The following is an 86,998-nucleotide window of genomic DNA, read 5'->3' as shown; positions in this document are numbered from 1 at the left end:
TTCTAAATCATTACCTCATAAAAAAGCAATGCCGTAACTCATTCAGTTACAGCATTGCTTTGTAAATCCCCGGAAACTCGTAACGGTCTCCGGTTTTTTTTGTTGTCGGGAGCCGTCTTCGGCTGTTACCGCCTGCCGGTCCCGTGACCGGGAGGGGCGGCTCACGGCATCCACTCCAGCACGCCGGTGACGGGGTTTGCGGCGCGCCATGCCTCAAATTCGGCGTAGGTGCGGACTCCGTCGCGCAGCACGGCCTGATAGTATTCGATACCCATGATTTTCTCGGTCTCCGGAGTTTCGTATTTGAGCCGGAGGATGGTTTCGCGCGTTTGGTCGGTCAGCACGGCGGCGATCCGGTCGGCAACCCGTTCGAAATAGCCGTCGTAGGCCGAGCCTTTCGGCATGTGGATCATGTCGATCTGCCAAAGCTGGTCGTCGGCGTCGGCATACCATGCGTGCCATTCGAGGCACTCCTCGCTCGTGTCGAGCAGGTTGCCGTATTCGATGCGGCGGATGCGGCTGTTTTCGGCCAGCCGGGCCATGGCGGCGAAGCTGTCCGCTACGCGCAGGGGCGATGAGTAGATGTGGAAGTCGATGTCGCGGTGCGTTATCAGCAGTCCCGTGCGGAGCGAGCCGACCAAATGCGGTTCGGCGCCCACGGAACGCCAGATGCTTTCGATGCCGCTGTCGCGGATGACCTCTTGGGCGCGCTGCTGGTTCGCGGCGGCGAGGGTGCTGAGTTTGTCCATTGTGCGATGCTATGAAGGGTTAAAAGGGCTTGCCGGAGCGAATTCGTTCCGGCAGGCTTGCGGTTTGTCGGGGTGTTATTTGCCTAGCAGGATGCGGGCCTGCGCGACTGCAGCGTCGGTTATCCGGCTGCCGGAGAGCATTTTGGCGATCTCGGTGATGCGTTCTTCGGCCGTCAGACGCCGGATGCCGGTGCGTCCGTCCTGCTTGTAGACCACGAAGTGGGCCGAGCCTTTCGAGGCGACCTGCGGCAGGTGGGTGATGTCCACGACCTGCATCGTCGCCGAGAGCGACTCGATGATCTCTCCCATGGCGTCGGCGATGCGGCCCGAAACGCCCGTGTCTATTTCGTCGAAGATGACCGTCGGCAGCTGCATGCACCGGGCCAGCAGGGCTTTGAGGGCCAGCATGACGCGGGAAAGCTCGCCGCCCGAAGCGATCCGCTCGACGGGCTGGGGCGTTGCGCTGCGGTTGGCCGTGAAGAGGAAAACCACATTGTCGCGGCCCGTGCGGCCCAGTTCGGCGAGCGGCGTCAGCGCCACTTCGAACACCGTGTCGGGCATGCCCAGTTGCGTCAGCGTGGCAAGGATCTGTTTCGCGAAGCCTGCGGCGGCTTTTTCGCGGGCTTTGTGCAGGCGGTCGGCCAATGCGGCCGCTTTCTGCTCGGTTTCGTGCAGCGCTTTTTCGGTCGCGGCGATCTCCTCGTCGCCGTGGACGATGGCCGCCAGCCGGGCGGCGTAACCGTCGCGTGCGGCGATCAGTTCGGCTTCGGAGGCGACGCGGTGCTTCTGCTGGAGCGCATAGAGGGTGTCGAGACGCGCCGAGAGCTTCGCCAGCCGTTCGGGGTCGGCGTCGATCCGTTCGCAGTCGGCGGCCGCGGCGTTGTCGATGTCTTTCAGCTCTTCGAGCACCGAGTGTATGCGCTCGGCGTACTCCCCGGCGGCGGGGTAGTGTTCGCGGATGCGTACGAGGTCGTTTTCCGAGTTTTTGAGCAGGGTGAGAATCCCCGTTTCGTCGGCGTCGAATGCGTTGCGGAGCGTGGTGAGGACTTCGCCGATGCGGTCGGCGTTTTCCAGTACGGCAAGTTCCGCTTCGGTCGCGGCCTGCTCGCCTTCGCGGAGGTTGGCGGCGGTCAGCTCTTCGCACTGGAAACGCAGCCACTCCTCGTCGCGGCGGCCGTCGGCGGCCGCTTCGCGCAGGGCTGCGAGTTGGCGCCGCAGTTCGGAAAGCCGGGCGTACTGCGCCGTGTATTGCGCGAGCAGCCCGCCGTTTCCGGCCACGGTGTCGAGCGCCGAGGTGCGGAACTCCTCCGAGGAGAGAATCAGGTTCTGGTGCTGGGAGTGTATGTCGATCAGGCGGGTGCCGAATTCGCGCAGCTGCGCGAGCTGGACCGGAATGTCGTTGATGAAGGCGCGGCTCTTGCCGGCCGGGGTTATCATGCGCGTAACGTGCGTTTCGGGAGCATAGTCGAGGTCGTTCTCGTCGAAGAACGACTCCATACCGCGGCCCGAAAGGTCGAAAGTCCCTTCGACCACGCAGTTGCGCGCCGCGTCTTTCATGGCCGAGCCGTCGTTCTTGGCTCCGAGCAGCAGGCCCAAAGCACCGAGCAGGATGGATTTGCCGGCTCCCGTCTCACCCGTGATGATGTTCAGGTGCGGGTCCAGCTCCATTTCGAGCTTTTCGATAAGCGCGTAATTCTCAACCGACAGACGACGTAACATGGCGGCCTATTTTAACAGTGATTCGATTTTATCGGCGATGCGTTCCGCGACTTCGGACTTCGGCATCAGGGGGAGTTCCTCCCGGCCGCTGCGGTCGATGAAGGTGACTTTGTTGGTGTCGCCGCGGAATCCGGCCCCGGCGTCGCGCAGCGAGTTGAGGACGATGAAGTCGAAGTTTTTCTTGGCGAGCTTGGCTTCGGCGTTGGCCTGTTCGTCGTGGGTTTCGAGCGCGAAGCCCACCAGCAGGCGGCTGCCTTTGCGTGCGCCCAGTTCGGCGGCGATGTCGCGCGTACGGCGCAGGGTGATGCACATTTCGCCGCCGCATTTTTTGATTTTCGTCTCCGAAACGGTGTCGGGCGTGTAGTCCGCGACGGCCGCGCACATGACGGCTCCGTCGGCTCGGTCGAAAGCCGCGGTGGCGGCGTCGTACATTTCGGCGGCAGAAAGTACGTCCGTGCGCTGCACTCCGGCGGGCGTCGGCAGGGCCGTGCGGCCGCTGACGAGCGTCACGTCGGCGCCGCGGGCGGCCAGTGCGCCCGCAATGGCGTAGCCCATCTTGCCCGACGAGTGGTTCGAGATAAACCGCACGGGGTCGATGGCTTCGATCGTGGCGCCTGCCGTTACGACGAAGCGTCTACCTTGCAGGCTCTTTTTTTTTTCGGGATTTTCTCCGCCGAGCAGTTGGCCGACGAAAGCGGCGATGTCGGCGGGTTCGGCCATGCGGCCCTTGCCCGTCAGTCCGCTGGCCAGCTCGCCTTCGGCGGGCTGGACGATCCGCACGCCCCGTTCGGCCAGACGGCGCAGGTTCTCCTGCGTCGCGGGATGGGCGTACATGTCGAGGTCCATGGCCGGCGACACGACGACCGGGCAGCGGGCCGAGAGATAGGTCGTCAGCAGCAGGTTGTCGGCGATGCCGCAGGCCATTTTGGCCAGCGTATTGGCCGTGGCGGGGGCTATCAGGTAACAGTCGGCCCACTCGCCGAGCGAGACGTGCGAATTCCACGCTCCGTTTTCCGGGTCGAAGAATTCCACGAGAATCGGGTTTTTCGAGAGGGTGGCCATCGTCAGGGGCGTGATGAACTGCTTGGCCAGCGGCGTCATGACGACGCGCACTTCGGCGCCCGCGCACTTCAATAAACGACAGAGCACAGCCGCCTTGTAGGCCGCTATGCTTCCCGTAATGCCCAGCAGTATGCGCCGTCCCGCGAGTCCTTCGACCGTGCGGCCGGCGCCGGGGCTTTGTATGTCGTGTCCCTGCGAGTCCATGCCGGCGGGGCGTTACGCCTCCTTGACCTCTTTGTTCTCCTTGAAGAAAAGCTCGTCGTCGAGGAACTCCTCGGTGGCGATGATCGCGGGCTTGGGAAGACGCTCGTAATAGCGCGAAATCTCGATCTGCTCGCGGTTCTCAAAGGTCTCCTCCATGGTGTCCGTGGGCGATGAGAAGTCGGCGAGCTTGCGGTTCAGCTCGGTCTTCAGCTCGGTTGCGATCTGGTTGGCGCGGCGGGCGATGATATTTATCGACTCGTAGACATTGCCGGTCTCCCGGTCCAGATCGACCAGTTTACGCGTAATGGTGTTGTTGGGAATGTTCTTCTTGATTTCCATTGCTATATGTTGTTGTCTTCTTGCTTGTTGCGGTCCAGATAATCGCGGGCGTGCTGGGCCATGCGGTCCACCTCCTTGATATGTTTCGATTCGGGGAACTCCTCTTTGAACGAGAGGTACGAGTCGAGCATCGCCAGATAGCGGTCGGTCTGCTTCTCGGCGACCGAGTTGCTGGCGAAGCGGTAGCTGGCGTCCACGATCAGGTACATGATCTCCTCGCGGTGCGAACTTTCGGGGTATTGCTTGAGCGCGTTCTTGAGCGATACGATGGCCGACTTGTAGCGGCCTATCTTATAATAAGTGTATGCGTTGAGGTAGGCCTTGTCGTGCAGGCGCTGCGTCAGCTCGGTGTTGATGGTCTTGAAATTCTCGATCTGCTCGCTGTGCGGATAACGCGACATGAATTCGTTGATGGCGATCAGCGCCTGTCCGGTCATCGTCTGGTCGCGCGAAGGGCCGGGCGAAAGATAGTAGAAGCAGAGTGCGTACATGCCTTCGGCGTCCTCGATGAAGGCGCTGCGGCCGAACTTGCGGCGGAAATCGTCGAGAAGCGTCGCCGCCGTGTCGTAATCGCGGTTCTTGTATTTGCAGCGGGCGTTGAAGAACGAAATGCTGTCTTCGCGGGGCGTGCCGGAGTAGTAGTGCTGGACGCCTTCGAAGAGCGTCGAGGCCCGCGACCACTTCTCCTTCTGGTAGTACTCCAGCGCCTTGCTGTAAATCAGGTCGGGTTGTCCGCTTTTGAGCAGGGCGTTGATTCCTGCGCATCCGCTAAATGCGGTGATCAGGATCACTCCGCACACGGCGTATAAAAAAGTCTGCTTCATCGATAAATCTTTTGCGGCGCTTTATCGCGCAAAGTTACGCATAAATTAACGATTTGCAAAATTATTTATTGTGCAAAAAAAGAGTGCGTCTCCGCACCCTTGTTTTTTGTTCAGAAGAAGAACCCGACCAACCTCCGTAAACGAGGTTGCGCGGGACCCTGACCCGCTGCGACACGCCGTCGGAGACGAAGGTGTTCCAGACGTGCGAACGGGCGTAACCGGACAGGCGGAAGTCGAAAAAGAATTTGCGGATGTTGAATCCCACGCCGCCCATGATGCCGACGTCGTCGTTGAAATTCACCTTCAGCAGTTTCGGGGCGCTGTCCCGCTCGGAGTCGGCCACGCGGAACTGGGCGCCGCCGAAGAGCCGCAGGGGCCCGAACTGGAGACCCAGCAGCAGCGGGATTTCGAACCGCTCCGAACGCAGCGAGACGCTGCGGGCGCGGGAGCCTTCGGCGCGGATCGAGTAATTGACGAATGCGAAATTAAGCTCCGACTGCAGGTGCAGGCGGCGGGTGAGGTTGAACCGCAGGACGAAGCCCGCCTGATAGCCCGCCTTGGCGGGACCGGGCCGGAATCGGTTTTCTCCGATTTCCACGCGGGAAAAAGGTGTGGCTGGTGGTGGTGACGCCGCCGCGGACGCCGACCTGAAAGCGGCGCTGGGCCGAAGCCGCGCCGGTGAGCAGCAGCGCGCAGAGCAGGAGCGGGAAGAGATGTTTCATGCCGAAATTAGCTGGTTTTAAGGTTGCTGCGGAGGTTACATCAGGGGTGACACGAGCCGCAGCACATCGCCCAGCGTGCGCCGCCATGCCGCCGGCCGCCATTCGCCCCGCACGATCCGCCGGCACGAGGCCAGATCGCCGTCGAAGGTGGCGGACAGCTCCCGGACGACCTGCCGGTCGCGGATGAAGGCCGTGACTTCGAGGTTGTCCAGCAGACTGCGGTAATCCATGTTCGCGGTGCCGACCGAGGCCGTGTCGTCGTCCACGATCAGCAGTTTGGCATGCAGGAAGCCGTTGGCGTAGCGGTAGAGTTCGATCCCCGCGTCGAGCAGGTCTCCGACGTAGGAGTCCGATATCAGGTCCGTGAACGGCGAGTCGCTGCACGTCGGGATCATCACCTGCACCCTCACGCCGCTCCGGGCCGCCAGCCGCAGCGCGTCGAGCAGCATCGCGGGCGGCAGGAAGTAGGGCGAGGATATGCGCACCCTGCGCTGCGCCCGGACGATGGCCGCGGCGAACGCCTCGGCGATGGTCAGCCGCGAGGAACCCTCTTCGGCCCATGCGAGCTGGATCGGCAGCCGCTGCCGGATGTCGTGCGGCGCGATATGGCGGCGGATGTCGAGACTCTCGCCGCGTACGCGCGCCCAGTCGGCGATGAAGAGCTTCTGCAGGTCGGCGACGGCGTCGCCCTCGACGCGAAGGTGCTCGTCGCGCCACTTGCCCATGTAATCTCCGTCGAGGTAGTATTTCGCAATGTTTATGCCACCCAAGTAGGCGACCTTTCCGTCCGTAACGACTATTTTGCGGTGGTTGCGGCGGGTGACGCGCGTGGTGAACCACGGGAAACGCACCGGTTCGAAAGCCGCCGTCTCGACGCCCGCCTCGTGCATGCGGCGCAGCATCGTGCGGCTGAGCCGCCACGAGCCGACGGCGTCGTAGATGACGCGCACTTCGAGTCCCGCACGGGCTTTGCGTATCAGGATTTCGGCGATGGTGCGTCCGATGCGGTCGTCGCGGATGATGTAGTACTCCATGTGGATCGACCGCACGGCCCGCTGGAGCGAGGCGATCAGCGCCGTGAAGGCGTTGTTGCCGTTGTGGAGCAGTTCGACGCTGTTGTGGCGGGTGATGCGTGTGCCGCAGCCCCGTGCGATGATCTGTCCGAGACGGTCGCCGCGGTATGCGCGGCGTTCCGCCGCCGGGAGGTGCGGCCGGTAACCAGCCAGTACGTAGAGCAGCGTGCCGGCTACGGGGAGCAGCAGGATCAGCGCCAGCCACGCCGCAGCCGACGCGGGCAGACGTTTCTGTCGGGTGACGAGCGGAACGGCTCCGAGCGTCCATGCGATGTGAATTGCAAGCAGCAGATACATAACCCGTGCGTGAGGGCATACTCCGTGCCATGCAGGTTGAAAAAAGATTTGGAAATTCGGAATATACTTCCTATCTTTGCTGTATAATGAAAATCAGGGTTCTGGCCTTCACCGGTCAGGATTCTTATTTTTTTACGATGTTTAATTCGAAACTCCTCCTCTGCGGAGGGGGATTCAGGAAGGTTTTAGATGCGGGGCGGGCGTTTTCGGATGCCTAAAGTGAGTTCGACGGGTTCCGGCATTTGAAATCTTTCGCGGTGTTATGAAACTGAATACGTCGGACTCGTATAAAATTATGGCAAAAGAGATTATCTATCTGACAGCGGAGGGGTACAAGAAACTCAGGGACGAGCTCGACCACATGCGTTCCGTCGAGCGTCCTGCAATTTCGGCGGCGATCGCCGAAGCGCGCGACAAGGGCGACCTTTCGGAGAACGCAGAGTACGACGCTGCCCGCGAGGCGCAGGGTATGCTGGAGATGCGTATAGCCAAGCTGGAGGATTCGCTTGCCAACGCACGGGTGATCGACGAGTCGAAAATCGACAAGAGCAAGGTGCAGATTCTGAGCAAAGTGACGCTGCTGAATCACAACACCAAGAAGGAGATGGTCTACACCATCGTCGCCGAGCACGAAGCCAACCTGCGCGAGGGCAAGCTGGCCATCGGCACGCCGATCGCCAAAGCGCTGCTGGGCCACAAGAAGGGCGACCGGGTCGACGTGGAGGTTCCCGCCGGAACGATTCACTTCGAGATCCTCGACATCAGCATTTAGGCGCCCGTTCCCGCAGGGCAGCGGCGCCGCATCGTCCGCTCCCGGCCGGGTGCAGGACACGACATACATCCCCGTTTGTGGGTATTTTTGCAGGACCGTTTTGTGCGGTCCTTTTTTTGTGCTACTTTTGGCAGCAGAAAGATGATACGCAAAGCACCCAAACGGATATACGCCGCTCTGCTGCTGCTGATTCTGGTCGCAGCGTACGCAGGACACAAGGTCCACATCTACAAGGAGGACCCTGCGCATTTCGCCGCGCTCTGCGGCGATCTGATGCCCGACAACGGCGCGCATCAGATCGTGGTGGAACGCTGTATCGTCGACGACTTCTATTTCTTCCCCTATCTCGACGCAGTACAGCCCGCGCACTCGTTCTATTGCGGGATGCTGGGCGTTCTGATGCCCGAAGCCACGCAGTGCAGACGCTGCATGCCGGTTCCGGGCGTTTCGCTGCGCGCGCCTCCCGCGGCGTAACCCGCAATCCCCTTCCCATCCTGTTTTTTGCCGGGCCGTGCGGTCCGGCGGGTTACGTATGTCATTCAAACAATCCGATAAGCAATGAAAAAATATCTGTTGCCGGCACTCTTCATGTGTCTGTATGCCGGTGCGTCGGCCGCGGAGACGCCGAAGAGGAGCACCGACGCCAATCTTTTCGGCCACGTCGTGGACCGTGAAACCCATGAACACCTTCCCTATGCGACCGTCGCCGTGACGGGCACGGCATTCGGCACCACGACCGACGCGTCGGGACACTATTTTCTGAAAAACCTGCCCGAAGGCGAGCTGACGCTCGAAGTCCGTGCGCTGGGGTACGCCGTGCTGGAGAAAAAGGTGACGCTCGAACGGGGACAGACCCTCGAACTGAATTTCGAGGTGATGCAGAGCGGCATTTCGATGGACGAAGTGGTCGTCTCGGCCAGCCGCTCGGCCACGCTGCGGCGCGAAGCGCCTGCGCTGGTGAGCGTGCTGGACGCCGCGCTGTTCGAGAAAACGAACGCTTCGTGTCTGGCGCAGGGGCTTTCGTTCCAGCCCGGCGTGCGGGTCGAGGACGACTGCCAGAACTGCGGCTTCGCGCAGGTGCGCATCAACGGACTCGACGGCCATTATTCGCAGATTCTCGTCGATTCGCATCCGGTCTTTTCGGCCCTGACGGGCGTCTACGGACTGGAGCAGATTCCGGCCAACATGATCGAGCGGGTCGAGGTGCTGCGCGGCGGCGGTTCGGCGCTGTACGGCTCGTCGGCCATCGGCGGCACGATCAACGTCATCACCAAGGAACCTTCGCGCAATTCGGCGCAATTGGCGCATACGCTGACCTCGCTCGGCGGCAGCAACTCCTACGACAACAACACGATGCTCAATGCGTCGCTCGTGACCGAGAGCGGCCGTGCGGGGCTTTGCGTCTTCGCTCAGAACCGCCACCGTTCGGGGTACGACCACGACGGCGACGGATTTACCGAGCTGCCCCTGATCAACAGCCGGTCGGCCGGCATGCGGTCGTTCTTCCGCACGGGCGCCTATTCGCGCATCACGGCGCAGTACCACCACATCGACGAATACCGCCGCGGCGGCGACCTGCTGGACCTGCCGCCCCACGAGGCGATGGTGGCCGAGCAGACCGACCACTCGATCGACGGCGGAAGCCTTTCGTTCGACATCTCGTCGGCCGACCGCCGCAACCGTTTCAACGCCTATGCGTCGTTCCAGAATACGGCCCGCAAGAGCTACTACGGCAGCAAGCAGGACCCCGACGCATACGGTACGACGCACGACCTTACGGTCGCGGCGGGCGTACAGTACGTCCATGCGTTCCGGAAACTGCTTTTCATGCCCGCCGAACTGACGCTCGGCAGCGAATACAGCTACGACGACCTGAACGACCGTTCGATCGGCTACGACATCAACACCGCCCAGACGGTGCATATCGTGGGCGGCTACCTGCAGAACGAATGGAAAACGAAGAGATGGTCGCTGCTGATCGGCGGACGTTTCGACAAGCATAATCTGGTGGACCACGTGATTTTCAGTCCCCGCGCAAATATTCGTTTCAACCCTTCGGAGGCGGTGAACCTGCGCGTGAGCTATGCGGGCGGCTATCGGGCGCCGCAGGCCTTCGACGAGGACATGCATATCGCCGTGGTGGGCGGCAAGCGGGTCCGCATCCGGCTCGCCGACGACCTCAAGGAGGAGCGTTCGCACAGCGTGAGCCTTTCGGCCGACCTTTATCACAACTTCGGCAGGGTGCAGACCAACCTGCTGGTCGAGGGGTTCTATACGATTCTCGACGACGTCTTCGCACTGCGCGATCTGGAAGATACGGACGACGGAGGCAAGATCAAGGAGCGTTACAACGGTTCGGGCGCCGCCGTGCGCGGCTTCAACGTCGAGGGGCGGGCGATTTTCACCCGCTGGTTCGAACTGCAGGCGGGCGTAACCCTCCAGCAGAGCCGCTATAAGGAGCCTGAACAGTGGAGCGAGGACGCCGACGTGCCGCCCGTGCGCCGCATGTTCCGCACCCCCGACGCCTACGGCTACTTTACGGCGTCGTTCAAGCCGGTCCGGAACTTCACGGCCGACCTGACGGGAACCTGCACCGGCTCGATGCTCGTGCAGCACATGGCCGGATCGGGCGTCGCGCAGGATGCGGCCGTCTCGACGCCGTCGTTCTTCGATATGAACGTCCGCCTGTCGTACGACCTGCGTATCTACAAGGAGATAACCTTGCAGCTTTACGGGGGCGTGCAGAACCTCTTCAATGCCTACCAGAAGGATTTCGACAAGGGCGCCGACCGCGATTCGGGCTATATCTACGGTCCGTCGCTGCCCCGCAGCTGGTTCGTCGGCGCGAAGTTCAGTTTCTGAGTCCGCGCTGCTGCGACCGGCATAAAAGGCTGCCCTTTCGGGGGCAGCCTTTTGCGTGTGGCGGCGGTCTCTGCGGGCCGTTTCGGATGCGTGTGGCGGCGGTTTTTGCGGACTGTTTCGGATACGTGTCGCGGCCCGGAATCCTGTGCCGGGTTTTGCGGGGGATCGGTTGTGACGCCTGCGCAAAGTCGCCGGAATGTCCGGCCGGGTGCGGAGAATTTCATCCGGGAAACAAAAAGCCGCCCCGGATTCCGGGGCGGCCTTGCCGTATATCTTGGCGCGGAACTAGATCGCCTTGATCTCGTGGAGCACGTTGTTGGTCTTGCGGACCGCGTCGGCCGAAGCTGCGAACTTCTCGGCCTCTTCCTTCGAAAGGTCGATCTTCACGATCTTCTCGATGCCCTTGCGGCCGATGATCGCGGGAACGCCGATGCAGATGTCCGACTGGCCGTATTCGCCTTCGAGCAGGCATGAGCAGGGAATCATCTTTTTCTGGTCGTTGAGGATCGCCTCCACCATCATTGCCGAAGCGGCTCCCGGAGCGTACCATGCCGACGTGCCGATGAGCTTGGTCAGCGTGGCGCCGCCCACCATCGTGTTGGCTACGGCCTCTTCGAGCTTCTTCTTCGATGCGAACTGCGATACGGGAACGCCGTTTACGGTAGCCTTCGAGACGAGCGGAATCATCGTCGTGTCGCCGTGGCCGCCGATGACCATGCCGTCAACGTTGTTGATGTTGGCGCCGGTGGCTTTGGCCAGATAGCACTTGAAGCGCGACGAGTCGAGCGCGCCGCCCATGCCGATGATGCGGTTCTTCGGAAGTCCCGAAGCCTTGAGCGCCAGATAGGTCAGCGTGTCCATCGGGTTGGCGACGACGATGATGATGGCGCGCGGCGAGTACTTGACCACGTTTTCGATTACGCCCTTCATGATGTTGGCGTTGGTGCCGATCAGCTCTTCGCGGGTCATGCCCGGCTTGCGGGGAATGCCCGAAGTGATGACGACGACGTCCGAATTGGCGGTCTGCTTGTAATCGTTGGTGACGCCTACGAGTTTGGTGTCGAAGTCCATCAGCGTCGAGCACTGGTACATGTCCAGCATCTTGCCTTCAGAAAGACCCTCCTTGATGTCGATCAGGACTACTTCGCTTGCGACCTCGCGGCAAGCCATTACATTCGCGCAGGTTGCGCCTACGGCACCTGCACCTACTACTGTAACTTTTGACATAACTGTTGATATTTAAGTTTGTTGTGCGTTTCTTTCCGGCGGGGCGTCGTTCGCGGCCGGCCCTGTCATGGAGCAAACCCCTCTCGGAAGAGGGGCTTGGAACGGGGCGGGGATCAGCCGATCAGCTTTTCGTAATCCGCGGCGCTCAGCAGCGCGTCGTATTCCGCGGGATCGGACATTTTGACCTTGACGATCCAGCCTTCGCCGTAAGCGTCCTTGTTGACGATTGCGGGGTCGGCGTCTACCGCGTCGTTGAATTCGACGATTTCACCGCCGACGGGCAGGAAAGCGTCGCTGACGGTCTTCACGGCTTCGATCGAGCCGAACACCTCGCCTGCGGCGAGCGTCTCGCCGACGGTCGGCACGTCTACGAAAACGATGTCGCCGAGCTGGCTCTGCGCGAAGTCGGTAATGCCGATAACGGCCGTGTCGCCCTCGATACGGCACCACTCATGGTCGTTCGAGTATTTCAGATTTGCAGGTACGTTCATAATTCGGTTATCGTTTTAAATTTGGAATGTGCTTTTTCTGATGCAAATATAACTGTTATTTCCGTAACAGCAAGGGGATTCTGTATTTTTTAATGCGATTTTGCGCCGCGGATCGTTGCCGATTTGCGGAATGGCTTGCGCAAAATATTTGTATGTATTATTTTTGCGGCAAAATCAAGCTTGCGTTACAGGTATGACAGGGGTAGAGACGTCCGAATCCCGGAGATTCGCGATCATAGGCGTTGCCGGGTACATAGCTCCGAGACATTTGAACGCCATGCGGTCGCTTGGGTGCGATCTGGTGGCGGCGCACGATGTATTCGACAGCGTGGGGATGATCGACGGGTATTTCCCCCGCGCCTATTTCACCACCGATCCGGATGATTTCAGAAAGCGCATGGTCGCCGACCGTGCGGAATTTCTGACGGTCTGCACCCCGAATTACCTCCATTGCACCCATACCGTAACAGGCTTGGAGGCGGGGCTCGATGTGATTTGTGAAAAGCCGCTGGCACTGACTCCGGACGAGTTGTCGAGGATGGAGACCTGCAGCCGGGCCGCGGGCAGGCGCGTATTCCCCATATTGCAGCTGCGCCTTCATCCGGAAATAGAGCGGCTGAAACGGATGGTCGACTGCGCCCCCCCCCGACAATTTATGATGTAGACCTTACCTACATTACTCCCAGAGGAAGCTGGTATGCCGCTTCGTGGAAAGGCGACCCGTGCAAGAGCGGCGGCGTGACGGCCAATATCGGCATCCATTTTATCGACATGCTGCACTGGATATTCGGGCCGGCCGAGAAGGTGGTGCTGCACCATTCGTCGCCGGAGTGTTCGGCCGGCTTTTTGCAGTTGAAGGGTGCCCGCGTCAGGTATTTTCTGAGCGTCAACGCCGCCCATCGCCCTTCGCCGAACGATAATCCCATGTCTCCGTACAGACATCTCGTTATCAACGGCGAGGAGTTCGACTTTACGAACGGGTTTACGGACCTCCACACGTTGAGCTACGAGCGGATACTTGCCGGCCGGGGTTTTGCGGTCGAAGATACGGCGTGTGCCGTCCATACGCTCGATATGCTGCGAAAGAGTGCGGCGGTCGGCCTGACGGGCGACTATCATCCGCTGCTGCGGAATTTGCAGGGGTGATGCGAAAAAAGAACGGGAGCGATGAAAATGGTGGATCTACATAGGCAGTATCTCGGCATCCGCGATGAGGTGGACCGCGCCATCGGCGATGTCATGGCTGAGACCGCCTTCATCAAGGGTCCTGCGGTCGGGCTGTTCGAAGAGGAGCTGGCCCGGCGGCTCGAAGTGCGGCACTGCATCGCCTGCGGCAACGGTACGGACGCGCTTCTGCTCTCACTGCTGGCCGTGGGGCTGCAGCGGGGCGACGAAGTCATCGTCCCGGCCTTTGCATTCGCGGCCGTGGCCGAAACGGTGCTGCTGCTGGGCGGCGTTCCGGTCTTCGCCGACGTCGATCCCCGCACTTTCAACATCGACCCGGCGAGCGTCGCCCGGCTGGTGTCGGAGCGTACCCGTGTCGTCATCCCCGTCCATCTGTTCGGGCAGCCGTGCGATATGGCTGCGCTCACGGCCGTTGCGAAGGAGCACGGCCTGAGGGTGATCGAGGACAACGCCCAGTCGCTGGGAGCCGTATGCCGCATGTCCGACGGCGCGAGCCGCTATGCGGGTACGATCGGGGAGATCGGGTGCACGTCGTTCTTTCCCTCCAAGGTGCTGGGCTGTTACGGCGACGGCGGCGCGGCGTTCACCGACGACGACGGGCTGGCGGCCCGCATCCGGGCGCTGGGCAGTCACGGTTGGTTCCCCAAATACGACAGCCGGCTGGTCGGAATGAATTCGCGGCTCGACACGCTGCAGGCCGCCGTACTGCGGGTCAAGCTGCCGCACCTCGACACATGGATCGCCGCCCGCCGGAGCGTGGCAGCGCGCTACACGGAGCGTTTGGGCGGTCTGACGCCGGTTGTGACCCCGGTCGAGACGCCCTACGCCACCCACGTCTACCACCAGTACACCGTCAAGGTGCCTCCGGCCTGCCGCGACGGACTTCGGGCCGCACTCGCCAAGGAGGGCATACCCTCCATGGTCTATTATCCCGGAACCCTGTACGAACAGCCCGCATACCGCGACGCCTGCATCTGCGATCCCGCGATGCGCCATGCCGCAGCGCTGCCGGCGGCGGTGCTGTCGCTTCCGATGGACAGCGAACTGACCGACGCCGAGGTGGAGCGTGTGGCGGATGCCGTATGCCGCTATTTTGCCGATAACGAAAGCAGATACCATGAGTGAAACGTTCATCCACCCCTCTTCGTTCGTGGACGACGGGGCGGTCATAGGGCCGGGTTGCAGGATCTGGCATTTCTCGCATATAATGGCCGGGGACGTGCTGGGACCGGCGTGCAATATCGGACAGAATGTCATGGTCGCCGCGGACGTGATACTGTGGGCCGTCAGGTAAAGGTGCAGAACAACGTGTCGATCTATTAGGGCGTGATTTGCGAGGATTATGTTTTTCTGGGCCCTTCGTGCGTATTCACCAACGTCAAGAATCCCCGAAGCGAGATCTCGCGCAGGGATCAGTATAAAACCACCCGCGTGCGCCGGGGCGCCACCGTCGGGGCCAATGCCACCGTCGTATGCGGGGTCGAGATCGGCCGGTACGCCTTCGTGGGCGCGGGGCGGTCGTTACGCATTCGGTCCCCGATCATGCCCTCGTTGAGGGGGTGCCCGCACGCATGGTCGGATGGATGAGCCGCTTGGGGCACAGGCTGGAATTCGACGAAGCCGGCAGGGCCGTGTGCCCGGAGTCGGGACGCAGTTATCGCAAGGTCAATGAATGTGCCTATGAAGAAGATGATATATGATCGGCTGACCGGTCGGGAAACGTCGCTGGCCGTGATCGGGCTGGGATATGTAGGCGTGCCCGTAGCGCTGAGGTTTGCCCGGTGTTTCGATGTGGTGGGGTACGATATGGATGCCCGCCGTATCGAAAAACTGCGTGAAAAGTACGGCGCCGGCTGCGGGAGCATCCGTTTCACCTCTTTGGAAGAGGAGTTGTCGCGGGCCGCATTTTATATCGTCACGGTGCTCACCCCGGTCAATGAGCGCAAGAATCCCGATCTGACCTGTCTTGTCGAGGCCACGCGCACCGTAGCGCGCTATCTGAAGCGGGGCGATTATGTCGTGTATGAATCCACGGTCTACCCCGGATGCACCGAGGAGGTGTGCGTGCCGCTGCTCGAAAAAGGCTCTGGGCTGAAACTCGGTGCGGATTTCAAGGTGGGCTACTCGCCCGAACGCATCAATCCCAACGATTCGGAGCATACCTTCTCGAACACCGCCAAAATCGTGTCGGCGAACGACGGGCAGGCGCTGGACGAGGTCGCGCGCGTATACGCCGAAGTCGTGTCGGCCGATCTCTGCCGGGCGTCGGGCATCCGGGTGGCCGAGGCGGCCAAAATGGCGGAGAACGTGCAGCGCAGTGTCAACATCGCCCTGATGAACGAATTGCAGCGGCTGTTCTCGCGCATGGGAATAGATATGGGCGAGGTCATCGATATGGCTTCGTCCAAATGGAATTTCGTAAAGTACAGACCGGGACTGGTCGGCGGCCATTGCATTCCGGTCGATCCGCTCTATCTTGTATCGGCCGCTTCAAAGCTGGGGGTCGAGATGCCCGTCACGAGTTCGGGCTGCGCCGTGAACGACGGCATGGCGGCGTACGTGGTGCGGTCGCTGCTTGCGGCCATGGAGAACGACAGACGCGGCGCAAGGGCTTTGCTGATGGGGATTACCTATAAGGAAAACATCGACGACATACGCAACTCCCGGATCGCCGAGATGGTCGGACTGCTGGAGCGTGAGGGGATGAGTGTGGATGTGACCGATCCCCATGCCGATCCCGATAAGGTTTATGCCATGTACGGAATTCGGCCGGTGCCGGCCCTCCGGCCGCCTTACGACCTGATTGTCGTGGCCGTGGCGCACGACGACTATCGCGGACTCGACGACGCTTATTTCCGCTCCATCTCCCGCGGGGCGGCCTTGTTGGGCGACATTCGCGGACTCTATAAGGGCCGGATCAAATCGCTCGGATACTGGAGCCTGTAAAACGGGCCGCCGGGCCATCCGGTACGAGGCATGAAACAGCACTCCACCCCTCAGATCGGAAATGCAGGCAGGAGCCGCACGCTGCAGGCCTTGTGGCTGGCGCTGGCCAATCTGTTGTCGCTGAGCGTGACGCTGGTCATGCAGGCGGTGCTCTGCCGTTACATGACCACGTCGGAGTACGGTACTTACAGTCAGGTGCTGTACGTCTATAACACCCTGCTGGCCGTCTTTTCGCTGGGACTTCCCAAAGCGTACTCCTATTACCTCGCCCGCGTGTCGCCGGAGGAGGGGAGGGATGTCGTACGCAAACTGAACGGGCTGTTTCTGCTTCTTGCGTCCGTTTTTTTCGTGCATTTTGCTTTGGCAGGCCGCCGCCATAGCCGGAGTGCTCGGCAATCCGCTGCTGGCCGAGCCGTTGAGGCTGTTTGCCGCGGCGCCCATGCTGCTGATGCCGGTCTTGGGGGGGGGAGAATATTCTGGTCGTCTACGGCAAGGCGCACCTCGTGGCCGGCTATGTGCTGATAAGCCGTGCCTTCATGATTGCATGCGTCGTGCTTCCGGTCGTGGTTTTCGATGCGGGGGTGTCGGGAGCGATCGCCGGTTTCGTCCTCGCGTCGCTGGTCACATGCGTTGCCGGGCAGAAGTTGTCGTCCGTGCCGTTCCGCAATGTATCTCCGGTGAAGAGCCGGCTGACGGTCCGGGAGCTGCTCCGGTTTTCGATGCCGGTGTTTGCTTCGAGTATGTACGGATTCGTGATCGGTTCGGCGAGCCAGTTCTTCGTAAGCCGCTATTTGGGCGTCGAGGATTTCGCCCTGTTCGCCAACGGATACCGCGAACTTCCGCTGGCCGGAATGATTATCGGTGCCGCGGCCGGTGTGCTGCTGCCGGAATTTTCGAGGATGTCGGTGGAAGGGGCTGACGGCGGGCAGTTTGTCCGGTTGTGGCAGGCGGCTGTCCTCAAGTCCTCGGCGATCATTTATCCGTTGTCCGTATTCTGCTGCGTTTTCGCTCCTGAGATCATCTGCCTGCTGTATGGGGAGGGGTATCGGGAAGCGGCCGGCCTGTTCCGGATCGTCACCCTCGTCAATCTGGCGCGTATCATGCCCTACGCCCCCGTCCTGTTTGCACTGGGGCGGGGAAAAGCCTTTGCCCGTGCGCACCTTGTCACCGCTCTGCTCATCGTCGGTCTCGAACTCTGGTGCGTCATGGTGTTTCCGTCCCTTTGGGCTATTGCGGCCATTGCCACGGGCTGTACGTTTTTCTGTCTGTTCCTGCTGATGACGACCACCGCCCGCGTGCTGGGCACTTCGCTTGCGGGGCTGATGCCGTGGAGGATGCTGACGATCGTGCTGCTCGTATCGGCCGCGGCCTGCACGGCGGCCAGGCTGGCTGTCTTGCTGACCGGGATGACGCATCATCTTGTCGTCGTTTCGGTGGGCTTCGCCGTCTATCTGTCGTTGTACCTGCCGTTTGCGCAGCGGGCCGGAATCCGCTATATGGAGTTGTTCGGACCGGTGCTCGCGAAATTGCGGCCGAACCGGACGTAAGGGCTTCGCGGCTTCCCGTTTTCGGCCGCCGTCTCGCGTTTTCGACTGCCGGAGCGGAGCGCCGGATTTCGGTTAGGGGCGGAGATTCCGATGCCGGGCCGGCCCGGCATCGGCGTCAGTGCTGTTTCAGGGCTTCCTGCCCTGCCAGATATTCGAGCAGCCGGCCGACCTGATTCTTCCGGCTGTACTGCCGTATCTTGTCCCAGTCGCGGGGCAGCACCTCCTTGTTCTTCCAGATGGAATAGCAGCGCAGGATCATCCGCTTGACCTGCTCGTTGTCCGTTTCGTCCGCGGTGAAACCCGCGCGTGTCTCCTCCAGCAGGTCGGCGATGACGTCGTCGGGATCGCAGATGGCGAGGATCGGTTTGTTGGTGGCGAGGTAGTCGAACAGCTTGCCCGTGTAGACGCCTTTCCGTCCTTTGGGATGCACGACGACCAGCGTGTCGGTCTCCAGCGATTTCCTGATGGCTTCGTCGTGATCGACCTGCCGGATCTGGAATACGTTCTGCCTGATGTTTTCGGGAACGGCCAGCGGCGAGGTGTTTCCTATGATGAGGATGCGGCTGTCGGAGGGAAGCGCTCCCTCGGCAACCAGTTCGGAGAAGGCTCCGAACCATTTGTCCGGAGTGATCGAATTGTAAAAATGGCCGATGAACGCCATGGTGTAGACGGGCTGAAAAGAGACGTCGTGCACCTCTTCGTAATCGTACCCGTTCGTTATCTCGATAACCTTGTCGATCCCTCCGCCGATTTGTTTGAAATCTTCGACAAGGGGTGCGGATACCGACAGGATCAGGTCCGCATCCTTGAGTATTCTGCGCTCGTAGAAGAGGAGCCGCCGGCTGTTTATCGGCAGGAGCCAAGGCCACTTCGACATCTCGTCGCGCATGTCGGCGATCCAGTAAAACGGCATTTTTCTGTGCAGCCTGTATGCGATCCGGTGCGAAGAGAGATGACCGTATGAACTTAATACGACATCGAACTGCCGGCTTTTTGCGAGTTTTCGCGCCTTCTTGCAGGCTTTGAACTGCCATATCCGTTTGTAATCGAGGAACAGCCGGAACTGCAGGGCCGACAATATGCGTCTGAAAGCCCATTTCTTTCTGCGCTGCAGGAGGGATTCCTGTTTCGACGAGGGTATCACCGGGTCTTTTACGTAGTGGACCTCGCAGCCGTTCCACATCGCCGTTTCATCGCGGTCTCCTTCGGTTATGACGGTCACCGAATGTCCCGCCTCCCGGAAATACCGGGCGAAGGCGTTGAGCCTGAATGCGGCGATGCGGTTGTGGGGATAGAAGTGATTGCAAACGATTAGTATATTCATCTTCAATTAAAAACATATTCCGTCGGCGGAGCGGAAATTCATTTCTTTGCGGGGCCGGCGTTCCCTTGTTTCCCGGCGATCACGAATTCGATTTCGCGGAACAGGTATTCGTGCCGCGTGCCGTCGGCATGGCGCAGGATCAGTTCGCCGGAGGGAAGCACGCCTTCGATCGCGGCCTGAAACAGCGTGCCGTCGGGCAGCCGGTAGGGGTGCTGTTCGCCCAGCCGGTACATCCGTTCGCGGTAGGCGTGCTGGAGGGTCTCCTTTTCGCCCCGTTCGAGTTGGGCGTAACGCCGCAGGCAGCGGACCAGAAAGGTTTCGAGCAGCCGGCTGCGGTTGAACTTGCGGCCCCCTGCCTGCGCGAGGGAGACGGGGTTGGGCAGCGCGGGGTCGAACGCCGTCTGGTTGACGTTGATGCCGATGCCGGCGATCGTGCGGGAGAGGGAGGCTCCCGCATGGTTGTGTTCGATCAGGATGCCGACCAGTTTCCTGTCTCCGACGTAGATGTCGTTGGTCCACTTGATGCGGGTGTCGATGCCGTAGGCGGCGAAGGTGTCCGTGAGGGCCAGCGTCACGGCTTCGGAGAGCAGGAACTGCTCCCCGACGGGAAGGAACCGGGGTTCGAGCACCATCGAGAAGGTGAGGTTTTCACCTTCGGGGCTGGTCCACGTATGTCCCCGCTGGCCGCGTCCGGCGGTCTGCCGTTCGGCCCAGACGATGTCGCCGTGGCGGTATTTCGCGTCGCGGGCTTCGTCGTTGGTCGAGGTGGTTTCGTCGATACGGTAGATCATGAATTATTCATTTTGTCGTGGGTGGGATTTTCGGGAGGGTGACGCGATCAGATGGACACGCCGAAGTCGCGCAGGGCGTCGTTCAGCGAGGTTTTCTTGTCGGTCGACTCCTTGCGCTGGCCGATGATCAGGGCGCAGGTGATGCTGTATTCGCCCGCCGGGAACTGCTTGCGGTAGCTGCCGGGAACGACCACCGAGCGCGGCGGAACGTAGCCTTTGTAGGTGACGGGCTCCGGTCCGGTGACGTCGATGATGTGGGTCGAACCCGTGATGACGGTGTTCGAGCCGAGCACCGCCTCGCGGCAGACGTGCGCGCCTTCGACCACGATCGAACGCGAACCGATGAAGCAGTTGTCCTCGATGATTACGGGTGCGGCCTGTACGGGTTCCAGCACTCCGCCGATGCCCACGCCGCCCGAAAGGTGGACGTGTCTGCCGATCTGCGCGCAGGAGCCGACCGTGGCCCACGTGTCGACCATCGTGCCCGTGTCCACGTAGGCGCCGATATTGACGTACGAGGGCATGAGGATCGCTCCGGGAGCGATGTAGGCGCCGTAACGCGCTACGGCGTGGGGCACGGCGCGCACGCCCAGCTGTTCGTAGCCGTGCTTAAGCTCCATCTTGTCGTACCACTCCAGCTCGCCCGCTTCCATTTTGCGCATGGGCTGGATCGGGAAATAGAGGATGATGGCCTTCTTGACCCATTCGTTCACCTGCCACTGGCTTTTCTCCGGATCTACGGGCTGCGCCGTGCGCAGCTCCCCCTTGTCCACCAGTTCGACGGTTTGCCGCACGGCCTGCCGCACGGACTCCTCCCTGAGCAGCTCGCGGTTTTCCCAAGCCTGCCCGATTATCTCTTTCAGTTCGCTGTACATAATTTTCCGAGTGTTTTTGCAAGCCAAAGTTACGCAAAAACTTCGATCCGCAGGCCGAACTATCTTATTTTTTCCTAACTTTGCCCCGATATATACCCAAACCGTATAGTTATGATGAGATTACCGCGCATGGCGGCGGCCCTCGCGGGCGCCGCGGCGATACTGACAGGCTGCAACGACATGAAACAGATAAAACACATGCCCTATCCCCGGACGGAGCGCACCGACGTGACCGATAATTACTTCGGGACGGAGGTGCCCGATCCTTACCGCTGGCTCGAAGACGACAACTCCGAGGCGACGGCGGCGTGGGTGAAGGCCCAGAACGTCGTGACGCAGGATTACCTGTCGCAGATTCCGTTCCGCGGCGCGATCCGCGAACGGCTGACCGAATTGTGGAACTATCCCAAAGAGGGCATTCCGGCCAAACACGGCGACGCATGGTATTATTTCTACAACGACGGACTGCGGAACCAGTCGGTGCTCTACCGCACCGCGCAGCCGGGCGGGGAGGGCGAAGTGTTCATCGACCCCAATACGCTTTCGGAAGACGGTACGGTGGCCCTTTCGGGCGTGACCTTCTCCAAGGACGGCAAATACTGCGCCTACTCGGTCGCCGCATCGGGTTCGGACTGGGTCGAAATCCGTGTGATGAACACCGCCGACCGTACGCTGACTTCGGACCGGATCAACTGGGTGAAGTTTTCGGGAGCCGAGTGGGCGCCCGATTCCAAAGGATTCTATTACAGTGCGTACGACGCTCCTCAGAAGGGCGTTTTCTCGTCGCAGAACCAGTTTCAGAAGGTCTACTACCACCGCCTCGGCACGCCGCAGTCGGCCGACAGGCTGGTCTATGCCGACGCGGAGCATCCGTTGCGTTATTTCAGCCCGTGGCCCAGCAAGGACGGGCAGTGGCTCTTCATCGTGGCTTCGGAGGGTACGTCGGGTACGGAAGTGCTCTATAAAAAGGTCTCCGAACCGAAATTCCGCACCTTGCTGCCGGGCTTCGACGCCGACTATGCGCCCGTCGAGTGCCGGGACGGCCAGCTCTATTACGTGACCAACCGCGACGCGTCGAACTACGCGCTGATGAAGGTGGACCTGAACGACCCGTCGAAGGTTTCGACCGTGATTCCCGAAAGCGGCGGGAAGCTGCTGGAGGGCGTCGGCTCGGCCGGAGGGTATCTTTTTGCTACCTACCTCGAACATGCGCAGAGCAAGGTCTGCCAGTACGGTTTCGACGGAAAACTCGTACGCGAGATCGAACTTCCGGCCATCGGCACGGTGAGCGGTTTCGACGGCGAGAAGGACGATACGGAGCTTTACTATTCGCTGACCAACTACATCGCGCCCGCCACGATCTACAAATACGACATCGCCGGCGGCGCATCGACGCTCTATAAAGCCCCCGCGGTGAATTTCGATCCCTCGCTGTTCACGACCGAACAGGTGTTCTACACCTCGAAGGACGGCACGAAGGTTCCGATGTTCATCACCCGCCGCAAGGATATGAAACTCGACGGCGGGAATCCTTGCTACCTCTATGCCTACGGCGGTTTCCAGATCAACCAGACGCCCACGTTCAGACCCTCGGCCATGATGTTCGTCGAGCAGGGCGGCATCTACTGCGTGGCCAACCTGCGCGGCGGTTCGGAGTACGGCGAAGCGTGGCACAAGGCGGGCATGCTCGAAAACAAGCAGAACGTTTTCGACGACTTCATCGCCGCGGCCGAGTACCTGATCGCCGAAAAATACACTTCGTCGGACAAACTCGCCATTGCGGGCGGTTCGAACGGCGGCCTGCTGGTCGGCGCCTGCGAGGTGCAGCGTCCCGACCTCTATGCCGTCTGCCTGCCCGCCGTGGGCGTGATGGACATGCTCCGCTACCACAAATTCACGATCGGCTGGGGCTGGGCCGTGGAGTACGGATCGAGCGAAAACGGGGAGCAGTTCGACTACATTTATAAATATTCGCCGCTGCACAACATCCGCGAGGGTGTGAAATACCCCGCGACGCTCGTGACGACGGCCGACCACGACGACCGCGTCGTGCCGGCGCACTCGTTCAAGTTCGCCGCCCAGATGCAGCACTGTCAGGCCGGCGATGCGCCGGTGCTGATCCGCATCGAGTCGAATGCGGGCCACGGGGCCGGCAAACCCACCTCCAAACGTATCGCCGAGGAGGCGGACACCTATTCGTTCCTGTTCCAGAATATCGGAGTGCCTTACAAAGAGGTGAAAAAACAGAAATGATCCGGGCGGAAGCCCTGTCGCGCCGCGGCAAACGCCTCCTGCGTGAGGCGTTGGGGGGGCGGTCGTTCGACGCGGCGTTCCGCCGCGGGAGTCCGGCGGCCGGTCGCCTTCGGACGGTAAAGAAGGTAGGTTAGGTTAAAAAGAGAGATAACATGAAGGTTTACAAATTTGGCGGTGCGTCGGTGCGTAATGCCGACGGAGTGCGCAACCTGCGCAAGATTATCGACGACGAGCAGAATCTCTTCATCATCGTTTCGGCCATGGGCAAGACGACCAACGCGCTCGAAAAGGTGTTCGAAGGACTTCAGAAGGGCGACAAACAGCTCTCCATGGAGCATGTCGCCGCGCTGAGGGAGTACCATGCGGGCATCATCGACGATTTGTGGCGCGGCCATAAACAGCTCGAACGGGTCGATGCGCTCTTCGACGAGCTGGAGCGCGTGGCCGTGGAAACGGTTTACAAACCCTCCGACGCCGAGTTGTGGTACGATACGATCGTGGCCTTCGGCGAGCTGGTCTCGACGACGATTATCTCGGAGTATCTCAACTATGCCGGAGTGTCGAACCGCTGGATCGACATGCGCCGCTGTTTCCTCACCGAGCAGCGTCACAAGGACGCCGGGGTCGATATCGAAGCTTCGGCTCCGCTGCTGAAGGGCGCGCTGGCCGAGTGCGTCGAGAATATCTTTGTCGGACAGGGCTTTATCGGCGGTGCGCCCGACGGTACGACCACCACGCTGGGGCGCGAAGGCTCGGACTACTCGGCGGCCGTGGTGGCCAATATCCTCGACGCCGAGTCGATGGCCGTGTGGAAGGACGTGGACGGCGTGCTGAACGCCGATCCGAAGATTTTCCCCGACGCCGTGCAGATCGCCGAACTGAACTACCTCGATACGATCGAGCTGGCCTACAGCGGCGCGCAGATCATCCATCCCAAGACGATCAAACCGCTGCAGAACAAGAATATTCCGCTTTACGTGCGGCCTTTCGGCGACAAGCGCAAACCGGGTACCGTGATTCGCGGCATGTCGGCGCCGGTGGAGGTGCCGATCCTGATTCTCAAGAAGGATCAGGTGCTGCTGACGATCCGTTCGCGCGACTTCTCGTTCGTGCTGGAGGAGAAGTTCGCCACGATCTTCTCGTTGCTGGAGCGTTTCCGCATCAAGACCAATCTGATCCACAACTCGGCCGTGAACCTGAGCCTGTGCGTCAATAACTCGTGGCACATCGACGAGGCGATCGAGGCGCTGCGCGAAGCGGGCTGCGACGTGATGAAGGCCGAGAATATGGAGCTGCTGACCGTGCGCGGCTATACCGACGAGTTGTGGCGCAAGTACGCCCGCGGCCCGCAGGTCTTCGTGCGGCAGGCCACGCAGTCCACCGTGCGCGTGGTTCGCAAGAAGTAGTGGCGGACGGTCGCTGTCCGGGGCGCTTCCGCCCCGTCGGTTCTCCGGCACTCCGGTTCTCCGGCACTCCGGTTCTCCGGCACTCCGGCTCTCCGGAGCTTCGGGCGGAATCCGGCGGTGGAGTTTTCGCCCGCGGTCCCGAAATTACGATACGAGAGCGGCCTTCATTGCGAAGGCCGCTCTCGTATCGTTTGCTCTCCTATCCCTGCCGCATGTTGCGCAGGATGGTCCATGTCGAGTCGTCGCGGATTTCGCCGCTGCGCTTCATGTTCCAGATCGTGCGGGCAATGTATTTCTCGATGTCGCGCTGGAGCCGCTTGTAAAGCGGACATTTGGTGTAGTTCTCGTTGTCGAGCAGCACGTCGCGGATCGACCGCAGCGAGTTGGTGTAGTTCGACATCTCGTTCTTGAGCGCCACGCCCTGCTTTTTCGACGCGGTGATCTTGGCGATCGACATCTGCCGCAGTTTCTCGCATACGGAGTTGAGCAGGATCATCACCACGTTGTCCATCAGCGTGTGGCCGTGCATGAACAGATAGGCGTTTTCGGGCGTCAGGCCCCGGCTCTTGAGCTGCTGTTCGAATTCGAGCATCGGGTCGATCATCTTCGGGTTGCGCCTGCGCAGCATCTCCTCGCGTTTGGCGACGTTTTTCTGCAGCCACGCCAGCGTTTTCTCTCCGTTGTTTTCGAGGTCGAGATAGCCGATGCGCACCGCCGACTTGAAGTCGATCAGCGGGAATACGTTCTCCGTGGCCAGCTGCGCCGAGTAGGCATACCAGAGGAAAAGCGGGTAGATCGTGCAGGAGTATTCGTGCATGAAATGCACGAAATCGAAGATGCGCGTGTCGTTCTTGGTCGCCTTGACGCATACGTTGTGCAGCGAGGGGGCGTAGCAGAGGAAGTTCTCGGTGGCGTAGGCGTAGGTGTGGAACATGTAGCGGGCGGCGTTCACCTCGCGCGACTGCTCCGTGCGGTCGGCGAACAGGAAGTCGAAGTCCGAATCGACGCACAGGATCAGCTCCTCCGACGAGCGGGGGATCATCCCCATCAGCACCTTCTTCCCCTTGGGAAGGTCGGCGCGGTTGGGCACCGAGATTTCGAAGCGCAGGTAGGGGTTCTGGAAGTGGTCGAAGATGCCGCGCCAGAAGGCCACGTCTTCGTAGCCTTCTACGTAGACCTTCACCAGCCGCTGGTCGGGATTGGCCGGCAGCGGTTTGGGCAGCTCTTCGAGAGTCGCCGGGCGCGTGAAGGGATTGAATCTGCGCAGTTTGTCGCCGAACTTTTTAGCCATACGGAAACAAAGATAGTGATTTCGGCCGGAATTTCTTCCCAAGGCCGGGATTTTTTGCAGCGGCGGGGCGGCCGGTTCCGGTTCTCTGCGCCGGATCCCGTCTTTTGCGCTGGTTCCGGTCCTCTGTACTGTCGCGGTTCTTCTGTGTTGCCGTCGTTCTTCTGCGCTGCCGTCCTCTGCGCTGTCTCTTCTTTGCGCCGCTTCTTCTTTGCGTCGCTGTCGCTTTTTCTCCGGCTCCGCCTTCCCGCTTCCATCTACGTGTGGGCGTGCGCCGCCGTTTGAGGGCGGAATGCGCTCTTTTTCGCCGATCTCGGCCGTCGGGCGTGCACAACCGTAATATTTTATTATTTTTGCACAAAATAAGAGGTTCCGAAAGGACGTTTGATCTCTACTATTTCGAACAATATGGCGGACAACGATTGGAAAGCGAGGCTCGGAATGGTCTATTCGACCAATCCCGACTTCAACTATGAAACGACCGAAACACCGGAGGCGGAGACGCTTCCCCCGGCGCGGCAGGAGCTGCGCGTGTGGCTCGACCGCAAGCAGCGCGCGGGCAAGGTGGTGACGCTGGTCAAAGGCTTCGTGGGGCGGGATGCGGATTTGCAGGAACTGGCGCGTCTGCTGAAAACCAAATGCGGCGTCGGCGGCGCGGCCAAGGAGGGGGAGATCATCATTCAGGGCGACCACCGCGACCGTGTGGTCGAGATACTCACCAAGAGCGGCTACCGCTGCAAAAAAGCCGGTTCGTAGGTGAAGCGGCTGCTGCATATCCTCCTCTTGTTGTGCGCCCTCGGTTTCGCGCACGAGGCTTCGGCCCAGTACTATACGTGGGGGTCGGACCCCGCGGGGCTGAAATGGAGCACGATCCGTACGCCCGACGTGCGGATGATCTATCCCGATACGGTTTCGGCCGTGGCGCGGCGTACGCTGTTCTACATCCGTACCGTCCGGCCCGACATTGCGTTCGGATTCCGTCACGGTCCGATGCGTATTCCCTTCGTCATGCACCCCGAAAATTTCCAGTCGAACGGACTGGTGATGTACCTCCCGAAACGTGTGGAGTTCCTCACCTCGCCCGCGATCGACGGCTATTCGATGCCGTGGTACAAACAGCTCGTGGCCCACGAGTACCGCCATGCCGTGCAGTACAACAACCTCGACCGGGGCGTTATCCGCGCCCTGAGCTATATTCTGGGGCAGCAGGGTTCGACCATCGGCCTGCTCTGTATGCCGATCTGGGCCATGGAGGGCGACGCCGTGATGTCCGAAACGGCCATGTCGTCGTTCGGCCGGGGGCTTCAGCCCTCGTTCTCGCTGGGTTACCGCGCCATGGGCCGCGTAGGCCGCGACCGGAAGGACACGCGCGACCGCCGCAACATCGACAAATGGTTCTGCGGCTCCTACCGCGACTACATTCCCGACCATTACGAGCTGGGCTATCAGATCTGTTCCTACGCCTACGACCGCTACGGCGAGGTGGTCTGGGACAAAGTGGCGCGCTACGGCTCGCGCAACCCCTATGTGCTGGCCACGACGCGCGTCGCGCTCGAAAAATATTACGACACCAATGTCAGCAGGCTTTTCCGCGAGACGTTCGACGTGCTGGAGCGGCACTGGGAGTCGCTGCCGCAGGTCGAAGACAGCGCCGAGCCGCAGACGCCGATGCCCGCCGGCAATTACACGACCTACCAGTGGCCCCTGCCGCTCGACGCCGCGTCGGCGCTGGCGCTCAAGACCGACTACGACCGGCCGTCGCGTTTCGTGCGGCTCGACACCCGCACGGGCGAGGAGGAGGTGATCTGCTATACGGGGGCGGTTTCGACGCGCCCCGCCATGGCCGGCGGCCGCGTGTGGTGGACCGAGTACCGCCGATCGAAACTCTTCGAACAGCGGGTCAATTCGCAGTTGTGCTACATGGATCTCTCCGACGGCACGCCCCGGATGGTCGTCGGACGCCGCAACGCACTCTATCCCACGCCGTCGGAGGATGCCGTCGCGTGGGTCGAATACAATCCCGACGGCCGCTATACGGTCGTCGTGCAGGGAAAGGAGGGCGCGGAGAAACGCTTTGCGACGCCCGGCCGGTCCGAGATTCACGGACTGGCGTGGGACGATGCCACACGGGGCTATTACGTCATCGTCACCGACGATTCGGGCATGTGGCTCGGCCGCATCGACGGCGACGGCGTGCATCCCGTTACCGAAGGCGCCTACATTACGCTGAGCAACCTCCGCGCGGGCGGCGGCAGGCTCTATTTCGGCTCGATCGCTTCGGGCCGGGACGAAGCCCACTGCTTCGACCTGAAGACCCGCCGCGAATACCGCATCACGACGTCGGCTTACGGATCGTTCATGCCGGTGCCGTGGCGCGACGGCGAGGGGCGGGAACGGGTGCTGTTGACAGCCTATGACAGGCGCGGTTACCATGTGGCGGCGCAGGACGCCGATGCCGACGCGCTGATTCCGGTCACGCCTTCGAAACTGCCGCTCAACGTCGTGAATCCCGACCGCAAGCGGTGGGACGTCGTGAACCTCGATACGGTGCGTTTCTCGGCAGTCGATTCGCTGCGTCAGGAGGGGGTGTACCGCGCGAAGCGATACCGCAAGGTGCCCAATCTGGTGAATGTCCATAGCTGGACCCCCGTGGCCTTCAATCCCTTCGAGGCCGTGGACGAACACAATATCAACCTCAATCTGGGCGTCACCCTGCTTTCGCAGAATCTGCTGTCGAATACCGAAGCCTTCGCTTCGTACGGCTGGAACCGCAACGAAGGGGCGATTTTCAATCTGGGCGTGCGCTATTTCGGGCTGGGCGTCCGTCTCGACCTCGACGCTTCGTACGGCGGCAATCAGGTTTTCTATTCGGTGGGACAGTACGACGAGCAGACGGGAAAATACGAGTACCAGCAGCGTCCCAGCCCCGACAAGTACTACTCCGTGGGACTCTCCGCCACGCTTCCGCTCTATTTCCAGCGGGGCTATCACACGCGCCAGCTCTCCGTCACCTCCGGCTGGAACTACTCCAACGGCATGGTAGCCAATCTGGGTAAAATCGAATGGAACGCCGGACAGATCTCCAATATCCAGCGCATCGGTTTCCGCAAGGGACTGCACAAGCTCTCGTTCGGACTGGGGTACTCGGATCAGGTGCGCATGGCGCACCGCGACTTCGCGCCGCGCTGGGGCTATATGCTGAGCACCGCCTATACCTTCAACCCGGCCAACACCCATTTCAGCGACCTGATTTCGTTTTACGGACAGGCATACCTGCCCGGATTCGCGGCCCACAACTCGCTGAAGGTGGCCGCTACTTACCAGACCTCGATCGGCGGCTACAAATTTCCGTCGGGATACGCGCCGCTGAGCTATCGCTCGACGCGCCTTATTCCGCGCGGATATACCTCGTCGGATATTATTTCGAACAACTACACGGCCTTCTCGGCCGACTACCAGCTGCCGGTGTGGTATCCCGAAGGGGGTATCGGCTCGGTGCTGTATTTCAAGCGCATCCGGCTCAACGTCGGCGGCGATTACGCCCAGTTCCGCGACGTGGGCCGCGGAGGGATGAAGTGGCGGCGCATCTGGTCCGTGGGCGGCGACATCGTATTCGATATCAATGCGTTCCGCCAGCCCGCATCGGCGACTTCGACCTTCAAGCTGTCGGTCTATCGTCCCGCAAACGGCGGCGTGTGGTGGGCCGCCGCCGTGGGTCTTCCGTTCTGATTGCAATAAATTTCGTATCTTTAGCGCAAAATTAAGTCCTATGCCAAAGAAGAAAAAGACGGACGTGAGTCCGAAAACGATAAAATGGATCTGGTGTCTGGCCTTCGCGCCGTTCGCCCTGCTCTTCTTCATGCTGCTGCTGACCGCCTTCGGGCTGTTCGGTCGCATGCCTTCGTTCGAGGAGCTGGAGAATCCCCGCAGCAACCTCGCCACGGAGATCTATTCCGAGGACGGCAAGGTCATCGGCACCTTCTTCGTGCAGAACCGTTCCTACGTTCAGTACGCCGATCTTTTCCCGGACGATTCGACGCTCCATATCCGGCTCGGAGGACACGAGGTGCCGCCGATCGTCGCGGCGCTGATCGCCACCGAGGACGCCCGTTTCAGAACCCATTCGGGCATCGACATCCCCTCGCTGGCCCGTGTGGCCGTGAAGACCGTGCTGTTGCAGAACACCTCGCAGGGCGGCGGCTCGACCATCACGCAGCAGCTGGCCAAGAACCTCTTTCCGCGCGACACGGTGCGCAACCGCGGGCGGCTGGTCCGCAACGCCAAGCTCGTCACGTCGAAGCTCAAGGAGTGGATCACGGCCCTCAAGCTCGAATACAACTATACCAAGGAGGAGATCGCCGCCATGTACCTCAATACGGTGGAGTACGGCTCCAACGCCTACGGCATCAAGTCCGCGGCCCTTACCTTCTTCAACAAGGAGCCTCACGAGCTGAACGTGCAGGAGGCCGCCGTGCTGGTGGGCGTGGTGAACGCCCCGTCGCGTTATTCGCCGGTGCGCAATTACGACAACGCCCTCGCGCGCCGCAACCTCGTCATTTCGCGCATGGAGGACGCCGGGGCCATTACGCGCAAGCAGCGCGATTCGCTCAGCGCGCTTCCCATCGTCCTCAATTACCGTCCCGTGTCGCACAACGAAGGTACGGCGACCTACTTCCGCGAGATGCTGCGTCTTGTGATGAACGCCGAACGTCCCAAACGCAATCAGTTCTACAACGAGTGGGATTACGATCAGGCGGTGAAGGAGTACGAGGAGAATCCGCTCTACGGCTGGTGCCGCAAGAACCGCAAGGCCGACGGCACGCCCTACAACATCTACCGCGACGGCCTGAAGATCTATACCACGATCAATTCGACGATGCAGACCTATGCCGAGCAGGCCGTCCAGAAACAGATGGAATCGGTCATCCAGCCCCGCATGGACGCCCAGTACCGGCGCACCAAGACGCTCTTTATCGACGCCGACAAGGCGGAGCGCGAGCGCATCATGCGTCACGCCGTCCGCTATTCGGACCGCTACCGCGAGATGAGGAACGCCGGCGCGAGCGAGAAGGAGATCAACGCTTCGTTCGACAGACCCTGCTCGATGAAGGTCTTCACCTACAAGGGGGAACGCGATACGCTTATGACTCCGCGCGACTCGATCCTGCACCACAAGCGTATCATGCGGGCGTCGTTCGTGGCGCTCGATCCCCGTACGGGATATGTCAAGGCGTACGTCGGCGGCCCCAATTTCCGCTACTTCAAATACGACATGGCCAAGCAGGGCAAACGTCAGATCGGTTCGACGATCAAACCCTTCGTCTACACCTTCGCCATCGACCATCTGGGGCTGACGCCCTGCACGATGGTGCCCAACCTGCCCGTTACGATCGAGACGGCCAACGGCACGGCTTGGTCGCCCAAGGAGGCGGGCAAGGTCGAGTACGACGGCGTGATGCACCCCCTGAGCTGGGGTCTCGCCCGCAGCCGCAACAACTATTCGGCGTGGATCATGAAGCAGGCCAAACAGCCTGCGGCGGTCGCCGACTTCATCCACAACATGGGTATCCGCAGCTATATCGACCCCGTGCCGGCGCTGGCGCTCGGCTCGTCGGAATCGAACGTTTTCGAGCTGGTGAGCGCCTTCTCGACCTTCGCCAACGAGGGCGTGCATAACGACGCCATTTTCGTGACGCGCATCGAGGACCGGCAGGGCAACGTGATCGCCAATTTCATACCCCAGTCGCAGGACGCCGTCAGCGAGCGCACGGCCTATACGATGCTGACGATGCTGCAGGGCGTGGTGACGTCGGGTACGGCCGGCCGCCTGAACCGCGATTACGGCTTTTCGGGCGTGGAGATCGGCGGTAAGACCGGCACCTCGAACAAGAACCGCGACGCATGGTTCATGTGCGTGGCCCCGAAACTCGTGGCGGGCGCATGGGTCGGCGGCGAGGATCAGTCGGTGCATTTCGTATCGGGCGGCGAGGGCAGCGTGATGGCGTTGCCGATCGTGGGCGACTTCATGAAACGGGTCTACGACGACGGCCGTCTCGGCCTGAGCCGCAACGACCAGTTTATCCGCCCGGCGATGATGCCGCGCTACGACTGCGACGAGGAGACCGATCCTGAGGGGCGTGTCCCGGATGCGGACGACGACAATTTCTTCGACTGAACAGAGTCGGCCGGCCGCTGTGCCGGCCGATTTTTTTGTCGTTCGCGCCGAAATCGCTATATTTGTCCCGAAGCTTCCGTGTACGGTCCGTCCGAGCGGAAACGATGATCATTTTTTAACTTTATCGAGATGAAGATTGCGATTGTGGGCGCCAGCGGTGCTGTGGGCCAAGAATTTCTGAGGATTTTGGAGCAGCGCGACCTGCCGATCGGCGAATTGCTGCTGTTCGGTTCGCAGCGCAGCGCGGGCCGTGTCTATAAATTCCGCGGAAAGGATATAACTGTCAAACTGTTGCAGCATAACGACGACTTCAAGGGGGTGGATTTCGCCCTCACTTCGGCCGGAGCCGGAACTTCGCGCGAATTCGCGGAGACGATCACCAGACACGGCGCGGTCATGATCGACAATTCGAGCGCCTTCCGCATGGATGCCGAGGTGCCGCTGGTGGTGCCGGAGGTCAATCCCGAAGATGCGAAGAACGCTCCGCGTCGCATTATCGCCAACCCCAACTGCACGACGATCCAGATGGTCGTGGCACTGAAGGCGATCGAGCAGGTGTCGCACATCCGCCGCGTGCATGTCTCGACCTACCAGTCCGCCAGCGGCGCCGGAGCCGCGGCGATGGACGAACTGGTGGAGCAGTACGCCGAGCTGGGCGCGGGCAAGGAGCCGACCGTCAATAAATTCGCCTTTCAGCTGGCTTACAACGTGATTCCCCATATCGACGTCTTTACGGACAACGACTATACGAAGGAGGAGATGAAGATGTTCCACGAGACGCGCAAGATCATGCATTCGGATATCGCCGTGTCGGCGACTTGCGTGCGTGTGCCGGTGATGCGCGCCCATTCGGAGAGCATCTGGCTCGAAACGGAGCGTCCCGTGTCGGTCGCCGAGGCCCGTGAGGCCTTTGCCAAGGCAAAGGGCGTCGTGCTGATGGACCAGCCTGCGGACAAAGTCTATCCGATGCCGCTCTTCATCGCGGGCAAGGACCCCGTCTACGTGGGCCGCATCCGCCGCGACCTGACCTGCGAAAACGGACTGACGTTCTGGTGCGTCAGCGACCAGATCAAGAAGGGCGCGGCGCTCAATGCCGTGCAGATTCTCGAAACGCTGATCTGAGCGCGCCGCAGCGGCAGCTGATTGAAAGGGAGACTTGACCGGTCTCCCTTTTTTGCCGTTTCATGGGGTGTCGTCGGAGAGTTTTCGTGCGGGCAGTCTGGATACGCCGCCCGGACAGCCTGCCCGGCGAAGGCAGCCCTGAAATTCGGATGCGCTCCGGCTATTTCGAGAGCATGGCGAACAGGAGTCCGATTACGGGCAGATAGTCTTTCAGGGGAACGCGGAGCTGCGCATAGGCCCGCTGCATCTCGGATGCCACCTGCCGGGTCGAGATGTTGTATCGTTCGGCTATCTGCTGATAGGTGAGTCCCTCCTGACGGCTCGCCTGATAGACGGCCCGTGTCAGCTCCGGCATTTTGGCGAGTTCCCGGCTGAACAGTTCGATGATTTCCGACTGGAAGAGTTTTTTGGAAAGCTCGTCGCTGCTCAGGGAGTTCAGGCTGGATTGCAGCTTCCAGTAGGCGTCTTTGGTGATCTCGTTTTTGGCCCTGCGGAGCACCTCCTGCTCTTTGATGTGGTTGGCGCATCGGGTTCTCACGCAAAAGTAGATGTATCCCTTGATGTTTTCGGCCATATTCACCTGCTCCCGGTGTTCCCAAAGATACATGAAACTGTCCGTTACGATATCCTTCGCGATATCCGTATCGTGTACGTACCCGTATGCGATGCTGACAAAACGGTTTTTGTATTCGGAAAAGAACTTTCCGAATTCGTCCGAAGTCAGTACGGGTGTTTGTCTATCCATCTTTTATGCCGGGTAGGTTGAGGTCAAAGTTAGCATTTTTCGGAAAAAGCGCAACTATCGTGCGGTGGTCATATTCGTCTGATGAGTGATGCACTTTGTCGCGGAGGGGGTGTCGGGTCGGTCGGTTTCATTTCGAACTTCTGCAATAAATCATGAAAGGTGCCGGCGGGGCGCCTTTTTCGTTACAGCCTGTATGAAACCCGAAGTCCGGACCTCCGGCTGCGGAGCCGGACTCGTGTGATATTGTGTCTGCAAATATAGGCAATTTTTCGGGAATGCCGATTCCGGTGCGGATTTTTTGCGGAATGCCGCGGCGGATGCGTCCGGGGAGATTCCTTCCCGGAAAGTCGGGCGGGCGGAGCTTGTTCATTACGGATATCCGATTGATTTTCAGGGATGTGATTTAATAAATATTTTGCCGAATTTAATAAATAAATTTATTTGCTGAAAAATCGCAAAAATGCCTGTAAAGCCGTCGCGCCCGACTGTTTTATACTATAGAGACGGAAACAGAAAATAACGTGAATCAGGAAATTTTATACAGGTATCTTAAAGGCGATACCACGCCGCAGGAGGACTTGCAGGTCGCGGAGTGGCTGGAAGCCGATCCGGTTGCCAACCAGAAGGAACTGGACATCGTCCGCTTCGTATTCGAGGGGATGGAGTTGTACGGAAACGACGCGAGGGCCGGAGCGCTCCGGCCGCGCGGAATAGTCATTCCGTGGCGCAAGGTGTGGATCTTTGCCATGCGTGCGGCCGCCGTGCTGCTGCTCGTCTTTGCGGGCGGGTACGTCGCCCACCAGCGTACGTACGAAGCTATTTCCGATCGGCTGACCGCGGTGCACGTTCCCAACGGCCAGCGCATCGAAATCACCCTGCCCGACGGTTCCCGCGTCTGGCTGAATTCGGGCGCCCGGATCGAATATCCGGTCGTATTCAAAAAGAATCTCCGCAGCGTGAAACTTTCGGGCGAGGCGCTGTTCGACGTGCGTCACGATGCCGAATGCCCCTTCGAGGTCGAGACCTTTGCGACCAAGATCAACGTGCTCGGAACGAAATTCAACGTAATAGCGGACGAGACCTACGACCGGTTTTCGGCGGCATTGCTGCAGGGCCGGATCAAAGTTACCAACCTGCTCGATCCGCGCAGGCAGGAGATCGTTATGAAACCCGATGATATTGTGAATCTTTCGAACGGCCGCCTGTTCGTCGAGACGATCAGGGATCCGGAGGCGCTCTGCTGGACCGAAGGTCTGGTGCGCATCAGCGGACTTCCGTTCGATGAACTGATGGCCAAGTTCGAGCAGGTGTTCGACGTCAAGATCGTCATCGCCCGGAATTCGATTCCCGACATCGGAAAAATCAGCGGTAAGATTCGTGTGAACGACGGCATCGAGAATGCCCTCCACATCTTGCAGTACGCCGCCGATTTTTCCTTCGAGAAGGATGAGGAGACCAATGTGGTGACGATCCGCTGATCCTCCGCCTGTTATTGTTTAACCTAAAACCCCGGTAAGATATGCGCATGAAAAACAACTGACGACTTGACGATCCGAATCATTTGACCGATAAAAAAAGCCTGCGGACTGGACCTCCGCAGGCGAAGATAACAGATTAAATGATTCTTGCACCCATTAACCTATTATCTTAAACTTTACAAAAGTATGAATAAAACAGTATTCTTCAAAACCTTTCGAAGACTGTTTGGGTTCGTATTGGCAATCTCTCTGAGCGCGAGTGTCTTAACCGCTCAGGCGCAGAATGCGCGCATAACCCTGAATCTGTCCGACGTGCCCATGTCGCAGGTTATGAAAGAGATTGAAAAACAAACTCGCTATCTTTTTATCAACAAAGGTGTCGATACCGGTAAAAAGCTCTCAGTCAATCTGACGCAGAAAACGATTCAGGAAGTATTGGACTACGTGCTCAAAAATACGGATATTACGTATAAGATCGACGGCACGTACATCATTCTTGCCGAGAAAGCCGCGGAAAAACCCGTCGCCGTGACGGGAAAGGTTAGCGACGTCAACGGCGTTCCCGTCATCGGGGCGTCCGTCGTGGTCAAAGGCACGACCGTCGGCACGAGTACGGACATGGACGGAACTTTCTCGCTTCAGATACCCCCCCCCGCGGCTACGGCCCAGCTGGAGGTTAATTTTCTGGGGTACGAACCCGTCATGATTTCCGTCGGCAACCGGACTTCCTTCGACGTCACGCTTCACGAAGCGGCTTCCGAAATCGAGGGCGTCGTTGTCACCGCCCTCGGCATCAAGCGTCAGGAGAAGGCCCTGAGTTATAACGTCCAGCAGGTCAAGGCCGAGGACATCACCACGGTCAAGGACGCCAACTTCATCAATTCGCTGACGGGCAAGGTCGCGGGCGTTACGATCAACGCCTCCTCTTCGGGCGTCGGCGGCGCGTCGAAGGTGATTCTCCGCGGCAACAAGTCCATCAGCCAGTCGTCCAATGCGCTCTATGTCATCGACGGAATTCCGATGTATAACTTCGGCGGAGGCGGAGGTACGGAGTTCGATTCGCGCGGCGCCTCGGAATCCATCGCGGACATCAACCCGGAGGATATCGAGTCGATGTCGGTGCTCACGGGTGCCGCCGCTGCGGCCCTTTACGGTTCGAACGCCGCCAACGGCGCCATCATGATCACGACGAAAAAGGGCAAGGCCGGCGCGCTCAAAGTGACGCTTTCGAGCAATACCGAATTCCTCGATCCTTTCGTGCAGCCGGAGTTCCAGAACCGTTACGGCACGGGTTCGAACGGCGTGAGGAGCGGTTCGGGCATTTACAGCTGGGGCCAGAAGCTCCTGCCCGCGGCCCGCTACGGCTATACGCCCGCCGACTTCTTCGAAACGGGACACGTGTACACCAACGCCGTGACCGTTTCCGGCGGTACGGACAAGAACCAGACCTATTTTTCCGCCGCATCGGTCAATTCCGACGGCATCATCCCCAACAACGAATACGATCGCTACAACTTTACTTTCCGCAACACCTCTTACTTCCTGAAAGATAAACTGCGGCTCGACGCCAGTGCCAGCTATATCTATCAGAAAGACCAGAACATGACCAATCAGGGCGTATATTCGAACCCGCTGGTCCCGGCCTATCTCTTCCCGCGCGGCGAGAATTTCGCGATTTACAAGAAATTCGAACGCTATAATCCCGGCACCAAACTCATGGAGCAGTTCTGGTCGGCGGACATGGAGGGCGGCGACCTGCGCATGCAGAATCCCTACTGGATCGCCTACCGCAACCTGCGCAATACCGACAAGAAGCGCTACATGCTGTCGTTCTCGGCCAGCTACGACATCCTGCCGTGGCTGAGCGTTTCGGGACGTGTGCGTCTCGACAACTCCAATTCGCTCTATACGCAGAAACTTTACGCCTCGTCCAACACGACCATCACCGACGGCGGCAAGAACGGACACTATACCGAAGCCCGTGCCTACGATACGCAGACCTATGCCGACGTGATGCTGAACGTCAACAAGACCTTCGGCGACGATTGGTCGCTCACGGCCAACGTCGGCGCTTCGCTCAACAACATCAAGACCGACGAACTTTCGTACCGCGGTCCGATTCAGGAGAACGGCCTTCCCAATATCTTCAACGTATTCGACCTCGACGACACGAAGAAGCGCGCCGAGAAGGTCGGCTGGCACGACCAGACGCAGTCGGTCTTCGCATCGGTCGAAGTGGGGTGGAAACAGATGCTCTACCTGACCGCGACGGGCCGCAACGACTGGGCTTCGCAGATCGCCGGGTCGCCCTCCAAGTCGTTTTTCTACCCTTCGGTCGGCCTTTCGTGGGTTCCCTCCTCGACATGGGATTTGGGCAACGCCTTCTCCTACCTCAAGCTCCGCGGTTCGATCGCCTCGGTCGGCCTGCCGTTCCCGCGTTTCCTGACCACGCCGACCTACGAGTACGATGCTACCGGCAAGATATGGAAGGATAAGACGCACTATCCGATCGGCGACCTGAAACCCGAACGGACCATCACCTATGAGGTGGGTATCGACGCCCGTCTGTGGAAGAACATCAGCCTTTCGGCGTCGTGGTATTCCGCCGATACGAAGAACCAGACGTTCGACCCGGCGCTTCCGCCGTCGTCGTCCTATACGACCATCTACCTCCAGACGGGGCATGTCCGCAATACCGGCGTCGAGCTGTCGCTCGGCTATTCGAACCAGTGGCGCGATTTCGGCTGGTCGTCGAACTTTACCTTCTCGTGGAACAAGAACGAGATCGTCGACTTGGCTTCCGGTGCGTTGAATCCCGTTACGGGCCAGCCGCTGAATCTTTCGGAACTCGACATCAAGGGGCTGGGCAAGGCCAAATACATCCTCAAGCAGGGCGGCACGCTGGGCGACCTCTATACCACTTCGGACCTGAAATTCAACGACAACGGTTATGTCGAGGTCGATAAGGCGGGCAACCTGCTTCTCACCGACGAGGGCGAGCAAATCTATCTCGGCTCCGTTTTTCCGAGCGAGAACCTCGCATGGCGCAACGACTTCCGCTACAAGGGGATCAACCTCGGCCTGCTGTTCACGGGACGCATCGGCGGCATCTGCTACTCGGCTACGCAGGCCAACATGGACCTGTACGGCGTCTCGGAAGTTTCGGCAGCCGCGCGCGATGCGGGCGGCGTGCTGATCAACGGCCGTGAGATGGTCGATGCCCAGAAATGGTATCAGGCTATCGGTTCGCAGTCGGGACTTCCGCAGTACTACACCTATTCGGCCACGAACTTCCGCCTGCAGGAGCTGTCGCTGGGCTACACGCTGCCGCGCAAATGGTTCCGCAACAAGATGGTACTCACCGTCTCGTTCGTGGGCCGCAACCTGTGGATGATCTACTGCAAGGCTCCTTTCGACCCCGAAGCCGTGGCTTCGACGGGGCTGAGCTATCAGGGCATCGACTACTTCATGATGCCGTCGCTGCGCAGTCTGGGTTTCAACGTGAAATTTGAATTCTAAACCATGAACAGCATGAAAAAGATAAATGCATACATGCAGCTACTGCTGCTTTCGGTAGTGCTGCTCAGCATTTCGTGTACGGGCGATTTCGAGAACATGAATCGCAATCCGAACGAGGTGACCGACGGGCAGATGGATGCCCTGAACTACAAGATCGGCACGAAATTCCAGTCGCTGCAGGGACTCGTGGTTCCCGTGCAGGAGCATATGTACCAGTTCAACGAAAGCCTGTCGGGCGGTCCGTTCGGCGGCTATATCGGAGCGACGGTAGACAGCTGGCTCACGAAGTTCGAGACCTTCAATCCTTCGGCCGACTGGCGCAAATGGCCGTTCGCCAACGTGATTACCGAGACTTACACGCCGTGGCGCGGCATCGTCACCGGTACGGACGATGAGGTGGCCGTCGCTTTCGCCAAACTGTTGCGCGTGGCGATCATGCACCGCGTCACCGACTCCTACGGGCCTATTCCCTATTCGAACCTCGAAACCAACGAGTCGATTACGGTGAAGTACGACAAGCAGGAGGAGGTCTATATGAAGATGTTCGGGGAGCTGGACGAGGCGATCGCCGCCTTCGCCGCCAATACGACGCTTCCGGCCGAGGCTTTCAGCCGCTACGACCGGGTCTACGGCGGCAATATCGCCCAGTGGCTCAAATATGCCAATTCGCTCAAGCTGCGCATGGCGATGCGCCTTAGCGAAGTGAAGCCCGACGTCGCCCGGACGAAGGCTGCCGAAGCCATCGCCGCAGGCGTCATCACGGCCAATGCCGACAACGCGGCCATGCACGCCGCCGAGAACCGCACGACGCTGATCTACAACGACTGGGGCGACCACCGCGTCGGCGCCGACATTCTCTGCTACATGACCGGCTACGAAGACCCGCGTCTCGAAAAGATGTTCCTGCCCAACGACAAGGGCGATTACGTGGGCATCCGTATCGGCATCGACGTCACGAGCAAATCGCAGGCGCAGGCCAAGTATTCGAACATGATCGTTACCAGTTCGACGCCTTACCTGTGGATCAACGCGGCGGAGGTGGCTTTCCTCAAGGCCGAATACGAGCTGCGCTGGGGAACGAAGGATGCCGCCAAGGCGCTCTACGAGCAGGCGATCCGCCTCTCGTTCGAGGACAAGGGCGCCAAGGACGCCGACGCCTATATCGCCGACAAGACCAGAAAACCTGCGGCCTATAACGATCCGCTGGGCAATTACAGCGCGACCGCCCTGAGTTCGATCACCATCGCATGGGAGGACGATTCCGCCGAAGGCGCCGACAAGGCGGCCATCAAAGAGCGCAATTTGGAGCGTATCATCACCCAGAAATGGATCGCCATCTTCCCGCTGGGTGTCGAGGCGTGGTCCGAGCACCGCCGCACGGGGTATCCGCGCCTGCTGCCCGCCGTCGAGGACAAGTCGGGCGGTACGGTGGATCTGGCTCAGGGCGCCCGCCGTCTGCCTTATCCCGTCGAGGAATACGACAAGAACAACGCCAATCTTCAGGAAGCCGTACAGATGCTTAACAGCGAGTCGCAGGGCAGCCGCAAGGGCGACGGTATGGGCACCCGCGTATGGTGGGACGTGAAACCTTATAACAACTAAACGCTATGAAACAGCACAGAATAATACGTTTCTCCGGTTTGTTCCTGCTCCTCGGCGTACTCTTCGGCCTTGCCGCCTGCAATGACTGGACCGAAATGGAGGCCGTGGACAACAACGTGAAGAAACCGTGGGAGCAGGACCCGGCATTGTGGGCGGAATATACGGCCGCTCTGCGGGACTATAAAAAGAGCGAGCATTTCATCGTCTACGCCCGCCTGCACAACTCGCCCGAACCGGCGGCCAGCGAGAAGGACTTCATGCGCTGCCTGCCCGATTCGCTCGATATCGTGGCGCTGACCAATGCCGACAATTTCTCGCGTTACGATGCCGAGGATATGGCCGTCATGCGCGAGAAAGGCACGAAAGTGCTCTGGCAGGTGGACTATGCCGGACGTGCCGCCGAATTCGCCGACGCCGCGAAACTGGGCGCATGGCTCGACCGGGTCGTGTCGTCCGTCGCCGCCAACGGCATGGACGGCTATTCGTTCACCGGGATTCCCAACGCCGGCGATCCGGCAGCGGTGCAGGCCGCAGCGCTGATCGTCTCGAAACTCTCGGCCGACGAGAGCAAGCTGCTCGTCTTCGAGGGCAATCCGCTCTTCGTCGCCGAAGCGGACCGTGCGAAGGTGGATTATTTCATCCTCGACACCGAGAAAACCGAAGATGTCGGCGACGTGAAGCTGCAGATACTCAACGCCACGGGTTACGCGGCCGTTCCGGCTTCGAAACTCCTGCTGGCGGCCGAGGCCGGAGCGCCCCTCAAGGACGAAGACCGCGTGGAGTATGCCGCCGTCGAGGAGATGTCGCGCCGCGTGATAGCCTACGGTCCGTTGTGCGGATTGGGGGCCTACAACATCGGCAACGACTACTACAATGCGGACATGAACTACAAAATGATCCGTCAGGCCATCCAGACGCTTAATCCTTCTAAATAACCGACGCTATGAAATTAATACATAAATATCTCATACTGGGCGTTGCGGCAGCGGGGGCCTTTACGGCCTGCGATAACTATGATGCCGATGACCACAAGTTCGACAATGTCGTGTACCTCGACGTGTCGAAGACCGGCGAGGTGCAGCCGGCCACCTTCAGCAACAATACGCCCACGGTCGAAAAGCCGATTCAGGCGACGCTGGCCTATCCCGAAGGGCAGGATGTCGCGGTTTCGCTCACGGTGGATCCGTCGCTCGTGGCGACCTACAACGCCCGCTACGGTTCGGACTGGAAAATGCTCGACGCGAAGTATTACGAGCTGTCGTCCGACAACGTGACCATCCATGCCGGCAAGACCGCGTCAGAGGTGGTGACGCTCCGCCTGAAAGGGCTGATGGGCGAAGGCGAACAGCAGACCGGCGCGCTGCCCATCGACGAGACCTACCTGCTGCCGGTGCGCATCTCCCATTCGTCGATGTCGGTGCTGAAAGGCTCCGAGGCCGCCTATTATGTCGTCAAACGCTCTTCGGCCATCACCGTCGCGGCGCAGCTTACGGACAACTGGATCGAATTCCCGTCGCTCGACAAGTACGGCGACAACAGCATGCCGTGGAATAAACTCCGGGCCATGACCTACGAGGCGCTGATCTACATCGACGATTTCGCGCTGACCGACATTCAGGGCAATCCGGTGAGCATTTCGACCGTGATGGGCGAGGAGGACTATGCGCTGCTGCGTATCGGCGACACGAATTTCGAGCGCGAACAGCTGCAGTTCGACGGTTCGGGCGTCGGATTCGGCAAATTCCCCGGACGCGACAACACGAAGGTCCTCCAGAAGGGTTACTGGTATCACGTCGCCTGCACTTACGACCAAAACACCCGCGTCGTACGTGTCTATGTCAACGGCAGGATACAGAGCGAGGGGACCGAGATGGGGCCGGCCGCACTGGACGACAAGAACTTCATCCATCTGGCCCGCCGTGCGCTGTACGACCTGTGGGACAACGAGACCGATCCGGGCAAGAAGGATCAGTACAAGACGCTCGGCTACGATACGTATAGCGAAGCCCGCCAGTTCTTTATCAGTTATTCGTACAACGACTACCGTCCGCTGAACGGCAAGATCGCCGAGGCGCGCGTCTGGTCCGTCGCCCGCACTCCCGAACAGATCTGGGAGAACATGTACAACGTCGAGAACCCGAAGGACGACCCGACGCTGCTCGGTTACTGGAAATTCAACGACGGCAAGGGCAATACGGTGAAGGATTACTCGCGCTACGGCAACGACGGTCAGGCGAAATACGACCTGAAGTGGCCCGACGGCATCGAGATTCCGAAAATTAATGAAGTGGAGGAGTAAATTATGAAGACGCAAAAGATACAGAATTTATTAGTAGTGACGCTGCTCTGCGCGGCGGTGCTCGCGGGCCTTACGGCCTGCGACGCCGACCCCGTGGAACGCGAAGGAGGCAAACTGCCCGACAAGGACGGGCTTGAGAATACCTACGGCATGCTGCGCAGTAACAGGGCGAGCGAGAATGAAGCGTATCTGTTACTAACGCAGGGGGCCGGTTTTGTGACGGATAATATCTATTATCAGATCACCAAACCCGCTGCCGAGGGCCTTGCGCTGGAAATTTGGGTCGATAATTCGCTTTTGGAGGGTTTCAATCAGGCGAATGAAACGGAGTATGAACTGCTGCCTGAAGCGAATTGTGAATTTCCGGACGGTAAAACCCTGACCGTAGCCAAGGAGGGTTTGCGAACCGACCCGAAACGAATCAAGGTGTCGGCCGAGGGTTTGGAGCCGGGAGAATACCTGCTGCCGGTATCCGTCGCCGATAAAAATGCTGCCGATGTCGATGAGAGGCAGGTGCTTTATTATACGATTACGATTCGTCAGCCCCAGCTGGGAGACTATGAACTTCACGACGGCTCGGACCTGTTCTTTGTTTTCTACATCAACACATCGCAGTACCAGCCTCTTCTGGTGGATGATTATTTCATGCAGAAAAAGCTGGCCCGCGGATCGACCGTCAAATGGTATAGCACCGTCGGCAATATCATCAACCTGCGTACCGTCAGGCTCGATTACGAAGCGGAAACCGGACGCGCCAAACTCAGCCTCGGCTCGGATATGCGTTATGTTCTGGACCATTACGTGAAATATAATAGTCCGCTTCAGGACAAAGGCCGTAAGTTGTGCATGAGTATCGAAGGCGGCGGCAAGGGGTTGGGATTCTGCAATCTTTCCGATATGCAGATCGCGGATTTCGCATCCCAGATCAAAGCCGTGGTCTATGAGTATGGATTGGACGGCGTCAACCTTTGGGACCGCAACTCCAGTTACGGCAAGGAGGGCATGCCAGCCATGAATACGACCTCCTATCCCAAGCTGATCAAAGCTCTGCGCGAAGCATTGGGTTCCGAAAAGATGATTACCGTCACCGTCTACGACAAACCGACGGAGTCTTTCTGGGACACCGAGGCGTCGGGCGGAATCGCCGTCGGGGACTACATCGACTACGCATGGTCGGGCTACAATAACAACAACGAGGCTGTGCAGCTGCTCGACCCGTGGCATACCGAGCTGGAGTATGTATCGGCCTATACGCAGAAGCCGATTGCGAATCTTCCTAAAGAACGTTACGGCTGTGTCAATTTCCCGATTTATCCCGGCACGACAGATCCGGTGGAAATAGCTTACAGGGAGCCGGATTTTCTTGTCGATTGGGTGCAGAATAAATACAAACCGAATCAGATTGTCGTATTCGACGACATCCGAACCATTTTACAGGACAAATACGAAACCGCTTGGGATCCGACATTTGCAGCATGTTGTACATATATGGACGATGAAAGCCGCTGGATTCTCGGTACTCGCAACGGTTACAGCTACACTTTGGATACAAACAATCTTGGCACATTACCGAACGGAACCGGAGGTTACGGCAAATGGCTGAAAGATTGGTAAATTGAATATGAAACTAAAATCGGTCGACAGGTTTCATCCAACTCTCTCACATTTTTCTGAAAAGAAAAAACTGCTAAATCCAAAAAAAACTTGAATTCTAACCACTTGAATTTTAAACTTTAATTACTTTAAGCTATGAAAACTTATATTAAGATTTTCAGCACGCTCTTTATCGGAGCAACTGTATTATTTTCCTGCCAACAGGCAGAGGAACCTCAGCTGGATGCTGTTCAGCCGGAGGCGAAAATGACCCGTGCATTCGGAGACAAAACTCCGATTGTCAACATTTATGTCGAGACCAACGACGTGAATCCGCTCAATGCCGGCGATTACAAACTTCCCAACGGCAAGCCCTATGCCGATATCGTGGAATTCTTCGCTTCCAATATTCACAAGGAGACGGTGAACGGTGTCGTGCGTCCGACGCTCTACCTGAACGACAAGATGACCAACCTGCTGGAGAACGGCGGTTACCTGACCTATGTGAAACCCTTGCAAGATATGGGCATCAAGGTGCTGCTTACCGTGCTGGGCGACTGGCAGAATATCGGAGTCACCAGCATGAACGACACGCAGGCCGATCAGTTCGCCACGATCCTTGCCTATGCCGTGCAGAAGTACGGTCTCGACGGTATCGGATTCGATAACGAATATGACGGATCGCCGACTACCGTCAGCGGTTCTTGGGGCAACATCATTACCAAACTGCGCGCTAAGATGCCGGCCGACAAGCTCATCACTGTATTCCAGTGGGGCAACTATGGCTCTTCGCAGATCAACGCCACGGCCGGCGCCAAGATCGATTACGTTTATGCTAACTTCGGGTATAGCACTTACATCGGTGTAGCGGGTGTTACCAAAGACCGTTTTGCTCCGCTGTCGCTCAATCTTGGTGTGTACAATAGTCCTTCTACGGCTGGCGACCGTGCTTATGACTTGGCTGAAGCTGGTTACGGTGCGATCATGCACTTCAACCTGCGCACACGGTCGCAGAACGATCCTACGGCTCTGTTCAAGGCGATTGCCGACGGCGCTTGGGGCGAGACCAACGTGACCTGCACGAACGGCAACCGCCCGCAGGACTGGACGTTCGTTCCCAGCGGTTACACGATTACCTACGCTGAAGCTACTGCCCAATAAATTTCTGAGAGATGAGACTCTGTCGACCGATTTGAGTTGATTATATAGCTTGATCTATGGTCCGTGTATCGTCTTTTGGAGATACACGGGCCTTTTTGCCGTCCGGGAATACGTCGGTTAAGTCACGGCTTCGAATGTGTTGAATGGCCTGATTTTTTATATCTTTGCCCCAGACTGCAAACTGTATTCCTTATGAAATCCCCTTTCCTGCAAAATCTCAATGAACTGCCGGGGCCGGTGTGGCTGTTCGGCGCTTACGGCATGACCCGGCTGGGCGAATGGTCTTTCGCGCTGCTGATGCAGTGCGTGAACGGGAACCTGCGGCTCGACGGCTTGACCGCCGGAATGCAGCTGCTGGGACTTGCCGGGGCATTGCTGCCGGTTGCGCTCCTCTGCTCGCTGGCGCTGCGCAAATCCTATGGGCTGCCTCTGGTCCGCTGGTATGCCGGTTTGCGGGTGCTGGTGCACGGTGTGGCCGTGATTGCCCCGTTGGTTGCAGGTTATGATCCGGAGGTGTCGGGCGGTTATGCCGGGCTGGTGCGTACCGAGGTGCTGAATCTGGTCCGGGGCGGCCTGTGGTTCGGATTTCTTTGCTGGCTGGAACGCTCGCAGACCCTTGCACGGCTGATGCCTGCGGCAAAACGGCGCGCGCTTTGGTGGGCCGTCGTGCCGATGGCCGCACTGGCGCTCTTCGGAATGTAAAAACCGTTGTCGGATATGCGTGCCGGGCCGGATTTGCGGTCCGGTTTTTTGCGTCCCGCGCCGGCGGTTCCGGCGGCTGTGAAGTTCGGCCGTGAAGTCCGGGGGCGTATGCCGCCGTCTGCGTGCCGTTGCAAATCGGACGGCTGTGCGCACCCTTTCCCGGAAGACGCTGTTCCCGCAATATGAAATAAGATATTTTAGAATCAATATTGCCGTTTTGAATGTTTTGTCGTAAATTGTACTCACAACAGTCCCAAAAAAGAAGTGTCGGTGTTGTATTTTCCGAATATGTTTCCTCCATTTGTAGTAACATATTGACTAACACGGAAAGTGTAAGTTTATTCTCGAGTGGTAAATCTTGCAAATTATTACGAAGGAGAGAATAGGCCGGCATTTCTTCACGTTCTGTCCGTTTTCGGATATAGAGCGTGGGACTGTTGCTTATTTTATTCCGTTCCGGACCGGCCGGAAGGACCGACCGCCGGAACGGAATCTGCCAGAGAGCCGTGCGTGTTGATTGTCAGCTTTGTATGCGGGCTACTTTTTGAAACCGATCGCCCGGAGTTCTTCGTCCAGCCGGGCTATTTCGGCCTCGGTGTAGGGGGCGAGGGGCAGACGGCAGTCGCCGCAGTCGATGCCGACGAGTTTCATGATGGCTTTGCCGCCGCGGATGCCGCCGCCGTGGTTGATGATCACGTGCACGATGTCCACCGACTCCTGCTGCGCCGCGCGGGCCTGTTCGAGGTCGCCGGCCATGAAGGCGTCGTAGATGTTTTGGTAGGTGCGGAGCGAGTAGTTGTAGGTGCTGCCCACGCCGCCGCGCGCGCCGACGGCCATGCCGCAGAGCAGCATTTCGTCGAACCCGTTGAGGATGTCGAAGCGGCCGCCGTCGAAACGGATGCATTCGATCATCTCCATGAAGTTGTTCGACGTGAACTTGATGCCGTTCAGGTTGGGAATCTCTTTCGAGCCATTCTTCAGGAAGTCGATCATCGGCAGGTTGATGCCCGTCATCGAGGGAATGTGGTAGGCGTAGAAGGGCAGCGGTGCGCATGCAGCGGCGATGGGTTTGTAGAAGGCCACCAGTTCTTCGACCGAGCCGGGTTTGAGGTAGAACGGGGCGACGGTGCCTACGGCATCTACCCCCCCCCAGTCCGGCGGCATGGCGGGCCAGTTCGATGCAGTCGGCCTGACAGGTGCCGCCCACGTGGGCGATGATGAGGATGCGGCCTGCTACGGCTTTGGTCCACGCTTCGAGCACGCTCTTGCGCTCGGCGACGGTCATCGAGGTGCATTCGCCCGTCGAGCCGCAGACGAAGACGCCGTAGGCCCCTTCGGCGATGAGTTTGTCGGCGTAGGGCTGGATTTGCGAAAAATTGATTGCGCCCGTTTTGTCGAACGGCGTGAAGACGGCGGGAATGAGTCCGGATAGTTTGAACATAATTATTGGGTATTAGTTAGTCCTGTCGGTAATGAATGGGTAGGTATTGAATGGAACAATCTTATTTGTAGGACAAATACGGGGCGAGGAAATGAAAAAACAAAAAAAACGGCGCATTTTTCTGCTTTTTCGATGAATAATTTCGGTGGGCGGAGCCGGGTGAATGACGGAACGGGAGTGAACGGGGAGGAGCGGGTTGAGCCGCGCGCTGCGGGAAGGAACAGAGAGAGGGGGCGGAAAGGTGCGCAGGAGGGAATGGACCGGAGGTGCAGGATGAGGCGGGAAGGGATAGGGTGGAGCGGAATGGAATGCAGAGTGGCATGGAGCGAGGACGAGTGAGACGGAGCCGGACAGCCGGAACGGAGACGGTGCGGGGCTTGGCTGGCGGAAGCCTGCTCGGAGGTGGAAGCCATATGGTTTTTACGGCAGAAACGACGCTGCAACCGGAGTGTTGCAGCGTCGTTTGCGGTGTAAGGCGTGTTTTGCGCCGGGGCTTCTTTACGGAAGAGCCGGCGATTCGGCGGCCGTCTGACCGCCGGATTCCGGGCGTCAGATTTTGTCCAGCTCCACGGTGAAGTGCCGCAGGATCGGCGCCTCGAACGTGATGCGGTAGCCGGTGGTGATTTCGGCGCGGCGTTCGTAGATGTTGCGGCAGGCGGCGGCGATCACGCGGATGTGGTTGTCCGAATAGACCCGGCGCGGGATGGCCAGACGCAGCAGTTCGAGCCGCGGATAGCGGTTCTCGTGCGTGTCGGGGTCGCGGTCGGCGAGGATCGAGCCGATCTCCACGCCGCGGATGCCCGCTTCGAGGTAGAGCTCCACGGCGAGCGTCTGGGCGATAAACTGCTCCTTCGGGAGGTTGGGCAGCACCTTTTTCGCATCGACGAAGATGGCGTGTCCGCCTGCCGGACGCTGGTAGGGGACGCCGTATTCGTCGAGCAGGTCGCCCAGCAGCTTCACCTGACGGATGCGGGCGTCGAGCTGCTCGAATTCGGTGTTCTCGTCCAATCCCACGGCCAGCGCGTCCATGTCGCGGCCCGACATGCCGCCGTAAGTCACGTAGCCCTCGAACATGATGCTGAAGGTCATGGCCCGTTTGTAAAGCTCCTCGGAGCGCATGGCCACGAAGCCGCCCATGTTCACCACGCCGTCCTTCTTGGCCGAGATGGTCATGATGTCGGCATAGGTGTAGATTTCTCGGACGATCTCCTTGATCGTCTTGTCGGCGTAACCGGCTTCGCGGGTCTTGATGAAGTAGGCGTTTTCGGCGAAACGGGCCGAGTCGAGCAGCAGGGGCACTCCGTAACGGCGGCATACTTCGGCCGTCTCGCGGATGTTGCGCATCGACACGGGCTGTCCGCCCGCCGTGTTGTTGGTGATGGTCAGCACCACGCACGGAACTTTCTCGCGCGGGTTCTCGCGCAGGAGCTTTTCGAGCTTGGCGATGTCCATTTCGCCTTTGAACGGCAGCTCCTTCTGGGTGTCGGCCGCGTCGTCGATGGTGCAGTCCACGGCGTGGCAGCGGCGGAACTCGATGTGTCCCTTCGTGGTGTCGAAATGGGAGTTGCCCGGCACGATGTCGCCCTCTTTGAGCAGAGCCGAAAAGATGACGTTCTCAGCGGCGCGCCCCTGATGCGTGGGCAGGAAGAAAGGCATGCCGAAGAGCCGGGAAATGGTCTCCCTGAGCCGGAAATAGGACGATGCGCCGGCGTAGCTTTCGTCGCCGGTCATCATGGCCGCCCACTGGCGGTCGCTCATCGAACCCGTTCCCGAATCGGTCAGCAGGTCGATCGTGACCTGATCGCTGCGCAGTTTGAAGAGGTTGTAGCTGGCTTCGCGGATCCATGTCTCGCGTTCGGCGCGCGTGGAGGTGCGGATGGCCTCGGTCATTTTGATCTTGTAGGGTTCTGCATACGGAAGTGTCATACAAAAGAGCGTTTTAGGTTGTAATTTGTTGTTCGTATACTCAAAATTACGAAAATATTTTGAGATCTTTGGTATCGGTATTATATTTGTGAAAGCCGGTGTGTATTTTTTAATTCTTTCGCGCTATGAAAAAGTATCGTTGCACCGTCTGCGAGTATATTTACGACCCGGCGCTGGGTGATCCCGAAAACGGCATCGCTCCCGGCACGGCATTCGAAGATCTGCCCGACGGTTGGATATGCCCGGTCTGCGGCGAAGGCAAATGGGCCTTCGAACCTCTCGAAGAACAATAAAAAACGACGAAGACTATGTTAAACCTCATTGTTTCACTATTAATTTTACCGCTTATGGCAACAGACACTGCAAAACAGGTGCGCTTCACTCCGAAGGACCTGCCTTACGCTTATGACGCGCTCGCACCGCAGGTCTCCGAAGAGACGCTGCGCTTTCACCACGACAAGCATTACGTGGGATACGTGAATAAACTCAACGAACTGATTGTCGATACCCCCTATGCCGAGCAGCCGCTGGAGGATATCGTCGTTTCGGCCGACGGCGCGATCTTCAACAACGCCGCGCAGATGTGGAACCACGAATTCTTCTTCGACGAACTCTCGCCCAAGGCGCAGACCCGTCCCACGGGCGCGCTGCTGAAGGCCATCGACGAAAATTTCGGATCGTTCGATCAGCTGAAGGCCCAGATGGAGAAGGCCGCCGCAGGGTTGTTCGGTTCGGGCTGGGTATGGCTCGCGGAGGACAAGTCGGGCAAGCTGGCGATCGTCAGCGAGCAGAACGCCGGCAATCCCTTGCGCTACGGCATGAAGCCCCTGATGTGCTTCGACGTTTGGGAGCATGCTTACTATATCGACTACCGCAACCGCCGCGCCGATGCCGTCGCAGCCCTCTGGGACCGCATCGACTGGAAGGTCGTCGAAGAGCGCTACGCCAAGGAATAGTGGGTTCCGCTTAGGAAAGGACGCCGTTTCCCGGTTTGGGGGACGGCGTTTTTTCGTCTCCGGATTTCATGCGGCGGAGGGTTTCCGGGGGCGGCGGATTTGTTCCGCCGGATATACAGGATCGGAAATATTATATATTTCCGTCATTCGCCGCAGAAAATTCTGGCGGGAAAAAATTGGTGGAAATGGCAAAAAGTATTACCTTTATTTTTTTGACCGGACGTTTATTCTGCCATGAATCGCTCTATCGAAAATTCCCCCCCCCATGGTTTGGAGGAGGTCTATGCGGAGTACAGGACGTATTTCGTCCGGATCGCCGTGTCGTATGTCCGTGACAGGATGGTGGCCGAGGATTTGGTGTCCGATACCTTTCTGAAAATCTGGGAGAGCCGCACGGAGACGACGCCCCGGAATCTGCCCGCCTATCTGCTTACCGCGCTCAAGCGCAAGTGTCTGGACTATCTGCGCGACCAAGCCATTCATCTCAGAATTCAACAGAACATGCACCAGACCAGTGCGCGCGTGGTCGGAGAGCGTATCGCGCGGCTCGAAGCCAACGACCCCCAGAACCTGATGATGTCCGAGGCGCTCGCCATCATCGAGCGCGAACTGCGGCGGATGCCTGAACAGCGGCGGCGGATTTTCATCGCCCACCGTTACGAAGAGATGTCCTACCGGGAAATAGCCGCCGTTTACGAATTGTCCGAAGGACAGGTGACCTACGAACTGCGTGCGGCGAAGGAGGCGCTCAAGGCTGCGCTCAAGGATTATCTTCCGCTGATAGGACTCTTGCTGAACGGCTTCTGACGACCGCCCCCCCCCGGAATTATTAAAAATATTTATTTGCGGGATTTTGCGATTTTTTTCGCAAATCCTGCACTGTCGTGCGTCAATATAGCAACTTATGGAAAAGGAAACATTATATCGCTACGTGGCGTGCCAAGCATCGCCTGAGGAGGAGACGGCAGTGCTGACGTGGCTGGAAGCCGATCCTGCACACGAATCGGAACTCGCAAAGGTGCAGCGGCAGCACGATCTGGTGGCTCTGAGCGCTCCGGTCATCAACGAACTTTACGCCAAGGACCGCAGGCGCCGTTTCGGCTCCGTCCTGCGCCGGTGGAGCGCGGCGGCAGCGGCCGTCGTACTGCTCGCCTTCGGCGGTTATTATTTTCACGCCGCACGCGATTTCTCGCGGCAGGGCGAACGGCTACTGTCGGTATCCGTACCCTACGGACAGCGCGTCAGCCTGACGTTGCAGGACGGCACTTCGGTATGGCTCAACGCCGGAACGACGCTGCGCTATCCGGCGCTCTTTACGGGGCGCGAGCGCCGTGTGGAGATCGAAGGCGAAGCCCGGTTCGAAGTGGTGCACGATGCGAAACATCCCTTCATCGTCCGGACATACGCCTGCGACGTCGAGGTGCTGGGCACGAAATTCAATGTCGTGGCCGAGGAGGAGAACGGGCTCTTCTCGACGGCTCTGTTCGAAGGCCGCGTCGCCGTTTCCAGCCGGCTCGTCCCCGGCGAACGACTGGTGCTGGAACCCGACGAGATGGTGACGCTCGAAGGGAAGCATCTCTGTCTCGCGCAGATCGACAACGATGAGGAATATTTGTGGACGAACGGAATCATCAGCCTGACCGATCAGTCGTTCTCCGAGCTGATGCACCGCTTCGAAAAGACCTTCGGCGTCACAATCCGTATCGAGCGCGAACCGTCGATCCGTATCGGACAGGGTAAGATACGGCAGTCGGTAGGTATCGACAATGCGCTTCAGGTGCTGCAGCGGTTTGCCGATTTCGAGTACGAGAAAGACGAACAGAACAATACGATAACCATTCGATAAACTCAGTCCAACCTTAAAACGACCGGCCTATGAAGTAACCCAAGTTTATGAGAAATCAGATATTATGATTGTCGGACCCTCAAAAAATGGCCCGTGCGGATGGTAGCACATCGCACAGGCCGGAGGTCAAGCAAACTTCCTACTCAAACCTAAAGTACAAATTTATGAATAAAACATTTATCAGACAAGCGAAAAGGTCATTTACTTTTTTATTCATGCTTGGTCTTTGCGCTATCTGGTCTCCGCGGGCGGCGGCCCAGAACCGCAGCCTGCCCCAAGTTACGATCCGGATGGACCGTGTCCCGATGTCACAGATCATGTCCGAGATCGAACGGCAGACCAAATATCTGTTCGTTACGGGTTCGGATGTCAAGACCGACCGTATCACAAGCCTCGATGTTACGGCGGTGCCGCTTACGGAAGCCCTGAACCGGATGGTGGCGGGTGCGGACCTGACCTACGACATCCGTTCGCTGAGCATCATCCTCTCCGTAAAGAAAGCCGAGCAGCCTGCGGCCGTCGCAGGTTATGTCCGCGACGGGAGCGGCCAGCCGGTCATCGGCGCCACGATCATCGTCCGCGACACCTCGACCGGTACGACGACCGACGCCGACGGCCGTTTCACCCTTTCGGTGCCCGCACCTTCGACGGCATGGCTCGAAGTGAGCTATCTGGGCTATGAGCCGCAGGCGGTTGCCGTCGGCAACCGCACTTCGTTCGACATTACGCTGCGCGAGGCCGCATCGGAGATCGAATCGGTCGTCGTGACGGCCCTCGGCATCAAGCGCTCGGAGAAGGCGCTCTCGTATAATGCCCAGCAGATCAACGCCGAGGACATCGTGGCCGTGAAAGACGTCAATTTCGTCAATTCGCTCAACGGCAAGGTGGCCGGTCTGAATATCAACGCCTCGTCGTCGGGTGTCGGCGGTTCGTCGAAGGTCGTGATGCGCGGTTCGAAATCCATCGAGCAGTCGTCGAACGCCCTCTATGTGATCGACGGCATTCCGATGTGCAACTTCCGCAGCGACGGCAGCGAGGAGTTCGATTCGCAGGGCTCTTCGGAGGCCATCGCCGACCTCAACCCTGAGGATATCGAGTCGATGACCGTCCTGTCGGGCGCAGCCGCCGCGGCACTCTATGGTTCGGATGCCGCCAACGGCGCCATTCTGATCACGACCAAGCGCGGCAAGGCCGGTCAGACGACCGTGACGGTGACGAGCAACACCGAAGTGCTCGCGCCTTTCGTGATGCCGATGTTCCAGACCCGTTACGGCACGGGCGACAAGCTGGCGGGAGCCGCCAACGGCATCTACTCGTGGGGCGAACGTCTGAATGCGTTCAATTACAGGGGCTACGACCCTGCCGACGACTATTTCCAGACGGGCGTCGTGGGCACCGAGACGGTTTCGTTCTCGACGGGCAACGAGCGCAGCCAGACCTATGCTTCGGCCGGCGCCGTCAATTCGCGCGGTATTATTCCCAACAACGGTTACGACCGTTACAACTTCACTTTCCGCAATACCTCGTCGTTCCTCAAGGACAAGATGCACCTCGATCTGGGTGCCAGCTACATTATCCAGAAAGACCGCAACATGGTCAATCAGGGCGTCTACTCCAACCCGCTGGTGTCGGCTTACCTCTTCCCGCGCGGCGACGACTGGGCGGATGTGGAGATGTACGAACGCTACAACCCCTCGCGCGGCATCTACGAGCAGTACTGGCCGACGATGGGAGCCGATACCTATCAGATGCAGAACCCCTACTGGATCAGCTACCGCAACCTGCGCGAGAACCGCAAGGACCGCTACATGATCAACGCCTCGCTGACCTACGACATCCTCGACTGGCTCTCGGTTTCGGGCCGCATCCGGGTGGACAACTCGAACAGCGACTATACCGAGAAGCTCTACGCATCGACCAACAACCTGCGCACCGAGGGATCGCCCAACGGTCTCTACGGCATCACCAAGACCAACGACCGTCAGACCTACGGCGACGTGATGGTCAATATCAACAAGACCTTCGGCGAGAACTGGAGTCTGCAGGCCAACGTCGGCGCTTCGATCTCGGACATGCGTTCCGACGCCTCGAAAGTCCGCGGCCCGATCGCCTACGGAGAGCAGACCGGTTACGACAAGGACGGCAACGCCATCTACGAGCCGAATAACATCCCCAACGTGTTCAACGTCTACAACCTCTCCAATTCGAAGACCGTCCGCGAGCAGATCGGCTGGCGCGAGCAGTCGCAGTCGGTCTTCTTCTCGGCCGAGGTGGGCTTCAAGGGGGCGTATTACCTGACCGTGACGGGCCGCAACGACTGGCCTTCGCAGCTGGCGGGTCCCAACTCGGTGAACTCCTCGTTCTTCTATCCGTCGGTCGGCGCTTCGGTCGTGCTCTCGGAGATCATCCCGAACATGCCCAAGAACCTCTCCTACGTCAAGCTGCGTGCGTCGTACGCATCGGTGGGTCTGGCTTTCTCGCGTTTCTACGCCAATCCGACCCGCTCGTGGAACTCTTCGACCAACAGCTGGAACCTCTCGTCCCAAAGTCCGCTCTACGACCTGAAGCCCGAACGCACCAAATCGTTCGAAGTCGGTCTTACGATGCGCTTCCTCAGACATTTCAATTTCGACATTTCGTACTATAACACCCGTACGATCAACCAGACGTTCAACACGGGCATCCCCGCAAGTTCGATGTACAGCAAGGTCTACAAGCAGGACGGCGACGTGCGCAACCGCGGTTTCGAAATGTCGCTGGGCTACAAGAATACGTGGAACCGCTTCTCATGGGACAGCAACTTCACGGCCAGCGTCAACCGCAACAAGATCATGAAGCTGGGCAAAGAGGTGATCGACCCCAACACGGGCAAGGTCACTCCGATCGGCGACCTGAACGTGGGAGGCATGGGTAACGTCCGCTTCATTCTGCGCGAGGGCGGCTCGCTGGGCGACATCTATTCGCGCGCCGACCTGCGCCGCGACTCGAACGGCGATATCTATCAGGATATGGACGGCAACATCTTCGTGGACAACAAGACGCAGACCAAGGATTTCATCAAGCTGGGTTCCGTATTCCCCGACGCCAATCTGGCATGGCGCAACGACTTCCGCTGGCGCAACTTCAATTTCGGGTTCCTGCTCACGGCCCGTCTGGGCGGCGTAGTCTACTCGCGCACGCAGGCCGTAATGGATTACTACGGCGTATCGGCCTCGTCGGCCGATGCGCGCGATGCGGGCGGCATTGTCATCAACGGCAACGACCTGATCGATGCGCAGAAATGGTACCAGACCGTCGCCAACGGCGATACGACTCCGCAGTACTACACCTATTCGGCTACGAATGTGCGGTTGCAGGAGGCTTCGATCGGCTACACGATTCCGCGCAAGAAGCTGGGAGACGTTTGCGACATCACCCTCTCGATCGTAGGCCGCAACTTGTGGATGCTCTACAACAAGGCGCCCTTTGATCCTGAGGCGGTCGCTACCACCAGCAACTACTATCAGGGCATCGACTATTTCATGATGCCTTCGTTGCGCAGCATCGGCTTCAACGTGCGTGTCAAATTCTAATCAAGCTAAAACGCCATGAAATTCAATATATCGAATATGACGGTGGCCCTTGCGGCGGCAGCGCTCGGCGCGGCATCCTGCACGGCCAACTACGAAGATATCAACCGGAATCCCTATGAGGTTACCGCAGAGGATATGGAGCGGGACGGTTACGCCATGCGGTCGTTCATGACCACCATGCAGAGCTGGGTCATTCCGGCCGACGTCAATCAGTGCCAGTTCACCGATCTGCTGCTGGGCGGGCCTTACGGCGGTTATATCGCCGATGCGAACAGCGGATTCAACACCGGAAAATTCTCGACCTACGACCCGCAGTCGAACTGGTCGCCGGTATTTTACCGGGTTATCTACACCAATGAAATGTCGAACTTCACGGAGTTGTGCAAGGTGACCGAAGACGAGAATGCCATCGCCGTGGCGAAGGTGGTGAAGGTCGCCGGCGTACACCGCGTCGCCGACACCTACGGACCGATTCCCTATACGCAGGTGGGTACGGGCGCCGATCCGGTGCCGCTGGACTCGGAGAAAGAGGTCTTCAAGGCCATGTTCGCTGATCTGGATGCTGCCGTCGAGGTGCTTACGCGCAACCGTGCAGGCATGATCACCACCGATGCCGACCGGCTTTACGGCGGCAGTCTGGAGCGCTGGGGCCGTCTGGCCAACTCGCTCAAGTTGCGTCTTGCGATGCGTATCGTCTATACGGATTTCACCACCGATGACGGTCGTACTCCGCAGCAGCTGGCCGAGGAGGCCGTCAGCTCGGAGCTGGGCGTGATCGAGGACAACTCCGGCAATGCCATGTATACGGGCTTCGGCAAGGACGGCAATCCTTTCTACGTCTGCTTCTTCAGCTATAAGTCCGGTGCGGGCGACCACCGCATCGCCGCCGATATCGCGTCGTTCATGAACGGTTACGACGATCCCCGTCGTGCGAGCTATTTCAACGAGTCGGCTTTCAGCGGAGGCGGCTATGACGGTCTTCGCAACGGCATCCAGATTCCCGACGATGATCGTATCAACAACTTCTCGCGGTATAACGTGACGGCATCGACGTCGCTGATGTGGATGAACGCTTCGGAGGTGGCCTTCCTCCGCGCCGAGGGCGCTTTGCGCGGCTGGGCGATGGGCGGCAACGCCCGGACCTTCTACGAGGAGGGTATCCGGCTCTCGTTCGAGCGTTGCGGCGTCGCGGATCAGCTGACGGCCTATATGGCTTCGACGGCGCTTCCCGGCGGCTATGACGACCCGGCATTCGGTTACAGCTGTTCGAACCAGTCGACGGTCACGATCCCTTGGAACGACGGGGCGGCTTTCGAAGAGAACCTCGAACGCATCATCACCCAGAAGTGGATCGCCAATTTCCCGCTGGGTACCGAAGCGTGGGCCGATTACCGCCGTACGGGCTATCCGCGTCTGTTCCCGGTGGTGGTCAATAACAATCCCGACATCACGAATCTGCAGCTGGGCGCCCGCCGTATGACCTATCCGCTGGAGGAGTACGAGGCGAACGGCGAAACGATCCGGGCCGCCGTGGATCAGTGGCTGGGCGGTCAGGACAAAATGTCCACCCGTCTGTGGTGGGATTGCAATCCCCGGATTCGCTAACCTATAAAACCGTCAAACTATGAAAATCAACATCAAAAGATATTTTCTGCCCCTTGCAGCCGTGCTTTTCATGGTCGGCTGCCACGAGGCCGTCGAGCCTGAGGCGATCGACGTGAACTATTCGTCATTCGAGGAGACGAATCCCGAATTGTATGCCCGGTACATGCAGGCGCTCCGGGAGTACAAGGCCGGTTCGCACAAGGCGGTGTTCGTTACGATGACCGTTCCCGAAAACGGCGCCGCGACGACCCATCGTACGCAGCATTTTACGGCGATACCCGACAGCGTCGACTTCATCGTGGTGAACCCGGTTCCGGCCGTGCTCTGCCAGACGCTTGTCGATGAAATCCGGAAAGTGCATGAGAAGGGAACCCGCATCCTCTTCAATATCGACCTGCAGACATTCGAAAACGACTGGACGCAGGTGCTGAAGGAGGACCCCACGCTCAGCGAGGAAGATGCGCTGGCTTATCTCGGCGGCCGTGTCGGCGAGCAGATCGCGCTGGTAGACCGCTGGGGCTATGACGGCTTCATCTTCACCTACACGGGCAAGGCCGTAGGCAGCATGCAGGACGAGGCGCTGGCCGTCTATACGGCCCGTCAGGAAGCGCTCTTCGCTCCGATCCGCGCTTGGCATGAGGCCCACCCGTCGCATGCGCTCGTCTTCCGCGGCTTCACCGGAGCCGTTACGGAGGCGAATATGCCGCTGCTGGACGAGTGCGCCTACATCATCCTGCCGACCAATGACGTGAAGACGCTCGACGAAATGTCGTTCTCGGCTCTTACCGCAGTCAGCGTTGCCGGCGTGCCGGCCGACCGTCTGATCGTGACGGCCCAGACCACCCGTCCCGGCGACGACAAGAAGGAGTTCGGTTATACCGGCATGGTCGATGCCTTCGGCGATACGGTCGAGGCGATCGAGGCTTGGGCCGGATGGGTGACGCTCCCTTCGCCGGGCTATACCCGTGCAGGGCTGCTGATCGAGGATGTCCAGTACGACTATTACAACCCCGCCAAGGTGTGGGCCAAGACCCGCGAGGCGATCGGCATTATGAACCCCTCCATCTAAAAACTGACAGCCATGAAATACAACAAATGCTTATTGGTTCTCTCGGCGCTCGCCGCAGTCGCTTTCACCGGCTGCAAGAACGAGGATGTCGAGAAGCATCGTTTCGATAACAAGTTCTATATCACCTCGACCATTCTGTCCGACGACCTGCTGATCAAGAGCGACACGCCGGGATATACCAAGACGATCGAGTCGCGTCTGGCCAAGCCTGCCGCGCAGCAGGTCGCCGTGACGATCGGGGCCGATCCGTCGCAGGTAGCCGCCTACAACATGATCTATGGCGACAACGCCGTGGCGCTTCCCGCCGAATGCTACGAACTCTCTTCCAACCGGATCGACATTGCGGCCGGTCAGGTGAGCGGCGACGCGATAGAGATCGTGTTCAAGGACATCAATACGCTCGACGGCAGCCTGCGTTACGTGCTGCCCGTGACGGTCACTTCGTGCAATGGCGTGGATCTGCTCGACAGCCGCAGTACGGTCTACTTCGTGGCCCGTCAGGGTGCGATGATCAACGTGGTGGCCAATATCGCGTGGATGAACTTCCCGGTCAGCTGGTCGGCCGACGCCAAACCGCTCGTCAGCGGCATGAAGCAGGTCACCATCGAGGCCCTGCTGCGCAGCGCCGACTGGACCGACGGCCGCGGCGACGCCCTCAGCTCGGTATTCGGTATCGAAGGCAACTTCCTCGTGCGCATCGGCGACGCCGACCGTCCGCGCGACCAGCTCCAGCTGGCGACGGGATCGGCCAACGGCGGCAACTGGCCCGCAGCCAATGCCGCTCCGGGGCTTCCGGTCAATGAGTGGGTGCATATCGCCGTGGTTTGGGACGCCGTAAACGGCGAGCGTATCTATTACCAGAACGGCAAGCAGGTGGCCTACTCCAATCAGAAGATGAGCGGATCGGTTACGCTGACCAGCAACTGTTACGTCGGCAAGTCGTACAACGAGGAGCGTTACATCCCCGGAGAGATTTCCGAGCTGCGCGTTTGGAGCGTGGCCCGTACGCCGGAGCAGATCGCCGGCAACATGTACGGTGTCAGCCCCGAAAGCGAGGGGCTGGTGGCCTACTGGAAATTCAACGAGGGTTCCGGTTCGACGATCATCGACCATGCGAACGGCACGAATCTCTCTGCCGTGGGCGGCACGCCGACTTGGATTCCCGTAACTCTTCCTGAAGTAAAATAACCAATAACAGCTATTACGCATGAAAACGAGATATTTCAAATCCGGTATTCTCGCCGCAGCCGCAGCCTTGCTCTACTCCGCTGCGTTCGTCTCCTGCACGGACGATGTCACGGTCGGCGAGTGGGACGGCGCAGGCTCGATCGAAACGGGCCTCAATGAAACGGGCGCCGTGCTGCAGGACCTCAACTCCGGGAAGTCGAACACCACCGTCGAATTGTGGAAGGAGACCTACACCGCCGAGCTGCGTCTGGTGTTGACCAAAGCCCCCGCCGAGGGGTTCACGGCTAGGGCCAAGTTCGATACCTCCTATGACGCGGGGCAGTACAACAAGGCCAACGGTACGGATTATACGCTTTATCCGGCCGACAAGGTGACTTTTGCCAACGACGGCCTCTTTGCCGCCGCAGGCCGCAATGTCGAACTTACGGTCGAGATGACTGTCCATGCTGCCGAAGGACTCGTAGCAGGCCGGGGATATCTGATCCCCGTAGCCCTCGAAGCCGATGGCGTGATCCTCAAGGAGAGCCATTGTTTCTACGTGGTGAAGGATATGACCTCGATGCCTACCTGCTATAAGGGCGACGACCTGCCGAAGGGCTTCCTGTTCTTCGAGGTCAACGACGTCAATCCGCTCAACGCCCTGACGTTCGAGCTCGAAGACGGACGCCTGCTGTGGGATGTGGTCTGCCTCTTTTCGGGCAACATCAACCACCATGCGGACCGCAACGCTCCGTTCCTGAGCCTCAATCCGCAGACCCAGTACTGGATGGATAACAACGAGGTCTTCATTCAGCCGCTGCGCAAACGCGGCATCAAGGTCATCATGTGCGTACTGGGCAACCACGACCAGTCGGGTGTAGCCCAGCTTTCCGACTACGGATGCCAGATGTTCGCCAAGGAACTCGCCACGTTCTGCGAAGCATACAATATCGACGGCGTGTGCTTCGACGACGAGTATTCGAACAGTCCCGATCTTTCGAATCCCTACTATGCTTCGCGCAGTTCGGCGCGTGCGGCCCGTCTTGCCTACGAATCGAAGAAGGCGATGCCCGACAAGCTGGTCGTAGCCTACTGCTACTCTTCGTTCCATATCAGCAGTTGGCCGACCGAGATCGAAGGGCAGGACATTGCGGAGTGGGTCGACATCGCCGTGGGCGATTACGGTCAGTCCACCTCGCCCAAGGGCAACATGACCCAGAAGCAGTGCTCGGCCATCTCGATGGAGTTCAACCGCGGTACGGGCGGCAACTTCACCAGCGGCGTTGCCGAGGGTATGCTCAACCCGACCACCGGCAAGGGCTGGTTCATGGGCTTCGCACCCGATCCGCTGAAGAATACCAACGGCAGGGTGGACAAGAATGCTTGGCGCAATATTTTCGTCAACCGGCTGAACAAGGGTCCCGAAACTCTCTACGGTTCGCCGCTCAAGGAGCCGGAGCACTTCTACAAGTTCGCCGACACCACGCGCTATAATTATCCTGAGGACCTGCCGGATACCTATTCGCGTCCGGCACAGCCTGAGTGGCCAAACTATTGATTCGATTCCGCCTTGCAGGCGGGGCGACCCCGCCTGCAAGGCGGAATTAACCGAAAAACAGTAAACGATGAAAAACATGTTTAAATATGCGCTGGTTTTCGCCTTCGCGGGCGGCGCAGCGCTCTTCACCGGCTGCCGCGCCGACGAGGAGGTCGATCTGGCGGGTTACCCCGAAACGCCGGTCGGCGCAACGATCTCCGGTACTACGGACCGGGTGGCGACTTTCGCGGGAACTTACGATAATGAAGGCGTGCTGAATCTCGCCGGTTCGCTTTCGGGCGAGTATACCATTGCCCTTGCGCAGGCCAGCCCCGAAGAGACGGTCGTTCGCGTAGAACCTATTATCACCAACGTACCGGCCGAGCTGGTCGAGATCAGCGCGCGCGAGCTGGTGATTCCCGCCGGCAGCACTACGGCGGCAGTCTCGGTAAGGATGATCGAGGAGAACTACGACTTCATGGAGAATGTGTTCGGGCCTGTGACCTACGAGCTGGGCGTGCGTGTGGTCGAAGCGCGCGGTTCGCAGGTTCCCGTGGTGGACGGCGAGGCGAAGATGGTGATCGAAAAGGCTGCCTATGTCGCTGTCGCGTCGCTCGTGGGCGTCGAGGGCAATGCCGTGACTTTCAAGCGCAACTTCATCGACGGTGCGATCGTCAACGAAGATCCGATAACATATGACGTGAAGGTCGTGGTGGACCGTCCCGTACTGGAGGATACGAAGTTCGTCGTGAAATCGGCGGGCATTCCCGAAGGATTTGTCGACGACGAGCGCTTTACGCCCGCTGCCGAGGTGACGATTCCGGCCGGGGCGAAAGAGTCGGACGCAACGACGTGGTCGGTGACGGACGACTTCCTCGAAGCGGACGAAGAACTCGGCACTTTCCCGGTGCAGCTCACGGCCGAGCTGGTCGGCGATACCGCCGGGGCCGCCGTCGATCCGGAGGATGCCGGCGTTGCGATTTCGATCGTGAAGAAGTCCGATCTCCTGACTTTCCTGTCCGCGGCCGATCCGTCGTGGAAGAAGTATCCGACGAGCGGATGGACCGTGCAAACCAACGGCAGCTCAAGTTCGAATGCTAATACCGCTCTTTGGGACGGAGATTCGTATTCCGATATTTATCTTTGGAGAGATTCCTCGCTCGAACTTACGATCGACATGAAGACCTTGCAGTGGGTCGCCGGTTTTGATATTCAGGCTTTTAGTATCGACTATTTGGGCGAGTACTTCGAGCTTTCTACGTCGGAAGACGGGGAGAACTGGACGCCGCACGGAGAGCTCCGGCAGGCCGAGGCTCCCAACAGAGGCTATGGCGCAACCAACTACGTTCAGTTGCTCAAACCCTGCAACGCCCGCTATGTCAAGTGGGTCGGCATGAAGGGCAGCACTGCGCTTAGCATCAATGAGTTGTATATCTATGGTCGGAACGAATAACCGCTATCCGGTCCGAATGTTAACGGAGGCTCCCCGCAGAAATGCGGGGAGCTTTTTTTCGGTCTTGACTTTTGTCGGCGGAGGTCCGTCGTCCGGCAATCAGGTCGGTTTGACACTTTTGTAGCCAAAATTCATCATTTTGTGCATTTTTTCGTCCGAAAGGTAGCTTTTCAGCGGGAAAGAGCGTATATTCGCTGCGCTGAAATTGTTTTGTCGATAATGCTGGAGAGAATTCAATATGCGCTGTTCGTGCTGCTCTTCGTGCTGGCGGGAAGTCTCGACGGTGCGACGCCGCAGGGAGGCGCATGCCGGGTACAGCCCGGAATGAGTCCGCAGGCCGCACTCCATGCACCCGTTACGGCGCAGAATTATTTCACGGCCGCCGTAATGCTTTCGGGCGACGCTTCGATCGAGATTCCGGCCCACTCTTCGGAGCATAAGGCCATCGTGCGGCATCGTTTCTATGCCCGTTCGGCTGCGGCGGAAGCCGTGGCGCAGCAAAACTCGGCGCTCTCGGACCGCGGCGCGCTCTATTCCAAGCCGGTCGATTACTACATCTTTTCTCTGGGGCGGATTCTGATTTAGCCCCGGCTGTCCCTTTTTGCCAGCCGCATGGTTTCCGGCCGCGACGTCCCGTCCGCCGGGGGCATGCCCGTTTTTCGTGTTCCGGAATATAAATTCGTAAAATAACAGGTTATGTATTTCACGCTATTGGTGGTCGTCATCCTGACGGCCATTGCGCTGGTCGCAGTCGCGCTGGGTATCGCCCGCGCCGTGTCGCCGCGTTCGTACAACCCCCAGAAGGGCGAAGCGTATGAGTGCGGCATCCCGACACGGGGCCGGTCGTGGATGCAGTTCAAGGTGGGTTACTACCTCTTTGCGATCCTGTTCCTGATGTTCGACGTCGAGACGGTGTTCCTCTTTTCATGGGCCGTCGTCGTGCAGGAGCTGGGTGTGTACGGACTGGTGAGCATCCTCTTCTTTTTGGTCGTCCTGATTTTGGGCCTTGCGTACGCATGGCGGAAAGGAGCTTTGGAATGGAAGTAAAAAGAGAACCGAAGATCAAGTCGATGAAATACGAAGATTTCAACGACAACGAATACCTCGAAAAGATGGTCGCCGAACTGCGCGACAACAATACGAACGTGATCGTGGGCTGTCTGGACGAGCTGATCGAGTGGGGCCGCAGCAACAGCCTGTGGCCGCTGACCTTCGCCACGAGCTGCTGCGGCATCGAGTTCATGGCCGTGGGCGCGGCGCGTTACGATTTCGCCCGGTTCGGGTTCGAAGTGGCCCGCGCCTCGCCGCGTCAGGCCGACTTCATCATGGTCGCCGGCACCATCACCCACAAAATGGCCCCGGTGCTCAGGCGCCTTTACGACCAGATGGCCGATCCGAAGTACGTGATCGCCGTGGGCGGCTGCGCCATCAGCGGCGGACCCTTCAAGAAGTCGTATCACGTGCTGAACGGCGTGGACAGGATTCTGCCCGTCGATGTCTATATACCCGGCTGTCCGCCGCGGCCCGAAGCGATGCTTTACGGCCTGATGCAGCTGCAGCGCAAAGTGAAGCTGCAGCGTTTCTTCGGCGGGGTGAACAAGCAGATCGGCCGCGAAGAGTATGAAGAGCTGCTGCGCCGCGACCTGACCTCGGAGCGGAACGATTTGAATGTGGAAGGAGGAGAAAAGCAATGAGTATGACGCTGAAAGACAAGATAACGGCATGGGAACCTCAGGCCGTATGGTCCGAGGCGGGCGACGGCATGTGGACCGTGCCCGCGGAGAAGTTTCACGATCTGGCCGCCCGGCTCAGGGCCGCGGGATTCGATTTCCTGCGCAGTCTGACGGGCATGGACTGGGGCGAAGAGGGCTTCGGAGCCGTCTATCACCTCGAAGCCACCGCCACGGGCGAAAACGTCGTCCTGCGGACGCTGACGCCGAGCCGCGAGAAATGCGGCCTGCCCTCGGTCTGCGATTTGTGGAAGGCCGCCGAGCTGAACGAACGCGAGGTATTCGACTATTTCGGCATCGGGTTCCTGAACCATCCCGACATGCGGCGGCTGTTCCTGCGCGACGACTGGGTGGGGTATCCCCTGCGCAAGGATTACGATCCGGCGCTCAATCCGCTGCGCATGACCAACGAGGTGTCGAAGGACAGCGCTCCGAGTTTCGAGCTGACCTCCGACGGCAGTTTCATCCGCAAGCGCAACGTGCTCTTCGAAGAGGACGAATACGTCATCAACGTCGGTCCCCAGCACCCTGCGACGCACGGCGTGCTGCGCTTCAGGGTTTCGCTGGAGGGTGAGATCATCAAGAAGCTCGACGTGCACTGCGGTTATATCCACCGCGGCATCGAGAAGCTGTGCGAGGGGCTGACCTATCCCCAGACGCTGGCCCTTACGGACCGGCTGGATTATCTGGGGGCCGCGCAGAACCGTCATGCGCTCTGCATGTGCATCGAGAAGGGGCTGGGCGTCGAGGTGTCGGAGCGGGTGCAGTATATCCGCACGATCATGGACGAGCTGCAGCGCATCGATTCGCACCTGCTGTTCTTCGCGTGTCTCTGTATGGACATGGGGGCTTTGACGGCGTTCTTCTACGGGTTCCGCGACCGTGAGAAGGTGCTCGACATTCTGGAGCAGACCACGGGAGGCCGCCTGATACAGACCTATAACACCATCGGCGGCGTGCAGGCCGACATCCATCCTGAATTCGTGCGCAAGGTCAAGGAGTTCATCGCCTATATGCGTCCGCTGCTGCGCGAATACCACGAAATATTCACGGGCAACGTCATCGCGCAGGAGCGTCTGAAAGGAACGGGCGTGCTGACCCGTGAGGATGCGATCTCGTTCGGCGCCACGGGCGGCACGGGACGCGCCGCGGGCTGGGCCTGCGACGTGCGCAAGCGGCATCCCTACGCCATGTACGGCAAGGTCGATTTCGAGGAGGTGCTCTTCACCGAGGGCGACTGCTTCGCCCGCTACATGGTCCGCATGCGCGAGATCGAGCAGAGCATGAACATCGTCGAACAGCTGATCGACAATATTCCCGAAGGGGAATACCAGTTGAAGATGAAGCCGGTGGTCCGCATTCCCGAAGGCAGCTACTACGCCGCCGTCGAGGGGAGCCGCGGCGAATTCGGCGTGTTTATCGAGAGCCGGGGCGACAAGTCGCCTTACCGCATGAAGTTCCGTTCGACGGGACTGCCGCTGGTATCGTGTCTCGAAACCATAGCGAAGGGGACGAAGATCGCCGACCTGATCGCCATCGGAGGCACGCTCGATTACGTCGTACCCGATATAGACCGGTGAGAGGTTGAAAGCTTCGCCGGTCGGCGCCGGCTCTTCCCGATGTTTTTTCCGCCGCAGGCGGATAAGTCCCCTCCGAGAAGGGGATTTAGGGGGGCAGACTTGTAAACACGGCCAGAGACCGTGAATTGCAGCCGGGGAGAGCGGAAAACGGATTGAAAAAGGAAAAACTTACAGATATGTTTGATTTTAGTATAGTAACGAGCTGGATTCACGGGCTGCTCACGTCGCTGATGCCCCTCGGACTGGCGGTCTTTCTGGAGTGCGTGATCGTCGGTGTCTGCCTGCTGCTGATGTATACGGTGATCGCCATCCTGATGATCTTCATGGAACGCAAGGTCTGTGCGGCCTTCCAGTGCCGTCTGGGACCGGTGCGCGTGGGGCCGTGGGGCACGCTGCAGGTCATCTGCGACGTATTCAAAATGCTCACCAAGGAGATTATCACCATCCGCCGTTCGGACAAGTTCCTCTACAACCTCGCGCCCTACATCGTCATTCTGGCGTCGGTGCTGGCGTTCGCCTGCCTGCCCGTGAACAAGGGGCTGGAGGTGCTGGACTTCAACGTGGGCGTCTTCTTCATGATGGCCGCGTCGTCGATCGGCGTGGTCGGCATCCTGCTGGCGGGGTGGAGTTCCAACAACAAGTATTCGCTCATCGGCGCCATGCGGAGCGGCGCGCAGATGATTTCGTACGAGCTTTCGATCGGCCTTTCGATCCTGACGATCATCGTGCTGACCGACACCATGCAGTTCTCCGAGATCGTGGCCCGGCAGGCCGACGGCTGGTTCATCTTCAAGGGGCATATTCCGGCGCTGATCGCCTTCGTGATCTACCTGATCGCGGGCAACGCCGAGGTGAACCGCGGCCCGTTCGACCTGCCGGAAGCCGAGTCGGAGCTGACGGCGGGGTATCACACCGAATATTCGGGCATGCACTTCGGACTCTTCTACGTCGCCGAATTCGTCAATCTGTTCATCGTCGCGGGCGTGGCCGCCACGATCTTCCTCGGAGGGTGGATGCCGCTGCATATCTCCGGCTGGGAGGGCTTCAACGCCGCGATGGACTACATTCCGGGCTTCGTCTGGTTCTTCGGCAAGGCGTTCTTCGTGGTGTGGCTGCTGATGTGGATCAAGTGGACATTCCCGCGCCTGCGTATCGACCAGATACTGACGCTCGAATGGAAGTATCTGGTGCCGATCGGACTGGCCAACCTGCTGCTGATGGTCGTTGTCGTCGTATTTAAACTGCATTTTTAGCCATGAAAAGCTATATCAAAGGATTCTTTCACGGACTGGGGTCCCTGTTGACGGGACTCAAGGTGACGGGCCGTGAGTTTTTCACGCCCAAGGTCACCGAGCAGTATCCGGAGAACCGCGCCACGCTCAGGATGTTCGACCGCTTCTGCGGCGAACTGACCATGCCGCACGACGCCGAGGGCCGGAACAAGTGTATCGCCTGCGGCCTGTGTCAGTCGGCGTGTCCCAACGGCACCATCCGCATCACGACCGAAATGGTCGCCGATCCCGAAACGGGCAAGAGCCGCAAGCGGCTGGTGCTCTACGAGTACGATCTGGGGGCGTGCATGTTCTGCCGTCTGTGCGTCAATGCCTGCCCGACCGGGGCGATCCGTTTCTCGACCGACTTCGAACATGCGGTCTACACGCGCGAAAAGCTGGTCAAAACCCTGAATAAACAGTAAGCCATGGAGATAACACTCGAATTAATCGTCTTTACGGTGCTGGCGGTCTTCACGGCCGTGAGCGCTCTGCTGGCTGTGACGACCAAGCGCATCCTGCGCGCGGCGACCTACCTGCTGTTCGTGCTGTTCGGTACGGCGGGCATCTATTTCCAGCTCAACTATTCGTTCCTCGGCGCGGTGCAGCTGCTGATCTATGCCGGCGGCATCACGGTGCTGTACGTCTTTTCGATTCTTTTGACGTCGAGTCAGGGCGACAAGTCGGAGGACCTGAAGGGATATAAATTCTTCGTGGGGCTGGCCGCGACGCTGCTGAGTCTCGGCGTCTGCCTTTATGTGACGCTCGGACACGATTTCAGGCCCTCGCATTTCGTTCACGGCGAACTGCACGTGCAGACCATCGGCCATGCGCTGATGAGCAGCGGCAAATACGGCTACGTGCTGCCGTTCGAGGTCATCAGCATCCTGCTGCTGGCCTGCATCGTCGGCGGAATCCTCATCGCACGCAAACGCTAAAAAAGTACGGCTATGATACACATGGAATATTATCTCGTCCTCTCCACGATCATGATGTTCGTGGGAATTTACGGATTCGTCACGCGCCGCAACCTGCTGGCGATGCTGATTTCCGTCGAGCTGATCCTCAATTCGGTCGATATCAACTTCGTCGTCTTCAACCGGTTCCTCTTCCCGGAACAGTTGGAAGGATTCTTCTTTACGCTGTTCGCCATCGGGATCAGCGCCGCGGAGACGGCCGTCGCCATCGCCATCATCATCAATATTTACCGCAACATCCGCAATATCGAGGTCAAGAGCCTGCGGGAGATGAAGTGGTAGCCGAAAACGAAAAACGACTCTTATGGAATATACGATTCTGATTCTGCTGCTGCCCCTGCTGAGCTTCCTCTTCTTAGGCTTGGCCGGCATGAAGCTCAAGCCCGCGGCGGCGGGCCTCGTCGGCACGGCGGTGCTGGGTGTGGTGACGCTGCTGTGTTACTGTACGGCGTTCGAATACTTCACGGCCGGGCGCGATGCCGCCGGGGCGTTCCCGACGCTGATTCCGTGGAATACGGTCTGGCTGCCGATCAGCCGTACGCTGCATATCGACATGGGCATCCTGCTGGACCCGATTTCGGTGATGATGCTCGTGGTGATCTCGACCGTCTCGCTGATGGTGCATGTCTACTCGCTGGGCTACATGAAGGGCGAACGGGGTTTCCAGCGTTACTATGCGTTCCTGTCGCTGTTTACGATGAGTATGATGGGACTTGTGGTGGCGACCAATATTTTCCAGATGTACCTGTTCTGGGAGCTGGTGGGCGTCAGCTCTTATCTGCTGATCGGCTTCTACTATACGAAGAGGGAGGCCGTCGCCGCGTCGAAGAAGGCCTTTATCGTGACGCGCTTCGCCGATCTGGGATTCCTCGTCGGAATCCTCTTCTACGGCTATTACGCCGGGACGTTCTCCTTTACGCCGGAGGTGCGGCTGCTGGCCGCCGCGGGGACGATGATCCCGCTGGCGCTGGGGCTGATGTTCATCGGCGGCGCGGGCAAGAGCGCCATGTTTCCGCTCCACATCTGGCTGCCCGACGCCATGGAAGGCCCGACGCCCGTGTCGGCGCTGATCCACGCCGCGACGATGGTCGTGGCGGGCGTCTACCTCGTGGCGCGCATGTTCCCGCTCTTTATCGGCTATGCGCCCGAAGTGCTCCACTGGACGGCCTACATCGGTGCCTTTACGGCACTGTACGCCGCCGTGGTGGCCTGCGTCCAAAGCGATATCAAGCGCGTGCTGGCGTTCAGCACCATTTCGCAGATCGGTTTTATGATCGTGGCGCTGGGCGTCAGCACCTCGGCCGATCCGCATGCGGGCGGGCTGGGGTACATGGCTTCGATGTTCCACCTCTTCACGCACGCCATGTTCAAGGCCCTGTTGTTCCTCGGCGCCGGATGTATCATCCACGCCGTCCACTCCAACGAAATGTCGGCCATGGGCGGCCTGCGCAGGTATATGCCCGTGACGCACGCCACGTTCCTCGTCGCCTGTCTCGCCATTGCCGGCATCTGGCCCCTGAGCGGTTTCTTCTCGAAGGACGAGATTCTGACGGCCTGCTTCGCGTTCAGCCCCGCGATGGGGTGGCTGATGACCGCCATTGCCGGACTGACGGCGTTCTACATGTTCCGCCTGTACTACAATATCTTCTGGGGACGCGAGAACCGGGAACTGCATGCCGCGCACAAACCGCATGAGGCTCCGCTGACGATGACCCTGCCGCTGGTGTTTTTGGCGGCGGTGACGCTCGTCGGGGGCGCGATCCCGTTCGGGAAGTTCGTCAGCAGCGACGGCATGCCCTACACGATTCATATCGACTGGCGCGTGGCGGGCGTGAGCCTTTGCGTGGCTGCCGCGGGCATTGCGCTGGCGACGTGGATGTACCTGCGCGAGCGGCAGCCCGTCGCCGACCGGCTGGCCCTGCGGTTCCGCGGCCTGCACAGGGCGGCCTATAACCGGTTCTATATCGACGACGTTTATCAGTTCGTCACCCACAAGGTGATCTTCCGCTTTGTTTCGACCCCGATCGCGTGGTTCGACCGCCACGTCGTGGACGGCTTTATGAATCTGCTGGCAAGGGCGGCCGGCGGCGCGGCGTACGCGATCCGCGACATGCAGAGCGGCAGCGTGCAGCGTTACTGCATCTGGTTCCTCGGCGGGGCGCTGGGCTTTACGATCATCCTGCTGTTAATCCGTTAATTTGAAGTTATTATGAATATGTTATCCTTGTTTCCCGCCATTCCGCTGCTGATGATGCTGGGACTTTGGCTGTCGAAATCGACGCGGCAGATCCGTGCCGTGATGGTGGCGGGCTCTTCGCTGCTGCTGTTGCTGGCGGCGGTGCTGGTGGTGCGCTACCTCGGCCTGCGCGAAGCGGGCGAGACGGCCGCCATGCTCTTTACCGCGAGCCATGTGTGGTACGCTCCGCTCGATATCCACTATGCGGTGGGCGTGGACGGTATCTCGGTCGCCATGTTGCTGCTGTCGGCCGTCATCGTATTTACGGGTACGTTCGCTTCGTGGCGGATGCAAACGCAGATCAAGGAGTACTTCCTCTGGTTCTGCCTGCTGAGCGTCGGCGTTTTCGGGTTCTTTATCTCGGTGGACCTCTTCACGATGTTCATGTTCTACGAGGTGGCGCTGATCCCGATGTACCTGCTGATAGGCGTCTGGGGCAGCGGCCGCAAGGAGTACGCCGCCATGAAGCTGACGCTGATGCTCATGGGCGGTTCGGCGCTGCTGCTGATCGGCATTCTGGGCATCTATTTCGGCGCCGGGGCGACGACGATGAATATTCTGGAAATCGCGCAGTTGCACAGCATTCCGCTCGCGCAGCAGTATGTCTGGTTTCCGCTGGTCTTTGTCGGGTTCGGCGTGCTGGGCGCGCTGTTCCCGTTCCATACGTGGAGTCCCGACGGCCATGCTTCGGCTCCGACGGCGGTCTCGATGCTCCATGCCGGGGTGCTGATGAAGCTGGGCGGTTACGGCTGTTTCCGCGTGGCGATGTACCTGATGCCTGAGGCGGCGCACGAACTGAGCTGGATATTCATCGTCCTGACGACAATCTCGGTCGTCTACGGGGCTTTGGCGGCCTGCGTGCAGACCGACCTCAAATACATCAACGCCTATTCGTCGGTGTCGCACTGCGGGCTGGTGCTCTTCGCCATTCTGATGATGAACACCACGGCCGGAACGGGAGCGATTCTGCAGATGCTGAGCCACGGCCTGATGACGGCCCTCTTCTTCGCCCTGATCGGCATGATTTACGGCCGTACGCATACGCGCGACATCCGCGAGCTGAGCGGCCTGATGAAGGTCATGCCCTTCCTTGCGGTGGGGTACGTCATCGCGGGTCTTGCGAACCTTGGACTGCCGGGGCTGAGCGGCTTCGTGGCCGAAATGACCATCTTCAACGGCGCGTTCATGAACGACGACACGTTCCACCGCGTCGTGACGATCATCGCCTGCACGAGCATCGTGATTACGGCGGTTTACATCCTGCGGGTGGTGGGGAAAATTATTTACGGCACCTGCACCGACGAACACCACCTCAAACTGACGGACGCCACGAGGGACGAGCGGCTGTCGGTCGTCTGTCTCGTCGCCGCCATCGCCGGCATGGGTCTCGCGCCGCTGTGGGTGAGTGACATGATCCGGGAGAGCGTGACGGGCATCATTGCACAATTAATGAGTTAAGCGATTATGGATTACAGCAACATATTTACCTCTATGCAGGCCGAAGTGACGCTCATCGCGGTGATCGTCCTGCTGTTTCTCTATGACCTGATCGCGGGGGAGCGGGGACGCCGCCGGTTTTCGGCCGTCGCCTGCGGACTGCTCGCGCTGCAGGTCGCGGTCAATGTCGTTCCGGGGACTCCGGGCGAAGTGTTCGGGGGCATGTTCCAGTACGTGCCGATGCACTCCGTCGTCAAGAGCGTGCTGACCGTCGGGACGCTGATCGTCTTCCTGCAGGCCGATGCGTGGCTGCGCCGCGGGGATACGGCCCACAAGCAGGGCGAGTTCTACATCCTGACCCTCTCGACGCTGCTGGGCATGTATCTGATGGTCGGCGCGGGCAACTTCCTGCTTTTCTTTATCGGCATGGAGCTGGCTTCGGTGCCGATGGCCTGTCTGGTGGCGTTCGACAAGTACAAGCGTTATTCGGCCGAGGCGGGTGCGAAGTACATCCTCTGCGCCCTCTTCGCCAGCGGGCTGATGCTCTATGGAATCTCGTTCTTCTACGGGACGACCGGGACGCTCTATTTCGACGATATGGCGGCGCGCATTACGGGTTCGCCGCTGCAGATCATGGCCATGGTCTTCTTCTTCGCGGGGCTGGGGTTCAAGATTTCGCTGGTCCCGTTCCACCTCTGGACCGCCGACACCTATCAGGGCGCGCCGACGACGGTGACCTCCTACCTGTCGGTGGTGTCGAAAGGCTCGGCGGCGTTCGTGCTGATGACCGTGCTGATGAAGGTCTTCGGGCCGATGATCGGGCAGTGGCAGACGCTGCTTTATGCCGTGACGGTGCTGTCGATCACGGTGGCGAACCTCTTCGCCATCCGGCAGAAGGACCTGAAACGCTTCCTCGCCTTCTCGTCCATCTCGCAGGCCGGTTACATCATGCTGGCCGTGATCGGCGGGAGCGCCTTCGGCATGACTTCGCTGGTCTTCTACGTGCTGGTTTACATGGCCGCGAACCTCGCGGTTTTCGGTGTCGTTTCGACGGTCGAGCAGCATAGCGGCGGCAAGGTCGGGATCGAAGATTACAACGGGCTGTACCGCACCAATCCCAAGCTGGCGGTGATGATGACCCTCGCGCTCTTCTCGCTGGCGGGGATTCCGCCCTTTGCCGGGTTCTTCTCGAAGTTCTTCGTCTTCGCTGCGGCGTTCAAAGGCGGCTTCCACCTGCTGGTGTTCATCGCGCTGATCAATACGGTCATCTCGCTCTATTACTACCTGCTGGTGGTCAAGGCGATGTATATCACTCCGAACGATGCGCCCGTCGCGCCGTTCCGCAGCGACCGCTATACCCGCATCAGTCTTGCGCTCTGCATGGCGGGCGTCCTGCTGCTGGGAGTCGTCAGCGCCGTATACGACGGTATAAACGCTTTCGCGTTCGGGCTTTGACGGGGTGAATGGAAAAAGAGGGCGGCATCTTCTGCGGATGCCGCCCTCTTTTCGTGCGGATGAGTTTTTGCCAGCGCAATGCCGGCGGGCCTGCCGCCGTTTCAGTTGTCCGGCCGAGGCCGTCTTGTGTGCTTCTTGAGGCCGGTCGCCTGCCGTTGTCCGGGGCCGTCGCGCCGTCAGTCTTCGTGGGCTTTTTCGAGATTCAGCAGGTGGGTTTTCACGCCCAGACCTCCGGCATAGCCGACCAGTGCGCCCGTGCTGCCGACCACGCGGTGGCAGGGGACGACGATGGCGATCGGGTTGCGGTTGTTGGCCATGCCTACCGCGCGGCAGGCCGTCGGGCGGCCGATCTGCGCCGCGATCTGGCCGTAGGTGCGGGTCTCGCCGTAAGGGATCGTCCTCAGGGCCTCCCACACGGCTTGCTGGAATGGAGTGCCGGCGGGCGCCAGCGGGAGGGTGAACTCGCGGCGCGTTCCTGCGAAGTATTCGGCCAGCTCGGCCGCCGCCTGCAGGAGCAGGGGACCGGCCGTCTCCGGCGTACACGTCTCCGGGGCGTTGCGCGGTCTGCGCCGGTTGCGGTATTCGCGGCCGAAGAAGATGCGGGTGACGGCTTCGTCCGAAGCCGTGATGCCGAGTTTTCCGACGGGTGTTTCGATGAAGAGCATCCGTTCCATATCGTCTCGTTTTAAAGGTTGTCCAGCGTGTAGCGGATCATTTTCTGCCGTACGTTCGCCGTGTCGTGGGGCTGCATCGAGTGGTTCTGGTCGGGGTAGACCATCATGTCGTACTGCTTGCCGCAGCGGTTCAGGGCGCGGGTCATCTCGACGGTGTTCTGGAAGTGGACGTTGTCGTCGGCCGTGCCGTGGATGATCAGCAGGCGGGTCTTGGTGTCGTCGAGCATCCGGGCGAAGTTGAGCGGCGAGTTGTCGTCGTAACCCGAAGCGTTGTACTGCGGCAGGTTGTTGTAGATTTCGGTGTAGATCGAGTCGTAGTAGCGCCACGAAGTGACGGGCGCCACGGCGATTGCCATTTTGAACAGTCCGTGCCCTTTGAGCGCGCAGCTCAGGGCCATGAATCCGCCGTAGGACCAGCCGTAGATGCCGATGCGCGCCGGGTCGGCATAGGGCTGCGCCGCCATGTAGCGGGCCAGCGAGAGCTGATCCTCGACTTCGAGCGCGCCCAGCCGTCCGTAGGTCTGTTTCTTGAATTTCTCGCCCCGGAAACCCGTGCCGCGTCCGTCGGCGCAGACCACGATATAGCCCTTGTCGGCCAGCGCGTCCTCCCAGTCGAGCGACCAGCGGTCGCGCACCGACTGCGAACCGGGACCCGAATACTGCGTCAGCAGGACGGGGTAGCGTTGCGAAGGGTCGAAGCCGCGGGGCTTGACGATGTAGGCGTTGAGCGTGTCGCCGCGCTCGGTGGCGAAGGTGAAGAACTCCTTTTGCGGGCGGTTCGCGGCGGCCAGCTCATCGCGCAGGGCCTTGCTGTCGGCCAGCAGGCGGACCGGGTTGCCCTCGCCGTCGCAGATCTCGACCCGGTTGGGGGTCGCGGCGTTGGAGAAGGTCGATATGTAGTATTTCATGTCGGCGCTCGGCGCGATCGTATAGAAGCCTTCGCCCGTGGTCAGGCGGCGTTTCTGCGTGCCGTCGAGCCGCACGCTGTAGAGGTTGCGGCGCAGGGGGGAGGTCTCAGTCGAGAGGTACCACACGCGCTTGCCGTCGGTGCCCGCGACGTCGGTCACCTCCCAGTCGCCCTTGGTCACCTGCGCGAGGAAACCCCGGCGGATGCTGTAGAGGTAGAGGTGCATGTATCCCGTGTGGCTCTCCTGCCGTACGAGGAAGCGGTCTTTGTCCACGAACGTGAGCGAGGAGTCGTCCACGCGCTCGACGTACTGCTGCGAACGTTCGTCGTAGATCGTCCGCTGGGCGCCGTTAGGCTCGCAGAGAATCACCTCGAAGGTGTTCTGGCGGCGGTTGAGCCGGAAGAAGTAGAGCCGCCCGTCGGGGGTCCAGCCGATGCGGGGGATGTACTGGTCGGTTTCGCGGCCCGTGTCGATGCGCTCTTTGGCGCCGGTCGCGAGGTCGCAGACCCACACTTCGACCGTCGAATTGCGTTCGCCGGCCTTGGGGTATTTGAACGAGTAGGCCTGATTGTAGAGCTTGCCGTCGAAGCGCATCATCTCCATCAGTGGCACCTGAGATTCGTCGAAGCGCAGGTAGGCGATGCGGCGGCTGTCGGGCGAAAAGGCATAGGCTTTCGTGAAGCCGAACTCCTCCTCGTAAACCCAGTCGGTCGTGCCGTTGATGACCGAATTCCACGCACCGTCGTCGGTGATGCGGCGCGTCTGCCGGGCGGCGGTGTCGTAAACGTAAAGGTCGTTGCGGTCCGAATAGGCGATCAGTCTGCTGTCGGGCGAGAACGAAGCGTCGCGCGGGGCTTCGGCCTCCCGGAGTACGGGCGTCAGGCTGTTGCCCGCAGCCAGAAAATAGCTGGTCGTATAGGAGTGGCGGTAGATCGGCTTCGACCCCGAAGCGATCAGTATCTGCCGCTCGTCGGGCGAGAAGGAGTAGTCGGTGATCGTCAGGTTGGCCGCGGACGAAGGGAGCATCCGCTCGCCCGGTCCCGCCGCGGCGTAGCTGTGGCGGATGATGTTGCTGCCTTCGAGCGTGGTGTAGTGCTCGCCGTCGGCCATCGAGCGGATGCCGCGGACGGTCTGGTTCATGCCCCGCAGTCGGGCGATTTCGGCGTATTCGTTCTGGGCCTGTACGATGCCCGCTCCGAGCAGTGCGGCCGCAAGGAGCGTAATTAACGATGCTTTCAATGTAAATTCCGTTTTAAATGTCCTCCACTTCGAAATCGTAGCCGAGCCGCTTGCCCGTGACGAATTTCGAGTTGTCCATCTTGGTGTTGAACTGATCGACCGTCACGCGCTTGTTGTCCTCGTAAGGCGGCATCAGCAGGTCGAAGTTCAGGGCGAACCAGATCGCCTCTTCGAGGATGGCGATGAGCGCGTCATGGCCGATTTCGCTTTTGCCGAACTCCGCGGCCCGCATCGAGGTCTGCTGTTTGCCCTCGACGAAGTAGCGGCGTTCGCGGTTGATGAAGATGCGGCCGATGAGGTAGCCTTCGTCGGCGTTGCGGTTGAACTTGAACGAGTCGGAGAGGAAGTTGTAGATGTTGATCAGGCCGCAGTAGGAGTTTTCGCGGTCGCCCTGCACATAGGGATTCTGCCAGATCGGGTGGTCGGCGGCGAATTCGAAGATGTCGGTGTGCATCTGGAATATCAGGATGTCGTTGGCCACCTGCAGCTGGGCTTCGAACTTGCCGCGGTCGCGGTATTCGAGCCGCACACGGCGGTCGAGTTTGCCGTCCAGCTCGTCGTCCAGCTCCGAGGCCATTTCGAGCAGCGTCTCCTTCAGCTCGTTGAAGGCCGAGAAGGTGTTGTCGAAAATCCGTTGCTTGAGCGTCGATTTGCGGATGATCGTATCGAGGATCTTGCTTCTTAGCGGTGTGGTTTCCATGCTGTATCGTGTGTTTTACTTTATGCGTATCTGGCGGCCCTGTTCGAGCGTGTCGCCCGGCCTGAGCTTGTTGAGCTTCTCGATCGAGCGGGTGCGGATGGCGTACGACTGCCCCACGGCGTAGGCCGTTTCGCCCTGACGGCAGGTGTGGGTGTGGGCGTTGCCCTCCCAGCGTTTTTTCTTGCGCTCGATGTAGACCACCTCGTGGGGCATCGGCTGGGCCTTCTTGTCCTTCAGATCGTTGAACTTGCGCAGATTGCGTGCCGAAATGCGGAATTTCTTCCCGATGTTCTCGAACGTGTCGCCCTCCTTGGCCAGCACGTAGTGCACGCCGTTGGTCGCATAGACGTTGTAGCCGTTGTGGGCGTTGATCGTCACGCGGTAGTTGTCCGGATCGACGGCCGACGATCCGTCGGCCGGGCGCTCCATGCTGGTCTGGTCGGTGAACCAGCCTTCGGGATCGGTGATCTTGCGCCCCGAACGCGAAGCGTAGAGCCGCTCGCCGTCGGGCTGGTCCAGCAGGAAGAGCTGGGCCTCCTCGATGATGCGGCAGAGCCGCTGCGCATAGTCGGGCGCCGTGGCGTAGCCGGCGGCCTTCAGTCCCCGCGCCCAGCTTTTGTAGTCGGTCGGGGAGTAGGCGAACAGCGAGTCGTAGCGGGGCTGCGTGTCGAGGAATTCGGCATGGTCTTGGTACGAGGCTTCGACCGTGGGATAGCTGCGGAAGCACTCGCCTTTGGCGTCGTCGTCGTGGTAGACTTTTTCGCCCGTCCAGTTGCGTTTGCACTTGATGCCGAAGTGGTTGTTGGACATTATCGAGAGACGGCTGTTGCCGCAGTCGGATTCGAGGATGCCCTGCGCCATGGTGATGCTGGCCGGGATGCCGTAACGCTCCATGTGGGCCACGGCGATGGATTTATAACGGTCGATATACTCCTCGCGGGTCTGGCGGACCTGCGCCCGCAGGCTTCCGAATGCCGTCAGGAGGATTCCAGCGAGCAGTATTGCATTTTTGGAAAAATTCATTATCTTTGTTTAATCTTATACGGACAAAGGTATAATTTTCCCACGAAAATTACAATTAAAATATATTGCTGAACTATGTTTACCGAAAACGCAAACCGCATTTTCAACCGGGTTATCGAAGAGTATCACCGCTGGGACGATGTGGACCGCCCCGTCGAGAATCCCTATGAGCCGGGAACGATCGATCACCTGCTCTATCACAAGAACTGGATCGACACCGTGCAGTGGCATCTTGAGGATATCATCCGTGATCCGCAGATCGACCCTGTGGCCGCGCTGGCCATCAAACGGCGCATCGACAAGTCCAATCAGGAGCGTACGGACATGGTGGAGTACGTCGATTCGTACCTGCTCGACAAATACAGGGAGATAGAACCCCTGCCCGGCGCTCGGCTCAATACCGAGACCCCGGCGTGGGCCATCGACCGGCTGTCGATTCTGGCGCTCAAGATTTACCACATGGCCTGCGAGACGGAGCGTACCGATGTGGACGACGCCCACCGCGCGGCGTGCCGGAAGAAGCTCGACGTGCTGCTGGCGCAGCAGGCGGATCTTTCGAAAGCGATCGAAGAGCTGATCGAGGACATCGAGGCGGGCCGCAAGTACATGAAGACCTACAAACAGATGAAAATGTATAATGATCCGGCGTTGAACCCGGTTCTTTATGGTCAGAAAAAGTAAGAAGCTTCCGCGTCATCTGATCGTGTACCGGACCTCGGCGATGGGGGACGTGGCGATGCTCGCGCATGCGCTGCGGGCCTTGAAGCGGGCATATCCCGATCTGCAGGTCACGGTTGCCACGCGACCGCTGTTCCGGGCCTTTTTCACGGACCTCGACGTCGGTTTTCTGGACGTCGATGTCAAGGGCGCCCACCATTCGCTGTGCGGCATATGGCGGCTGGCCGCCCAAGCGCGGCGGCTGGGGGCGGATGCCGTGGCCGACGTGCACGGCGTGCTGCGTTCGGTGACGTTCCGCACGGCTTTGCGGCTGCACGGTATTCCCTTCGCGGCCATCGGGAAGGGCCGGGACGAGAAGGGTGAATTTATCCGGCGCGGCGGCCGGGGTGTCAAACCTGCGAAACATACAGTCGTCCGCTATTGCGACGTATTCCGGAAACTGGGATTCGTGTTCGACGATCCGAAGCCGGCCGTGCGGCGCGAGCATCCCAGTCCGATGGGTGAAAAGACGGGGACGTGGATCGGTTTCGCCCCTTTCTCGGCGCAGCAGGGCAAGACCTATCCCGAACCGCTGGCCCGCGAGACGGTGCGCCTGCTTGCCGGGCGTTATGACCGGGTTTTCATCCATAGCGGCGGGGGTGCCGAGGCGGAATTCGCGCAGGAGATGGAGCGCCTTCATCCTAATGTCACGGCGCTGTTCGGACGGGTTAAGATGGCGGGCGAGATCGACCTGATCGCCAATCTGGATTGCGTGGTGTCGATGGATTCGCTGGTCATGCATTTGGCTTCACTCGTGGCGACGCCCGTGGTGTCGGTATGGGGTGCGACGCATCCCGGTCTGGGATTCTTCGGGTACGGCTGCGATCCGCGCGGCATCGTGCAGGCCGATATGGAGTGCCGCCCGTGCTCGGTCTTCGGAAATAAACCGTGCCGTTACGGAGATTACCGTTGTCTGCATGCCGTGACGCCCGCCATGATCGTGGAGCGGGTTGAGGAGATCGTCGGCAAATGACAATAGGACTGAATATGAAAAGCCCCGGAAATTCCGGGGCTTTTTTCGTATCCGGGCGTGTGCCGCGGCGGAGCCGGCGGGCTTTGTCGCGTGGACACGTTTTTTATCGGCTGTTTGGACCGGCTGTTTTTCCGGCTTTTGAGACCGGCTGTTTGGACCGGTTCGGGTCTTTTTACCGGCTTTGTCCGGTTTGTGTTTCCGGCACTGCGTTTCCCGCCGGAGGGGCGGTGCCTTTCCGGCTTTATATTCCCGGTATTGTGTTTCCGGCCGATAATAATCGGCGCTTTCCCGGCTTTTTGTTCCCCGGCGCTGCGTTTCCCGCCGGAGGGGCGGTGGTTTCCCGGCGCTATTTGTTGCGGCGGATCACGATGCAGTTGGGAACGCCGCGCTCGCCTTCGTGGTCGAAACGTTTGTTGTCGTAGGGGTGGTTGAGGATGCCTTCCTGCGCTGTCCAGAGCGTCGAGGAACCGCCGCCGTCGAGGTTCAGCGCATCGACGAGCCCCAGCTGACGGGCGATGTAGGCTGTTTCGGCGATGGTTGCGCCGTCGGCTTCGCCCTTGAAGCGGCCGTCGATGACGGCCATGACGACCGTGCCGTCGGCCCGTTTGCCGATCAGCGTGCGGGGATGGCGGCGGGCGTAGAAGCTGTCTTCGGAGTCGTATTCGACGCTCCGGCCGTCGCGGACCAGCATCGGACCTGCGGCCAGCGCCGAGCGGTAACGGCGGGCGATGCGGGAGTATTGGGTCGTGTCGCAGCGGAGAATGTCCATTTTGCGGCCGCGTTTGTCGCGCAAAGCGATGACGCCGTTGGTGCGCATCGTCTCACCGGGAGTCGTCCGGCCCAGAATCTGCTTGTCGATCAGTACGAAGGTTACGGGGGCGAGCGTCTTCATGTTGAAGTAGCTGCCGTTCAGGGCGGCGTCGGCTCCGGCGGCTTTGCCCAGCTCGCTCGTGGGGGATGCTTTGCCGTCGAGCTGTATGATTTCCGTCGTGAAATTACGGGCGGGGTAGGCGACCACCGAGACGGTCTGCCGCGAATCGAACATGTCGATCTGGGCGCGGCGGCATTCGGCGCCCGCCGCGAGGGGCGTGATCTGCCAGCGGGCGCCGGCGAAAGCGACCGAGTCTTCGGGTGTCTGGGCCGCGGCCGCAAAAGAAAAGAGGAGCAGGAAGGCTCCCGCAAGTAATTTAGTCATGGCTTAGGTAGAATTGGCGGATACAAATTTAAGAATTTAAATCGGTTCGCCAAATTGCGGCCGCCGTCGGGACGCGTGAAAAATCCCCGGCCTTTTCGGGGCCGGGGATATGCTTTGGCTGCGTAAAGCGGCCTTGCTATTTGGTCGCTTTGGTGTAAACCGTCTTGTTGCCCTCGATGGTCAGCGTGTATACGCCGTCGGCGTCCTTGGCGATGATACCCGTCTCGGTGAAGTCGATGGTCTGGCCGTTGCCGACGCTTTGGCCTTTGAGCAGGATTTTGCCGGCTTCGCCCTGCAGCTCCCACGAGGTGTAGCGCAGCGTGGCCATGTTGATCGACTGGGCCTGACCTTCGATCAGGATGTCGATGCCCATTACGCCTTCGGGGTTGATGGGGTCGGGCATGGTCCATTTGCCGACGGCTTCGGCATAGGTCGGGTCGGTGGCGACTTTAGCGGCTGCGGCGCCGTCCTCCAGCTTGCCTTTGTAGTCCACGACGACCGGGGCGCCGAGCAGCAGGCCGTTGGCTTCGCTCTTGTCGGCGTCCATAGTCGAGAAGGTGAAGGTCCCTTCGGCGTTCTCGACGGTTACGGTGTTCATCGACGCATCGGTGATGAAGCCGGTAAAGGTTTTGGGCGTGTTGTCGCCGCAGGCAGTCATGCCGCACAAAGCGATGGCGGCGGCCATGATCTTGATGCTTTTCATTGCTTGTGAGATATTTATGTTTAACGCTTTCTGAGGTATTCGTCGATGGCCCGTGCCGCTGTGCGGCCTGCGCCCATGGCGAGGATGACGGTCGCGGCGCCGGTTACGGCGTCGCCGCCCGCGAAGACCCCTTCGCGCGACGTGGCGCCCTGCCCGTCGGCCGTGATGCAGCCGCGGCGGTCGGTCTCCAGTCCTGCGGTCGTGGCGGCCAGCAGGGGATTGGGCGAGGTGCCCAGCGCCATGATGACCACGTCGCAGGCGATGTCGAATTCTGAGCCGGGCTTCACTACGGGCGAGCGGCGGCCGCTCTGGTCGGGTTCGCCCAGCTCCATCTCCACGCACCGGATGCCGGTGACCCAGCCGCGCTCGTCGCCGAGGACCTCCGCGGGGTTGGTGAGCATGCGGAAGCAGATGCCCTCCTGCTTGGCGTGATGGACCTCCTCGACACGTGCCGGAAGCTCCTTTTCGCTGCGGCGGTAGACGATCGTCGCCTCGGCGCCCAGCCGTTTGGCCGTGCGCACGGCATCCATCGCCACGTTGCCGCCGCCGACCACGACCACACGCTTGCCGACGTAGATCGGGGTGTCGTACGTGTCGTCGTAGGCGCGCATCAGGTTGGCGCGCGTCAGGAATTCGTTGGCCGAAACCACGCCGTTGAGGTTCTCGCCCGGAATGCCCATGAAGCGGGGAAGTCCCGCGCCGGAGCCGATGAATACGGCGTCGTACCCCTCCTCGCCGAGCAGCGAATCGACGGTGACGGTGCGGCCCACGATGACATCGGTTTCGATCTCCACGCCGAGCCGCTCGACTTCGGCGATCTCGCGCGCCACGATGCGTTGTTTGGGCAGACGGAATTCGGGAATGCCGTAGACCAGTACGCCTCCCACCTTGTGCAGGGCTTCGAATATCTTGACTCCGTAACCCATTTTCGCAAGGTCGCTGGCGCAGGCCAGTCCTGCCGGGCCGCTGCCGATGACGGCGACTCTGCGGCCGTTGCGCGGTGCGGTGCGGGACGCCGCGGCCCCGTGTTCGAGTTTCCAGTCGCCTACGAAACGTTCGAGTTTGCCGATGGCGACCGGTTCGCTCTTGATGCCCAGAATGCAGGAGCCTTCGCACTGCGATTCCTGCGGGCAGACGCGGCCGCAGATCGAAGGCAGCGAACTGTCTTCGGCGATGATGTCGGCCGCTTGCTGCAGCTCGCCCCGGTGCAAGGCTCCGATAAAGTCCGGGATGCGGATATTGACCGGACAGGCCGCTACGCAGCGGGGATTCTTGCATTGCAGGCAGCGCGACGCTTCGAGCGCCGCCTCTTCGAGGTCGTAGCCGTAGCAGACCTCCTCGAAGTTGGTCGCACGTACTTTCGGGTCTTGTTCGCGCACGGGGACGCGCGGTATCTTGTTTGCCATTGTAGTCGTATGCTTTTGGGGGTGTAGGCGGAGCGGCGTGCCGGCTCCGCCGTGCGTTTATTTGTCCAGTCCTATTTTACATTGGTGTCCGGCTTGACGCTCGGCTTCGATGGCCGCGGCGCGCTGTTCCTGCGTGCAGTACATGCCCTGACGGCGCATCGCTTCGTCGAAATCGACTTCGTGGCCGTCGAATTCGGGGCCTTCGACGCACGTGAAGCGCGTCCTGCCTGCCACCGTCACGCGGCAGGCGCCGCACATGCCCGTTCCATCGACCATCAGTGCATTGAGCGAGACGGTCGTTTTCAGCGCGTATTTCTTCGTCGTGAGGGCCACGAACTTCATCATGATCATCGGACCGATGGCCACGCATTCGTCGTAATGTCGGCCCTGCTTTCCGATCAGTTCGTCGATCACCTGCGTAACAAGCCCTTTGAAGCCTTCGGAGCCGTCGTCGGTGGCGATATGGAGGTTTTCGGCCACGGCGCGCATCGCGTCGGTGTAAATGAGCATGTCGCGGGTCTTGGCGCCGATGATCACGTCGGCCTTGACGCCGTGTTCCTTGAGCCATTTGACCTGAGGATAGACCGGGGCGGTGCCCACGCCGCCTGCGACGAAGAGGTAATGCCGCTTGCGGAGTTCGTCGAGCGGCATTTCGACGAATTCGGAGGGGTGGCCGAGCGGGCCTGCGAAGTCGGCGAACGCTTCGCCCGCTTCGAGCGAACAGATTTTGCGCGTCGAAGCGCCGATGGCCTGCGTTACGATGGTGACGCTGCCCTCTTCGGCGTCGAAGTCGGAGATCGTGAGCGGAATGCGTTCGCCGTGTTCATCGGCGCGGACGATGATGAACTGTCCCGGCCGGGCCGAGCGTGCGACGCGCGGTGCGAGGACTTTCATCAGCCAGATGCCCTCTGCGAGGAGTCTTTTTTCAAGTATCGGGTACATTTATAAATGGGTTTCCGGCTTTTATCCGCCTGCGCGGTAAAGCCGCATTGTCGTATCTTTAGTCTTCGACGATCGCCGTCGCCCGCAGCCGCCGCATCGGGCGCGTGGGATCGTTGGTTATGATCGTCACGAAATCGGTCACTACGCCGTATTCCTGTCTGCCGGGGTCGAGCGTCGCCTTGGCCGTGAACGAACTGCCGGCAGGGATGCGCTGTCCCGGCGTGAGCGTCGTCGCGACCTTGCCGCCCGTCTCCACGGCGCGGACGATCAGCTCGCCGTCGCCCGTGTTGGTGAGCGTGAAGGTGCGCTGCTGTTGGGGTGCGTTGTGTTTTACCGGGCCAAATTTAATAATATTTTCGGTTATCTGCACTTTCGGCGTCCGTCGGGCGTCGGCCGGGGACTTGTCGATACCGATGCCGTGGGCCACGATCAGCGTTCCGTTGCCGCGGCCGTCGGCCCGCACCTCCAGCGCGTCGCGCAGCGAACCGTAGCGGGGTGCGCCCTCCGGGTTGAGGTACATGAGGTTGATTTCGGCGGTCTGGCCGGGGGCGAGTTCGCGCGGGTAGTCGGCGGCGAGCAGGCCGCTCGACTCCTTGGGATGCAGTTCCAGACGGACCGGGCGGTTCGACGTGTTGATGCAGCCGATGGCAGACTGGACCTGCTGTCCCTCGCGGATATAGGAGAAGGTGCAGAGCGTCGAAGCAAGCCGCAGACCGCCGCCCGCATCGACCGGATAGAGCTCTTCGGTGGTTTTGGTGCGCGGAGTGACGGAACCGCGCACGGTGAGCGTTGCGATCTTGCGCCGCTCGGAGGAGTAGACGCCCAGCTCTTTGGTGAAGGCGCCGGGGCGGTTGGTCGGGTCGAACGTTACTTTGATTGTCGTTTTCTCGCCCGGACGGATCGGCCGTTTGGTGAATTCGGGCACCGTGCAGCCGCAGGTGGTCACCACGTCGAGGATTACGACGGGTTTGTCGGAGCGGTTCTCGCCCGTGAACGTGTGGCTTACGCGGCCGTCGGTTTCGGAAATCGTACCGAAGTCCCATGAATCGGGGGTGAAAATCAACTGGGCGTGCGCCGGCGCCGTCAAGGCGCAAAGGGCCAAGATTATGAGTGAGATATGTCGTCGTATCGTCATGGTGCGTATGGATGTCGGTTTTGCAAAGGTACATTTTTTGTGAAAAAATCGTGCAATAATTTTGCGGGAATGAAATTTTGCTATATATTTGCACTCCGAAACGGTTAAACAACGAGTTTCAAATGCCTGAATAGCTCAGTTGGTTAGAGCACATGACTGTTAATCATGGGGTCCTAGGTTCAAGTCCTTGTTCAGGCGCAGATGCGCGAGGGTTGCGTAAGGTTCTTTCAAAAACGCCTGCAAAGAGGTGATGAAAAGAGAATGAAAAATTTTGCTGAAAAATTTGGAGTTCCTGAAAATTGAATTACCTTTGCAGTCCCAAGCCATTTTTAACGGGAGCTTAGCTCAGCTGGTTCAGAGCGTCTGCCTTACAAGCAGAGGGTCGGGGGTTCGAATCCCTCAGCTCCCACAATTGAAAATCAACGACTTACAGCAATGTAGGTCGTTTTTATTTTGTGTGCCTCCGTGGTCGGTTTACACGTTTTTTGCCCGTTTGTGTTAACCAATGTGTCAACCGAAATGACGCATGAAAGCAAACATTGAGGTCATTTGTTACAAGTACAAACCTCTCAAAGACGGAACGCTTCCTTTAATGCTCCGAGTTACGAAAGACCGCAAACGCAAATACGTTTCGCTCGGCCTTTCCCTGCACGAAAAATTTTGGGATTTCGAGAAAGGCAAGCCCAAACGGAATTGTCCCAACAAGGAGCAAATCGAACGGCTGATAGCCGCAAAAACGGCGGAATACAACGATTTGATTGTCGAAATGACCTCCCAGCAACGTGAATACACGGTGGAAACGCTCGTGTCCCATTTTTATAACCAAGTCCGTTGCGCTACGGTGGTCGAATTGTACGATAAACTGATTGACGACATGAAACGCGGCGGTAAACTCGGCAATGCAGGCGTTTACAAATACTCCCGTACATCGTTGCTGAAATTCACGGGGCAGCGGTTGCAAATTCCGTTCAGCGACATTGACGCCGTGTGGTTGCGTCGTTACGAGAATTGGTTACGGACGAGCGGTTGCGGTGATACGACCATTAGCCAACTCTTTCGAACGTTGCGTAGCGTGTTCAACAAGGCGGTAGAATTGCAGTTGGTGAAACGGGACTATTACCCGTTCGATGCCTATAAAGTCAGCAAATTCGATACGCGGACGAAGAAACGGGCCATTACGAAAGAGGACGTGCGCAAGGTTATTGCACTCGACTTGTCGCAAGGCTATCCCTCCGAACGATTGGCGCGTGATATTTTCGTGTTCAGCTATTTCGGAGCAGGGATTAACTTTGCAGACATCGCCCTGCTGAAATACGGGAATGTACGGGACGGTCGGGTGCAATACGTTCGCAAGAAAACGGGTAAGCCTATCAATTTTCTGCTGACGGAAGAAATGCGGAATATCATTGTCCAATACCAGCGTCAAGGACAGACGGATGAAGATTATATTTTTCCGATACTCGACCGTCGTGTGCATAGGACGGAGCAGCAGAGATATGACCGAACGCATAAGGTGCTGACGAACACGAATCGTTGGTTACGTAAAATCGGACAACGGGTTGGCATCGAACATCTGACTACCTATGTCGCTCGGCATACGTTCGCCACCGTGCTGAAAAGGTCGGGAGTGAATATTGCCATCATTTCCGAATCGTTGGGACATTCCGATTTATCGACCACCCAAATCTATTTGGATAGTTTCGAGAACAGCCAAATCGACGCGGCGATGCAGAATCTATTGTGAACGAAAAAGGGCACTCCGACGAATATACG

Annotated in this window: 72 protein-coding genes, 2 tRNA genes and 2 pseudogenes; 51 read left to right on the top strand and 25 right to left on the bottom strand. The window is 59.6% G+C overall.

Annotation, left to right across the window (positions count from 1 at the left end; translation table 11 throughout):
* Window positions 1-161 precede the first annotated feature (161 nt).
* The 6 genes from ACESTR_RS12050 to ACESTR_RS12025 all read right to left on the bottom strand — a co-directional run bounded on the left by ACESTR_RS12050 (window position 162) and on the right by ACESTR_RS12025 (window position 5,495).
* Window positions 162-749 (bottom strand): histidine phosphatase family protein, encoded by a 588-nt coding sequence (locus ACESTR_RS12050; protein WP_014774961.1) that lies wholly within the window; start codon window positions 747-749, stop codon window positions 162-164.
* Between the two features lie 75 nt (window positions 750-824).
* Entirely contained in the window at window positions 825-2,468 is a 1,644-nt protein-coding gene (gene recN / locus ACESTR_RS12045) for a DNA repair protein RecN (RefSeq protein ID WP_009598384.1), read from the bottom strand.
* A 6-nt stretch (window positions 2,469-2,474) separates the two neighbouring features.
* The gene (coaBC, locus tag ACESTR_RS12040; RefSeq protein ID WP_227042893.1) at window positions 2,475-3,734 is read right to left on the bottom strand and encodes a bifunctional phosphopantothenoylcysteine decarboxylase/phosphopantothenate--cysteine ligase CoaBC; all 1,260 of its coding nucleotides are present in this window, start codon (window positions 3,732-3,734) and stop codon (window positions 2,475-2,477) included.
* A gap of 12 nt (window positions 3,735-3,746) precedes the next feature.
* Complete coding sequence (locus tag ACESTR_RS12035) at window positions 3,747-4,073, bottom strand: DNA-directed RNA polymerase subunit omega (protein WP_014774959.1); 327 nt, start codon at window positions 4,071-4,073, stop codon at window positions 3,747-3,749.
* A gap of 2 nt (window positions 4,074-4,075) precedes the next feature.
* Entirely contained in the window at window positions 4,076-4,897 is an 822-nt protein-coding gene (locus tag ACESTR_RS12030; RefSeq protein WP_009598389.1) for an outer membrane protein assembly factor BamD, read from the bottom strand.
* 61 nt (window positions 4,898-4,958) lie between these two features.
* Window positions 4,959-5,495: an outer membrane beta-barrel protein gene (locus ACESTR_RS12025; RefSeq protein ID WP_279066983.1), complete on the bottom strand. Its 537-nt coding sequence runs from the start codon at window positions 5,493-5,495 to the stop codon at window positions 4,959-4,961.
* A gap of 13 nt (window positions 5,496-5,508) precedes the next feature.
* Between ACESTR_RS12025 and ACESTR_RS12020 the strand changes: the two genes are divergently transcribed.
* Window positions 5,509-5,640, top strand: coding sequence for a hypothetical protein (locus tag ACESTR_RS12020; RefSeq protein WP_262894572.1), 132 nt, complete (start codon window positions 5,509-5,511; stop codon window positions 5,638-5,640).
* 14 nt (window positions 5,641-5,654) lie between these two features.
* On the opposite strand, the gene cls is transcribed toward ACESTR_RS12020, so the two are convergent.
* The gene (gene cls / locus ACESTR_RS12015) at window positions 5,655-6,989 is read right to left on the bottom strand and encodes a cardiolipin synthase (RefSeq protein ID WP_014774957.1); all 1,335 of its coding nucleotides are present in this window, start codon (window positions 6,987-6,989) and stop codon (window positions 5,655-5,657) included.
* 295 nt (window positions 6,990-7,284) lie between these two features.
* Between cls and greA the strand changes: the two genes are divergently transcribed.
* From greA to ACESTR_RS12000, 3 genes are all read left to right on the top strand, one after another.
* Window positions 7,285-7,761, top strand: a complete 477-nt coding sequence (gene greA / locus ACESTR_RS12010) for a transcription elongation factor GreA (protein WP_039940532.1) — start codon at window positions 7,285-7,287, stop codon at window positions 7,759-7,761.
* A gap of 141 nt (window positions 7,762-7,902) precedes the next feature.
* A complete protein-coding gene (locus ACESTR_RS12005) occupies window positions 7,903-8,235 on the top strand; it encodes a hypothetical protein (RefSeq protein ID WP_009598378.1) in 333 nt (110 codons plus the stop codon).
* Between the two features lie 84 nt (window positions 8,236-8,319).
* The gene (locus ACESTR_RS12000) at window positions 8,320-10,623 is read left to right on the top strand and encodes a TonB-dependent receptor (RefSeq protein WP_009598400.1); all 2,304 of its coding nucleotides are present in this window, start codon (window positions 8,320-8,322) and stop codon (window positions 10,621-10,623) included.
* 285 nt (window positions 10,624-10,908) lie between these two features.
* Here ACESTR_RS12000 and mdh read toward each other — a convergent pair whose 3' ends face one another.
* Together mdh and gcvH are read right to left on the bottom strand one after the other, a co-directional pair.
* Window positions 10,909-11,850, bottom strand: coding sequence for a malate dehydrogenase (mdh, locus tag ACESTR_RS11995; protein WP_014774955.1), 942 nt, complete (start codon window positions 11,848-11,850; stop codon window positions 10,909-10,911).
* A 113-nt stretch (window positions 11,851-11,963) separates the two neighbouring features.
* A complete protein-coding gene (gene gcvH / locus ACESTR_RS11990) occupies window positions 11,964-12,341 on the bottom strand; it encodes a glycine cleavage system protein GcvH (RefSeq protein ID WP_009598413.1) in 378 nt (125 codons plus the stop codon).
* A 277-nt stretch (window positions 12,342-12,618) separates the two neighbouring features.
* Here gcvH and ACESTR_RS11985 point away from each other — a divergent pair, with 277 nt between their 5' ends.
* From ACESTR_RS11985 to ACESTR_RS11955, 7 genes and pseudogenes are all read left to right on the top strand, one after another.
* The gene (locus ACESTR_RS11985) at window positions 12,619-13,005 is read left to right on the top strand and encodes a Gfo/Idh/MocA family protein (protein ID WP_244990083.1); all 387 of its coding nucleotides are present in this window, start codon (window positions 12,619-12,621) and stop codon (window positions 13,003-13,005) included.
* Window positions 12,888-13,487, top strand: coding sequence for a Gfo/Idh/MocA family oxidoreductase (locus tag ACESTR_RS11980; RefSeq protein WP_341463580.1), 600 nt, complete (start codon window positions 12,888-12,890; stop codon window positions 13,485-13,487). The genes ACESTR_RS11985 and ACESTR_RS11980 overlap by 118 nt, the downstream gene beginning before the upstream one ends.
* A gap of 21 nt (window positions 13,488-13,508) precedes the next feature.
* On the top strand, window positions 13,509-14,651 hold the full coding sequence (locus ACESTR_RS11975; RefSeq protein ID WP_302575889.1) for a DegT/DnrJ/EryC1/StrS family aminotransferase: 1,143 nt from the start codon (window positions 13,509-13,511) through the stop codon (window positions 14,649-14,651).
* Window positions 14,644-15,226: pseudogene (locus tag ACESTR_RS11970) on the top strand (N-acetyltransferase). The gene ACESTR_RS11975 and the pseudogene ACESTR_RS11970 overlap by 8 nt, the downstream one beginning before the upstream one ends.
* Window positions 15,207-16,472, top strand: coding sequence for a nucleotide sugar dehydrogenase (locus ACESTR_RS11965; protein ID WP_302575893.1), 1,266 nt, complete (start codon window positions 15,207-15,209; stop codon window positions 16,470-16,472). The pseudogene ACESTR_RS11970 and the gene ACESTR_RS11965 overlap by 20 nt, the downstream one beginning before the upstream one ends.
* A gap of 30 nt (window positions 16,473-16,502) precedes the next feature.
* Entirely contained in the window at window positions 16,503-16,994 is a 492-nt protein-coding gene (locus ACESTR_RS11960; RefSeq protein WP_240049012.1) for a hypothetical protein, read from the top strand.
* A 14-nt stretch (window positions 16,995-17,008) separates the two neighbouring features.
* A complete protein-coding gene (locus tag ACESTR_RS11955; protein WP_240049014.1) occupies window positions 17,009-18,019 on the top strand; it encodes an oligosaccharide flippase family protein in 1,011 nt (336 codons plus the stop codon).
* A 115-nt stretch (window positions 18,020-18,134) separates the two neighbouring features.
* Here ACESTR_RS11955 and ACESTR_RS11950 read toward each other — a convergent pair whose 3' ends face one another.
* From ACESTR_RS11950 to ACESTR_RS11940, 3 genes are read right to left on the bottom strand one after another with little or no spacing between them, the layout of a single operon-like run.
* The gene (locus ACESTR_RS11950) at window positions 18,135-19,343 is read right to left on the bottom strand and encodes a glycosyltransferase (RefSeq protein ID WP_130063038.1); all 1,209 of its coding nucleotides are present in this window, start codon (window positions 19,341-19,343) and stop codon (window positions 18,135-18,137) included.
* Between the two features lie 38 nt (window positions 19,344-19,381).
* Window positions 19,382-20,134: a biotin--[acetyl-CoA-carboxylase] ligase gene (locus ACESTR_RS11945; protein WP_130063039.1), complete on the bottom strand. Its 753-nt coding sequence runs from the start codon at window positions 20,132-20,134 to the stop codon at window positions 19,382-19,384.
* Between the two features lie 47 nt (window positions 20,135-20,181).
* The gene (locus ACESTR_RS11940) at window positions 20,182-21,009 is read right to left on the bottom strand and encodes a 2,3,4,5-tetrahydropyridine-2,6-dicarboxylate N-succinyltransferase (RefSeq protein ID WP_227042779.1); all 828 of its coding nucleotides are present in this window, start codon (window positions 21,007-21,009) and stop codon (window positions 20,182-20,184) included.
* 111 nt (window positions 21,010-21,120) lie between these two features.
* Between ACESTR_RS11940 and ACESTR_RS11935 the strand changes: the two genes are divergently transcribed.
* Window positions 21,121-23,262, top strand: coding sequence for a prolyl oligopeptidase family serine peptidase (locus ACESTR_RS11935; RefSeq protein WP_373179317.1), 2,142 nt, complete (start codon window positions 21,121-21,123; stop codon window positions 23,260-23,262).
* Window positions 23,263-23,414: 152 nt separating this feature from the next.
* On the top strand, window positions 23,415-24,668 hold the full coding sequence (locus tag ACESTR_RS11930; RefSeq protein ID WP_237959082.1) for an aspartate kinase: 1,254 nt from the start codon (window positions 23,415-23,417) through the stop codon (window positions 24,666-24,668).
* 199 nt (window positions 24,669-24,867) lie between these two features.
* On the opposite strand, the gene ACESTR_RS11925 is transcribed toward ACESTR_RS11930, so the two are convergent.
* Entirely contained in the window at window positions 24,868-25,959 is a 1,092-nt protein-coding gene (locus ACESTR_RS11925) for a DUF4435 domain-containing protein (RefSeq protein WP_009598685.1), read from the bottom strand.
* Window positions 25,960-26,364: 405 nt separating this feature from the next.
* On the opposite strand from ACESTR_RS11925, the gene ACESTR_RS11920 reads away from it, so the two are divergent.
* From ACESTR_RS11920 to ACESTR_RS11905, 4 genes are all read left to right on the top strand, one after another.
* The gene (locus tag ACESTR_RS11920) at window positions 26,365-26,712 is read left to right on the top strand and encodes a translation initiation factor (protein ID WP_014774936.1); all 348 of its coding nucleotides are present in this window, start codon (window positions 26,365-26,367) and stop codon (window positions 26,710-26,712) included.
* Window positions 26,713-29,685 carry a hypothetical protein gene (locus tag ACESTR_RS11915; protein WP_278713938.1) on the top strand — a complete coding sequence of 991 codons (2,973 nt, stop codon included), beginning with the start codon at window positions 26,713-26,715 and terminating at the stop codon, window positions 29,683-29,685. It begins immediately after the preceding gene.
* A gap of 40 nt (window positions 29,686-29,725) precedes the next feature.
* Entirely contained in the window at window positions 29,726-32,131 is a 2,406-nt protein-coding gene (locus ACESTR_RS11910; protein ID WP_009598687.1) for a transglycosylase domain-containing protein, read from the top strand.
* Between the two features lie 129 nt (window positions 32,132-32,260).
* Window positions 32,261-33,253 (top strand): aspartate-semialdehyde dehydrogenase, encoded by a 993-nt coding sequence (locus ACESTR_RS11905; protein ID WP_009598670.1) that lies wholly within the window; start codon window positions 32,261-32,263, stop codon window positions 33,251-33,253.
* 160 nt (window positions 33,254-33,413) lie between these two features.
* Here ACESTR_RS11905 and ACESTR_RS11900 read toward each other — a convergent pair whose 3' ends face one another.
* A complete protein-coding gene (locus ACESTR_RS11900; protein WP_009598665.1) occupies window positions 33,414-33,998 on the bottom strand; it encodes an RNA polymerase sigma-70 factor in 585 nt (194 codons plus the stop codon).
* A gap of 521 nt (window positions 33,999-34,519) precedes the next feature.
* Here ACESTR_RS11900 and ACESTR_RS11895 point away from each other — a divergent pair.
* From ACESTR_RS11895 to ACESTR_RS11860, 8 genes are all read left to right on the top strand, one after another.
* Window positions 34,520-35,476, top strand: a complete 957-nt coding sequence (locus tag ACESTR_RS11895) for a FecR family protein (protein WP_217729856.1) — start codon at window positions 34,520-34,522, stop codon at window positions 35,474-35,476.
* A 186-nt stretch (window positions 35,477-35,662) separates the two neighbouring features.
* A complete protein-coding gene (locus ACESTR_RS11890) occupies window positions 35,663-38,995 on the top strand; it encodes a TonB-dependent receptor (RefSeq protein WP_373179316.1) in 3,333 nt (1,110 codons plus the stop codon).
* A gap of 12 nt (window positions 38,996-39,007) precedes the next feature.
* A complete protein-coding gene (locus tag ACESTR_RS11885; RefSeq protein WP_014774931.1) occupies window positions 39,008-40,597 on the top strand; it encodes a SusD/RagB family nutrient-binding outer membrane lipoprotein in 1,590 nt (529 codons plus the stop codon).
* A 5-nt stretch (window positions 40,598-40,602) separates the two neighbouring features.
* On the top strand, window positions 40,603-41,532 hold the full coding sequence (locus tag ACESTR_RS11880; protein ID WP_130063044.1) for a glycoside hydrolase family 18: 930 nt from the start codon (window positions 40,603-40,605) through the stop codon (window positions 41,530-41,532).
* A gap of 8 nt (window positions 41,533-41,540) precedes the next feature.
* Window positions 41,541-42,896, top strand: a complete 1,356-nt coding sequence (locus ACESTR_RS11875) for a BT_3987 domain-containing protein (RefSeq protein ID WP_279183183.1) — start codon at window positions 41,541-41,543, stop codon at window positions 42,894-42,896.
* A gap of 3 nt (window positions 42,897-42,899) precedes the next feature.
* Window positions 42,900-44,510, top strand: coding sequence for a BT_3987 domain-containing protein (locus ACESTR_RS11870; protein ID WP_278507435.1), 1,611 nt, complete (start codon window positions 42,900-42,902; stop codon window positions 44,508-44,510).
* 246 nt (window positions 44,511-44,756) lie between these two features.
* Window positions 44,757-45,650: a glycosyl hydrolase family 18 protein gene (locus tag ACESTR_RS11865; RefSeq protein ID WP_278507485.1), complete on the top strand. Its 894-nt coding sequence runs from the start codon at window positions 44,757-44,759 to the stop codon at window positions 45,648-45,650.
* Between the two features lie 192 nt (window positions 45,651-45,842).
* Window positions 45,843-46,352 (top strand): hypothetical protein, encoded by a 510-nt coding sequence (locus tag ACESTR_RS11860; RefSeq protein WP_227042787.1) that lies wholly within the window; start codon window positions 45,843-45,845, stop codon window positions 46,350-46,352.
* A gap of 537 nt (window positions 46,353-46,889) precedes the next feature.
* On the opposite strand, the pseudogene ACESTR_RS11855 reads toward ACESTR_RS11860, so the two are convergent.
* Both ACESTR_RS11855 and ACESTR_RS11850 read right to left on the bottom strand, forming a co-directional pair.
* Window positions 46,890-47,793, bottom strand: a pseudogene (locus tag ACESTR_RS11855) (dihydrodipicolinate synthase family protein).
* Window positions 47,794-48,342: 549 nt separating this feature from the next.
* Entirely contained in the window at window positions 48,343-49,719 is a 1,377-nt protein-coding gene (locus ACESTR_RS11850) for a tryptophanase (RefSeq protein WP_009598671.1), read from the bottom strand.
* A 125-nt stretch (window positions 49,720-49,844) separates the two neighbouring features.
* Between ACESTR_RS11850 and rd the strand changes: the two genes are divergently transcribed.
* The 21 genes from rd (at window position 49,845) to ACESTR_RS11745 (ending at window position 73,610) form a co-directional block, all read left to right on the top strand.
* Window positions 49,845-50,012: a rubredoxin gene (gene rd, locus ACESTR_RS11845; RefSeq protein ID WP_130063049.1), complete on the top strand. Its 168-nt coding sequence runs from the start codon at window positions 49,845-49,847 to the stop codon at window positions 50,010-50,012.
* A 15-nt stretch (window positions 50,013-50,027) separates the two neighbouring features.
* Complete coding sequence (locus tag ACESTR_RS11840; protein WP_130063050.1) at window positions 50,028-50,675, top strand: superoxide dismutase; 648 nt, start codon at window positions 50,028-50,030, stop codon at window positions 50,673-50,675.
* A gap of 270 nt (window positions 50,676-50,945) precedes the next feature.
* Window positions 50,946-51,482 (top strand): RNA polymerase sigma-70 factor, encoded by a 537-nt coding sequence (locus ACESTR_RS11835; protein WP_009599050.1) that lies wholly within the window; start codon window positions 50,946-50,948, stop codon window positions 51,480-51,482.
* 97 nt (window positions 51,483-51,579) lie between these two features.
* Entirely contained in the window at window positions 51,580-52,521 is a 942-nt protein-coding gene (locus ACESTR_RS11830; protein ID WP_009599049.1) for a FecR family protein, read from the top strand.
* A gap of 164 nt (window positions 52,522-52,685) precedes the next feature.
* Window positions 52,686-56,093 carry a SusC/RagA family TonB-linked outer membrane protein gene (locus tag ACESTR_RS11825; RefSeq protein WP_009599043.1) on the top strand — a complete coding sequence of 1,136 codons (3,408 nt, stop codon included), beginning with the start codon at window positions 52,686-52,688 and terminating at the stop codon, window positions 56,091-56,093.
* A gap of 15 nt (window positions 56,094-56,108) precedes the next feature.
* Window positions 56,109-57,698, top strand: coding sequence for a SusD/RagB family nutrient-binding outer membrane lipoprotein (locus ACESTR_RS11820; protein ID WP_373179315.1), 1,590 nt, complete (start codon window positions 56,109-56,111; stop codon window positions 57,696-57,698).
* A 19-nt stretch (window positions 57,699-57,717) separates the two neighbouring features.
* Window positions 57,718-58,767: a glycoside hydrolase family 18 gene (locus tag ACESTR_RS11815; RefSeq protein WP_302575927.1), complete on the top strand. Its 1,050-nt coding sequence runs from the start codon at window positions 57,718-57,720 to the stop codon at window positions 58,765-58,767.
* A 12-nt stretch (window positions 58,768-58,779) separates the two neighbouring features.
* The gene (locus tag ACESTR_RS11810; RefSeq protein ID WP_195289800.1) at window positions 58,780-59,955 is read left to right on the top strand and encodes a DUF1735 and LamG domain-containing protein; all 1,176 of its coding nucleotides are present in this window, start codon (window positions 58,780-58,782) and stop codon (window positions 59,953-59,955) included.
* A 19-nt stretch (window positions 59,956-59,974) separates the two neighbouring features.
* Window positions 59,975-61,492 (top strand): BT_3987 domain-containing protein, encoded by a 1,518-nt coding sequence (locus ACESTR_RS11805; protein WP_373179314.1) that lies wholly within the window; start codon window positions 59,975-59,977, stop codon window positions 61,490-61,492.
* A 67-nt stretch (window positions 61,493-61,559) separates the two neighbouring features.
* The gene (locus ACESTR_RS11800) at window positions 61,560-62,924 is read left to right on the top strand and encodes a DUF4989 domain-containing protein (RefSeq protein ID WP_373179313.1); all 1,365 of its coding nucleotides are present in this window, start codon (window positions 61,560-61,562) and stop codon (window positions 62,922-62,924) included.
* Between the two features lie 219 nt (window positions 62,925-63,143).
* Window positions 63,144-63,509: a hypothetical protein gene (locus tag ACESTR_RS11795; protein WP_009599055.1), complete on the top strand. Its 366-nt coding sequence runs from the start codon at window positions 63,144-63,146 to the stop codon at window positions 63,507-63,509.
* A 111-nt stretch (window positions 63,510-63,620) separates the two neighbouring features.
* Window positions 63,621-63,971: an NADH-quinone oxidoreductase subunit A gene (locus ACESTR_RS11790; RefSeq protein ID WP_009599057.1), complete on the top strand. Its 351-nt coding sequence runs from the start codon at window positions 63,621-63,623 to the stop codon at window positions 63,969-63,971.
* The gene (locus ACESTR_RS11785) at window positions 63,962-64,618 is read left to right on the top strand and encodes an NADH-quinone oxidoreductase subunit B (RefSeq protein WP_227042792.1); all 657 of its coding nucleotides are present in this window, start codon (window positions 63,962-63,964) and stop codon (window positions 64,616-64,618) included. The genes ACESTR_RS11790 and ACESTR_RS11785 overlap by 10 nt, the downstream gene beginning before the upstream one ends.
* Window positions 64,619-64,620: 2 nt before the next feature.
* On the top strand, window positions 64,621-66,234 hold the full coding sequence (locus tag ACESTR_RS11780) for an NADH-quinone oxidoreductase subunit C (protein ID WP_279183174.1): 1,614 nt from the start codon (window positions 64,621-64,623) through the stop codon (window positions 66,232-66,234).
* Window positions 66,235-66,410: 176 nt separating this feature from the next.
* Window positions 66,411-67,487 carry an NADH-quinone oxidoreductase subunit NuoH gene (gene nuoH / locus ACESTR_RS11775; protein WP_009599064.1) on the top strand — a complete coding sequence of 359 codons (1,077 nt, stop codon included), beginning with the start codon at window positions 66,411-66,413 and terminating at the stop codon, window positions 67,485-67,487.
* 2 nt (window positions 67,488-67,489) lie between these two features.
* Window positions 67,490-67,930 carry a NuoI/complex I 23 kDa subunit family protein gene (locus tag ACESTR_RS11770; protein ID WP_009599041.1) on the top strand — a complete coding sequence of 147 codons (441 nt, stop codon included), beginning with the start codon at window positions 67,490-67,492 and terminating at the stop codon, window positions 67,928-67,930.
* A 3-nt stretch (window positions 67,931-67,933) separates the two neighbouring features.
* A complete protein-coding gene (locus tag ACESTR_RS11765) occupies window positions 67,934-68,443 on the top strand; it encodes an NADH-quinone oxidoreductase subunit J (protein ID WP_009599072.1) in 510 nt (169 codons plus the stop codon).
* A 12-nt stretch (window positions 68,444-68,455) separates the two neighbouring features.
* A complete protein-coding gene (gene nuoK / locus ACESTR_RS11760; RefSeq protein ID WP_009599068.1) occupies window positions 68,456-68,764 on the top strand; it encodes an NADH-quinone oxidoreductase subunit NuoK in 309 nt (102 codons plus the stop codon).
* 22 nt (window positions 68,765-68,786) lie between these two features.
* Complete coding sequence (gene nuoL / locus ACESTR_RS11755; protein WP_315975953.1) at window positions 68,787-70,679, top strand: NADH-quinone oxidoreductase subunit L; 1,893 nt, start codon at window positions 68,787-68,789, stop codon at window positions 70,677-70,679.
* A 12-nt stretch (window positions 70,680-70,691) separates the two neighbouring features.
* Window positions 70,692-72,176 (top strand): NuoM family protein, encoded by a 1,485-nt coding sequence (locus ACESTR_RS11750; protein WP_217729324.1) that lies wholly within the window; start codon window positions 70,692-70,694, stop codon window positions 72,174-72,176.
* Between the two features lie 6 nt (window positions 72,177-72,182).
* Window positions 72,183-73,610, top strand: a complete 1,428-nt coding sequence (locus tag ACESTR_RS11745) for an NADH-quinone oxidoreductase subunit N (RefSeq protein ID WP_373179312.1) — start codon at window positions 72,183-72,185, stop codon at window positions 73,608-73,610.
* Window positions 73,611-73,786: 176 nt separating this feature from the next.
* Here the strand turns inward: ACESTR_RS11745 and ACESTR_RS11740 are convergent, their stop codons facing one another.
* From ACESTR_RS11740 to ACESTR_RS11725, 4 genes are read right to left on the bottom strand one after another with little or no spacing between them, the layout of a single operon-like run.
* Window positions 73,787-74,284 carry a methylated-DNA--[protein]-cysteine S-methyltransferase gene (locus tag ACESTR_RS11740; protein ID WP_014774910.1) on the bottom strand — a complete coding sequence of 166 codons (498 nt, stop codon included), beginning with the start codon at window positions 74,282-74,284 and terminating at the stop codon, window positions 73,787-73,789.
* Window positions 74,285-74,295: 11 nt separating this feature from the next.
* Window positions 74,296-76,431: a S9 family peptidase gene (locus ACESTR_RS11735; protein WP_227042797.1), complete on the bottom strand. Its 2,136-nt coding sequence runs from the start codon at window positions 76,429-76,431 to the stop codon at window positions 74,296-74,298.
* Window positions 76,432-76,444: 13 nt separating this feature from the next.
* Entirely contained in the window at window positions 76,445-77,131 is a 687-nt protein-coding gene (locus tag ACESTR_RS11730) for a hypothetical protein (protein ID WP_009599067.1), read from the bottom strand.
* A gap of 15 nt (window positions 77,132-77,146) precedes the next feature.
* Window positions 77,147-78,154 (bottom strand): glucosaminidase domain-containing protein, encoded by a 1,008-nt coding sequence (locus ACESTR_RS11725; RefSeq protein WP_373179311.1) that lies wholly within the window; start codon window positions 78,152-78,154, stop codon window positions 77,147-77,149.
* Window positions 78,155-78,229: 75 nt separating this feature from the next.
* On the opposite strand from ACESTR_RS11725, the gene ACESTR_RS11720 reads away from it, so the two are divergent.
* Window positions 78,230-78,835, top strand: coding sequence for a DUF4254 domain-containing protein (locus ACESTR_RS11720; RefSeq protein ID WP_009599048.1), 606 nt, complete (start codon window positions 78,230-78,232; stop codon window positions 78,833-78,835).
* Complete coding sequence (locus ACESTR_RS11715) at window positions 78,819-79,844, top strand: glycosyltransferase family 9 protein (RefSeq protein WP_009599065.1); 1,026 nt, start codon at window positions 78,819-78,821, stop codon at window positions 79,842-79,844. Before ACESTR_RS11720 ends, ACESTR_RS11715 begins: the two co-directional genes overlap by 17 nt.
* A gap of 346 nt (window positions 79,845-80,190) precedes the next feature.
* Here the strand turns inward: ACESTR_RS11715 and ACESTR_RS11710 are convergent, their stop codons facing one another.
* The 5 genes from ACESTR_RS11710 to ACESTR_RS11690 form a co-directional block, all read right to left on the bottom strand.
* Window positions 80,191-81,039: a phosphodiester glycosidase family protein gene (locus ACESTR_RS11710; protein WP_014774907.1), complete on the bottom strand. Its 849-nt coding sequence runs from the start codon at window positions 81,037-81,039 to the stop codon at window positions 80,191-80,193.
* A 136-nt stretch (window positions 81,040-81,175) separates the two neighbouring features.
* Window positions 81,176-81,742 (bottom strand): lipocalin family protein, encoded by a 567-nt coding sequence (locus tag ACESTR_RS11705; protein WP_014774906.1) that lies wholly within the window; start codon window positions 81,740-81,742, stop codon window positions 81,176-81,178.
* A 20-nt stretch (window positions 81,743-81,762) separates the two neighbouring features.
* A complete protein-coding gene (gene gltA / locus ACESTR_RS11700; RefSeq protein ID WP_279066492.1) occupies window positions 81,763-83,148 on the bottom strand; it encodes an NADPH-dependent glutamate synthase in 1,386 nt (461 codons plus the stop codon).
* A gap of 57 nt (window positions 83,149-83,205) precedes the next feature.
* The gene (locus tag ACESTR_RS11695) at window positions 83,206-84,090 is read right to left on the bottom strand and encodes a sulfide/dihydroorotate dehydrogenase-like FAD/NAD-binding protein (protein ID WP_279064627.1); all 885 of its coding nucleotides are present in this window, start codon (window positions 84,088-84,090) and stop codon (window positions 83,206-83,208) included.
* 58 nt (window positions 84,091-84,148) lie between these two features.
* Window positions 84,149-85,225, bottom strand: coding sequence for a DUF1573 domain-containing protein (locus ACESTR_RS11690; RefSeq protein WP_195559919.1), 1,077 nt, complete (start codon window positions 85,223-85,225; stop codon window positions 84,149-84,151).
* 124 nt (window positions 85,226-85,349) lie between these two features.
* On the opposite strand from ACESTR_RS11690, the gene ACESTR_RS11685 reads away from it, so the two are divergent.
* The 3 genes from ACESTR_RS11685 to ACESTR_RS11675 all read left to right on the top strand — a co-directional run bounded on the left by ACESTR_RS11685 (window position 85,350) and on the right by ACESTR_RS11675 (window position 86,969).
* Window positions 85,350-85,423: transfer RNA gene (locus ACESTR_RS11685), tRNA-Asn, on the top strand.
* Between the two features lie 136 nt (window positions 85,424-85,559).
* A tRNA-Val gene (locus ACESTR_RS11680) sits at window positions 85,560-85,634 on the top strand.
* Window positions 85,635-85,751: 117 nt separating this feature from the next.
* On the top strand, window positions 85,752-86,969 hold the full coding sequence (locus tag ACESTR_RS11675; RefSeq protein ID WP_256169415.1) for a site-specific integrase: 1,218 nt from the start codon (window positions 85,752-85,754) through the stop codon (window positions 86,967-86,969).
* The last annotated feature ends 29 nt before the right edge of the window (window positions 86,970-86,998 follow it).

Source organism: Alistipes sp. DJF_B185, from assembly GCF_964250025.1.
Taxonomy (GTDB): Bacteria; Bacteroidota; Bacteroidia; order Bacteroidales; family Rikenellaceae; genus Alistipes; species Alistipes finegoldii.
This window is presented reverse-complemented; position numbering and strand designations above follow the sequence as displayed.

Coding starts and splice junctions, on each gene's coding strand:
- ACESTR_RS12050 (WP_014774961.1), bottom strand. CDS start 749: ATGGACAAACTCAGCACCCTCGCCGCCGCGAACCAGCAGCGCGCCCAA.
- recN (WP_009598384.1), bottom strand. CDS start 2,468: ATGTTACGTCGTCTGTCGGTTGAGAATTACGCGCTTATCGAAAAGCTC.
- coaBC (WP_227042893.1), bottom strand. CDS start 3,734: ATGGACTCGCAGGGACACGACATACAAAGCCCCGGCGCCGGCCGCACG.
- ACESTR_RS12035 (WP_014774959.1), bottom strand. CDS start 4,073: ATGGAAATCAAGAAGAACATTCCCAACAACACCATTACGCGTAAACTG.
- ACESTR_RS12030 (WP_009598389.1), bottom strand. CDS start 4,897: ATGAAGCAGACTTTTTTATACGCCGTGTGCGGAGTGATCCTGATCACC.
- cls (WP_014774957.1), bottom strand. CDS start 6,989: ATGTATCTGCTGCTTGCAATTCACATCGCATGGACGCTCGGAGCCGTT.
- greA (WP_039940532.1), top strand. CDS start 7,285: ATGGCAAAAGAGATTATCTATCTGACAGCGGAGGGGTACAAGAAACTC.
- ACESTR_RS12005 (WP_009598378.1), top strand. CDS start 7,903: ATGATACGCAAAGCACCCAAACGGATATACGCCGCTCTGCTGCTGCTG.
- ACESTR_RS12000 (WP_009598400.1), top strand. CDS start 8,320: ATGAAAAAATATCTGTTGCCGGCACTCTTCATGTGTCTGTATGCCGGT.
- mdh (WP_014774955.1), bottom strand. CDS start 11,850: ATGTCAAAAGTTACAGTAGTAGGTGCAGGTGCCGTAGGCGCAACCTGC.
- gcvH (WP_009598413.1), bottom strand. CDS start 12,341: ATGAACGTACCTGCAAATCTGAAATACTCGAACGACCATGAGTGGTGC.
- ACESTR_RS11985 (WP_244990083.1), top strand. CDS start 12,619: ATGCGGTCGCTTGGGTGCGATCTGGTGGCGGCGCACGATGTATTCGAC.
- ACESTR_RS11975 (WP_302575889.1), top strand. CDS start 13,509: ATGAAAATGGTGGATCTACATAGGCAGTATCTCGGCATCCGCGATGAG.
- ACESTR_RS11965 (WP_302575893.1), top strand. CDS start 15,207: ATGAAGAAGATGATATATGATCGGCTGACCGGTCGGGAAACGTCGCTG.
- ACESTR_RS11960 (WP_240049012.1), top strand. CDS start 16,503: ATGAAACAGCACTCCACCCCTCAGATCGGAAATGCAGGCAGGAGCCGC.
- ACESTR_RS11955 (WP_240049014.1), top strand. CDS start 17,009: ATGATTGCATGCGTCGTGCTTCCGGTCGTGGTTTTCGATGCGGGGGTG.
- ACESTR_RS11950 (WP_130063038.1), bottom strand. CDS start 19,343: ATGAATATACTAATCGTTTGCAATCACTTCTATCCCCACAACCGCATC.
- ACESTR_RS11945 (WP_130063039.1), bottom strand. CDS start 20,134: ATGATCTACCGTATCGACGAAACCACCTCGACCAACGACGAAGCCCGC.
- ACESTR_RS11940 (WP_227042779.1), bottom strand. CDS start 21,009: ATGTACAGCGAACTGAAAGAGATAATCGGGCAGGCTTGGGAAAACCGC.
- ACESTR_RS11935 (WP_373179317.1), top strand. CDS start 21,121: ATGATGAGATTACCGCGCATGGCGGCGGCCCTCGCGGGCGCCGCGGCG.
- ACESTR_RS11930 (WP_237959082.1), top strand. CDS start 23,415: ATGAAGGTTTACAAATTTGGCGGTGCGTCGGTGCGTAATGCCGACGGA.
- ACESTR_RS11925 (WP_009598685.1), bottom strand. CDS start 25,959: ATGGCTAAAAAGTTCGGCGACAAACTGCGCAGATTCAATCCCTTCACG.
- ACESTR_RS11920 (WP_014774936.1), top strand. CDS start 26,365: ATGGCGGACAACGATTGGAAAGCGAGGCTCGGAATGGTCTATTCGACC.
- ACESTR_RS11910 (WP_009598687.1), top strand. CDS start 29,726: ATGCCAAAGAAGAAAAAGACGGACGTGAGTCCGAAAACGATAAAATGG.
- ACESTR_RS11905 (WP_009598670.1), top strand. CDS start 32,261: ATGAAGATTGCGATTGTGGGCGCCAGCGGTGCTGTGGGCCAAGAATTT.
- ACESTR_RS11900 (WP_009598665.1), bottom strand. CDS start 33,998: ATGGATAGACAAACACCCGTACTGACTTCGGACGAATTCGGAAAGTTC.
- ACESTR_RS11890 (WP_373179316.1), top strand. CDS start 35,663: ATGAATAAAACAGTATTCTTCAAAACCTTTCGAAGACTGTTTGGGTTC.
- ACESTR_RS11885 (WP_014774931.1), top strand. CDS start 39,008: ATGAAAAAGATAAATGCATACATGCAGCTACTGCTGCTTTCGGTAGTG.
- ACESTR_RS11880 (WP_130063044.1), top strand. CDS start 40,603: ATGAAACAGCACAGAATAATACGTTTCTCCGGTTTGTTCCTGCTCCTC.
- ACESTR_RS11875 (WP_279183183.1), top strand. CDS start 41,541: ATGAAATTAATACATAAATATCTCATACTGGGCGTTGCGGCAGCGGGG.
- ACESTR_RS11870 (WP_278507435.1), top strand. CDS start 42,900: ATGAAGACGCAAAAGATACAGAATTTATTAGTAGTGACGCTGCTCTGC.
- ACESTR_RS11865 (WP_278507485.1), top strand. CDS start 44,757: ATGACCCGTGCATTCGGAGACAAAACTCCGATTGTCAACATTTATGTC.
- ACESTR_RS11860 (WP_227042787.1), top strand. CDS start 45,843: ATGAAATCCCCTTTCCTGCAAAATCTCAATGAACTGCCGGGGCCGGTG.
- ACESTR_RS11850 (WP_009598671.1), bottom strand. CDS start 49,719: ATGACACTTCCGTATGCAGAACCCTACAAGATCAAAATGACCGAGGCC.
- rd (WP_130063049.1), top strand. CDS start 49,845: ATGAAAAAGTATCGTTGCACCGTCTGCGAGTATATTTACGACCCGGCG.
- ACESTR_RS11840 (WP_130063050.1), top strand. CDS start 50,028: ATGTTAAACCTCATTGTTTCACTATTAATTTTACCGCTTATGGCAACA.
- ACESTR_RS11830 (WP_009599049.1), top strand. CDS start 51,580: ATGGAAAAGGAAACATTATATCGCTACGTGGCGTGCCAAGCATCGCCT.
- ACESTR_RS11825 (WP_009599043.1), top strand. CDS start 52,686: ATGAATAAAACATTTATCAGACAAGCGAAAAGGTCATTTACTTTTTTA.
- ACESTR_RS11820 (WP_373179315.1), top strand. CDS start 56,109: ATGAAATTCAATATATCGAATATGACGGTGGCCCTTGCGGCGGCAGCG.
- ACESTR_RS11815 (WP_302575927.1), top strand. CDS start 57,718: ATGAAAATCAACATCAAAAGATATTTTCTGCCCCTTGCAGCCGTGCTT.
- ACESTR_RS11810 (WP_195289800.1), top strand. CDS start 58,780: ATGAAATACAACAAATGCTTATTGGTTCTCTCGGCGCTCGCCGCAGTC.
- ACESTR_RS11805 (WP_373179314.1), top strand. CDS start 59,975: ATGAAAACGAGATATTTCAAATCCGGTATTCTCGCCGCAGCCGCAGCC.
- ACESTR_RS11800 (WP_373179313.1), top strand. CDS start 61,560: ATGAAAAACATGTTTAAATATGCGCTGGTTTTCGCCTTCGCGGGCGGC.
- ACESTR_RS11795 (WP_009599055.1), top strand. CDS start 63,144: ATGCTGGAGAGAATTCAATATGCGCTGTTCGTGCTGCTCTTCGTGCTG.
- ACESTR_RS11790 (WP_009599057.1), top strand. CDS start 63,621: ATGTATTTCACGCTATTGGTGGTCGTCATCCTGACGGCCATTGCGCTG.
- ACESTR_RS11785 (WP_227042792.1), top strand. CDS start 63,962: ATGGAAGTAAAAAGAGAACCGAAGATCAAGTCGATGAAATACGAAGAT.
- ACESTR_RS11780 (WP_279183174.1), top strand. CDS start 64,621: ATGACGCTGAAAGACAAGATAACGGCATGGGAACCTCAGGCCGTATGG.
- nuoH (WP_009599064.1), top strand. CDS start 66,411: ATGTTTGATTTTAGTATAGTAACGAGCTGGATTCACGGGCTGCTCACG.
- ACESTR_RS11770 (WP_009599041.1), top strand. CDS start 67,490: ATGAAAAGCTATATCAAAGGATTCTTTCACGGACTGGGGTCCCTGTTG.
- ACESTR_RS11765 (WP_009599072.1), top strand. CDS start 67,934: ATGGAGATAACACTCGAATTAATCGTCTTTACGGTGCTGGCGGTCTTC.
- nuoK (WP_009599068.1), top strand. CDS start 68,456: ATGATACACATGGAATATTATCTCGTCCTCTCCACGATCATGATGTTC.
- nuoL (WP_315975953.1), top strand. CDS start 68,787: ATGGAATATACGATTCTGATTCTGCTGCTGCCCCTGCTGAGCTTCCTC.
- ACESTR_RS11750 (WP_217729324.1), top strand. CDS start 70,692: ATGAATATGTTATCCTTGTTTCCCGCCATTCCGCTGCTGATGATGCTG.
- ACESTR_RS11745 (WP_373179312.1), top strand. CDS start 72,183: ATGGATTACAGCAACATATTTACCTCTATGCAGGCCGAAGTGACGCTC.
- ACESTR_RS11740 (WP_014774910.1), bottom strand. CDS start 74,284: ATGGAACGGATGCTCTTCATCGAAACACCCGTCGGAAAACTCGGCATC.
- ACESTR_RS11730 (WP_009599067.1), bottom strand. CDS start 77,131: ATGGAAACCACACCGCTAAGAAGCAAGATCCTCGATACGATCATCCGC.
- ACESTR_RS11725 (WP_373179311.1), bottom strand. CDS start 78,154: ATGAATTTTTCCAAAAATGCAATACTGCTCGCTGGAATCCTCCTGACG.
- ACESTR_RS11720 (WP_009599048.1), top strand. CDS start 78,230: ATGTTTACCGAAAACGCAAACCGCATTTTCAACCGGGTTATCGAAGAG.
- ACESTR_RS11715 (WP_009599065.1), top strand. CDS start 78,819: ATGGTCAGAAAAAGTAAGAAGCTTCCGCGTCATCTGATCGTGTACCGG.
- ACESTR_RS11710 (WP_014774907.1), bottom strand. CDS start 81,039: ATGACTAAATTACTTGCGGGAGCCTTCCTGCTCCTCTTTTCTTTTGCG.
- ACESTR_RS11705 (WP_014774906.1), bottom strand. CDS start 81,742: ATGAAAAGCATCAAGATCATGGCCGCCGCCATCGCTTTGTGCGGCATG.
- gltA (WP_279066492.1), bottom strand. CDS start 83,148: ATGGCAAACAAGATACCGCGCGTCCCCGTGCGCGAACAAGACCCGAAA.
- ACESTR_RS11695 (WP_279064627.1), bottom strand. CDS start 84,090: ATGTACCCGATACTTGAAAAAAGACTCCTCGCAGAGGGCATCTGGCTG.
- ACESTR_RS11690 (WP_195559919.1), bottom strand. CDS start 85,225: ATGACGATACGACGACATATCTCACTCATAATCTTGGCCCTTTGCGCC.
- ACESTR_RS11675 (WP_256169415.1), top strand. CDS start 85,752: ATGAAAGCAAACATTGAGGTCATTTGTTACAAGTACAAACCTCTCAAA.